This is a genomic window from Labrenzia sp. THAF35, from assembly GCF_009363595.1.
Lineage (GTDB): Bacteria > Pseudomonadota > Alphaproteobacteria > Rhizobiales > Stappiaceae > Roseibium > Roseibium algicola.
On sequence record NZ_CP045380.1, the window covers coordinates 1,670,123 to 1,783,422 of the forward strand.

A 113,300-nucleotide genomic window follows, 5' to 3' on the forward strand; every position below is an offset into this window, starting at 1 on the left:
CGATATCAACGAGGGCTTCATCCTGCATGCGCAGGAAATAGACGGTCGCCATGTTGAAGCCCTTGGGCAGGGAGCCTTTCACCGTTGCCTGGACGACCATGTCGGTAATCTTCAGGTCGATTGTCGCGGTAAAGGGGTCGGTACGTGCCAGCGCGGCCCTTACATCGCCTTCGCGGCTGCCGACGACGTGTTCCTCGCCGTTGATCACCATTTGCGGGGTGTAGACCGACCGGTCGCCGCGCCGCGCGGCATAGGCTCGCTGACGCTGCGAGTTGACGGGACTTGCCAGCGTGTCCTTCCAGCCGAGATAATCCCAGTAGTCGACGGGCATCACCATGGTCAGGACGTTGTTATCTTCCTGCACCAGCTTTTCCGCCAGCCGATCGGCCGGCGGGCACGAGGAGCAGCCCTGGCTGGTAAACAGTTCGATGACTTTTTCGGGTTGCGCCTGAGCGCCGTTGATTGGCGCGGCCAGGGCAACTATTCCGCCGGTTACAATAAGCGCGGTGCGGAGGGCCTTGCCGGCCTTCCGGGAAAACGATCCCACCATTTGGCTCAATTCCTTGTTCGATTGCCCCTAAAATATGCAATGGAGCACTCAACCGAAAGTCACGAGCGGGTGACTTTCGTCTTAGACGGCCTCATTCGCGCGTTTGTGACAAGGCCTCACCATTTGGCGTGTCAGGCGTCTTGTGGAAAATACAGGTCGAAACGGGCGTTAGCGTTCTGGCCTGTCTGGCTTTCCGGACCTGCGATGGTGGATTGTCTCGGGCGGAGAATCATGTGTTCTGGTGTCTCGCGCCAGCCGGCCGCCACCTTCGCTTCAGGGCGCTGGCCGATCGTTGCCCGTGGTTCTGGCTGTTGAAACTGGAGACAAGTGCCCCTGTCTGGCGAACGTACCAAAGGTCAAGAGATCCATGACTTTGCGGTTCTGACGAGTGCCGCCCTGCCGTGGATGACCGGACCGTCCTTCATCTCGCTGTGGCACGCCTGCGGGTTGGCAACACTTGGCTATCGGGTTGTCTATGTTCTTCCCTGGCTGGATGAGGTTTCACAGCAACGGCTGTGGGGCGAGGCCCGTTTCGTCGATTTTGACGAGCAGGTCGACTGGCTCCGGACGGAACTTGAAGCCTTCGGACCCTACAAATTTCCGGAATGCCGGCCTTATCGGGCAAGGTTTGTGGCAGGCATGGGGTCGATCGTGCCGATGGAAGACGTCTACCGCGCCGCGCCGCCGGCCCGGTGCCTGATCGCGAGCGAGCCGGAGCATCTGTGCTGGTATCCGGTAACGACCGGGCGCAGAGGCATCCGGGCGGACAAGACGATCGGCCTCAGCATGACGGATTATGAAACCTACATCCGCATGTCCGGGCTACCGTTTCCAAACAGCCTCGCCCGGCTGGTGTCCTTTCTTCACGGCCGCGCCTTGCGCCTGCGCATCGATCTGCCCCTCAGCCTGTCGCCCGCCCTCACCCTGCCGGGCATCACGATGCCTGTGGAACGGGTGACCGGTGTCATGCCCGGTTACGCGCAGGTGCCTCTCGTTACGCAGGAAACCGAAGGGATCTATTTTCTCGGAGCTTTCCTTTGGGAGAAGGGCCTGGACGACCTCGCCCGCATCGCTGCCCGTGCAAAACGGCCCATCGATGTCATTGGCGGGGGGCGGGATGAAGCAGAGTTTCGCGCCTTCGCACGAGAGGAAGGCGCGGATTTACGGTTCTTCGGACCGAACCGGCGGTTCTGGTCCGATATCGGACGATACCGGGTCATGGTGAACCCTTCGCGCAGCGAAATCCTGTGCACGGCAACCGCCGATGCGCTGGTTGCCGGCCGACATGTCATCCTGCCGGACTGTCCGGGCAACCTTCCCTACAAGGCCTATCCCAACGCCCATTTCTACACGGAACTGGAAGGGGTTCTCGAGGCGCTGGAGTATGCGTTGACGACTGTGCCGGAGCCGCCCATTGCCGCGCGCGAAGACTTCGACTGGATGAGCGCATGCCGCCGGCTGGTCCATCTTGCCGGGCTGGAAAGCGAAGATTGATCTTCCAGGCTCGTGTTATCGCCGGGACATCGGGACGCACAGGCGTATCGGCTGCTCGCAAACCGAGATCTGCGCAGGGGCATGCGCGACGATATCGCCGTCGGCCTGTATCGGGTCGCCCAGGGGATGCAGGATTTCGACTGTTCTGGCCGGCTGTTGGGCAACGAGACCAAGCCGCAGGAGCAGGCCTGCCGGTATCAGCAGAAAGCGTCCGAAGACAGACAGAGCGCTGCCTGGAGGAAATATCGTTGCGCAAAAAGACGGGTTGGCGAGGTCGCAATTCGGTGCGAGGACAAATGTCCCGCCATACCGTTTGCCACGGCTGACGATCAGCGTCGCTGCCTTTTCGGGCTCACCGTCCAGTTGGACGTCCACCGGCGGGCAGGACCATCGCCGCAGTGTCCGGAAAACTTCGATCAGATAGGCGGCCTTGCCGAAGCGGGTCTTGGTGGCGCGGCTGAGATCCGAAACCACCTGGGCGTCCAGCCCGATGCCGGCCATCATCATGAAGCGGTGCCCGTTGACCTGGCCCGGCCGGATCTTAAGGATGCGCGCTTCCATAAGGCAGTTCGCAATCCGGTGTGGATCCGTGCCGACGCCGAGCTCATGTGCCAGCACATTCGCCGTGCCGAGCGGTATGAGCCCCAGGGGCGGCGTCTGCGGGCCGGCTCCCTGGATTGCATCGTTGATCGTGCCATCGCCGCCGGCGATTGCCAGGATATCGGCGTCGTCTGATGTGGTTTCCCGAACGAAACCGGCGGCATCGCCCGCCTTCGTCGTGATCAGGATTTCGCACGTGTGACCGCGTGCCTCAAGCAGCGCCAATACCGCCTTGAAACGCTTCTCGCGCTTGCGGCCTGTGCGGGGATTGTAGACGACCCTGATCTTCAGGGTGTGCTCTTGAGGGCGGCTGCCGCCCGTCGCGGGGCCCTGGTCGTCCTCAGGCATCGCTCAGGCTCTGGACACGTGCCGGGCGTGCGGCAATTCACCGGCCGGCTGCAAGGAGCCTGCTGCCGGAACACGGGAAGCGGCGATGCGGTCCATGATCTCAAGAATGTCGGCGGGCGATGTGTTGGCGGCAACCGGTTGCCGCGCCTGGCCGCACTCGATGGCGGACATGGCCGCCTTGAAGCTCTCGCTGAAATCGGAGGACGTCGAAAAGGCCAGTCCGGCTCCCGTCTTCGTCACGTGGCGCAGGACCGCAGCTTCCTGCGGCAGCGCCAGGCTCTTGTCGAGCAGCATGGATACGCCAAGTGCCATGGCTTCGCTGGTGCTGCCCGGACCCGGCTTGCCGATGAAGAGATCGCTGGCGGAAAGATACTGGGCGACCCTGTCGGTAAACCCGAGAACCTGGACCGGAAAAGGCAGGTCCATAGCGCGCAGCTGATCGGCAAGCGCTTCGTTCCGGCCGCAAAGAAACACCACCTGGGCGTTATGCGGAATGTCGCGCATCGCGGTTGCCAGTTCGATCATGCGCATGCTGCCCTGGGCACCATAGAGTACGGTCACGACGGGCCTTGCAGGATCAAGGTTCAGCGTTTCCCGGCTGGAGCGTTGGGCGGGGTCGGTGAATTCCGGCCGGATCAGCAAGCCGCCCATCGCATGGATCTTGCCGGCAAGCTTTGGAAGCTTTTCGGCATTCCGCAGGGCGTCCCGCGTGCCGCAAATTGCGTGGTAGTCGGCCCGATTGGGAAACCAGACACCTTTCGCCAGCTCTGCCCAGTCCGTGATCATGACGGCGCCTTCCGGCAGCGGGCCTTCCGTTATGCCAGCGCGGTAGCGTTTCAGCGCCTCCAGCATCACCCGGTTGCCGAGCGGCATGACCGACAGCACGATGTCCGGGCGAATTTCTTCGAAATGCCGGGAAAGAATGCTGATGGCCGGCGGTTCGCAGAAGACGTAGTTCAGGCGCAGGGCAGCATAAAACAGCCAGCAGGTGAGGCCGGTACGTCCCTGACGCAAGATGACCTCGTTGTAGATATTCTCGCCTGTGCGTGATCCGAAGCGGCTGAAGAGGTCGAGATGCGGGATCAGCGAGATATAGGGATTTATCAGGCTGACCCGGTATCTGCCGGACCCTTCGAGGCATGCTTTCAGGGCGAAGGCGCTGGCCCTGTGGCCACCGCCTGCGTCCGTATAGATCACTGCCACATGGACGGGTTCCGTCATGCACCACCTTCTGAAGATGTACCGGCCGGGGAAGTGCCGGACTTCGGCAGGACCAGATGCTCCCGGGTCATCGGGACATCGTTTTTCAGGCCCCTGGTCATCAGCAGATGGTACAGCCGGTTGTCGCCCCAGCTGAAGGAGGAACTTGCGACTTCCAGATACAGCCGGAAGCTTCTGACGAAGGTGTCGTCATACATTTCGCGGATACGGTCGATATTGGCGTCGAAATTGGCGAGCCAGTATTTGACCGTCGGCGGATAGTGCAGCCGGATATTCTCAAGGTCGATCATGTAGAGATCATTGTTGCCGGCAGCCTCGACCATGGTCGTCAGCGGCGATGCCTGCGTTCCCGGGAAGATGTATTTGTCGATCCAGGGGTCGATCGGCCGGGGGATTTCGTTGCCGATCGTGTGGACGAAAGCAAGGCCCTGCGGCTTGAGAATGTGTGCGATCCGTTCGAAGACCGGTGCGATCTGGGCATTGCCCATGTGTTCGACCATGCCGATCGAGGCAACCTTGTCGTAAAGGCCGTCCGCTTCGCGTGCGTCCTGCAGGCGGATCTCGATCTTGTCGGAGAGGCCGCGCTCGGCGATCTTCTGAATCGCATAGTCGCGCTGTTCTGCCGAAATGGTGAAGCCTACGCCCGTGATGCCGTAGTTTTCGGCGGCATACATCAGGAAGCCGCCCCAGCCGCAACCGAGATCGGCAACATGTTCACCCGGCTTCAGGCACAGCTTGCGGCATACCAGTTCGAGCTTGTTGTTCTGTGCTTCATCCAGCGTGTTGTCGGGCGAGGTGAAATAGGCACAGGTGTAGATCATGCCCTTTCCGAGCAGGATCTCGTAAAAATCGTTGCCGATGTCGTAGCTGAAGGAAATGTTCTCGCGCGAGCGGGCAATGGTGTTGCGTGCGCGCAGGAAGTGGAAGGCCAGTTTGATCCGCAGCATCAACGACATGGGCCGTTCCGCGAAATCGATGGCAAAGCCCAGGTAGAAGAGCTTCTTGATGTCGCCTTCCACCTCGATGTCGCCCAGCATGTAGCTCTCGCCAAAGCCCATGAAGGCATCCGAAAGCACCCTGGAGAGAGCCCGCTCGTTCTTGAAATGCAGAATGAACTCTGGCTCGGTCCCGATGGAGAAGCCGGTTCCGTCCCAGTAGCGGACCTCGAACTGCGCATCGGGAGAGGCCGCAGACATGGCTTCTGCGAGCTGGCGAATAACGTCTTTCATCGGCGGGCTTTCTAAATCAATGAAGAGAATTTGCAGGACGGCGTTTGGGTCCGCTGATCGCGGTCCAGAGCGAAATGATGCTGTCCCGGTACTCGGGAATGGTGCGCTTCAGCTCCTCGTGGAGCGCGGGCAGATTGTGATAGGGCACCCCGGGATACATGTGATGCGCCGTATGAAAGCGAAAGCCGACCGGCTGCACGATCAGGGCCAGCGGAGACTCGATCGTGAAGCTGTCGATCATCTGGTCTTCCCGTCCGGAGGTTTCGGCCAGGCGTTCCAGTTCATGTTCCAGCGGGATACGCGCGGTCAAAAGCGCCCAGCCCAGAACCAGGACGGCATAATAGAAAGGCAGCGCCGCGGGGAAGAAGATGATTGCCGCAATGAAGAGCGCGAGCGTAACCCGGGCGTGCCGGGTCACTTCGGCCTGCTGTTCCGGTGTCAGGGCGGAGCTGAGCGAAAAGCCGAGCTTCTCCGTCGCCCAGCGATCGAGCGCAGCTTCGACCCGGAACGCACCGAGCGCGGCGGTCACCGTCATCAGAAGGTTGGTAAAGGGCACCACAAAGGGGATCACGAGCAGAACCATGGCCATGGCAAAAGCATTGCCGCGCACGAGCGGGTATTGCGGATCCTCGGGCGTTCCGAAAATGCCGAGCCGATGATGGGCCAGATGCGGCAGTTGAAACCGCAGCGGCGGAACCATCACGATGAGCGCCACGGTCCAGGTGTAGAGCGCCCGGAAACCGCGCAGCTTGTCGTCCTTGATGTGAACGATTTCGTGGCAGAAAAGTCCTGCGCGGTGCAGGCCGAATGTCGCGAGCAGCCAGGGCAGGATAACCATCGGCCAGGAGGCGTTCAGACCCCACGCAAACCCAACGACAAAAAGCGCCAGATAAAAGCAGAAATCGCGATAGTAGATGGCTGGTCGCGGTATGAAATAGTCACGGGCAATCATGTCGTTCCAACCTGCAGCGATAGGGTCGAGCAAGCAGCACTAGCTTAGGCTTGCGTCTCAGATCAAGCCTGTATTGAAGGCAGCGACACCCATCATGTAGTGAATCAGGATCACACCGGCGATGTTCTGATGCCTGATGTAGATCCAGCCGAAGATAAATCCGGTGCCGATTGTCATCAGCACGGCCGGAATGCCGAAATGGAGATGGAACATTCCGAACAGCACCGAGGCGAGAAGGACCGATCGCCATTTGCCCTGATCTCCCAGGAAACGCTGGAAGGAAGACTGCAGAAAGCCCCTGGCGATGATTTCCTGCAAGGCGCTGTGAAGAAAGTAGCTCAGCGTGCCCAGCAGGTTGAAGGGCAGTGGCTTGCCGGGCAGCGCGTCGAAATATTTGAGCACTGCCGCCAGTCCCCAGGCAAAGATGCAGAGCCCGACCGAAATGATCGCGCCCTCGATCAGGGATTTCTTCAGGCCGACGGTTGTCAGTCCGAGCGCCGAAATCGAAATGCCCATGTGCCGGATGACAAAGAGGCTTGGCACCATCAGGATGGCGAGATACTGCCAGGCGAAGACTTCGGTGTAGACGTCGACGTTGACGATCGTCCGCGCCAACACGTTGTTCACCAGCGTGCCGATGGACATCATGATCAGCGAATAGACGAAAAACTTGCCGAACTGCTGCTGTTCGTTCCGAAGGTCCAGTTCACGCTGCAGGGCTGCGACATGCTCCTGCGTGGAGGCGCGCATGCGCCGTGTCACGAAGGATGCCAGAGCCCCCTTGAATTCTGCAAGTCTGGCTTCGCCATCGGCCAGTTCGAGGATCCGCTCCGGCTCGATTTCAAGCACGGCACCGGCTGTTTCAGCACGCACGGTTGCCGAGCGTGGTTCACCGTCGAGAAGCGCCATTTCGCCGAAAGGCTGTCCCGGCCCAATTTCCGCAACACGGTGGTCCGAGGCCGTGCCGTCACCCTTGCGATAGATGCCGAAGGTGCCTTCGAGAACGATGTAGAGCCCGTCGCTTGTCTCGCCCTCGACGATGACGTCCTGATGCGCTGCGACCGGCACCCTGCGCGAGGCCGCCCGTACCGCATCGGCGACCCGCTGCGGCATGAACTCCGTCATCCGATGAAAGATCGTTTCAAGATCTTCCGTTTCCTGGACCTTTTCTTCAACGGGGATGGAAGCCGTGCGCATGGGGTTACCCTACCTCGTGGTCCTGAACCAGCGGCCGCCGAAATACAGAAGCACGACGATCGGCATCAGCAGGACGTGATAGCTTCCATAGAGGCCAAGACCCCAGAACCCCGGGCTCTGCATCGGGATCATCGCTGATACACCCAGCGTGAGAAGAATGCCGGCGATCATCGGCAGCGTTCCCTTGTTCTGGCGGAACCGGACAACGCTCAGCACCAGCAGGAATATCAGGCCGACGGAATAATAGAGGATCACGGACAGAAAATCGTCGGAAGTCAGGATCATGAAGACCGGCCAGAGTGCGCCCAGCACGCCGGCAGCCACAAATCCCTGGCGCAGCGGCGAGGACAGATACTGAAAGCTGGCCGCGACGATCATGCTGAGACTGCCCAGAACGATGACGATGCGCGTTGCGATCACAAGCGGACGGTGCGCTTCGTGACCGATTGTTTCGAAGAACCCGTGGTCAATGGCACCCAGCATCGAGGCAAGCCCGATCAATGCAAGTGTCAGGCTCCAGATCCAGGCAGGTGAGAAGGTCTGAATGCCCGGACGCAGGCTCAGGCCGGCGAGAAAAAACAGCTCGCAGGCAAGGATCACATCAGTCAGGGCTGAAAGGACGAGTTCGGAAAGCAACAAGAATACTCATGGTTGGCGCCAATCTGACCGGTGGCGGCTGGCAGTGTCCGGCCTGATATTGGCCGGTTCGCCGCAATAATCCGCCGTCAGCATTGAGATTATGTTAAGCGGCTCGCCGCAGCGAGACGCGGAATTCGACGCGTCAGGATGTTGCCTCGTTCGGTGTTTGTGCGGACCGCTTTCCCTTGACCCATGATTTCAGCGCCCGCTCCGCCGGCATCTCATAAATGCGGTAGAGGAAGATCGAAAACGCTGCCGTGATGCACAGCGATACCGGAAAGAAAACGATATCCGCCGGGATGGACGGCCTGAGGAAGATGTTCATCAGGTGAAGCGACGGCTGGTGCACAAGATAGAAGGCGAAAGAGGCATTGCCGAGAAGCACGAGCGGGCGGGTTCCAAACACCCGTGTGAGTGCGGCGCCTTCCGTTAGATGTGCATAGAAGAACAGCGTGATGACCGGCAGGTAGAACAGGGAATAGCGGAAGGGATCCGGTACATCCGGTGCCAGCCACATCGCCAGGAACAGAAGAAGATAGCTGAATGGCTGCATTGCGCCGGGCAGCCGGACGCCGCGACGCCAGACCTCATGCAGAACCATGCCGACCAGAAACTCCAGAATGCGGAAGCCGGGAAAGACATAGAACAGCCAATGCGAGAACGGGTATTTGCCGAAGAAGATCACATCGCCCAGGAATACCTGAACCAGCAGGGCGGAAACGAACACCACCACACCGAGCCCCAGTGTGACCGCCACAAGCTTTCGCGGTGAAAACGCGACCAGGCCGAAGAAGCACACATAGAAGAACATTTCATCCGACAGCGACCAGGACGGTGCGTTGAGAGAGAAATAGATCGAGGAAACCGGAATCCAGCTCTGCAGGTAGGTCAGGTTCAGAACCGTCTTTATGACGCTGAATTCTTCCGAGTAGATCGCCTCGACCTGCATGATCGAGAAATAGAGAAACGGCAATCCGGTGAGGAAATGCAGCGGTGTCAGACGGGCAATGCGCAGCAGGAAGTAGTCGCGAAAGGACATCGTGCCGGCAAGGATCCTCGTCTTGTAGGACTGCGTCAGCACGAAGCCGGACAGGATGAAGAAGAAAGAGACGCCGACATAGCCCTGTTCGGCGATTGTCTTGACGAAGTCGCCGCTGGTATCCCAGCGGAAATGAACGCCAAACACCAGCAAGGCTGCGAAGAAGCGCAGTCCGGTCAGTTGTTCCAGTCGAACCTTTGCCGCGCTGTCGGTCACGTTCATGCGCAAATCATCCCCTCGATTGACCCAGGGACACTAATGCCCGCAGGCTTCCGGGAAATCTATGCCAGCGTCGGTTTTATTATGGGTAAATGAACTGATGCGGCGGGTCCGATTCAGTCAGTCGAAGATTTTCTGCAGGTTCCCGCGCCAACGGCACATCAAGGTGCGCTGTGCTGCTTCACCCATTCCCACGTTTCTCCGATGCCGCGCCGCAGGGGAACGGCAGGCTGCCAGCCGAATGTCGCTCGTGCCCTGGCAATATCCAGCACCACCCGTGGCACATCGAAGTTGCGGCCCGGCTTGTAGACCGGTTCCAGGGTGCGACCTGTGGTCTGGCCGATGATGTCGACGATCTGCGAGATGGACGTGCCTTCGCCGCTTCCGGCGTTGAAGCAGCCGGACGCGCCGGAGATCAGGGCGCGATGACACAGGTCGGCAATGTCTTCGACGTGAACGAAGTCGCGCACGACGCTGCCGTCCCCCCAGATTTCGATGGGGGCGTCCTCCGCCACCTTGCGCAGATAGGTTCCGATCACGCCCAGAAGGCCGACCTGTGCCTGGCGCGGTCCATAGATGTTCGCCGGACGTAGGGCGACGAACTCGAGCCCGTGGAGCTGTTGTTCCATGCGCAGGTACTGTTCGATCGCCAGCTTGACGATGCCGTAGGATGAGATCGGGTTCAGCGGATGATCTTCCGGCACCGGATCCTTTGTCGGGATGCCATAGACTGTGCCACCGGAGGAAAAGAAGACGAGTTTCCTCGTTCCGCTTGCCCGCATGGCTTCCAGAAGACGAACCGTGGGAACGAGGTTGCCGGAGATGTCGGCGGCCGGATCGAGGTTCGAGGTCGAGGGAACGGTTGTGCTGGCCAGATGCACCACCGCATCCACACCGGACAGGGTGTCGGCGAGCCGGTGATGATCGGACAGGCTGTGGAAGACGTAGTCGACACCGGGAAGCGGCGGCCGATACAGTTCCGGCCGGGTGTCCATGACCCGCACCGACAGGCCTTGCTGAAGGCACTTGTCCACGACATGAGACCCGATGAACCCGCAGCCACCGATCACAAGTACTTTCAAGACGGGCCTCTCCGGAATCGGCTGAAAAAGATGATCCGGACTTTAGAACGGCCCCGTGGCGATTTGTAAATGGGGCTTTGCCGGTTCGCCGTTGTCACCGCAGATAATCAGCGGGGACAATGGCCTGCGCAGGTGACAGGCAGGCACCACAAGGTTGGCAAGATCAGGATTTGTTGCCGTCCATGATCTTCTGCAGTTCCGGCAGGAAGACGTCGTAATAGCTTTCGGGGCTCAGCGGACCGATGAACTTGTACCGGATCGTGCCTTCGCCATCGACGACGAAGGTTTCCGGCACGCCGTAGACACCCCATTCGATCGCAGTGCGGCCACCGGTATCAGCGCCGACGCGCTGATACGGATTGCCAAGACTGCCCAGGAAGCGGCGCGCGTTTTCCGGCTTGTCCTTGTAGTTGATACCGAGAAGCTGGATACCCTCGACCTTTGCCAGCTCTTCCAGAAGCGGGTGCTCCTGGCGGCAGGGCACGCACCAGGATGCAAACACATTGACGACGGAAACCTTGCCGATGAGATCCTGACGGGAAAACCCGGCAACGGCGGTGTCACCATCGGTGAGGCCTTCAACCGGCGGCAGGTCGAATTCCGGCGCCGGCTTGTTGATCAGCGCAGAGGGAATTTTCTGCGGATCGCCGCCGAGGGTCAGCTGAAACAGGAACAGGGCGGCGAGCGCTGCGAACACCACCAAGGGCAGCAGCACCAGAACCGGGAAACCGCGTTTGGCAGTCTGCTGCCCGTGTCGGCCGGCGCCGGTATCGTGGGACGTCATGAGCTTGCTTTTCCTTCACCGGCTGGCCGGGCGCGGGAAATGCCCCGGGCTGCCAGGTCCTTGAGGGCTTTTTCCTGTTGGGCCTTGTCGATGCGCACCCAGGCGATCAGTCCGATGACCGTGAAGAGGCAAAGGCCATAGGACGCCCAGATGAAGCCAGCGTGTGGGCCTAGATCCATGAGAATTACTCCGCAGGCTGAGCCGTGGCTGCCGCTGTGCCCGGTTGGGCAGAGCTGGCTGCGCGCAGGCGCAGGGCACGCACGCGGCGGCGCAGGATCTCGTTACGCATTGCCATCAGATGCAACACGAAGAACAGCAGCGTAAAGGCGATCGCCATGACCAGCAGTGGCCAGAGAATGTCCGGATGAATGGTCGGGCCGTCCATGCGCATGACGCTGGCCGGCTGGTGAAGCGTATTCCACCAGTCGACCGAAAACTTGATGATCGGCAGGTTCAGCGCGCCGACGAGCGTCAGCACGGCTGCCGCCTTGCCGGCCTTGATCGGATCTTCCATCGTGCGCCACAGCGTCATCAGGCCAAGATACATGATCAGAAGGACCAGGACCGACGTCAGTCGCGCGTCCCAGACCCAGTAGGTGCCCCACATGGGCTTGCCCCAGAGCGACCCGGTCACGAGTGCCATGAAGGTGAAGGCCGCGCCGATGGGGGCCGCGCTCTTGGCGGAAACATCCGCCAGCGGGTGTTTCCAAACAAGGGTGCCAAGTGAGGACAGCGCCATGACGGAATAGCACATCATGCTGAGCCAGGCGGCCGGCACGTGAATATACATGATCCGCACGGTGTCGCCCTGCTGATAGTCTTCAGGCGCAACGAAGAAGCTCATGTAGAGCCCGGCGGCGAACGCAATGACGCACAAGCCGATAAGCCAGGGCAGAACCACCTGGACCAGCCTCAAAAATCGCGTCGGATTTGCATAATCCCAAATTGCCATGGAACCGTTCTAATCTAGAGCGTTGTCCGCTTCAATGGACGAGTATGCCGCAGGGTGCATTGCGGGGTGTCAAATTGCCGTCAATCTCCTGCAAACCGGAGCGCCGCGGCAGCGGCAAGCGGGCCGATCACCGCCGCAATCAACGACAGCGAACACAGGATCAGGAACGGCGTCAGAAACGGCACGGGATCATGAATAGCGGCATCCGCGGCACTGACGCCGAAAATCAGCACGGGAATGGCCAGCGGTATCACCAGCACGGCCAGCAGCAGTCCACCGCGGCGCAACGAGACGGTGAGGGCCGCGCCGATGGCGCCGATCAGCGTCAGGGCCGGTGTGCCGACCAGCAGCGTGAGCGTGACGGCTCCCGTGGCGACGGGGTCGAGATTGAGAAAGATGCCCAGCAGAGGGGCGGCGATCACCAGCGGCAGGCCCGTTGCGACCCAGTGCGCCAGGCACTTGATCAGCACAAGCAGTTCCAGCGACCGTCCGGCCATCAGCATCAGGTCCAGCGTGCCGTCCTCCCGATCAGCCTGAAACAGCCTGTCCAGTCCGAGGAGCGTCGCCAGCAGCGCGCCAATCCACAAGATGGCAGGACCGATGCGGGAAAGCAGGTTCAGATCCGGACCGACGCCGAAGGGAATGACGGTGACAACGGCCAGGAAGAACAGCACACCGACAAGCGCGCTGCCGCCGACGCGCACAGACAGCCGAAGATCCCGCCGAAACAGCACAACAGCCCAGGAACTCATGCGGGCAGATCCTCCTCGTGCAGCGAAACGGGTTCAGCGGTGCGCAGATGCAGGATCTTGGTATTGGCAAGGGCCAGATCGGTGTGGGTAGCAGTTATGATCATGCCGCCGGCGGTCAGATGTCCGTTCATCAGGTCCAGAAGCTGGCCTTCCGATGCCTTGTCCAGCGCCGACGTCGGCTCATCCATCAGCCAGATCGGCCGGGGCGTGACCAGAAGCCGGGCAAGGGCCAGGCGCCTCGTCTGACCGGCGGAGAGAAATCCTGCCGGCAGGTCTGTCGTGTGGCCTATGCCGAGGAGATCAAGCGCTTCCTCGGGAGACATTGCCGTTGCGCCAAAGACAGATGCCGAAACCGGTGAGGTGAAGCCTTGCCAGAACGTCAGGTTTTCCAGCACGGAAAGCGCCGCCTTGACTGCGTTCTGATGGCCGAAATAATGGGCGTGTTCAGCCGGTGACCGGTCGGCTTCTCCCTGTTCCAGCCGAAGCGTGCCGCCAGCCAGCGCGACAAGACCTGCCAGCGTACGCAGCAGCGACGACTTGCCGATGCCGTTCGCGCCCGTCACGACCAGCGCCGTGCCGGAGGGAAGATCAAAGGACAGGTCCTGAAACACCCGGCGTCCGCCGCGATCGATGGTCAGGTTTTCGGCAATCAGTCTCAGGGGAATGCTCCGGCGGCAGGTTGGGTTGAACCTTGTTAGTTGGCCGCACTGTTATGATGCAAGGAAAATTCCCCGCCTTGTCTTTGCTCAAAGACAAAACACCCGGGGCTTGCCCCGGGTGCTCTGGAGTCCGGACCCGCTTGCCGGACAATTTCAAAAAGCAGCGCGGGTTGCCCGCGTTGTAGGGCAATCAGTCGAAGACAGATGCGATCTGGTCGACGCTGACGCCTTCCTTGATTTCACGCAGGCGCGCGTAAATCAGTGCGACGAGGATACTCAGGAAACCTGCGCCGACTGTGGAAATGGCAGCGAACAGGATGATGCCGATTACCATGCCGATGCTGCCGGCCGAGGCCACGAGGCCGACGACGAACAGAGCGACGATGTTGATGATGGTGGCACAGATGATGGCCAGTACCAGCGCACCCAGGATCGGCCAGCGGTATTCCTTGGTGAGATACTTGCTGCGACCAAGACCGCCGAAGCCGGCGCGTTCGATGACGACGGCCGGTGCCATGACGGCGAATACCGCATAGACCCAGAGGCCGGGAACGACCAGCAGGACCAGGCCGATACCAACCAGGATCGAGACGACGATCGAGAGGATCGCCAGCGGCACGACAGCGCTCAGGGCCGGACCGAAGTAACGGCCAAGCTGTACCGGGCGCGACAGCTTCGCGTCATAGGCAAGCTGCACCAGAAGTGCGGTGGTGATGGAATAGACCACCATGCTGACGAGGATCGACAGCACGTTGGCAACAGCGCTGCCGGGGCCGGTGAACTCCTGCGGCTGGATGCCGAGTGCGGCGCCGAAGCCGACCAGCAGGCCGGAAATCAGGAAGCCGATCAGGTTCGGCACGAAGCCGACGATGACGACCTGAATGAAATGCTTGAGGAGGATCGAGAAGCTCTCGCCGATGATGGAGCCAACGCCAAGGGAGGCCGTTGGCTGGCTTAGGGTCGTGTCGGTCATTCAATTGCTCCGTAAAACTTCCAATAGTTTTTTCAAAAGTGGTTATCTAATTCCAGCCCACATGCCAACGAACGCTGCCCGCCAAACGGGAGGAGCGACGATCATCCGCCTGAAGCCGTGGACTGTCCGAAAACCGGTAGATCCCGATCGCATGAGCATCTTGCCCGCCCTCTGCTGAAGACAGTCACTCTTGCGATTTTTCACCATAAATCCTTCTGCAGCAGGTCACAAGCGGGGCCTTGCGCGGAAGTTCAACCCTCCTGACACTCAGTCGAAGACATCGGCGACCTGGTCAACGCTGATACCTTCCTTGATTTCGCGCAGTCGCGCGTAGACCAACGTGGCAAGGATTGCCAACGGTCCGCTTGCCAGCGCGTTGGTTGCGGCAAAGACGGGCAGGGCCCAGACGTAACTTCCCTCACGGGCGAGAAGCTCCACTGGAAAGGCGCCGGCAATCGTGACGGCCAGCGAGCAAAGCCAGACCGGCAGCAGTGCGCCGGCAATCTGCCAACGATAGGTTTTCGTCAGCGCCCAGCTGCGGCTCATGCCGCTGAAGCCAACCCGTTCAATGACGACAGCGGGGGCCAAAACCGAGAAGACCGAACATCCCCACAGGGCGACAAAAGGAAGAACCGCAAGCGCCGTGATGGAAATCAGGGTCGTATTCACGAAGATCGCAATGAAGACCAGCGGCAGCGCAATGCACACGAAGATGACGACCAACAGCCCGTTTTGCAGGCAGATCGGTGCGCTGGCCTTGAGGGCCGGCAGCAAATAGCGGGCAATCGAGACCGGGCGGTTCAACCGGGCGTCATAGGTCAGCTGGGCGAGAAAGGCCGCAGTTACGGCAAAAACGATCACATCGACAAAGGCCGTCGCAAGGTCGACGAGGCCGGCCAGGTCGCTGGTGTCGTCCGTTTCCAGATTGAGCGCGGCATCGACTCCGACAAGCGATCCAGCCAGCAGAGCGCCCATGAGGCTGACTACAAAACCGATCGCAAGGACCGGCACAAGATTCCGGATCGTGATGGAAAAACTGGTTCCTATCAGCGCGCCGATCCCAAGTGACTGCCGGACATGGCGCCCCTGCGACCCCTCGGACTGGCCAACCCGATCAAGGAAATAGGCTCTGAGGCTATGATTGTCCTGTTTCTGCAATCTGGCTGATCCACTTGATGATTGGAGCCGGAGAGGGCGAAAGGTCTATTTTTCCTCGCCGGATTGGGCATAGTGCTTGTTTTCCCGCTTGTCGCCGAACAGCTGGCGTTGCTCGAGATGTTCCCGCTGGGCGTTGTAGAACGCCTGCAGGAACGGCAAACGATCCACCGGAGGAACCGGAGCGGCATAGCCGATCTTCTTGCGGATCTTTTCCACGATGGCTTCCAGGGTGGCGTTCCGCTGGTGGGCAGCTTCGGCTCCGGACGGTGTATTCTGGCCACGCAGCAGCGTTTCCAGTGTCTGCAGTTCGAAGGCGCCGTAGTGGTCGAGCTGATGGGACAGGAAGACGAATTTCTTGCGTGCTGTCCCGGTCGCGACCGTCTCGCTGGCCAGATCCTTCAAAAGCACCGGCACCGGCAGGTGGATGACATGGGTGCCTGCCATCATGTCGCCAAGCCGGCGCCGGTAGCGGTTGAACAGGGGGATCATCAGCGACATGGCAACCCAGGCAAAAGCGGCGAGCGAGGCAAGCGGCGTTGCCGAATCCAGCGTCAGCAGAAGCGTCCCGGGCAGGAAGATCTCCGCCTCCTTCATCAGGTTGCGCAGGACAAGCGCGCGAGCGGTCAGTGGTCCGCCGTCATGGGAAACCACCTTGATCTTCATCAGCCGTTTGCCGAGGGTCTGGCCGTTCCAGGCCAGTTCGGCCAGCACATAGTAGGGAACCCGGATCAGGAAGAACAGCAGGGCGGCGATGGCCATCAGTGTCTGCGGTGTCGTAAGGTTGATCAGAGCGAGCAGGATCACCAGGCAGGTCGCGGCAATCGCGGTCAGGATGATATCGATGAGCTGGGCAGAAAAGCGCACCCCAACACCCGCGATGGGCAGCGTCAGTGCAACGCCCTCCGGCGGCACAAGCGTTGAAGCCGGTGGCCGGTCGGTCTTGGTTCGTTTCCAGAAACGCATTCTCATCGCCGGCTCCGGCCTCCCAACAGGAACCAGGACAGCCAGAGCGCACCGATCCCCCAACCGATGATCAACCGGGCGTCAAGACTTTGCACCAGTTGCCGGCCGAAGCCTTCCAGAAGTGCGGCTGCCACCAGCATGATGGCTGCGACAATCGCCAGTTTCACGGCATCGCGACCGGCTTCGCGCAAGGCAACGCTGCGCGATCTGTCACCCGGAAAAAGCACTGCGGCCCCCAATTGCAACCCGCCGCCGCAGGCAATGCAGATGGCAGAGATCTCGGTGACGCCATGGATCGACAGCCAGCCGACGAGATCGAGACCCAGGCCCCGGTCGACGTGAAGGGCGAGGAAGGCACCGAGCGACAGGCCGTTGTAGAATGTCAGCAAGACGGCAGGGGCGCAGGCGAAGACACCAAGACCGAAAACGAAGATCGCGATGCGGGTGTTGTGGGAAAACAGATAGGTCGCGAAGGCACCGAGCCCGCTTGCCTGGTCGGTGCCGTAGATGACCGAGCGCAGGGATTCCGTAGTCGCGTCCGGCCCACGGTTGCCGGCAAGTTCGGCCGGCATCATCACGTAGAACCAGTCGTTGTTCTCGAAATAGAGCAGATAACCCGTGAGGGCGCCAAGCGCCATGCACAGGAATCCGATCAGAATGTAGAACCAGGACCGGCGCATCGCCCGTGGCGCACCCTCCCTCAGGAAGTGCTCCAGCAGGCCTCCAAGTCGTTCCTGCGGGGCGTAGACGCACAGATATGCACGGGCCGTGAGCGCTTCCAGATAGCCGAGCAGAGCCTTGTCGAGCGAGATTTCGCGGGCAATTGCGAGCGAGGTCGTCGCCTGCCGGTAGAGAGAGGCAAGATCTCGGGTCTCCGCGAATTCCATATGCTGAAGGCCCTGGCCTTCGGCCTTGCGAACCAGGGTTTCCAGCCTCTGCCAGTCGGCTTCCCGTTCCTTCCGGAACCGGGCGGAGCGCATCAGATCCTGTGTGTCCATCAGATCAGCTCCCGTGCCTTGATTTCAAGATAGGCGGAAATCAGCCGCGCGGTCACGGCATTCGGTTTGGCGTCGACGATGGTGACGCCCATTCGGGACAGTTTTTCGAACACCAGGCGGCGTTCATTGAGTGCCTGGTTGGCGGCAACAAGCGTGGCCGCGCCATCGAGATCTCCCGGTGCCGTTTCCACCAGCTTCTCAAGGTCGGGATCGCGGATTGCGACGAAAATCAGCAGGTGCCGCTTGGCCAGGATGCCGATGTTCTCCACCAATAATTCGGCCGATGTGGTGTCGACGAAATCAGTGAAGATGATCAGCAGGCTGCGTTTGGGCGTCCGGGCGTTCAACTCGGTGAGCGCGAGGGTGTGGTTGGTTTCGCGGCTGACATAGGAAAGCTCCGCCGTCCAGCTGCGCAGCCGTGCAAACGCCGTCCTGCCCGGAGCGGGTGCGGAAAAGGTGCGCGGTTTGACGTCGTAGGAATAATAGCCGACCAGGTCGCCGCCAATGGCAGCCGCCCAGGCGGTTGCCAGCGCTGCGGTCACGGCGTGGTCGATCTTCGGCAGGCCGCCGATCTCCTCGCGCATCAGATAGCCGTTGTCGAGTGCGACAATGACATGGTGATTTCGCTCGGCGCGCAATTCCTTGGCGACAAGGGAACGCCGCCGGGCCGACCGCTTCCAGTCGATCGTCTTGATGTCCATGCCCTGGACGAAATCCCGCAGTTGCTGGAATTCCGATCCTTCACCGACAGCGCGGTTTTCCTTCACGCCGTAAAGCGTCGACAGAACGGTGGTGGTGATCTGCCCGGACTGCACCATGCGGATGTTCGGGACCACACGGATTTCTGCCCCGACGGCCAGTTTCGGCACGAACTCCAGCAATTTGAGGCGCGAGTGCCAGGATAGCCAGAGATGGTCCACGCGCCAGACGCCGCGCCGGATCGCCCGGCAGGCAACCTCCGCCCGAGCGGTGCCGTCCGCTGCCGGGGCAAACGCGAACTCCGCGTCGCCGCCGAGGCCTTCCGGCCAGTCCAATTTCGCTCGCAGGGCCAAGGGCGCCTGGGCAAGTTCCAGTTGAAGCTTTGCCGTCTCACCGACAAATACCTCCGCCGGAGCCTCGAACGTCAGGTTCTGCGGTCGCCGGAGTGACATAGCCATGTCGATGACGACCAGAAGCACGAGCACGATCCAGGGAACCGCGCCGATTTCACGCGCAGCGCCCCCGGTGACAACCGTGATCACCGAGATGGCCAGAGCCAATGCGCCAAAGGCGAGCAGTCGTTTGGACGGCCGGATCAGCGGGGAGCCTCGATCTGGTTGAGGATGTTTTCCAGGACCTGCGCCGGGCTGCGGCCTTCGATTTCCGCCGCCGGGCCGAGAACGATCCTGTGGCGAAGGGCCGGCACGAACAAACGTTTGACGTCGTCGGGAATGGCGTAATCGCGTCCGTTGAGCGCCGCCGTTGCCCGTGCCGCACTTGCCAGCGCGTCGGCCGCGCGGGTCGAGGCACCGAAGGCGATTTCGGAACTTTGGCGGGTCGCGCGGATCAGGCGCAGGATATAGGCGAGGATGTCATCCTTCAGGATGATGCTGTCGACCAGCGCTCTTGTTTCCTCAAGTGTGGTGGAATCGAGCACCTTGGACAGCGTGGCGGTTTCCATGCCGGCTTCCAGCGGCTTGTCCGCGTGCTGGCGCAGGATCGCCATCTCGATGTCTTCGGGCGGGAAGTCGATCACCAGCTTGAACAGGAACCGGTCGAGCTGGGCTTCCGGCAGGGGATAGGTGCCCTGCTGCTCGATGGGGTTCTGCGTTGCCACGACAATGAATTCCCGTCCGAGGGAATGATCCGTGCCGTCGATGCTGACCATGCGTTCGCTCATGGCCTGCAGCAGGGCGGCCTGGGTCTTGGGCGGGGCGCGGTTGATTTCGTCGGCCAGCAGCACCTGCGAGAACACGGGTCCCTTGGTCAGCACGAAGGCGTTGGTGCGGAAATCGAAGATCGATGTGCCGAGCACGTCGCCGGGCATCAGGTCCGGCGTGAACTGGATACGGCCGAAATCGAGTGCCAGAGCCGCCGAGAAACTGCGGGCAAGCAGCGTCTTGGCGGTGCCGGGAGGGCCTTCCAGCAGCACGTGGCCGCGGGCAAACAAGGCGATCAGCAACAGGTCGATGATGTCGTCCTGACCGAGTACGGTCCGGCCGATCTCCGTCCGCAAGGCATCGGTCCGTTCGCGCAGCGCTTCAAGCGTCATGGGTTATTTGCTCCAATACCTGTTCCAATTGGTCGATTTGCTGGATGGCTTCCGTGGCCGGAAGCCGGGCAGGCAGTTTTCGTATGTCGGCCAGGATCGCGCGCAGGCGCGGTGCAAGGGCCGGATGCCGGCGTTCGGTGTAGGTCAGGAAGGCGTCTTCCCCGGCATAGTGGCGGGCATGGGCCGGACCGAACAGGGCAGAGGCCGTCGCCGAAATACGGGCGGTCGCATATTCGCGAATGAGAGCGCCATCCTGCCCGGATAGCCGCATAAGCCTTGCGCGCGCCTGGACCGCCAGATCCTTGCCGGCGCCAGGTCCCGCCTCTTCGTCGCGGATGGGGCCGTAGCGGATGAAGCTGCGCCAGAGCGCCAGCCCCAGCAACAGTGCCGTGCCGAGCCACAGGGTGAGGAAGGGCGGTCCGAAGAAACGGAGCAGATCTTCCCAGGTGCGCTCGCGCTTGGGTTCGTTCACGGGATCGCGCAGCCAAGAGGAGCGGCTGTAGTCGATGACGATATTCCGGTTGCCGGCCTTTTCAGTCAGAACATCAAGGGCAATGCCGGCATTGTCGCCCAATCGCAGGCCATGGTTGTTGATCAGGTCCGGATCGGACAGCACCAGAATACGATCCTGTTCGCCGTCACCGGCATCGGCGAGCGGGCAATCGGCCAGCAGCATTGCGCCGGTGTCACCGACGATCGGGCGGCAGGCCTCGTTGGCGAAGGTCTGGGCGGCGTAGATCTCCGCCCGCAAGGGCTCGCCTTGCTGTGACTGGTACCGGAAGTCGGAGAAGGGCCGAGTTGCGGCGGTAATTTTCGTGCCGCTGGTGCCGGTCACCTTGTTGACGATTGTCTGAAGACGGTCCGCCTCAACCTTCAGGAAAGGGTGGGCAAGGCCGGTCAGGCGCATGCCGCTGCGCCATTTCGGCAGCACAAGCAGGGTTGAAACACGCTCGGCCTTTTCCAGGACGACCGCGGTCGCCAGATCGTATTCATCCTGCTGCAGCAGCAGTTCTTCCTTGGTACGAGGGCTGCTGCGTTCGCTGTCCGGCAGCGTATCGTAAAGCGGTACCACCAGCAGGCCGACCGCTGTCTGGTCCATCAGCCAACCGCCAGCAAAATTCTGCGCACTGGCCCCATTTGTCGCCAGCCAGACCTGCAGGCCGTCCAGCCCGGCGGGCGAGCGGCGCAAGACCTGCTGGCGCTGGGACAGGATGTACCAGCCGGCAATCAGAACCGCGACGCAGATCAGTGCGATGACGGCGGTTTCCAGGCTCGGGCCCTTGGGCCGCGTATTTGCAGCGCTCTCGCTCATGCCGCCTCCGGACCCAGCAGGTAGCGGCAGTTCGCAACGTGGTCGTTGAATTCGTCTTCGCTGACGTGCCTGCCGCCGAATTGCACTCGTTCGGCCATGGTCACAAGCTTGCGCAGCAGCTCCCTCGCCTGGCTTTCGGGCAACTGGCGCAAGGCGTCGCGTGCCGTCCAGCTGCGCTGCATCAGGATGCCGTTGGCTGCAATGGCGGTGGCCAGCACCTTTTGCGTCAGCAGCACAAGGGCTCTCTGCCGATCTTCCATGCGCAGGATCTCGTCAAGCGGAGCGAGTTTTTCCGCCCAGACCGGGGCCTGTCCGCGGATGCGGGGGCGGGTGCTGTCGGGGTTGCTTGCCTCCCGGCCTAGCGACACCGTGAACCGTCCACCGAAGCGCAGGAAGAAATAGGCAACGGCAACAAGGATGCCACCTACGATCAGGCCCGGAATCCAGCGGTTGTCGATGGTCGGGTCTGCCTGATCCGCCGCAGGTTTCGGCGGCTCCTGGGTGGTGTCCAGTTTGGGTGGCGGTGCGGAGGGGTCGAAATAGGCCACGTCCGTATCGATCCCGCGCAGACGGATTGCACGCAGGTACTCCGTGCCCGAGTCGCCGATTTCAAGCGGTTCCTGAACGGCTTCCTGTGCATATGAGGGGAGCAAAGTCCCTGAAAGGATCAATAAAAAACAGACGATCAAAAATCGGCGCATGACGGGTTTATTAGCGGCTCGTTCTGAGCTTCGCAACCGACAGCTGCTGCCAGGGTTCCGTTAGGATCTCGCTCCCCGTTTTTACCCAGGGCATTCACTGCCCGATCCGCTCCAGATGCTCGCCGAAATAGAGCATGTTCCCGTCCGGGTCCCTTGCGCCGAATTCGCGCATGTCCCAGGGCCGGTCGGTGATCGCCTCGGCGATATCGGCGCCCGCTTCTGTCACCGAGGTGTAATAGCCGTCGATCCCAGCCACGAAGCAATAGGCCGTCGCCGGATGCCGTCCGGCCCCGGCCGACAGATGCAATTCGACATGGTCCCGGCACAAAATGGCATAGCGGACGGGCTCGGCCTCCGTATCCGCCCATTCGAACCGGCTCTCGAACAGGAGCCTGTTCCGGTAATAGGCGACGGCGGCCTTCAGGTCGGAAACCGGAAAGACCGGAGCGATATGGGAGAGATGCGGTGGTTTGGTATCTGGCATGAGGAAACCTCCGGAACTGCCTGAGGTTGAGCCTGACGGACTTTTCCACCAGTGGCAAATAACAAAAGCGCCCTGCAGCGCGAAGCATGCGCTGGGTTCCGGATCAGCGCGCAACGTCGCTGCACTTGTCCGGAATGAGCCACCGGAGGGGTTGTTATCCAAAAAAACGGGCCCCGCAGGGCCCGCTTCGATCTCATCTGACTTGAAAAGCCGACCCTCAGCTCGTCACGAGGTTCCTGAGTACGTAGTGCAGGATGCCGCCGGCCTTGATGTATTCCAGCTCGTCCAGCGTATCGACGCGGCACAGGCACTCGATGGTCTTGGTGGTGCCGTCCTCATAGGTGACTTCGACGTCCATCATCTGGCGCGGCTGGATGTCGGCGATGCCCTTGATGGTCACGCGTTCCTTGCCGGTGATGTTGTGCGACTGCCAGCTTTCGCCTTCCTTGAAGGTGAGCGGGATGACGCCCATGCCGACCAGGTTGGAACGGTGGATACGCTCGAAGGACTGCGCGATGACCGCACGCACGCCGAGGAGGTTGGTGCCCTTCGCGGCCCAGTCACGGGACGAGCCCGTGCCGTATTCCTTGCCGGCGAAGATAACCAGCGGAACACCTGCTTCCTTGTATTCCATGCAGGCGTCGTAGATCCATTCCTTCTTGCCGTCCTTCATGGTGACGCCGCCTTCGACACCCGGAACCATCTGGTTCTTGATGCGGATGTTGGCGAAGGTGCCGCGCATCATGACTTCATGGTTGCCGCGGCGCGAGCCGTAGGAGTTGAAGTCCTTCTGGGCGACCTGGTGCTCGGACAGGTATTTGCCGGCCGGGCTGTCCAGCTTGATCGAGCCGGCCGGAGAAATGTGGTCGGTGGTGATCGAATCCAGGAACAGGCCCATGACCGCCGCATTCTCGATGTCCTGAAGCGGCTTTGGCTCCATGGTCATGCCTTCGAAGTAGGGCGGGTTCTGGACGTAGGTCGAGGACACCGGCCAGGAGTAAGTCAGGCCGCCTTCCACCTTGATGCCCTGCCAGTGCTCGTCGCCCTTGAAGACGTCGGAATAGCGGGTGCGGAACATCTCCTCGTTGATCGAGGCGCGGATGAGGTCGGTGATCTCTTCCGTGGTTGGCCAGATGTCCTTCAGGTAGACCGGGTTGCCGTTCTGATCCTCGCCGAGGGGATCCTCGGTGATGTTGATGTTCAGGTTGCCGGCAAGGGCATAGGCGACCACCAGCGGCGGCGAGGCCAGGTAGTTGGCGCGCACGTCTGGATTGACGCGACCTTCGAAGTTGCGGTTGCCGGACAGCACCGAGCAGGCAATCAGGTCGTTGTCGTTGACCGCCTTGGAGATCGCCGGGTCCAGCGGACCGGAGTTGCCGATACAGGTGGTGCAGCCGTAACCGGCCAGCGTGAAGCCGAGCGCGTCGAGGTCGTCCTGAACGCCGGCCTTTTCGAGGTAGTCGGTCACGACCTGGGATCCGGGCGCCAGGGAGGTTTTCACCCATGGCTTCACCTTCAGGCCCTTCTTCAGCGCGTTGCGAGCCACGAGGCCGGCGCCGATCAGAACGGACGGGTTGGAGGTGTTGGTGCAGGACGTGATGGCGGCGATCACAACGTCGCCGTTGCCGATGTCGTAGTCCTTGCCTTCAACGGCAACGCGCTTGGACAGCTCGCCCGCCTTCTTGAACTCGTCCGTCATGGTCTTGGCGAAACCGGCTGCGGCATCGGCAAGATTGATACGATCCTGCGGGCGCTTCGGTCCGGAAATCGACGGAACGACGGTGGAAATGTCGAGTTCCAGCGTGTCGGTGAAGACCGGCTCCTCGCCGCCGGAGCGGTACATGCCCTGCGCCTTGGAGTATTCGGCAACCAGGGCGACGCGGTCCTTGTCGCGGCCGGTGGCTTCCAGGTACTTCAGGGTTTCCTTGTCGACCGGGAAGAAGCCGCAGGTCGCGCCGTATTCCGGCGCCATGTTGGCGATGGTGGCCGCATCTTCCAGCGACAGGTTGTCGAGGCCGGGGCCATAGAATTCGACGAATTTGCCGACGACGCCCTTCTGGCGCAGCATTTCCACGACGCGCAGCACGAGGTCGGTCGCGGTGATGCCCTCGTTCAGCTTGCCGGTCAGCTTGAAGCCGACGACTTCCGGGATCAGCATGGAGATCGGCTGGCCGAGCATGGCGGCTTCCGCCTCGATGCCGCCGACGCCCCAGCCCAGAACCGCCAGGCCGTTGACCATGGTGGTGTGGCTGTCGGTGCCGACCAGCGTGTCGGGATAGGCGACGGTTTCACCGTCCTCGTCCCTGGTCCAGACGGTCTGGGCCAGATACTCCAGGTTCACCTGGTGGCAGATGCCGGTTCCCGGGGGGACGGCACGGAAATTGTTGAAGGCGGACTGGCCCCAGCGCAGGAACTCGTAGCGCTCGCGGTTGCGCTCGTATTCCAGTTCGACGTTCTGCCTGAAGGCGTCCTTGGTGCCGAAATAATCGATCATCACCGAGTGGTCGATGACAAGGTCGACCGGAACCAGCGGGTTGACCTTCTCCGGATCGCCGCCGAGCTTCACGGCAGCATCGCGCATGGCGGCAAGGTCGACCACGGCCGGAACACCGGTGAAGTCCTGCATCAGCACGCGGGCCGGGCGATAGGAGATCTCGTGATCGGACTTGCGGGTCTTCAGCCATTCGGCGCAGGCAAGGATATCTGCCTTGGTCACCGTGCGGCCGTCTTCGAAGCGCAGCAGGTTCTCAAGCACCACCTTCAGCGAGAACGGCAGCCTGGAAACACCTTCGAGGCCGTTCTTCTCCGCTTCGGGAATGGAAAAATAGGTGTAGGTCTTGCCGCCGGCGGTCAGTGTTTTCTTACACTTGAAGCTGTCGAGGGACTGGGTCACGACGTGCGATCTCCTTTATTGTCCAAAAGGCCCGGGCCGTGTGTGCGCCGGTGCCTGGCATACTCTCTCAAGGCTCCGGAAACGGAGCTGCAGCGCTCTGTCATCCGGCATCCTTCCGCGCGGATACGATGAGAGCCTCTCCCTCAGTCGCCGCCGCAAATTGATGCGCCGCACCTATAGCAATCTTTGGCTACGACCACCAGACACGACGCCGTCGCCGTTGTCGAGACTTCGGTTGAAGTTTCAGCCTCTTGAAACGGCATCGTCCGGAAATCGAAGCCAGAAAACACCTTCGGAAATTCGAAAATGCGATCTTGGGTGCATGCAGATGCGCCAACCGGTATATAGACATCATTTATTGGATGGGAAGATATTGCATACCATTGTATACTGAATTAAAACGCCGCTCAGCTAGCCTGTCCCGGCCCGCCAGACCTCACGGCGATCCGGAAGCCAGGCTTCAAACAACACCAGGACGCCGGGATCATCATGAGCTTGTATGAAGACTACCTGAAAGAGATCGAAACGCGCAAAGGCCAGGGTCTGCATCCCAAGCCCATCGAAGACGCTGCTCTCGTTGAAGAGATCGTCGCGCAGATCAAGGATACCGGCAACCAGCACCGGCAAGAGTCGCTCAAGTTCTTCATCTACAACACGCTGCCGGGCACCACGAGCGCTGCCGGCGCGAAGGCGAAGTTCCTGAAGGAAATCATCCTCGGCACGTCTGTTGTTGATGAGATCACCCCGGCGTTTGCCTTCGAACTCCTGTCCCACATGAAGGGCGGTCCTTCCGTCGAGGTTCTGCTGGACCTGGCTCTTGGCGACGATGCCCAGATCGCCAGGGATGCTGCTGAAGTCCTGAAGACACAGGTTTTCCTCTACGATGCCGACACGGACCGGCTGAAGGCCGCCTATGAGGCCGGCAACGAAATCGCCAAGGACGTTCTGGAAAGCTACGCTCAGGCCGAGTTCTTCACCAAGCTTCCGGACATCGACGAGGAAATAAAGGTCGTCACCTATGTCGCCGCCGAAGGTGACATTTCCACCGACCTTCTGTCCCCCGGCAACCAGGCGCATTCGCGTTCCGACCGCGAGCTGCACGGCAAGTGCATGATCTCCGAAGCGGCCCAGAAGGAAATCGAGGCGCTCAAGCTGCAGCATCCGGGCAAGCGCGTCATGCTGATTGCCGAAAAGGGCACCATGGGTGTGGGTTCGTCCCGCATGTCCGGCGTCAACAACGTCGCCCTGTGGACCGGCAAGCAGGCCAGCCCCTATGTTCCGTTCGTGAACATTGCCCCGGTCGTTGCCGGCACCAACGGCATTTCACCGATCTTCCTGACCACCGTCGGCGTGACCGGCGGCATCGGCATTGACCTGAAGAACTGGGTCAAGAAGCTGGACGAAAACGGCAAGCCGATCCTGAACAATGACGACAGCCCGGTTCTGGAACAGAAGTATTCCGTCGAGACCGGCACGGTGCTGACCATCAACACCAAGACCAAGAAGCTCTACAACGATGCCGGTGACGAAGAACTGGCCGATGTCGCTTCCGCGCTGACCCCGCAGAAGGTCGAGTTCATGAAGGCCGGTGGTTCCTACGCCATCGTCTTCGGCAAGAAGCTGCAGAGCTTTGCCGCAGAAACCCTCGGCATCGAGATGCCGCCGGTGTTCGCACCCAACAAGGAAGTGTCGCACGAAGGCCAGGGCCTGACGGCGGTCGAGAAGATCTTCAACCGGAACGCTGTCGGCGTTGCGGAAGGCAAGGTGCTGCATGCCGGTTCCGACGTTCGTGTGAAGGTCAACATCGTCGGCTCGCAGGACACGACCGGCCTGATGACTTCCCAGGAACTGGAAGCCATGGCGGCAACGGTGATCGCACCGACCGTCGACGGCGCCTACCAGTCCGGCTGTCACACGGCTTCGGTCTGGGATCTGAAGGCACAGGCCAACATTCCGAAGCTGATGAGCTTCATGAACAAGTTCGGCCTCATCACCGCACGCGATCCCAAGGACGTCTATCACCCGCTGACGGACGTGATCCACAAGGTGCTGAACGACATTACAGTCGACGACTGGGCAATCATCATCGGCGGCGACAGCCACACCCGCATGTCCAAGGGCGTTGCCTTCGGTGCGGATTCGGGCACGGTCGCGCTGGCACTGGCCACGGGCGAAGCAACCATGCCGATCCCGGAATCGGTGAAAGTGACCTTCAAGGGCACCATGAAGGATCACATGGACTTCCGTGACGTCGTTCATGCCACCCAGGCACAGATGCTGAAGCAGTTCGGCGACAACGTCTTCCAGGGCCGCATCATCGAAGTGCACATCGGCACGCTGCTCGCCGACCAGGCGTTCACCTTCACCGACTGGACCGCGGAGATGAAGGCCAAGGCCTCCATCTGCATCTCCAACGACGATACCCTGATTGAATCCCTGGAAATCGCCAAGAGCCGTATCCAGATCATGATCGACAAGGGCATGGACAACGCCAACAAGGTTCTGCAGGGCCTGATCGACAAGGCCGACAAGCGCATTGCCGAAATCCGCTCCGGCGAAAAGCCGGCTCTGACGCCGGACGAAAGCGCGAAGTATTTCGCGGAAGTCGTGGTGGATCTGGACCTGATCGACGAGCCGATGATCGCGGACCCGGACGTGAACAACGAGGATGTTTCCAAGCGTTACACCCACGACACGATCCGCCCGGTTTCCTATTACCGCGGCGAGAAGAAGGTCGATCTGGGTTTCGTCGGTTCGTGCATGGTGCACAAGGGTGACATGAAGATCGTCGCCCAGATGCTCAAGAACCTCGAAAAAACCAACGAGAAAGTCGAGTTCAAGGCACCGCTCGTGGTGGCTGCGCCGACCTACAACATCATCGACGAGCTGAAGGAAGAAGGCGACTGGAGCATTCTGCAGAAATACTCCGGTTTCGAATTCGACGACAACTCGCCGAAGAACACCGCCCGCACCGAATACGAGAACATTCTCTACCTTGAGCGTCCGGGCTGTAACCTTTGCATGGGCAACCAGGAAAAGGCCGCCAAGGGCGACACGGTTCTGGCAACCTCCACGCGTCTTTTCAAGGGTCGTGTCGTGGAAGATTCTTCCGACAAGAAGGGTGAGTCCCTGCTGGCCTCGACGCCGGTCGTGGTTCTGTCGGCCATCCTTGGCCGGACGCCGAGCCTCGACGAATACAAGGCAGCTGTGGAAGGGATCGATCTGACCAAGTTCGCTCCGCCGAACCAGAAGCCGCTCGACGCACGTTCGGTTCATTTCTAAGAGCAAGCTGCGTTCATTCAGAACACAGACGCAATCTGGGGCCGCCCGATCGATACCGATCGGGCGGCCCTGCTGCATTTGCGGGTCAGGATGGGACGTTGAAGCCAACGAGGTGATTGTTTGGCGGCAGGAAAAAGTGTTCCATGGGAATGGCCGGTGATTTCGGCCGATTTCTTAAATTCATTTCCATGGGGGCTTTCATGAAATACCGCGTGCCCGCAGTTCTTTTTCTTCTTGCCGGCTCTATGCAGAGCGCACTGGCTGACCCGTGTCAGGATCGTTTCACGGAACTCTATCTGCAACTCGATCAGACGACGCCGACCAAGACCCAGGTGACCACCGCCTTCAAGGGCGCGCCGCCAACCACCAATGACTTTTTCTACCTGTCGCAGGATCACTATCTGACCGTGCCGACGACGCCGGAAGGCCCCTGGGTGCTTGGCTACGGCAACGTGCTCTACCAATCCGCGGACCAGGGTTCGACCTGGGAAAAGATCCGCGAGATGGATACCGGCCAGAACGCGGATCAGGCACGTGTCGACAAGGAAACGAACGCAGACACCATCCGCAACGCGGCCTGCAGCGAGGAAGAGCTGGAGGGTGAGGCCGTGGAGGTGGTGGCCGCGGATATCACCGTCAGTCAGGGCATGGTCACGGAAAACCGCTACACCTACTTTGTCCGCCGCAGTGACGATTTCATCGTCAAGGCGATCTACGACAGCAAGGCCCCGTCGTTCGAGATGGTGACCACCCAGGTGATCGAAAAGGCGCCTGGCCTGAACCTGCCCGTGCCGGAGTAAGGCAGCCAGCCAGGCGGAAGGATCGCGGGGCGGACGGCGGGTGTACCGATTGCGCGGTCTCTTGCGCGGAACAACAGGTGTTTCTGGTAAGCGGATGGCAAGCAAGGCTCGCCCCACCCTCAGATGTCATCCCGGGCTTGACCCGGGATCCAATCCCCATCACGGCGAGCTCGGAAATCTCTATTGCGTTCAGGCAGTCGCTTTGAGCCTTGGGCAAGTCTTGAGGCTCTGGAAATGAGTGGGCCCCGGGTCTCGCGATGCTCGCCCGGGGTGACACTTCCGGGTGGGGTGCGGCCTGGCGTTGATCGATAGTGCCGAATTCCTGCCCGAACCTTGGGGTCGTCATATCCGCGCAGGCTGCCCGTTTGCCTTAGCCGCGCCCGCGATAGGGGGCAACACCCTGGTCGGGGATCCAGACGCCGTCCGGAGCTGGGCCGGTCTGGTAGAAGACGTCGATCGGGATGCCGCCGCGCGGATACCAGTAGCCGCCGATGCGAAGCCACTCCGGATCGAGCAGGTCGACCAGGCGCTTGCCGATGGAAACCGTGCAGTCCTCGTGGAAGGCGCCGTGATTGCGGAAGGAGCCGAGGAATAGTTTCAGCGACTTGCTCTCGACCAGGAAATCGCGTGGCACGTAATCGATCACCAGATGAGCGAAGTCCGGCGCACCGGTGATCGGGCACAGCGAGGTGAATTCCGGGGCAACGAAGCGGACCATGTAGCCCGTGCCAGCCTGCGGGTTCGGCACTTTTTCCAGAACCGCCTTGTCGGGATCGTCGGGAAGTTCGGTGGAAGACCCGAGCTGGGTCAGGTTCTCGTAGATGCTCTTGTCGGACATGACTGTCTCCTGATTTTGAGCCCGTTCCGGGGACACGCTTTTGCGCTGTCGGTGGGTGGGATTCGTGTTCTTGAATGAACTCGCAAAGACCCAAAATTGGGCTTTCGCTTCCCTGTGCCCTGATCCTGAGGAGGACCGTCAGGTCCGTCTCGAAGGATGGGTCGCTCGTTCTGTGCGTGCCGCCCCTCCTTCAAGACGCCGCTGGAGCGGCTCCTCAGGATGAGGGAGCAGTTTTGAAAAGCTTCCTCTCCGTTGTCATCCCGGACGAAGATCCGGGATCGGGGAGGCGAAGGCCTGTCGATTCTGCTCGCGACACCGTTGGCTTCCCGGTCCCGGCTCGCGCTACGCTTGGCCGGGATGACACCGGAGAGGCCGGTTCCTAAACCCCGCGCAAATTGCCCCAGATCATCGTGTGAAGCTGCGGCAGGACGGTGGCTGCGTACCATCTGTCGGAGGTAACCCGGTCCACAAGCCAGCGCATGCGCTCCATGATGCCGGCCATGTCGATGGTGGCATCGGTGTCGGCTGCCGCCGGCGGGGTGTGGTTGCCCGGCTGCAGGAAGCAGCTGAGGTGCGGGTAGCGGTCTGAGACGTCTCGCGCGAAGGCATAGTCCGCCTCGTCGAAGACGACGACCTTCAGCACTGTCTGCGTCTCCGGCCCTGCGGCCTCGACGCATTCCGCCAGGCGCTGCCAGTCGGTGGTCATGCCCGAGGAAGGCGGTTTCGGGCTCAGCGTCAGGACGTCGAGTTCGGCAAACCAGTCCTTGGCGAGGCTGCCCTGCGTTTCCAGCGCGAAACAGTAGCCCTCTTTCCGGCCGAGCTCGATCAGGCCACCAAGCGGCTGGATCGCCGGATTGCCACCGGAAAGCGACACTGTCAGCGGATTGCCGCCGGACAGGATCTCCACCTGCATCAGGATGGCTTCCGGGGTCATCGGGCACCATTCGTCCCGATGAGCGCTGTCGACCGCATGCAGCGTGTCGCACCAGGAGCAGCGGTAATCGCAGCCGCCGGTGCGCACGAACACGGTGGGTTGGCCAATCAGGGCGCCTTCACCCTGAATGGTGGGACCAAATATTTCGCTGACCCGGATCTGTTCGATACTCATGCCGCACGCGCCCCCGGATAGACGAGGGGACGGAATTCGGCGCAGGTCTTCGGCGTTTCCTTCACGCGAACGGCCGAGGTTTCCGGCCAGCGCTGGCGGCACCAGTTGTAGAAATAGCGCGCCATGGTCTCGGCAGTCACGCAATCATTGCCGAGCACATCATTCAGGTGCCTGTGGTCGAGCGTGTCGTCGATGAAGCGCTTGAATTCGGATAGTTCGCGGTAATCGCGCACGAAGCCGATGCCGTTCAGCTCTTCCGACATCAGCTCCACCTCGACCACATAGTTGTGGCCATGCAGGCGGGCGCAGGGGTGGTCTTCTCCCAGGCCAAGGATCTGGTGGCTGGCGGAGAAGTGGAATTCCTTGGTGATCCTAAACATTGCACGCCTCCTTCCAGAACGCTTCGTCTGCGTAGACCGTCGGGTCGATGCCACCGGCCAGGTGAAAGGCTTCGCGCCGTTCCACGCAGGTGCCGCAGCGCCCGCATTGAACCTCGCCGCCCTTGTAGCAGGACCATGTCTTGCGATAGTCGACGCCAAGCCTCAGTCCCTCGGCGGCGATGTCCGCCTTGGAGGTGTGGACGTAAGGCGTGAAGAGGCTGATCTCGCCCATGCCTTCCAGCGCGTGGCGCTGCATGGTCTCGAAGCTTTCGGTGAAGGCCGGACGGCAGTCCGGATAGATGAAGTGGTCGCCGCCGTGGACAGCGGTCGCGACCGCTTCGGCACCGCGCGCGCTGGCAATGCCGAAGGCAATGGAAAGCATGATCGCGTTGCGGTTCGGCACAACGGTGATCTTCATGGTTTCCTCGGCATAATGCCCATCCGGCACGTCCACGTTGTCGGTCAGCGCCGAGCCGGTCAGCTGGCGGCCGATATTGGAAATGTCGATCAGGATATGCTCGGTGTTCAGCTCATCGGCACAGGCCTTCGCGTAGTCCAGCTCCTTCTTGTGGCGCTGGCCATAGTCGAAAGAAACGAGGCCGATCAGCTCGTGTTCCCGCGCAACCTTGTGCGCAAGGGTGACGGAATCCATTCCGCCGGAACAGATGACAAGTGTTTTCAACGATGTGGTCCCTTGTTTTCGCTGGCACCGGGTAGGCTGCGACCGGTGGTTCCCTTTTGGGGAACGGCGCGCGTTTTAGCAGGTTTTGGCGAAAAGGGAAGGGTGGGGCATGCCTTGAAGGATTTTCAGGAAAAGCAGGAAAATGGACAACGCGAGCGCATTACGCCCAGATCGCCATCCTCAGGCCGCGCTCATCGCGGCGGAAGTCCTTCGGAAACGGTTCCGCGTCTCCCCGAAAAATCCGCTCGGCAATCAGGCTGTTGGCGGCGGCATCCAGAAGGTCGTCGCGGCCGCAGCCGCGCGGGGGCTTCTGGTCGAGAAACTCTCCGGGCAACCCCTTGGAGACGAGAAGGTCCCGCCGCTGGTCGAGGCCTGCCGGGTTGGCGCGGCTCTTGACCTTCTTGGGCAGGTCCATTTCCGCGTCGTCGTTGAGGCGCCAGAAGGCAAGCTCCGGGTGAACCTCGTGGACGCGTGTCTCCAGCTCCGGTGTCATCAGGGCGTCGATTTCCCGCATTTTCGGGAACAGGAAGAAACACTGCTTGGAGACTTTTTTCGGCGGGTCGGACGTGGCGAGTGCCGTGTTGCAGGCCTTCAGGTAATCGTCTTCATAAACCGCGGGGCGGGCGGGCACGGAAAACACCGAGGATTGGCGCATGCCAAGGTGCTTGCGAGCAGCCTTTTCCGGGCCGCGACCGCCAGGGCCGATGCGGTCCGGCAAGCCGATGGGCATGTCGACAGCGACAATGGCAAGATGCGGGGTGTGTCCGACAATATCCGCGAAGGTCGGAAAGACGATCAGATCCAGATCGGCGGGGTCTTCCAGATTGCGGATGACCGCAACCCAGCCGGCCTTGCAGCCGTCGATACCGGCAACCCTTGTGCCTGCCCCGTCAGGCACGGGCCTTTGCTTCCAGAACCCGGCGCGAGGTGACGAGAGCCATTGCCTTCACCACGGAGTTCTGTTCCTCGGCGAACAGCAATTCGTCCGCGCCCTTGCGCACGCTGCGGGCAACCAGTTCAAAAACAGAGGCCGACGCACGTTTCAGGGCTTCCTCGTCGTTTTGACCGGCCAGAAGATTGGCCAGGAACAGGCCTGCGATCAGGTCTCCGGTGCCGTGCGGCGGATTGGCGATCGAAGCATGTTCGGCTGCAACGGCGCCACGCGGGCCTGCCAGAAGGTTGGCAATGGCATTGCGGCGCAGGGCTGGCGAAGAGGTCACCATCACGCGCTCGTTGCCGAGAACCCGGGCGGCGGCGAGAGCCTGCATTTCGCTGTCGATCTCGCGGCCCGTCAGCCAGCCGAGTTCAAAGGCGTTGGGCGTGACGACATCGGCCAGGGGCACCAGCTGGTCTCGGATTGCCTCGGCCGTTGCCGTGGGCACATAAAGGTTGCCGCTGCCGTCGTGCTGGTCGCCCATGACCGGATCGCACAGGTATGGCGCATCCGGAGTGTGGGTCTTGACCGTCTTCACAAGTGACGCGATGGCAGCCGCCTGTTCCGGATTGCCGAGATAGCCGGAAATCACCGCGCCGACTTCTGCCAGTTTCGGGGATGCGGCAAGATCCTCAACAATGGCGGTGAAGTCTGCTGCTGGGGCGACGATGCGAGTGCCCTTGCCCTGTCCGGGATGCCAGGGCAGCAGGATGGTCGGCAGAAACCAGACATCGTGGCCGATCCGTTCCAGTGCGAAGGTCAGACCGCGACCGCTGATACCGCCACGGACCACCTGGGAGGTGATCACCAGAACCGGCTTTTTCTGTGGCTCGGGGGCGCCCGGCTGCATCATGGGGTCGTGTTCCTTCCGGGGTCAGGCAGCGTCGGAAGACGACTTGCTGCCGGTGCCGTAGCGCTTTTCGATATAGTCCAGAACCATCTGCTTGAACTCGTCGGCAATGCCGGGCCCGCGCAGGGTCATGACCTTCTCGCCGTCGATGAAGACAGGCGCCGAGGGGGTTTCGCCGGTGCCGGGCAGGGAAATGCCGATGTCGGCATGCTTGGATTCGCCCGGGCCGTTGACGATGCAGCCCATCACGGCCACGTTGAGGCTTTCGACACCCGGATATTGTTCACGCCACTTGGGCATGGAAACACGGATGTGGTCCTGAATGTCCTGGGCCAGTTCCTGGAAGACCGTGGACGTTGTGCGGCCACAGCCCGGGCAGGCGGCCACCACCGGCACAAAGGCGCGGAAGCCCATCACCTGCAAAAGCTCCTGAGCCACCTGCACCTCGCGTGTGCGGTCGCCGCCCGGTTCCGGCGTCAGCGACACGCGGATGGTGTCGCCAATGCCCTGCTGCAGGAGAATGCCCATGGAAGCGGCGGACGATACGATGCCCTTGGTGCCCATGCCGGCTTCGGTGAGGCCGAGATGCAGGGCATAGTCGCAGCGACGGGCGAGATCGGCATAAACGGCGATCAGGTCCTGCACCTGGCTGACCTTGGCCGAGAGGATGATCTTGTCGCGGCCCATGCCGAGGCCTTCGGCGCGCTCGGCGGACAGAAGTCCGGACTGGATAATCGCTTCCCGCATGACAGCCGCTGCTGAAACCGGATTTGCACTTTCGGCATTCTCGTCCATCAGTTTCGTCAGAAGCTCCTGGTCGAGAGAACCCCAGTTGACGCCGATGCGGACGGCCTTGTCGTATTTCTGCGCGATGTCGATGATCTGCGAGAATTGCGTGTCGCGCTTGGCCTTGAAGCCGACGTTGCCCGGGTTGATGCGGTACTTGTCGAGCGCGGCGGCGCAGTCGGGATAGTCGGTCAGCAGCTTGTGGCCGATGTAGTGGAAGTCGCCGACGAGCGGCACTGTAATGCCGATCCGCTCCAGCCGTTCCTTGATCCGCGGCACCTGGGCGGCCGCTTCCGCACGGTCCACGGTGATGCGGACGATTTCAGAGCCGGCGCGGGCGAGCGCGGCCACCTGCGCGACGGTCGCATCTGCATCTGCCGTGTCGGTGTTGGTCATGGATTGCACCACGATAGGCGCATCACCGCCAACCATCACATTGCCGACCTTCACACCGACGGAGGAGCGGCGGGGCAGGGCTTTCGCGAAATCATCGATCATCACAGGAACCAACGGGTTTTGAGCGTTTGCCCCTCATATGAGGGAACTGGGGCCGACTTTCCAGCGCATGATTAGGGCGTGCGGCAAAAAAGGGCAATGGCAGAGCCGCGGCAAAGGCAGGTCGATCTTCAGGCTCGCGGACGTTGCCACATGGTTTTCAGCCCGCTATGAGCTTGCATGGGCCGGCCCAAACCGTCGGCCGTCTTGTTGTGGAGGGTGCTGCATGTTGAAACGGTTGCTGTCGGACTCTGTTTCCATTGTCTTTGGCAATCTGGAAACCGTGTTCAAGGTTTGTGGTGGCTGGTTTCTCCTGCAGTTTGTGCTGTCTCTCTTCATTCTGGCGAATGGCGCGCAGATCGATGAGGCGACCGCGCCTGAAGATATTTCCGGAACGACGGTCCTGCTGCTGGTAACGACCATGGTGATTGCGCTGCTGTCGTCCGCATCCATTTCGGTCGCCTGGCACCGGTTCGGTTTGTTGAACGAGCGGCCCGGACCGCTGCACTTTCGCGTTGGCGCTGTCGAGTTCCGTTTCATCGGGCAAATGCTTTTGTTGTCGCTGGCCGCGGTCGTTGTCGTGCTGCCTGCAGGGCTGGTGATTGGTGTGCTGTCGAGCCTGTTCAACAGCACCGCCATGACGGTGGTTTTGTGGATCGTCGCGTTATTCATTCTCGCCCCGTTCCTGTTCCGTCTGAACCTCAGCCTGCCGGCCGTTGCCGTTGAGCGACCGCTCGGCTTCAGTCAGATGCTTCAGTTCGGAAAAGGCCTCGGCATGCCGATGTTCCTGGCTGCGCTCATCCTGATCCTGCCTTTTGTCGCCGTTGGCGAGGGGCTGCAGTATCTTCTTGGTCTTCTGTCCGGCGGCCTGCCGGCAGCCCTCATCCAGATGAAGATCCTCGTGCTCAACGTGCTGGTGCAGATCATCGTCACGGTGCTGGGAATCTCGATCCTGACGGCAGGGTACCGGATCGCGATGGAACGGCCGGAGGGGGCTGGTGCGCCGGCCTGAATCGCGTATCCTGCGGCCGTTGCAAGCAACCGGAGCAGACCATGTTTTTCACCGTTCTGGAACGTTCGCTGTCGTTGGCGCAGCACAATTTCGGGACGCTTCTGAAAACCGGCTGGGCCTATATCCTGCTTCTGGTTGCCCTGAATTTCGCCATCGGCGGGTCGCTGATGCCGGAAAGCGGCTTCAAGACCGTTTCCTACATGACCGAGCCGGTGGCCGCTGCCGATGAAGGCGCGCTCAGGGCGCTGGCCGCCATTGCCAACCTGCTGGTCGGCTTTTCCATCGCCATTGCCTATGTCCGGCGCATTCTGATCGACGCGCGGGATTTTCCGGTTACCTTCGGGGCGCGCAACATACGCGTCATTCTTAACCAGATCGTCCTCAGCCTGATCGGCGCCCTGTCACTGATACCGCTGGTGATTGTTTCCCTGCTGCTGGCCGCGGTCACGGCGGGCATCGGACTGCTGCTCCTGTTTCTGGCACCGTTCGTTGCACTGATGGTGGTGCAACGCTTTTCCGTCGTGCTGCCGGCATCGGCGGTGGATGATCCGCTGACGCTCAAGGAAAGCTGGCGGGCAACGTCCGGGCTTGGCTGGGCCATGGCCTTTGCGGCGCTGGTGATGAGCCTGCTTGCAGGTTTCCTGGTCGGCATCTGGGCGGTCGTTCTTGGCGTCTCCGATGGATTGATGCCTGCCAGCGTCTTGTGGCAGCAGATCCGTTCGGCGGTCTTTCCGATGGGCACCATGCTGATCCTGGTCTGGGCGTTTGCAAGCCTGCACGCGACCTTCTACGGCCTGATCCGCGAACGCTTTGCCGCGCAACTCGGGCTTCGACAGGAAGATCTTTCCAAAGTGGAGGAAACGCGGGACGCAGCCAGGGCCCGTGCACGCAAGGCGCTTGAAGGGGCGCAGCGCATGAACCGGCGTTGATGAAGGCAACATGGATCAAATTTCATCATTCCGATGTTGCAGTGCGGCGATAACTGGTCGAATGTGTGCCTGAAATTTTCTGTTCTGACGCCTTGTTGCCTTCCGTGGAAGGCAGAACGAGGCCAAGCCTTTCAACGATCCGTTTCCGGATGGCCGGACACTCCCGGCCGATGATCCGCCGATCAAGGGAGATCCCAAATGCTTGCCAACAAAACCGCCGTCATCACCGGATCCACTTCGGGCATCGGGCTCGGCTGCGCCCGCGCCTTCGCGGAAAAAGGCGCCAATGTCGTGATCAACGGGCTGGGTGATGCCGAAGAGATCGAAAAGACCCGGGCCGCCATCGAGGCGGATTTCGGGGTGCGCTGCACCTATTCGCCGGCGAACATGCTGAAGGGCGACGAGATCGCCGGCATGATCGCCGATGCGGAAAAGGAATTCGGCGGTGTCGATATCCTGGTCAACAATGCCGGCATCCAGTTCGTGTCGCCGGTCGACGAATTCCCGGTCGACAAGTGGGATGCCATCATCGCCATCAACCTGACGTCCGCCTTCCATGCGATCCGTGCCGCGCTGCCCGGCATGAAGTCCAAGGGCTGGGGACGGATCATCAACACGGCTTCCGCCCACGCGCTGGTCGCCTCGCCCTACAAGTCCGCCTATGTGGCCGCCAAGCACGGCATTGCGGGGCTCACCAAGACCGTGGCGCTGGAAGTCGCCCAGCAGGGCATCACCGTCAACGCCATCTGCCCAGGCTATGTCTGGACACCGCTGGTGGAAGCGCAGATCCCCGACACAATGAAGGCGCGCAACATGACCGAAGAGCAGGTCAAGAACGACGTCATGCTGGCCGCACAGCCGACGAAGCAGTTCGTGACCATCGAACAGGTGGCGGGCTATGCGGTTTTCCTGTGCTCCGATACGGCATCATCGATCACCGGCTCGATCCTGCCCATCGATGGCGGCTGGACCGCACACTGATCCACGCTGCTCGCGGTGCGGGCTGATGCCCGCCCGCGACCATCGCCGAACCACCGGAACAAGGGAGCCGTCATGGCCGCGCCTAAGAAGATCAACCTTGCCCTTCAAGGTGGCGGCGCACACGGCGCCTTCACCTGGGGCGTTCTGGACTGGTTCCTGGAAGACAAGCGGCTGAAGATCGACGCCATCAGCGGCACGTCGGCCGGTGCCATGAATGCGGTGGTGCTTGCCGGCGGCATGCAGGACGGCGGCGAAGACGGTGCGAGAGAGCGCCTTGAAGCTTTCTGGTACGAGGTCAGCCGACAGGCCAAATACAGCCCGATCCAGCGTTCGCCGCTGGACGTGTTCCTGGGGGAGTGGAGCCTTGATCATTCCCCCAGCTATCTGTTTTTCGATGTGCTGACGCGGTTTGCGTCGCCTTACGAATTCAATCCGCTCAACGCCAATCCGCTGCGCGATGTTCTGGAAAAAACCGTCGATTTCGACCGTGTTCACCAATGCGAACACATGAAGATCTTCGTTTCGGCAACCAACGTCTTCACCGGCAAGATCCGGGTGTTCAGCGAAAAGGAAGTCACGCTGGATGCGGTGATGGCATCTGCGTGTCTGCCGCAGGTGTTCCAGGCGGTGGAAATCGAGGGCGAGCCCTATTGGGATGGCGGCTACATGGGCAATCCGCCGCTTTATCCGCTGTTCTACGACACCGACACGCCGGATGTGATGCTCATCCAGATCAACCCGATCGAACGGCGCAAGGTGCCGAAGACCGCGCGGGAGATCGTCAACAGGCTCAACGAGATTACCTTCAATTCCACGCTCCTTCGCGAACTCCGGGCCATCGACTTCGTCACGCGCCTGATCGAGGAAGGCAAGCTGTCGAGCGAGGAATACATGAAGGTCAACATGCACAGGATCTCCGCCGGGGAGCTGAAGCCGTTGCAAGCCTCATCGAAACTCAACGCCGAATGGGCGTTTCTCACCGATCTCAAGGACCTTGGGCGCAAGACCGCGCAGGAATGGCTCGAGCGGCACTATGACGACATCGGCAAGCGCTCGACCATCGACGTCAAGGAAGAGATTTCCTGACGGGCGTCCGGCTCAATTTCTTAACCTTTTGTTAGCCGTGTTTGCAGGTGGCGTTGCAATTTGCAATGCAGCAGATGTGAAGAAAGTCTAAACGGAATCAGCATCTTGTGTCAGGCGATTTTAGCTGAACCAGATCTGGTTTGAATGGCTTTGAAAACAAATTGGCAAGGCTTTTGCGTTTTGATTGGCACGCTGATTGTCAGGTAGTGCGTCGTCAGCGCTTAGATGGACGGAAGGAGTGGGCACTCGCGACCCCGCCTGCTTCTTCCCTCCCTCCCTTGCTTCCCGGCGATGATGCCCGCCCTGCGGCAAAGGATCGCCACGATGTGAAGCGGATCTGCCTCATTTTCTCACTTTTTCAATCTTCTGATCGGATACAGTCCTTCAACCGCCACAAGTGCGACCTATCTTTAGGTGGAGATTGGCAAAGGGATTCGCGATGAAAAACAGGGTGACCCGAGTTCTTGCAGGCTGCGTTGGCGCCATGGCCCTGCTGGTGGCAGCCGGTGGAGCACAGGCTGGCAGTGACCAAGAGCGCATGGCCGAGATCAAGGAAAAGGGCGGTTGCCCCGGTTGCGATCTTCGGCTGGCGGAACTTCGTGGTCTGGTTCTTGAGAACGGCGATTTCGGCCGTGCCAATCTGCGGGAAGTCGACCTCAAGGAAGCCTTGTTGAAAGACGCGAACTTCAAGGGCTCCGATTTCCGGCGAACGGAAGCCGAGCGGGCGGATTTCTCCGGCAGCGATTTTTCCGGTGCGAACATGCGCTCCGTCGATCTTGAAAAAGCCAATCTGAACAAATCGAATTTCCAGGATGCGGACCTTCGGGACGCGGACCTGAACACGGTTGAGGCAAATGGAGCCGTTTTCGACGGCGCGGACATGCGCAATGTCCTGTTGACCCGGTCGATTGCGGATGCAGCTTCCTTCAAGGGAGCCAAGATGGATGATGCCAACCTGGAGCGCGTGGACCTGAATGGCGCCAACTTCCAGGATGCCCGCATGCGCCAGGCCAAGCTCGACAGGGTCAAGGCTCATAACGCCAATTTTTCCGGGGCGGATTTCACCGGAGTGCGGCTGGTCAGTTCGGACCTGACGGGCGCAAATCTGAAGGGTGTTGATTTCGATGGCGCTCTTCTGCGCCGTACGCGTCTCGCCGGGGCGGATCTGTCGGGTGCCTATAATCTCGACCCCAGCCGCATCCTCGGTGCCTGCGGCGACGAGAACACCAAGCTGCCGAACGGCATCAAGCTCGTCCCCTGCGCCTACTAGGTGCGTCCGAGCGGTCCTCCGTCCATATCCGACTTGCCACTTCGCAAAGTGAGCGTTTCGGCTTTGCCGAAACGCGTGCACGGGTTGCGCAATGATCACGCCTGCAGGACAGGTCAAGCCGGCTTGATCTGAACAACTTTCATGCGTTCCCGGGATGTATGTCCCGAACAGGCGGTTCTTCCGGCGTGTCGATCGACCGGAAACAAAAAAAAATGCTGCCACACGTGGTGCGGCAGCATCTTGAACATTGCGGAAACGGGTTTCCTAGAACAGGTCGAAGGCGAAACGGTAGGTGACGCCGGCACCGATGCTGAACTGGTTTTCGCTGCCGTTCTTGGCGATCGGGCTGTCCGCCGCGTCGCCAACCAGCCGGTCATAGCCACCTTGCAGGTGCAGACGGACGTCGTCGTTGAAATCATAGCTGGCGCGGGCTGCGAGGCCGACGCTCTTGAAGCCGGCGCTCGGGTTGAACTTCGTCAGGCGGCCACCACTGTTGGCTGCTTCGGTCGAGCTCACGCCGAAATAGGTGTCCATGTATTCGTCAGAGGCAAAGCCCGCACGCGGACCGAAGCTGACTTCCCACTTTTCAGCGGGATAGACGATGCCGTCGAGGCCGAGCTGACCAACCTGGCCCGTGTGCCCGTTGATGCCCTGACGCAGTTCGGCGAAAGCGCGGAAATGCTCGGTGCGGAAACCACCGCCGAGACCGAGTTCAAGCGCCCAGTCGATGGTGTTGGTGCCGGTCAGATCGGTGCTGTCGCTGGCCTTGCGCTCGCCGATGAAGTTGAACGACGGGTAGAAGAACACACCGGACTTGCGGCGGCCGTCGACAACCTGGCCAAGGCCGGGGAAGTAGAAGCGGCCGACCGAAACGATCGGGAAGGGGTAGACCAGATAGGAGTCTGCAGCCTCGTAACGCGGCTGGACAATGGCGCCGACACCGAGGTCAACCACGAACTGGCGGTTCGCATCCTGCTCAGACAGGTCTCCACTCTGCGCCAGAGCGGCTCCAGACACAGCGCTTAGAGCAAGCGCCAGCGCGGCGCGCGTCATCAACTTGAACATTCAACCCCATCCGACAAGGAATTCCGTTGGCAGGAAGATAGCACGAGAAGGGCTTACACAAACCCTAAGCTGAGAGGGTTTTGCCGGACTGTTGCATTTCCGCACCGCCCTGTTGCTGGTGCGAAGCTTAAGCACAATCAAATGTCGGTGACGCTGCCGTCTTGCAGCAGGGCTGTCAGGAAGCTACATGAGGGCAAGACCAGATTTCGAACGGCAACGGACCGGACCATGACCGCACTCTTCAACGTGATACTGCTCGCCCTGGAACTCTACACGTATGTGATCATCGCCAGCGCGATCTTCTCCTGGCTCTATGCCTTCAACATCGTCAATTCGAGCAATCAGATCATCAATTCCATTGGCCGGGTTCTCTACAATCTGACGGAGCCCGCGCTCCGGCCGATCCGGCGGTTCCTGCCCGATCTCGGCGGTGTCGACATTTCTCCGGTGATCCTGCTGCTGGCGATCATCTTTGTCCGCCAGCTGATCATCCTGAACATCCTGCCGATGTTCCGAGGCTACTGACGCCCTCACCATGAAGGGCCCGGCCGATTTGCCGGGCTTCAATCGGTTGCTCCAGCCTCTTCGTCCCAAATGCTTCAAGCGCATTTGGATCGGAAGGGCGGATCGCAACAGGATTTTAAGAAAGCCCGGGTCAAACGCCCGGCCTCTAAGCCTAAGTTTGGTTGCAAGCAAAACGGCTCCAGCGTTTAGTGAAGCAGACATTCGAGCCAGCTAGGCTCGCAGGCGCTTCCCGGCCCAACGGGACGTTCGATCAGTTTACGGCGAAGGTCTGCCTGGAGCCCGTTCAAGACCTTCGGTGCTTTGCACTCAACGACTTTTAAGGGCGGCAAGCGGAAGTATGCTGCGGTCGGAACGAATGACCGGAATGGGGCCGTATTCAGACTGTCCGCTCCCAGAATTTAGCGCACCTTAGCCGACGTTCGATAAGACAATTTCTGCCGTAGCTTTCTCCGCCTTGAAGACATTGAATGCCCATGTCCCAATGTCGGCTTTCAGGGCATGATAGGGTGTCCCGATAAGCATCTCGTCGACCGAAAGCTTGCCAGTGACTTCAGGACAGTAGAGAACCTTCCTACCGGCTGCCGAGCCCAGTGGCGCCACGAACAGGCCCGCATCGTCCAGTAACCAAAGCCAGTCCGGCGCCCATCCGGTGGCTACGCGTGCCATACCGGGCCCGCAGGAATAGGCTTCAGGGGTGAGCAGGTACCGGGCCGCGACCAGATCAAACGGGTAGAAGCCGTCGAGCCCGACGTCTTCCTCCCAGAAATCCAGCCACTGCGACGCTCCCTGCGCAACCCATTCGCCGGCCGGTCCCGCTTCGGCAATGTCGTCCAGGTCGCGCGAAGTCAGCGTGACGTCGCGCGCGGCCTCGTAGGGGATCAGCGTGATTGGCACTCCGGTCGACAGCAAATATCGAACTGCCGACGGATCCTTGCGGAAATTGAGGTCTCTGAAGACAGGGCCGTGCCCGAAAAGGATGCCGTTGCCGCGCCCTTCGCTGGGATGGAACAGGTGTCCCGAATGCTGGCCCATGACCGCGATGACGCGATCGACATTTGCCACGAGGGAAGGATCGGAGCGAAGGGCCGTCGCGACGTTGGTCAGTGGTCCCAGGGCGAGGATCGTCAATCTCTTCGTGCGCAAGGCCTGGGATAGGGCGGCGGAAGCCGCGCTCGCGCTTTCTCCTTCCAGCGGCGAAGCGGCTCCGCGGGAAATGTCGGGCAGCCGGTGGCCGGAAGCCGACAGCCTGGCCGCCAGTTCGCGGGCGGTGCGATCGGTGACCTCGATCGCGGCGTTTCCAAACACCGTCGACACACCGACGATGTCGATAACGTCCGATCGCGCCAAGGCAAGGATCGCCAGGCAATCGTCCGGATCGCTTTGCCGGCCGTTCCCGCAAGCCGGATCAGTGTCGATCCACAACCGGTCAGGCGTATCGGCCGGGGACCGGCTCGTCGGGAAATCGGCTTGCGCAATCTCGCCGGTCCGCCACGTCCGGACCGGCAGGGCAAAGGTCGCCAGCGCGACGAAGACGACACCCGCCAGCACGAAGACCGCCTGCACAAGTCGTTTCCCGACCCGCGTGCTCATGGGCGCTCACCCGGCCACACAGCCTCAGAGAATCGATGTGATCGCAGGCTCATTCCACCAATTGTCATTGCGGCCGTCGGCATGGCGAACCGGCGCGTCGGCCAGTTGCTGCGGAGCGGCGTCGTCGAGACAGTTGACCCGGACCGAGACGAAATCTCCACCGATCGCTTCCAGGTATCCCAGACTGAAGACGTGGACGCCGCAATTGGGGCAGAATTTGTATGTCACCGCATCGCTGCCGAAACGGTACTCCGACAATTGGTCAGCTCCCTTCTGCAGGCGGAACTGGTCGGGCGACACGATCGCGTTCCAGTTGCGCGTCTTCATGCAGATAGAGCAGTTGCACTTGCCCGTGCCCTTCGCGAGGTCGATGTCGGCCTCGAAGGCAACGGCGCCACAATGGCAGCTTCCGTGGTATGTTTCCGTCATATTTTTTCCTTTCCCAGGATTTCCGTGTTTCGGCTAGGCTGGCCTGAGGCTGCTTGACGACGTCAAACGGCGGAGCCCCGTCACGATCGGATATGCGAGAGAACGTTGACGATCTTGCTGGTCGGGTCGGTAACGAAGAAGCGCCTCACGCCCCAGGGTTCGTTCCGACTATCGGGGACTATCGTACAGTTCATTTCCCTTGCACGCGCATACACTTCATCGACATCAGACACCTCTATGGAAAGGTGCGGAACCGGCGCACCCGAGCCTCCCTCCCGGAGAATGCTCAACTGGGTTGTCGCTTTATCGGCGGTTCCCAGGGTGACGATCCACCCAAGGTCCATTAGAACATCGAGGCTGAAGAGCTCGGCGTAAAATTCCCTTACTTTCGGGACTGAGTCCGCCGCGATATTGGCAATGATGCGCTTGACGACGGTCATTTTCGCCCGTGTCTTGGACGAATGCCGTATCCGGCAGCCAAGAATCCAAGCGCAAGTGCAACGACGCCGGCGACGATCCAGGCCGGCGCAAGCCCTTCGACCGGCGCGCAGTCGGCAAGACACAGAATAGGCTCGATCGTTACCAGACCGACAACCTGGAGCAGTCGCAGCGCTCCCAGCAGGCACAGGACGGTCCCGAATATCAGCGCGGCCAGTCTCATGATCTGCTGCCAATCGATGCGAGACTAGTCGCGACGAAGGCGACTAAGACGATCACCGCGTTGGAGGCGTGGCCGTATTCCCAGTTACGCCTCAGCAATTCCCAGTTTTCCGGCTGGCTGGTCCAATTGGCGGTCTGCTGGTTTCCGGGAAATACCCAGATGAAGAATACCACCAGGCTGCTTGCAATCAGCACGGCAGAGAGTAGAGAAAACATCGAACGGCGGTCGCCCATTCTCCACTGGGCACCTGAAAGCACCAAATTGGCAAGGATGGCGGCAAAGATCGGCACGGCGAATAGGGACCACCCCGCATAGATCGCCTGCACCGTGAAATATGCATCACGCTCCAGGCTGATTTTTCCCGGCATCTCGAAAAGATGAGCCGCACTCGGGACGAGGACTACGGCCGTGAAAACAAGTGCCAACAGCTTCAAAATTGCCATAGTCACCCTCCAATCCGGTCAGGCAGCCGCAGCAGCAGTGACGATGAATGTCGCAACCGCGGAGAAGCAGCCAGCCATCGCCGCGTAGCCCAATCGCTGTCCGGGCGTCATCACCCTCAGCACGGACCACAGGATGAAGAGTCCGCCGAAGACCGCGGCGAAGTTGGCAAGGGCATCGAAAAGGATCCTGGTCATGATCTGTCCTGCTCCGTTGTCTGCCCCGCGACGGCGCGTGGCCCATGGCGGTTACCTAGTCATCCAAAGTGACGAAAAGCTGACATCGGAATATTCAGTTTGTGATTCTGATCTCGCACTTCGTCCTGCTGAGCGACGGCTTAGCCCGGACCGTAGTGATTTAGAACTGAGTCCCGGCCGCATCGGCGAAAACCGAGTAAAGTCAAAAGGTGACCGGTCGCCATCACGCCGCGTTTCTGGAGGGAGTTCGTAAAAATAGGGCGATAACTACATCGTTTTATTAGACTCCAATCCATCGCCCAACACTTCTGTGGCTAGATCGATCGGGCATCCAGAACGCTCAGGTTTCGCTTCGGGCATAACGCAGTAATACACCTCCCGATTTGAACGGCCGCGCCTCGAGCAATCTGAAGCCCTTGCGAATGCCATCGTCCCTGAAGAGAGGATTCCCGCCGCCAAGGACAATCGGGACGAGGCACAGCCGGATTTCATCCACGGCCTCTCGCTTCAGAAGCGTTGCGGTCAGATCCGCGCTGCCAAACACGAAAATATCTTTCTTGTCGTCCGCAGCTTTCAGCTCCGCTACATGTTCGGATATGTCGCCGTGCAGAATTCGGGAGTTTGACCATTCTGCTGCCCTTCCTTCACGCGTTGCCACAAATTTTTCGACGGCGTTCATCCGATCCGCGATTGCGCCTGTCTCGTTCGACCAATGCTCCGCCATTCCGTTAAAGGTTCGACGGCCAAAGAGCAGCGTTCCGACTTCATCCAACTGCTCCAACGAGTAAGCTTCGAGTTCTTCGCCCCAAACCACGGTGTGGAAATCAAGCGACCAGGGCGACGCTCCCTCGAAATAGCCGTCGAGCGTCATCAAATCCCAGGTTACGATCCTCCGCATGAGTCAATTCCTCTATGCTTGCGTTGCAATTGGGCATCGTGGAGGAAGAAATTGCAGATTCTGTGTTACTCAAAACGCGGGTCGGTAACAGAGTTGGTCACCGGAAAGCGTTGGTGCTCCAGAGAAATATGAATGCTGGTTGTTGTCCACTTCGGGTCCTTTATTTCCCCGGGCGTCCCGTTACAGATGTTCCTCATGCGACCCAAGCGATGCGGGCCCCAAACAACATCGCCTGAATGTCTGCTTAGTGGACGTCCGAGATCGTTCCCGAAAGACCGACATGGGCGCGAATCGGCCACTGATAGAGACCACGGTCTATGGCAGCAATGGGCCGTAAGCGGCGCCAGTGAAGTCGATTGTTCCGCCCCGCGGCATGGCCGGTTTGAGCCCAACGCGGTCTTTGTGATTTTGCGCTGCGCGCGCACGCAGCGAAGAAATCGCTGCAAACGCTCTCTAAATGCTTCGGCTTTGCGGTAGTAAAAACTGCCATTCATAGACGGTGCAAAAACCGACGTTTGTGAGACTGCCTTTAGTTTCCGTCTCCCCCAAGAGATCACATAGACTACCCTCTGGCTCCCATGCTACTAAACCTCATGCACAAATCGGTCCGACATCAAACCATACTGCCCGGAATAGATGCAGTCTCGATCAAGTCAGACCGTACCTTTCCGCGCCATTCACATGACGAGTTTGGGTTTGGATACGTTGTTGCGGGTGGCCAGGAGAGTTGGAGCGGGCGGGGGCTCGTTGAGGCAAGAGCGGGCGATACGATCACAGTCAATCCTGCCGAACTGCACGACGGTATCGGGCAAAAAGGGCAACCTCGGCACTGGCGCATGCTGTACCTTTCTCCCGCAGCGCTTTCGGAATTCAGCGAAGCTGCAGCGCAGAACGCTGAGTTCTCGCGCCCAGTCAACAAATCCAGACGGGCTGTAAGGCTGACCATTAATGCCATCAACGAAGTGACGCTCGACCAGCCCGACCGAGACCACGCCGAGCAGTTGGTGATGCTAGCTTTGGCGGCGCAGCTTGATCGGAGGATTAATGGCGACGTCCGAAAGGCACCATCTTACTCGAAGGATGTTGCAATTGCGCTCGACATGATCCGACAGAATTGGGATGCGCCCTTGTCGCTCGCTGACTTTGCTGCGGCCACGGGCACCAGTAAGTTTGGCCTACTTCGAAGGTTTTCGCGCGAACTCGGGGCAACCCCCCATGCATATCTCACGCAACATCGCATAAAGCGGGCGAAAGACATGATCGTTACGGGGTCTTCGCTCGCCGATACGGCGGTCGCTTGCGGATTTGCGGATCAGAGCCATCTGACACGCACTTTTTCCCGCCAGTTTGGCCTGACACCAGGATGCTTTGTCCAGCCAGCCACCCACTGATCCGCAATATTGTTCAATACCCAAGAACTCCGGATGCCTACTGTCCTCCCAAAAAAGGGGACACTATGCGATTTTTGTATTCTCGACACATGCAGCACACGTTTCCCGAGCGGGTGACGGGCATCATCGAAGTGGACGGTATCCAACCGAGTGTCGCAGTTGCGCCCTATGTTGCAGAGCTGACCGCGCGGGCGCTTGCACGTCTGGAAAGAGAGACCGAAGGCAACTTGCCCGAAATACAAGCATGGCGGCGGGCCTATTCCACCATGGGATTGAAACCGACGCAGTACCGATGTGCGGCAGAGGCTCTGTTGAGGCGGTTGCGCAAGGAAGGGTCGCTCCCGCAGCTGCATCCGCTGATTGACCTTTGCAATGCTGCATCTGTTGCCTACGCTGTACCCGTCGCAGTGTTCGATCTCAATCACGTTGCTGGTGATCTTGAGGTCAGACAGGCCCAAGGAGACGAAACGTACATCGCGTTCTCCGGCGACACAGAAACGCCCGACCCTGATGAAGTCATCTTCGCTGACGAAGACAGCTACGCCCACGCACGCAGATGGGCGAACCGACAAAGCCGGAAGTCCGCCGTGTCTGCGGAAACGACCCGTGCCCTGATCATCACTGAGGCGCTGCATGAGGGCGGCGCAGAGGATGTTGCGAAGCTTATGGATAAGCTTTCAGGAATGATCGTGGGCACCTTCGGGATCGCAGGCCGAACCGAACTGCTTCTGACGCCGGATGCAATCTACCATTCGGAGAATGCGGGGACCTATAACCGTGTGGGTTGAATTCCTGATCACGTCGCTGATCGTCGTCATCGCGCCGGGCACCGGGGTGATCTATACTGTCGGTGTGGGTTTGGCTCGAGGTGCGGGTGCGAGTTTCGCGGCCGCGGCAGGCTGCACTTGCGGGATCATACCGCATATGACCGGGGCCATTGCCGGACTTGCTGCACTTTTGCATACCAGCGCAGTTTTATTCCAAACCTTCAAATGGGCGGGCATTCTTTATCTGCTCTATCTGGCCTGGTCGATACTGAAGGACGACGGCCCGATTCAATTCAAAGCAGAAGGGAACACCGGCCCGCTGCGCAACGTCGCCGCAGCGGGCTTCCTAATCAACATTCTGAACCCAAAGCTATCGATCTTCTTTTTGGCGTTCTTGCCGCAATTCGTTCCTACTGACACCACTTCGCCATTGGCACAGATGTTTGTCTTGAGCGGGATATTCATGGCGATGACCTTTGCCGTCTTCATCTGCTACGGAGCGTTCGCCTCCCGCGTCCGGCTATATGTCCAGCGGACACCATCCGTCATTGCATGGCTGAAGCGGGGTTTTTCAGCTGCATTCCTGTTGCTGGCCATGCGGCTGGCCATTCAAAGTAACTAACTTGAGGTTTGAAGATGAGAAAGACACCAGAACAATGCGACACGATGGCAGAGCTTCGCATCGAAATCGATACCATCGATAGTAAGCTGATCTTACTTCTCGCAGAACGGTGCCAGTACGTCGACCGAGCTACAGTACTCAAAGTCTTGGAGCGCTTACCGCCAAGGACAGAAGACAGAATTTCTGAGGTCTTGGAGGCAGTTCGTCGGCGAGCATCTCAAGCTGGATTGGATGAAACGCTCGCGTCACAGATTTGGTCAATGCTGATTGACTGGGGCGTCGCATATGAAGCCAAACGCATGAGTATCGATGAGCACACGGTCCCTACCAACCGCTAAGAACGTGGGGGGGCGCTCTTCCGTCATGCAGCGCCATCGCGTGTGACGATTGTTGCACAAAGCAGGGTTTTTTCATAAGCAGCAACGACCGGTTTGACGCTGAGGCCGGATAAAAGGTGAAATGCGTGCTGCGCTTGCGATAGCATTCTGCGTCAGCGAAGGCTGAAAAAACAAGGTCGGGTTTGTCCGCTCACTCGCCATTCAAGGCCCTCGGCTTTTATTAGTCCACGGCTCCCTGCATGCTGAAACCATTCCGTACGGCAATTGGGGGACCAAGATCGGCAGCGCAGTCTGCGCGGTACTGCAGACCGATATGAAAATCGACTGCAGCGATGACGGTTATGGCATTCACCGCAGTTCCCTTGACCGCAGGATGCTCTAGCTTTTTGGCTTGGGGTATCGCTTGACTCCCTTCGGGAACCCCGCGTTCACGCCGGGAATTTTCAGCGTGCTGGTGTCCCACCCGTTGGCTTTCAGCGCGCCCGGCAGCCAGAACCCAACCGAGTTTGACAGCAGCTGGTCACCGTTGATCAGCGAATACTTGAGCCGCATCATGAAGGCATCGATGTCATCCGCCGAGGTCAACGGGTAATCTCCGGGGATTTGCTTCGATAACACGGTTTCAATGTCGTCGACATTGTAGAACGCATTCCGCGCGATCTGGGTGCGATTGTAGACACCCAGCCAAGCGGTCTGCGAATAAAAACCGTAAGTCGCGGCATCGAGATCACTGGTAAACACTTCAAGCGGGCACTGTGTGATCACCGAAACCTTCGTGCAGGGGGCCACTGCATAGGGCATGATCAGGATGTTCTCTGACCCGATCTTGCCGTCGCTCAAGACAGGCAGGGCCGCCGCAAGCTGGTTGGTCGACAAGGTCAGCCCCGCCCCATAATTGGTGCCGATGGGCATGTGCACCACAACACGGGCGTCAGCCCAGTTGATTGTATCGGTGTTGTTGGCGATCATCATTTGCAACTCTTGGACACTGTTGAGTGCCGCCAGCATGAAGGTGCCGATCATCACGTTGTTGAACGGCACTTCATAGCGCTTGTCACCGCCATTGTAGAAATCTTCCGCGACCGACCTGGCGTCAAAATTCTTCACCTTCCCGGCGCGGACACGTTGGACATAATCCAACGCCATCCACATCCCATAGGTCATCATGGCGTTGATCTCGTCCGGACGTTCCTTCCAGGAGGGCGCCTCCAGCTTGCTGATCCAGTCAGGGTTAAGCTTCAGCTGCGATGCGGCATGGGCGATGCGGGTCTCGAGGTCCGACAATAGCTTGTCAAAGAGCGGAGAGTTGTCCGCCTTCAGCGCCGCAAGATAGGCCAGGGCGGGGCCAATGTGCGACAGCGCCGTCGCCTGCACGAAACCTGTGGCCGGGTCGTTGCGGGTGAGCACATGGTCCAGCAGCTTGCCAGCGGAGGCCTGTTTGCCGTCATAAACAAATACACCGTAGCCATTCACGATGACCAAGGGACCATCGGAGGCAATAGGGCCTGACCCGCCGTTCTTGGCCACCACTTGCGCCAACGCCCAGCCGATGCTGGGGTTGTCTTCACTGCCTTGGCTGCGAGGGAAGATGTTGAAAAGGCAGGTGAACGTGGAATCCACGCTTGGCGGAGCGGCACAAGGATCGGTGCTTTGCGCCCTGAGCGGCAGGGCCAGGCCAAGGATCAAAACGAGAGCGAGCACGGGAACCGAATACAGACGCATATCAAAACCCCTTTGGCTGACTATGCGCGCAATCATACACACTCAAGATTGAGTTGGCATGGGAAGACCACACAAAGTTGTCTCCGGAGTATGGTAAACCCAGTCGTTCCCTTATGTTGACTTCACATCAGGCTTGCTTGCGTTCTGACCCCAGGTCCGCTTTGTCCAGCTCTGCTGCCGTTCGTGCACGTCGCGACGAATGTCCGGTTCCCGTGCAACGAATGGCGGTTTTCAGGGCCGGGGACGTCGCGGATTGTTACTTGTTTCAGATTTTAAAAGCTTGTTCGAACCCCGAAGGCTCTGCTGGACCAAGGGGTTCGGCTTAAGCTTTTACGCTACGCCCTCAATTAGGTGTGGGACTGGGGTCAATCGCCCGGGTTTTTTGCTGGCCGGTGGCTTCAGCCTTCCAGCTTGCGCGCCTCATCGGGCAGCATGATCGGGATGCCGTTGCGGATCGGGTAGGCAAGCTTGGCGGTGCGCGAAATCAGCTCCTTGGCATCCGCGTCATATTCCAGCGTGGTCTTGGTCACGGGGCAGACCAGCAGTTCCAGCAGCTTGCGGTCAACCGGGCGTTCGGTCGGTTCTGTCATCTGGGAGTGTCTTTCAGGTTGGAGCGCCATGTTCGGAGCACTCACTGCAAGGTGGTGCCGCCGTCATTCTGCGAGCGGGCAATGTCCATTTCGGTGATGGCAATCAGGGTTTCGGCACGGGTCTTCAGGTCGCGGGCTTCCAGAAGGGCCTGCTTTTCCTGCGGGCCGTAGGGGCACATCATGCACAGGGCGTTGACCAGCACCTCGGTTTCGGCTTCCGACACGCTTTGCCAGTCGGCTTCCAGGTTGTTGGCGTCCAGATAGTCGCGCAAGGTTCTCAGAAGGCTCGTCCGGTCGACTTCCTCCTCGCCTTGGCCGCACTTGAGGTCATGTGCAAAGGCGGAGAAATCGCACTCGATCTGGCGGAACCTGCTGTAGTCCTCAAGTTCGCGCCCAACGGCAAACCTGGTGATGCCCTGCAGCGTGATCAGGTATCGACCGTCGCCGGTTTCCTGAAAGCTGGTGAGCCTTCCGACGCAGCCGACGCTGGCAAGAGCCGGATTGTCCGGATCGTCCGAATGACGGTCGGGAGAAGGTTGCACCATGCCGATCAGGCGGTTGCCGGCCAATGCGGCATCCACCATGTCGATATAGCGCTGCTCGAAGATGTTCAGCGGCAGCTGTGTGCGGGGCAACAGCAACGCACCGGCAAGCGGAAACACGGGCAGGACCGGCGGCAGATCCGCGATGGTCTCGTAAATGGCATTTCCCGCCTGCATTCCAATGCCTTCTTTGTTTTCGTTATCGCAGCATGACTGCCAGCTTCGTGCTGTTTCCTAAATGTGTGTCAGTTGCGGCGGTCGTCAAGAAAACAGCACGGAGGAAAGCTTGCGACGGCCGTAGGCGCTGGCCGGATCCTTGAAGCCCCAGGCTTCGAAGAACTGCAGCAACTGCTTGCGCGCGCCGTCCTCGTTCCACTCGCGGTCGCGGCGAACGATCTCGATCAGTTCGTCGACTGCGCCTTCCTTGTTGCCCTTGCCGTTGAGGCCAAGAGCCAGGTCGAAGCGGGCCTGCAGATCAAGCGGATCCTTGGCAATGCGATCCTGAAGCTCGGCAAGGTCGCCAAGGGATGCTGCCTGTTCGGCCAGCTCCACCGCGGCCTTGGCGGCCACATAGGCTTCGTCGGAGTGTTTTTCTTCCGGAACCAGTTCCAATGCCTGCTTGGCCCGTTCCAGATCGTCAGCACCGATATAGCACTGTGCCAGGCCGGCAATCGCTGTCACGTTGTCCGGTTCCATCTGCATCACGGCGCCGAAAAGCTGGGCAGCCTGACCATAATCCTTGGCCAGCAGAAGCTCTGCGCCCTGCTCCAGGAAGGTGTCGGTCTGACTGACCGGGGCAGGGCCGGCAACGCGCTCGATAAATGCCTGGATCTGGCTTTCCGGCTGTGCGCCCATGAACCCGTCCACCGGCTGGCCATCCTTGAAGGCCACCACGGCCGGGATCGACTGGATACCCATCTGGCCGGCAATTTCCGGATGGTCGTCAATGTTCATCTTGGCCAGCTTTACGCGGCCGCCGGCGGCTTTCACCGCAGCTTCGATGATCGGTGTCAGCTGCTTGCACGGACCGCACCAGGGCGCCCAGAAATCAACCAGAACCGGTTGCTGGCGGGAAGCTTCCATGACATCGGCCATGAAGGTCTGCGTCGTCACGTCGAAGATGAGGTCGCCTGCAGGGGTGTCGCCACCACCGTTGCCGCCGCCCATGCTGCCACCGCCCATTTGGCCGCCATAACCGCCACCCATGCTGGCGCCAAAGCCGCCGCCGACCTGGCCGCCGATGCTGTAATTGCCGTTGCTCATGTGCCGCCTCGAATTTTCCTGCCGGTGCCTGGGGCCTGCCGGCTCAAAGTGAATGCCGTTGAAGGGTTGATTTGGCCCATAACATGGAGCCACTGCGCGCGAAATACAAACGCCTTCGCCTGCCGAAAGTGGGTGACCGTTACAGGCCGGCTGCCTTGGCCTCTTCGCTGACCGCCAGAACCTGCGCCGTGTGGCCGCAAGCCGAGGCGAATTTCAGAAGGTCGGCTGCGGAGATCGCCGTCGTCGCGTTGTTCTTCAACGGGTGATAATTCAGCACTTCATGTTGCATCATGGCTGCGTCGAACACGGGCGTGACCCTTTGGGCTTCGCGGTCGTTGATCAGCGAGAAGGGGGTCACCGAACCCGGTTCCACGCCCAGCACCTCCATCAGAAGATCGGCATTGCCGAAAGATACGCGCCCTTGAGCGCCGATGATCTGGTGCACTTTCTTCAGGTCGATTTCCGCGTCGTGCAGGGCAACGATCAGAAACAGCCGTCCCTTCTTGTCCTTCACGAACAGGTTCTTGGTGTGGCCACCGGGAATGCGGTCATGCAGGTCGCCGGACTCGGCAACTGTAAAGACGGGCTCGTGATCCACCGTCGTGACAGGGATCCCGAGTTCCTCGAAATAGGCCAGTAGGTCGTCGCGTGTCGCCGGCATGGGTTTTCCTGAGAATTTTGAGAGCTTTTGCGCTGTCTAACGCGATTTGGCTGCCGGCCACAAGAGGTGAAGGGTAGAAAAAGCGGCAGAAATCTGCGATTTTCCGGCTTTGATTTCACAGGAAATCCACAAATCGACGGCTAAAAAAATTTCTTCAATTTCGGTGTTGCAATCCGTCTCAGCATAGTTCATATACTGCGCCACCGACGCCGAGGCGGTCACCGCCACGGACCAGGGACGCTATGCGGGCGTAGCTCAGGGGTAGAGCACAACCTTGCCAAGGTTGGGGTCGTGGGTTCGAATCCCATCGCCCGCTCCAATTCGACCGAAGGGTCCAGAAAACCAGCATTTGAAAGAATGCTGGTTTTTTTGTTTTTGCTCCGGGATTGGCGGCTTGCTGCGCGCTATCGGCAGTATTTCAAGGTTCGTCTAAACATTGATACAAACCCGGCTCCCAACCTGAACGAAGTTGCAGGGGCCAGGGCGTAATGTCAGCGAGCATTATGCGGAGAAGCCGGATACCGGTTGTCTCCGTCTTTTGCTTTGCCTCAAGTACCCAACTTGGCTGCAGTGGAACCATTCGGTTCCGCTGCAGTTCCAGTGCCTGCCAGCGCTTGGCGTCTCGTGCCGATCCATCCAGATCCTGCCTGGCACACCCGAAGCTTTTCAGGCCCAACGAGACACGCCCGGAACCGGCTGTCCGGCACGTCTGGTCGCGTTTCAAAAAAATGATCGCACCGCGGTCAATAGTTCCGCGCCTTCTGCCGGGCCGTGTTACCGTGCCCGCGTGCCGCTTGCAGTCGGGGGGAAGGCATTGAACGCATTGAAGGAACATCCGGTTTTCGGTTTTGTCGACTGGTGCCTGCGTGGCATCGGGCAGGTCGTGTTTCAGAACAATCCGGTCTCGGGTCTGATCATCCTGGGTGCGCTTTTCTTCAATTCGCCGATCTATGGCGCCATTGCCGTTTTCGGAGTGGTCATCTCCACCGCGACGGCGGTTCTGCTGCAGGCGGACAAGGGGCTGATCCGTGACGGGCTGTTCGGCTTCAACGGAGCGCTTGTTGCGCTGGCCTTGATTGCCTTCACGAGCGAGGATTTTCACTACGGCGCTGTTCCGTCCGTCTATCTGACGGTCTATATCGCGTTCGGTTCCGCCATGACGGCCATGGTCTTCACCAGTCTTGCAAACCTGCTTGGCCCGCATAGGGTCGCGCCGCTGACAATGCCTTTCGTGCTGGTCGGCTGGCTGTTCCTGTTTGCCGTCCTGAAGTTCCACAGCATCGATGCCGGCCCGCTCGCCAAGCCTGTCTCGCCCACCCAGTATGACGGCACGGTCCAGTACACTCTGGCGACCTGGTACAAGGGCATCGGCAATGCCATCGGTCAGATCTTCTTTCAGGACAACTGGATCAGCGGTTACCTGATCGTGCTCGGGATTGCGGTGAATTCGCGTGTCAGTGCGATCATGGCACTGCTCGGGGCCAATGTGGCAGCCTTTGTCGCCGTTGTTTACGGCGCGCCGGAAGGGGCGATCAGTGACGGTCTCTTCGGGTATAATTCCGCCCTGACGGCGATCGCGCTCGGGGGCTTCTTTCTGGTGCTGACGCCTGCCTCTGCCCTCTACACGCTGTTTGGCGTTGTTGTGTCGACCTGGCTCTGGGCGTCCGTCGCGATCTTTCTGGAGCCCATCGGCATGCCGGTGCTCACCTCGACCTTCGTGATCGTGACCTGGCTGATGCTAATCGGCGTCAACGGATTTGCAGCCCTTGTTCCGGTTGCACCGGCTGACGCCGTCACGCCAGAGGCCAACCGCAGGCGTTATCTTAAGGCGTTGCGGGAAGGTTGAGCCGGCAGACAGGTCAAGCTCCATGCAGGCCGAGAAGGCCTGGGCCTTGGATAACCCGTACCTCCGACCAGCCTGTCGTCCTTCTCCAGTCTCTCCATCGTCGTCCCCGCCAAGCGTAGCGCGAGCCGGGACCGGGGAGGCAAGAACCTTTCTGTTCCTCGATACTGCCAGATCAAGGGCTCTCCGATCCCGGATCTTCGCGTCGCTGCGTCCGGAAGGATGATCGAGAGGGAGGTGTGTGAGCGGGGCTTTATTGAGCGGCTCCGCTCACATTTCTCATGACGTCAGCCTCAGACTTTCAGAAAACAGCCGTTTTCAGTGTGCGAGCGTTCGGCCAGGTCGAGGGCGACCTGAAGCCGGGCGCCGTGGTGGAAATCCGGGTCGGCCGGAGCCCCGGTCAGGATCGCGGCGGCAAACCGCTGGTAGACTGTCGGAACAGCGCCAACTTCGATGTCAGTCCAGGTCGCAGAAGAAAGATCTTCGCCCTGGCAGATGCGCAGGCCTTCGATGCCCTTCTCGAAACGCACTTCCAGGCCGCCCTTGTCGCCATAAAGGCGCAGGCGCAGGTCGTTCAGGTGGCCGGAGGCAAACCTGGTGGCGCTGATCGTGCCGAGCGCGCCGTTTTCAAGCTCGGCCTGCAGGGTGGCGCTGTCGTTGGCGTCGAGCGTGTATTCGCCGATCCTGCCGCCCTCTGCCTTGTCGAAGGTCTTCAGCCGGCAGGAAAGTTCGCTCACCGGGCTGCCGGCGGCGAAGATGACGAAGTCGAGGATATGGATGCCGACATCGCCGAGAACGCCCTTGGAACCGTGCGCGGTCGACAGGCGCCAGAGCCACTGGCTCTCGGTCTTCCAGTTGCCCCACGCCGGCTGCGTCAGCCAGCTTTGCAGGTAGGAAGCCTCGAAGTGACGAAGCGCACCGATGGCACCACCTGCAACCAGCTCGGCGGCCTTTTGCAGCACGGCAACATTGCGATAGCTCAGGTTGACCATGCCGATCAGCTTCTTCGCGCGGGCGAGATCCGCCATCTCCCGGGCGTCGGCAGCGTTGGTCGCCAGCGGCTTTTCACACAAAACGTGCTTGCCCGCGGTCATCAGGGCCATCGTGGTCGGATGGTGCGCCGCGTCCGGCGTCACGTTGGCCGCAGCGTCAAATTCGCCCCAGGCAATTGCCTCTTCCAGCGTTGCGAAGCGGTTCGGAATGGCGAAGGTGTCGCAGAACTGGGTGAGCACGTCCGGGCGCTGGTCGACGCCGCCGACGATTTCAACGCCGTCGATCCTTGAAAAGGCATCCGCGTGGGTACGCGCCATATTGCCGGTGCCGACTATCAGGATCCGGAGAGGGTGTGCAGCAGAGGTCACGGGGATCTTCCTCAGCGTTTGAGGGCAGGACGGACCGGCGAAAGTCTGCCGGTCCGGAAGGGAAAGTGGATCAGCGGAAACCTTCTTCGCCGTCGGCGTGCAGCTTCGGGCCGCGTTCCTCGATCTTTTCGGGAGCCGCTTCCACCGGCACATTGGGCGCAATGTTCGGATCGGCGATCCGGGCCATCGGGTTGAACGCCCATTTGACGCCGTTCTTCAGCACCGTCTGCACATGGGTACTGTGATAGGTCGGATAGGTTTCGTGTCCCGGGCGGAAGTAGAAGACGTTGCCCGCGCCGCGCTTGTAGGTGAGGCCCGAGCGGAAAACCTCGCCGCCCTGGAACCAGCTGATGAAGACCGTCTCCAGCGGTTCCGGCACACCGAAGGGCTCACCGTACATTTCTTCCATCTCCAGCTCGAAGCTGTCGGGAAGACCGGTGGTGATCGGATGGTTGCGGCTGGTCACCCACAGGCGCTCGCGCTCCCCGGCCTCGCGCCAGGTGAGATTGCACGGGCTGCCCATCAGGCGTTTGAACGGCTTGGCGAAATGGGCCGAATGCAGAAACACCATGCCCATGCCGGACCAGACGGCGTCGCAGACGCGCTCCACCACTTCGTCGGAAACGTCGCCATGGGCGGCGTGACCCCACCACAACAGCACATCCGTTTCGGCAAGGCGTTCCGTCGTCAAGCCGTGTTCGGGTTCCTGCAAGGTGGCGGTGGTGGCGGTGATTTCGGGATCGGTGTTCAGCGTATCGGCAATGCACTGATGCATGCCGTCCGGATAGACACCCGCGACGATCTTGTTGTGCTGTTCATGGACGTTTTCGCCCCAGACCACGGCTCTGATCGGCATTTCAGCCTCTCCCGTTCTTCAGATGTTGGCAGAATTGTTGGCGAGCTAAGGATAGAAAGCGCTTTCTTTTGAAAAGTTCCTCCAAAGCGCTTTGGATAGCGCTAGCACCGAGGTTTTGTGCTGTCAATCGGAGGGGCTGTAATATTCGATCACAGTTCTCGCCGGTTGCTCCCCGGCCGGTACGCTCAATGTCGTCGACAGATGTCCGTCGTTCAGGGCGGCGCCTCAGGGGCGGACACTGCCGAGGCAAAGAAGGAGCCGATCGGAACGAGAAGCCTGGGGCTGTGACCCACCGCCGCATTTCCAGTCAGGTCAGTTCATGAGAACGTACCATATGTTATGGTTTGTTTTGGAGGAGTGGTGAAATGAATGGACTATTGCTTGCAGCCGCGGGTCTTTCGGCTGCCGTCTGTCTGCTGCATACATTCGCAGGGGGGCGGACGATCGCCGTACCGCTGCTGAAAGCGTCGGATCTCCACCCGGTGCCGAAATATGTCGCCTATTACTGCTGGCATATCGTGACAATCGTTCTGGCAATGATTGCCGTCATGTTTGCCGTCGCAGGTGTGCGGGCTGAAAGCCTCGATCTCGGCTTGGTAGCGACCGTGTTGACAGCTTCTTTCTGTCTGCTGGGCCTTGCGGTGCCACCGCTGAAGAAGCAGAAATACAGCCAGATGCCGCAGGGCTGGCTGTTTCTGCCGATTGTCCTGCTGGGTGGTCTTGGTATTCTGGGCGGAGTGAGTTGATCTGAGGAAGCGTTTCGGAAAATCGGACTGGCTTGATCTCGGTCTGACACAGCTTGCAAAGGATGGGCCGGCGGGAATGACCATCGAGGCTCTCTGCACCGCAGCAGACCGCACGCGCGGCTCGTTCTATCACCATTTTCAGGATCACGGGGCTTTCGTCGAAGCCCTGATGCTTGCCTGGAAACAGCGGCACACGCTCGACATTGCCGAACAGGCGCTGGCCGAAAAAGGGGATCTGCGGGCGCGGAAGCTGTCGGATCTCGCCAATCGTCTGGACCACCGACTGGAGCAGGCCGTGCGCCAATTCGCGCAATCAGACCTTCGGGCGCAGGAGATCGTTCGGGACGTTGATGATTTGCGAACCGGGTTTGTCGCGCGGCTCTACGAAGCTGGAGGGATGGAGCCTGCGCTTGCAGCAGATGTTGCTAAAATCGAATACGCGGCTTTTGTCGGCAGCCAGATTGTCTGGCCGGATATGCGCGCAGATGAGCGTGTTGCCCTCGATCGGCGCTTTGCGCAGCTGGTTGCAATGGCGACAGAAACAGGGTCGAGAAAGTAATCCTCGACCGGAGAGCCATAAAAAAATCCGGGCGCTCCTAGCGCGCCCGGGGTAATGCGGAGGCTGTTGGTGCCTCAGTAGCCGGCGGAAAGCGCGCCGGGGCGCCGCGGGTCGGAAGCTCCCGCCAGAACACCGTCAACGAGCATGATCGACTGGGTCGACCCCATGGCGTTCTTGACTTCCACCTTGTGCCCACGGGCTTCCAGCAAGCGGATCGTGTCCGGAGAAAGACCTTCCTCGATGCGGATTTCATCCGGCAGCCACTGATTGTGGATGCGCGGAGCAGCTGTCGCCTCGGCGATGTTCATGCCGTGATCGACGACGTTGAGGATGATCTGCAGCGTGGTGGTGATGATACGGCTGCCGCCGGGCGAACCGGTGGCAAGGAACAGCTTGCCGTCCTTGAACACCAACGTCGGGCTCATGGACGAAAGTGGCCGCTTGCCGCCCTCGACAGCGTTGGCCGTTCCGCCGATGAGTCCATAGGCATTGGGCACGCCGGGCTTTGCGGAAAAGTCGTCCAGTTCATTGTTGAGCAAGACCCCCGTACCGTCGGCGGTCAGGCCGACGCCGTAGGAGAAGTTCAGCGTGTAGGTGTTGGAGACCGCATTGCCTTCCTTGTCGACAACGGAATAATGCGTGGTCTGGTTGCTTTCATAGGGGAAAGGATCGCCGGGCTTCACCTCTTCGGAAGGCGTTGCCACATCCATCTTGATGGATTTCACCAGTTCAGCGGCATAAGCCGGGTCGGTCAAACCTTTTACCGGAACATCGACAAAATCCGGGTCGCCCAGATACTTGGAGCGGTCCGCGTAGGCACGCCGCATGGTTTCGGCCATCACGTGGATGCTGTCTGCAGAGTTCGGACCATATTCGGAAAGCGGATAGCCCTGCAGCATGTTGAGGATCTGCACGATGTGCACGCCGCCGGAAGACGGTGGGGGCATCGATGCGATTTCATAGCCGTGGTAGCTGCCCACGATGGGGTCCCGCCAGACCGGTTTGTATCCGGCCAGGTCTTCCGTGGTCATGCCGCCTCCGGAGGCAGTTACTTTCTGTGCGATCTTTTCGGCAACTTCACCGGTGTAGAACCCGGCTGCCCCCTTGTCGGCAATCAGTTTCAGCGTTGCGGCAAGATCCGTCTGCTTGAGTGTCTCGCCCGGTACGAACGGCAGGCCGCCGGTCTTGTAGAAGATCGCGGCGGTGGCCGGGTCCTGAAGAAGGCGTTTTGCGGATGCGGTCAGCGATGCCGCGAGATCCGGTGTCACTTCGATGCCGTTTTCTGCAAGGCCAATGGCAGGTGCGACCAGCTCTGCCCAGGTCAGCTTGCCGCTGCCGTGTTTTTCAAAGGCCTCGGCAAAGCCGGCGACCGTGCCCGGCACACCGACAGCAAGACCGGAAAAGCGGGATTTCTGGTTATCGGGTTCGCCGTCTTCGCCCAGGAACATATCCTTGAAAGCTGCGGCAGGTGCCATTTCCCGATAGTCGAGCGCCTTGGTGTCGCCGCTGTCCGCCAGGTGGATCATCATGAAACCACCGCCCCCCAGGTTGCCGGCGCGCGGCAGCGTGACGGCAAGCGCGAAGCCGGTGGCAATGGCGGCATCGACTGCGTTGCCACCTTTCTTCAGGATGTCGACACCGACGCGGCTTGCGACTGCTTCCTGGCTGGCAACCATGCCGTTCTGCGCCGTTTCAGGCTGGAAGCGGTCTTTCAGCGAATAGATCGGCGAATCCTGCGCGGCGAGAGGTGCCGCGATGCCGACAACAAGGGCGGTCGCCAGGGAAACCGCGGCAAAGCTGGATTTGAGAAGATGTTTCATGTGTCTCTCCGGTCGCCTGGAGGGCGGGAGTTGGCAAGTGGAGGGCAGGACGCGCAACGGGCGTGGCGCTCTGACCGACAACTTTAAGTCGTTCTTGATTCAGCGCAAGGCTAGATGATCAGATAGGCTGCAGTCTTGAAGGGACAAGCTGCACGTGGGCCAGAACGCGACTGGTTGAAGGAGGATTCATGAGCAAGGCAATTGCCGTTTCGAAACCGCGTCACCATTCGGGTGTGCGATCATTCCTGGGTGGGGTCACCCTGATGGCCGTCGCCGCCCTCTTCGGTACGAGTGCAGCCGAGGCGGGCGATGCTGCCGCCGGCAAAGCGCTGGCGCTGCAATGGTGCTCAGCCTGCCACCTCGTGTCCGAAGACCAGGATCGCGCCTCCAGCGCGTCGCTGCCAAGCTTTTACGACATTGCGAAGGATCCCGGCTGGACGGAAGAAAAACTTGCGACCTTCCTTGCCGATCCCCATCCGCAAATGCCGAACATGACCCTCGGCAACATCGAAATCGCCAATCTCGCCAGCTACATCGAATCCCTGGCACCCTGAGGTTCTTCGCTACACCAGACCTCGTTGCAAGGAGGGGCTGAAGCCCGTCCTTCGAGACTGCGCACTCGTGCCTCGTCAGGACGTGGTCTAAGGGCACCGCAAGATTTGCCATTGGTCCCTTAAAACTCGAACTCGGCCAGCATCGCGGCGTGGAAGGATCCGGCATAGGCGTCTTCATCCGCGTCGAAGACTTCATCCGGAAGACCGACATTGAACACCTTGAAGTCAACCGTTCGGTGGGCGACGGATGCGCTGGCCAGAATGTGGTCCAGAGCCTGTCCCTTGCCCTTGTGAATGACGGTCTGGCGCTTTTCCGGCGGCAATGAAGCGTCAAGCTGGTAGAGGCGGCGCGCGGCAAGTTGCGGCGAACAGGTGTCGTCCGGGTCGGCGCGCAGCAGCCTCAAGGTTCCGGTTTCCCCGGTCGCGTTGAAATCACCCGCCAGGACGATCTGGCTATCCTCGTTTGCATCGAAAAGGTCTTCCACCGCAAGGCGCAGTTCGAGTGCCTGGGCGGTCTGTTTCAACACTGATAGCTGATACCCTTCCGCCCACGCGGAAACGGATGTCCACGTCCGGTCCTCTGCCTTGCCGCCGCGTATCATCGCGGCGATTGGCGCCCGCAAATGAACGCAGAAGACGTGCAGGGGGCGGCCGGTGCCGATGTCGATTTCCACCTGCAGAACGGGCCGGTCGAACAGGATCGTCTGCGGGCTGCGATAGGCCGGTACAGCGGTTTTGGGCTGCCAGTGAGGCGGGTGGGCATGTGCCTGGTAAAGACTTAAGCACCTGGTTATCGGAAAGCGCGAGAGAACCGCCAGGTTATGGCGGTCGCCCGGCCCCTTTCCAGAAGGTCGTTCGCTGGTTGCCCGGTGAAATTTCTCGTACGGCGTTCCCTCCAGAAGAAGTTCCAGCGCCTGGAACTGCCGTGCTGAGACACCTTTCCGTTTCTGCGCGTTGACTTCCTGCAGACAAAGAATGTCGGCCTCAAGCTCCAGAATCTTTGGCCGAAGCGCGTCCAGCCGGGGTGTCAGTGCGTCCGGATCATGCCGGTCCGCACCAAAGGATTCCATGTTGAAGGTGGCAAGTCTCATTCAGCAGGCCCGAAGCTGGAAAGCGTACCTGAAACCATAGCCGCGCATCGGGCCAAGTGGTAGAGAGCGCTGATGCAGGAATAAGCCGACCAAAGACGGGGAGAGGCAAATGAGCGGAGAGGGATGCCCCTGTGGCAGTGGCAAGGGATTCGATCTGTGCTGTGAACCTTATCTTGCCGGAAAGGCCCTGCCCGAAACCGCAGAGGCCTTGATGCGCTCGCGTTACAGTGCTTACGTCCGGCAACTCATTCCGTATCTGAAGGAAACGCTCTGGCCGAAGTATCAGCCGAGTTTCGATGCACAAGGCACCGCGCGCTGGGCGGAGGAAAGCCACTGGACGGGCCTCAGTGTGTTGGCCACCGACAAGGGCGGGCCTGCTGACAGGGACGGCACCGTTCTTTTCGAGGCAAAATACCTGTCCGCCGGCAAGCTTCACGTACACCGCGAACTGAGCCGTTTTCGCAAGAAAAGCGGTCGTTGGTATTACGTGGAAGCCGTGCCGGAATAGGTCGGCCGGTTGTCTTCATTTTTGACTTTGAAAAAAATCGTCCGGTCCCTGCGATTGGCGGCGGGAGCAGGGACCGGACCAATTTGCAGATAGAAGGGGAGGCAGCCCTCAACATCCGCAACAAGGAGATCGGGAAAGCCCGCGGCAGGGTCAGCCGAGGGTGGTCGACAGGGTCGAATCGAATCTCGTTCTCTATTTGTTCTCATTAGCATGATTCCCGGTGCCGGTGTCAAGCAGGGAAGCTGTCTTCATGGATGTCCGAACGCTGAGAACGGAATTGGCAGGATAGAAGGTAAAATCAACGTCTTGACCAACTTTCCATCGTCCTCACACATCTGTGAAACGTTGCTGGCTGCGTTTGACTGATCGCCATAGAATATTAAGTCACTCATGTCACAAATACGGAAGAGTACTCATAAGGGACCCCTACGTGCGTTTTTCCGCCAACTCCTGGACCAAGCGTTTGCAAGGCATCGCCTCGCCTCTGGGATTGGGGAAAGGTGCTGATCAGATCCTGGAGTTCCTGAAGGGAAGTGGAAGCGAACGGCACGCGGCGGGCCGGATGGCGGTATCGACCTTTGCGGTGCGGATCGCCGGTGCAGCGCTCGCCTATCTGTCGCAAATCGTGCTCGCGCGCCTGTTGGGGGCGCATGACTATGGGCTCTATTCGGTTGCCTGGACTTTCGTGATCGTTCTGGGTGTCATGGCCTGCGGCGGCTTTTCCACCTCTGCCAGCAGGTTTATCCCGCAGTATCTGCAGAACCGGGATATGGCGCGCCTGCGCGGGTTCTTGCGCACAAGCCGGCAAATGGCGTTTTTTCTCGGGGGTGCTGCGGCGGTCATAGGCATCGGCTGTCTCGCCCTGTTTCGCCCGCTTATTGATACGTCCTATTTCCAGCCCTTGTCGGTCGTCCTGCTGGCGCTGCCCTTCTTTGCCTTCGGATTGGTGCAGGACGGTATCGCACGCAGCTACGACTGGTCGTCGCTGGCAATGCTGCCAACCTATATCTGGCGGCCGCTGGCGATCCTGTTCCTGCTGGTCGGTGCCGTTCTGGCCGGGTTTCGGCCCGATGCACTGACAGCTGCCATCGTGGCCGTGGTGGCAACGGCGCTGGTCGCGCTTTACCAGTTTGTGCATCTTCGCAGGCGGCTGGACCCACGCGTTCCGAAGGGGCCGTACAAGGTCGAGTTCAGATCCTGGCTGGCGGTGTCCATGCCGATGCTGATGGTCGACGGTTTCCTGCAGCTGATCACCAGTGCTGACGTGATCATGGTGAGTTTCTTTCAGGATCCGGACGAGGTTGCAGTCTATTTCGCTGCATCCAGAACCCTGGCGCTGGTGCATTTTGTCTATTTCGCCGTAAGGGCCGCCTCGGCGCATCGCTTCTCCAGCTACACACACAATCAGGATCTTTCAGGGCTTGCCGGTTACATGCGGCAGGCAACTCTCTGGACCTTCTGGCCGTCTGTGGCCGCGGGCGTTGGGTTGCTTCTGATCGCGCCGCTTCTGCTTGCTCTTTTCGGCAGCGACTTTGAAAGCGGCTACGAACTGATCGCCCTCCTGATGATCGGCGTGCTTGCGCGCGCATCCGTCGGTCCGGCCGACGCGCTTCTGACGATGACAGGGCACCAGAACACCTGCGCCGGCATTTATGCCGGGACGTTTGTTCTCAATGTCGTCCTCAATCTTATTCTGATCCCGCTGCTCGGCCTTGCCGGAGCGGCCATTGCCACAAGTCTTGCGATCCTTTTTGAGGCCACTGCCCTTGCGGTTGTGGCAAAACGGAAGCTCAATATCACGACGTTCGTTTTGCCCTTGCTTTTCGCCAGGAACCGTCCGGTTGACCAATGATACGCTCTCTTCCGTGCAGCTCGAGGTCTTGTCCCTCGATCCGTTGAGCGTCGCCATACCGCTTGAGGACTGGCAGACGCTTTGTGCGGCTGCCCTCAGTCCGAACCCTTTCTTTGGTCCGGATTTCCTTCGTCCGTTTCTGGAAAAGATGAGCAAACAGGCGGTACGACTTGTCGTGGTCCGGGAGCGGCCGGGTGGCCGCTGGCTGGTGGCGGCCCCCGTCGGCCGACGTCGTTTCGGATTGGCCGTTGCGGTCAACACCACCTGGGCAAGCGAATACGCGCCGCTCGGAACACCGCTGATCCACCCGGACGCAAGTGCCGAGGCAATCGCCGCTTTCATCAATGCCGCCAGAGAGCCCGGGAATGCGCTCGCCATCCCCTATCTGCCGCTTCATTCCCAGTCGGCAACGCGCTTGAGGGCGGTGGGCGCGGGAAAGAAGTCGGTTCTGGCGAAGTCCTTCCGGGCGAGCCACGGCGCAGGAGCCACAGGCAAGTCACAACTTGCCGAGGCTGACAGCGGCAAGAGGCGCAAGGAAATGCGCCGGCTGATGCGCCGGCTGGGTGACCATGGCAAGACCACCTTCCGCAGTCTGTCCGGATCTGATGCCGTTACCGGGTTCGAAGCCTTTCTGGAGCTCGAGGCCTCCGGCTGGAAGGGCCGGTCCGGAACCGCGCTGGGCAGTCAGTCCGGGACGGCGGACTTTGCCCGCACGGCCGTCGCCAATCTGGCAAGTCGCAACGGGGTCCGGATCGACCAGCTCTGGTCGGGACAGACACTGGTTGCCGCCCTGGTGCTGTTTCAGCAGTCCGGCAAGGTGTATTCCTGGAAGATCGCCTTTGACGAGGAGTTTGCCCGCTATTCTCCCGGAGCCCAGATCGCGCTGCAGGCCTTGAAGATCAATCTTGCCATTCCTGGCTTCAGGGGAGCGGATTCCCTGGCCATTCCTGGGCATTCGATGATCGAGCCCTTGTGGCGAGGCCGGCTGGAAACCGGCACGATGCTTTTTGCCGATGGCCTGAAGCGGTCGATGTGCAAGACGGACCTGAAGCTTGAACAAGCCCTGCGCCGAGCCGCACGGACGCTGAGAAAGCGCCTGCGCGCCTGAAACAGGCGAAGCTAGCCTTCAACGCTCTCCAGGTCCCGCAATTTCCTGCGAATGATCTTGCCGGTGGTGGTCATGGGCAACGAGGTGACGAATTCGATTTCCCGCGGATATTCATGCGCCGACAGACGTTCGCGGACGAAAGTGCGGATATCGTTTTCCAGAGCCGCGCTTTTTTCCGTGCCCGGCTTCAGGACGATGAAGGCCTTGACGATTTCCGTGCGCAACGGATCCGGTTTGCCGACAGCCGCGGCAAGCGCGATCGACGGATGCTTCAGCAGGCAATCCTCGATCTCGCCTGGGCCGATCCGGTAGCTTGCCGAGGTGATGATGTCGTCGTCGCGGCCAACGAAATGGACGTAGCCGTCCTCGTCCATCAGGCCCTGGTCGCCGGTGATCATCCAGTCTCCGATGAACTTCTCCCGCGTCGCCTCCGGCTTGTTCCAGTATTCCAGGAACATTACCGGGTCCGGCCGGCGGATGGCGATCTGGCCGAGGGTTTCTGTCGGCAGCTCATTGCCTTCATCGTCGATGATCGCAACCTGATGGCCAGGCGTTGCCTTGCCGATGGCGCCAGAGCGGCTGACGCCAAGTGCGGCCGCAGAACCGAGCACCGCGTTACATTCCGTCTGGCCATAGAATTCATTGACGTTGAAGCCGAATTCCGCAGCGAACCAGTCATAGGTTTCCCTGCCGAGAGATTCTCCGGCAGAGCCGACGCTGCGCCAGGTGAGGTCGAAGCGCTCGGCCGGACGCTCCACAGCACGCAGCATCTTCAAAGCCGTCGGCGGAATGAAGGCATTGCGGATCTTCTGTCTTTCAAGCAGATGGAAGGCGAATTCCGGGTCGAACTTGCGAGACGCGTGGCAGACCACCGGCACACCGAGAGACAGAGCCGGAAACAGCGCATTCAGCAAGCCGCCTGCCCAGGCCCAGTCTGCGGGCGTCCAGAGCAAGTCGCCTTCACGGCCGAGGAAATTCTGCGAAAGCTCGATGCCGGGCATATGGCCGAGCAGCACCCGGTGGCCATGCAACACGCCCTTGGGCTGCCCCGTGGTGCCGGATGTGTAGATCATCAAAGCCGGATCGTCGGGTGTGGTCGCAAGGGTCTGGTAGGTGTCGGACGCCTTGTCCAGCAGATCGTCAAATCCGAACACGCCGGTTTCCGGTCCGTCGACCGAGATCACCAGATCGAGGCCGGGCAGGTCGGATCGGATTTCCGCAAGCTTTGCCAGGCCGGCCGTGTCAGTCACCAGAACGCGGGCGCCGGAATCTGAGAGCCGGTAGCGCAGCGCCTCCAGTCCGAACAGGGCTGCCAGAGGCACTGCAATTGCGCCGGTCTTGTAGGCTGCCAGATGTGCGATGGCGGTTTGTGGGATCTGCGGCAGAAGCAGGGCAACCCGGTCGCCGCGATTTAGCCCGAGGCCTTCAAGGGCGTTGGCAAGGCGATTGGCCGCCCGGTTCAGCGCAAGATGGCTCCAGTCCCGGCAGGAACCGTTCTCGAGAACCTGACGGATCGCGAGGCGCTCCGGGTCTGTTGCAGCCCATTCATCGCTGACGGCTGCGGCCATGTTGTAGGTTGCGGGCCGAGGCCAGCGGAATGTCTCTCTCAGCGCGTCGTAGTTGCCAGTAGGCTGCAGCATTTCAGAGCGTCCGGTGCTTCAATTTTGAGCAGCGGAGTGTAGGGCGGTCATTGCTGCAGCGCAATAGAGCCGAAATCCATCCTTTGAAAGCAGCGATGAAATCCTTAACCGGACTTCTGAAGCACGCCGGCAAGTGTGGCTGGAATAAAATCTTATACTGTCATTATTCCTTATAAACTATCGGTTGTCCGAGTGGGTCAGCCATGCGCGATGGTCCTGAAATCGTTAACGCCCGCCTGCGTGAAACAGGAGCATAACGCCACCATTCCGGTTGGTCTTTGACTGCGATTTTGTGGTGAGAAAATCAGCATCCGGTAGCAACGTATTCACTAATAAATGCGAGATTTCCTTAACTTATGAGGATCAAAATCCCGCCAGGATAAAAAATAGTCCGGCTGGGGACCTGTAGATCCATGAAGATGTTTGGGCAGTCCGCGCTCGCTCGTGTCGGCGCGCTTTCCGTGAAATTGAAAATCCTTTCTCTAAGCCTTCTGACCGCAATCGGCATGTTGACGATCGGCGGGGTGTTCTGGTGGAGCCAGAACGAGGTGGCTGGAGCCTTCAACAAGCTTGATCAAAGCGCGGGACTGGCGCGCAGCGTCGCTGATCTTTCAGATATTGCGAACGGCATGCGCAACATCGGCAAGGGCTACCTGGCGCGGCCGGAGGAAAAGGATCACGAACTTTTCGAGGCCAAGCTCAGTGAGGCCCATGGGGTTCTGGATGACATCTCCGCCAAGCCTGTTGCCGCAGCCTTCAATGCGGAGATCGCAGACGTTCGTGACACGCTTGACGGGGCGTCGGGCGCCTTTTCGTCGCTCAATACCGTTCAGCGGGAAATCGGCTTCAATTCCGAAACAGGCCTTCGAGCAACTCTCAGCGAAAACGCCGACGAGGTGCTGAAGCGCCTGAAGAAGGAAATGCGCTTCGGTGGCGGTCCGGACTTCGAGAAGATGGTCACCACCATGCTCGATGTTCAGTTGTCGGAAAAGAAATTCATTCTCGACCGCAACGACGTTGCCCTCGGCAACTTCGAGGTGGCTTTCGGTCGGTATGAGCGCCTGTTGAAGAAGGCTTATCTGCCGAACGAGATCAAGGAAGACGTCGGCACCAAGATGGCGATCTACCGGGAAGCGTTTGATGCCTATACGGCGGCTGTCGCCGAAAAGGACAAGTCGATCGAACTTCTGGAAACGCTGTTCGATCTGGTGCCGCCACGCCTGGAAGCGCTCAACAACGCCGCGCGCGAAGCCGAACTGGCAGCCGAGCAGGATCTTGAAACCGTCCGGGCCTACTCGACCCTCGCCGTTGTCAGCGTGATTGCCGCTTTCCTGGTATCCGGCGTCCTGGCCGGAATGCTCATCGGCCGGTCGATCGCCAATCCGCTTTCGCGTCTCCAGAACGCCATGGAAGAACTGGCGTCCGGGCATGTGGACGTCAACCTGCCTGCCGCCAAAGGCAGTGTCGAAATCGCCGCCATGGCGCGCACCGTTTCCGTTTTCCAGGAAAACGCTGTCGAACGGCAGCGCCTCGCGGCCGCATCGGAAGAAGAAAACGCGCAGCGCGACGCCCGTGTGGCCCGTCTTGAATCACTGATCGCCAATTTCGAGGCAACGGTCGGGCAGGCTCTCGAAAGTCTCGACCGGTCTACCTCTGACCTGACGCAGACCTCTGCCGCCGTCGAAGCCGCAGCGGACGATGTTGCCCAGCAGGCGGACCGGGCTGGCAACGCCGTGCGCGTGGCAGCTGAAAACGTCAACTCGGCCGCATCTGCCAGCGAGGAACTGGCAGCGTCTATCAACGAGATCTCCAACCAGGCGTCAAACTCCACGACGGTGGCCAAGAAGGCGGTTGCCAGCGCGGAAGGCACGTCCCAGACCATGGGGCAACTGTCCCGCGCGGCCGACCGGATCGGCGAAGTCATGGGGCTGATCCGCGATATCGCCAATCAGACCAACCTCCTGGCGCTCAACGCTACCATCGAGGCTGCACGGGCAGGCGAGGCCGGCAAGGGCTTTGCGGTCGTGGCCGCCGAAGTGAAGCAGCTTGCGGACCAGACCTCGCGTGCGACGGAAGATATCGCCAGCCAGGTGGAAGCAATCCAGATGTCGTCCAGCCATGCGCTTGAAGCGATCGACGAGGTGACCGGTATCATCTCCGAAATGGAAGGCCTGGCCTCGGCCGTGGCATCGGCCGTCATCCAGCAGGATGCCGCGGTTCAGTCCATCGCCAAGAACGTGGTCGATGCCTCGACCCGCTCGCATGAAGGGGCCGAATGCATGACCGCGGTCGGTTCTGCCACCGAACACGCCCGGGCAACCGGCGGCGAGGTCGAGCAGCTGGCAACGTCGCTGTCCGAACAGGCAGCCCTTATCCGAAGCGAGATCTCCAACTTCCTTTCCGGTGTTCGCGCGGCCTGACCGCGCGACATCACGACGAACAAGGCCAGCCTTCCCTCAGGAAGGCTGGTTTTTTGTCTTTCGCGAGGTTGTGGCTACGGAAAGAATTACTTCTTCGCAAGGGGATGTGCACTTTCCACCAGTTCGCGCAGGCGCTCGTCCAGGACGTGGGTGTAGATCTGCGTCGTGGAAATGTCCGCATGGCCCAGCAACTGCTGCACCACTCTGAGGTCGGCACCGTTCTGCAACAGGTGGGAAGCGAATGCGTGGCGCAGCACGTGCGGGGAAATCTTGCCGGCATCGAGACCGGCGGCGACGGCAAGGTCCTTCAGGTCTCGTGCAAAATGCTGGCGTGTCAGATGTCCGCTGTCGCCATGGGAGGGAAACAGCCACGGGCTTTTTTCGTATGCCCCTTCGGCGGCACGCAGACCGACGTAGTCCTTCATGGCAGCCTGGGCAGCGCGGGACAGCGGCACCAGTCGCTCCTTGCCGCCCTTGCCCCTGATTTCGATCAGGCGGGCGTCCCGGAGCGCAGCGGTAACCGGCAGGGCAACCAGTTCCGAAACGCGCAGGCCGGTCGCGTAAAGCACTTCGATAAGTGTGTACATGCGCTGCGTACGCAAGCGCACCGCCGCGCTTTTCTGGGGCTTTTCGGTTTCCGCCCTGGCGGTTTCGATCAACCTGTCGACGTCTTCCATCGACAGCACCTTGGGCAGGCTCGCGCGTTTTTTCGGGGCGGACAGTGTGCGGGTCGGATCGTCTTCCCGGGAGCCTTCCGCGTAAAGGAACTTGTAGAACTGCTTCAGCGCGGACAAGCGTCTTGCCTGCGAGGTCTCGGCAAATCCGCGCCGGTTGAGATCGCCCAGGTAAGCCGAAATGTCTTCGGATTGCGCTGATGCAAGGGTCTTTCGGCCGAGGAAGCCTGAAAAATCCTCCAGGTCGCGGCGGTATCCGGCCAGCGTGTTTTCTGCCGCGCCGCGTTCGGCGGCCAGCATTTCGAGGAAGTTTTCAAGATCGAAACCGGTTGCCATTGCGTATGCCTTCGCAAAGGACCTGAAACTTGTCCCGTTGATGACCCGCCATTTGAAAGCGTCTACTAGCGGCCGAAGCCGTCTTTCTTCACCCTAACCTCGATTTCCCGTTCACGCGGATCGACAAGGTTGGCCAGGGAGTAGATCGCGCCATAACCGAGCGCGCCGAGCAGCAGCAGCACGAGCAACAGGCGGGTCAGGGTCGGCACTTCGGCTGTCTCCAGGTCAGGGCGTCGGTCCGCTCACGGGCAAGCGAATCGGATAGGCGAATGTTTCAACAAGGCGGGGGCGCATGCAAGGCAAAGCAGCAGTCCGGCAGGCGGAGTTCCCCCGTGTCTTTTTTGACGAATATGCTAAAACGCCGCCATGACAGAACACGACAAGGCGCGGTCTTCCGAAGGAGGATCCGCGGAGACAGACGTAAAACCCGTTGATCTGGCCCGCCTGGTAGCTGCCCTGGGGCATCGGTCCATCGTTCTGGTGGGAATCATGGGCTGTGGCAAGTCGACCGTCGGCAAGCGGCTGGCGCACCGGCTGGGCCTTGAATTTGTCGACGCCGATACCGAAATCGAGCGCGCGGCCAACATGAGCGTGGCGGAAATTTTCGCTGAACACGGCGAGCCTTATTTTCGCAGCGGTGAAGAACGGGTGATCGCCCGTCTTCTGCGTGAAGGACCGCAGGTGCTGGCAACGGGCGGCGGCGCTTTCATGAGCGAGGCAACTCGGGCGGAAATCGCTGAGCTTGGACTGTCCATCTGGTTGAAAGTCGATTTCGACACGGTCATGGCACGGGTCCGGCGCAGATCCACGCGTCCGCTGCTGCAGAACCCCGATCCCGAGGGAACGATGCGCAAGCTGATGGCTGACCGCGAGCCCGTCTATGCCAAGGCGGCGCTGACGGTCACCTCCAAGGACGTTCCGCATGAGGCGGTGGTCGATCAGATCGTCGCCACCCTTGCGGATCACCTGTTCGAACGCGAGGCCACCAGCGCCGCGCAAACATCAATGACCTGAATTTAGAAGCGTGACGGCATGGTAGACACGGTAGTGGCAAAAGCATTGTTGGGCCGGGACGAGAAGATCGTCCGGGTCGATCTTGGCGCGCGCAGTTACGACATCAGGATCGGTCGGGGGCTGCTTGAGGGAGCGGGAGCGGAAATCGCCGCCGTTATGCCCGGTGCGCGTCTTGCGGTCGTTGCCGATGAAACCGTTGCGGGCCTTCATCTGAAGGCTTTTTCGCAGAGCCTCAAGGCTGCCGGTCTGGAGCACACCGCCATCACGGTGCCGGCAGGCGAAAGCACCAAATGCTTCCGCGAATTCGAGCGCCTGTGCGACGAGGTTCTGGCCGCCCGGCTGGAGCGCGGCGATGCGGTCGTCGCCCTTGGCGGCGGTGTCGTCGGTGACCTGACGGGCTTTGTCGCCTCGGCCGTGCGCCGTGGCATGGCCTTCATTCAGGTGCCGACCACGCTTCTTGCCCAGGTCGACAGTTCCGTCGGCGGCAAGACCGGCATCAATTCACGTCATGGCAAGAACCTGATCGGCGCTTTCCACCAGCCCGCCCTGGTGTTGGCCGATACCGCCATTCTGGATACGCTGCCGCTGCGCGACTTCCGCGCCGGTTATGCGGAAGTCGCCAAATACGGGCTCCTGGGTGATGCGGATTTCTTCGCCTGGCTGGAGACCAACTGGCAGGCGGTTTTTGCAGGTGGCGCGGAGCGGGACGAGGCCGTCGCAAGGTCCTGTCAGGCAAAGGCGGATGTGGTTGCTGCCGACGAGTTGGAATCCGGCCGCAGGGCGCTCCTCAATCTGGGTCACACGTTCGGCCACGCCCTGGAATCGGCGGTCGCCTACGAGACCGAGCGTCTGGTCCATGGCGAAGGCGTTTCCATCGGCATGATGCTGGCACATGAATTCTCTCAGCGCCTCGGCCTGATCGGCGAGGACACCGTCGAACGTGTCCACAAGCATCTGAGCGATGTCGGCCTGCCAGTGCGGGTGCAGGACATCCCCGGTCAGCTGCCGCCGGCTGAAACGCTCATGGATATCATCGCGCAGGACAAGAAGGTCAGCCGGGGGGCGCTGACCTTCATTCTGACGCGCGGTATCGGCGAAGCCTTTGTCGAAAAAGGCGTCGATCCCGCACTGGTCTCTGACTTCCTGAAGGAGAAACTCGAGGCATGACGGAAACGGCTCTCTGGCTGGCGATTGTCGCCATCTTCGTTCTCCTGTTCCTGTCCGGCTTCTTTTCCGGTTCGGAAACGGCACTCACCGCCGCATCGCGCGCGCGCATGCACCAGATGGAAAAAACCGGCGACTGGCGCGCCCGGGTGGTCAGCCTGCTGATCGCCAACCGGGAACGTCTGATCGGCGCGCTGCTCCTGGGTAACAACCTGGTCAACATTCTGGCGTCTGCGCTGGCAACCAGTGTGTTCCTGTCCCTGTTCGGCGACGCTGGCGTTGCGCTTGCCACCCTGGTGATGACCGCCCTCGTTCTGGTTTTTGCCGAAGTGCTGCCGAAGACCTGGGCCATTTCGAATCCGGAGCGGTTTGCGCTGGCGGTGGCGCCGATCGTGCGCTTCGTGGTGGCCGTGTTCGGTCCGATCGTGGTCGGGGTGGAGTGGATTGTCCGCAACATCCTGAAGCTGGTTGGCGTCAATATCGGCGACGACACCTCGATCCTGTCGCCGCATGAGGAACTGCGCGGCGCCGTCGATCTGCAGCATATCGAAGGTGGCCTGGAAAAGGGTGAGCGCGACCGCCTCGGCGGTTTGCTCGACCTGGCGGAACTGGAAGTCTCGGACGTGATGGTTCACCGCACCAACATGGTGGCGCTGAATGCGGACGATGCGCCGGACAAGCTGGTGAACGCGGCTCTGGCATCGCCCTATACCCGCCTGCCGCTCTGGCGCGGGGAGAGCGACAATTTCGTCGGCGTGCTGCATGCCAAGGATCTGCTGCGTGCGTTGCAGGCTGCCGGTGGCGATGCTGCGAAGATCAACGTTCTGGATATCGCTGCCCCGGCCTGGTTCGTTCCCGACACGACCTCGCTTCAGGATCAGCTCAATGCATTCCTGCGGCACAAGTCCCATTTCGCGCTCGTGGTTGACGAGTATGGCGAGGTGATGGGCCTGGTCACGCTGGAAGACATTCTGGAAGAAATCGTCGGCGAGATCGCCGATGAGCACGACGTGGAGCTGGAAGGCCTGCGGCCGCAAGCTGATGGCTCGGTGATTGTCGACGGCTCGGTGCCGATTCGCGACCTCAACCGCGCTGCCGACTGGAGCCTGCCGGACGACGAGGCGACCACGATCGCCGGTTTGGTCATTCACGAAGCGCGGATGATTCCGGACGAGCGCCAGATCTTCACCTTCCACGGTTTCCGCTTCACGGTGCTGCGGCGGGAGAAGAACCGCATCACGCGGCTGCGCATCATGCCGCTTGGCCAGATTCCCGGCGTCAAGATGCCGGCCGGAGCTGCCCAGGCCGTTGCGGGCGCGGCTGCGAAAGCAGGCACCTGAGCCAAGAATCCACTCGGCTTCAATGCCGGGTGGAGTTACCCAGGCTGATTTGTGGCTGGTCTGAAGATCAGTAAAAAGGCGAGCCTGTCAGCCGCCCGAAACACGGGCCGCGCGGGGATCCGGTTCGCTGTCAGCGCGGATTTCCAGCGCCAGGGCGTGCACTCCGCCGGCAATTTCGTCTGCAAGCAGGTCGTTGATCGCCCGGTGCCTCGCCACGCGGTTCATGCCTTCGAAAGCGGCTGCGGCGATCTGTACCCGGAAGTGGGTTTCGCCGCCCTCGCGCCAGCCACCGTGGCCCCTGTGCTTTTCCGACTCGTCGATGACGTTCAGAAAAGACGGCGAGAAGGCTGCGGAGAGTTTGTCGGTGATCGTCTGCTTTGTGCTCATGTGTCTCACTTGGCGTAGCTGTTTTCGAAGTTCAAGTCTTTCGTGGTCCGGCCCTGCCTGATACAGTGCCGGGCTCTTCGACTTTCGAAATCCGGTGCGGGGAAATTAACTTTGGATACCGGGACAATGCAACGGCCTGCGGCTTGCCCGTCGGCCCTCACACTTCAATATTTCGGCGCATGAAACTGGACTCAAAACTCTTCGACAGCATCCGTGTGAAACCGGACAAGGAACGGGTGGAACAGGACCGCCATCCTTCGTGCGACCATCCGGGTTGCAAGCGGCCAGGTACGCACCGGGCGCCGAAAGGGCGTGACCGGGAGGGGCAGTATTTCAATTTCTGCGTCGACCATGTGCGCGAATACAACAAGTCCTACAACTATTTTACAGGTATGGGCGACGACGACGTGCGCACCTACCAGAAGGACAGTCTGACGGGGCACCGGCCGACCTGGAAAATGGGCGTAAACCGGCAGGCAGCCGAGGGGCCGGACGGGTTCGACGCCCGCTCCAGCATGCGCTCCAATGCGCAGCGGCGCACCGAGCAAGTTCGGCGCCCGCGCGAAAGAAAGCTACTAACGCTTGAAAAACGTTCCCTGGATGTGCTCAATCTGCCTTACACAGCCCGTGGCGCCGAAATCAAAGCGCGCTATAAGGAGCTTGTTAAATTGAACCATCCGGATGCCAATGGCGGTGACAGGTCTTCCGAAGACCGCCTGCGGGAAATCATTCAGGCGTATAACGTTCTGAAAAAAGCCGGTTTCCTTTAGAGCCTGCAGGGTCCTGCCGGCTTTTCCCAAACGACCCTTCCCGAACTTCCGGGACTGCGGAGGACTGATGACTGAGACGACGACTGCGGCCATGGCCATGCCGGACACTGAAATTTCCGTAGAAGAGGTTTTCGGTTTCAAGTCCGACCTCAAGGTACCTGCATTTTCCGCGCCGTCAGAACATGTGCCCGAGCGTGACGAAGACTACCTGTTCGACCGCGCGACCACGTTGGCGATCCTGGCGGGTTTTGCTCATAACCGGCGCGTGATGGTGACCGGGTATCACGGTACCGGTAAATCGACCCACATCGAGCAGGTGGCGTCGCGTCTCAACTGGCCGTGTATTCGCGTCAACCTGGACAGCCATATTTCCCGTATCGATCTGGTCGGCAAGGACGCGATCGTGATCAAGGACGGCAAGCAGGTTACCGAGTTTCGCGACGGGATCCTGCCCTGGGCCTATCAGCACAATGTCGCGCTGGTCTTCGACGAATACGACGCCGGCCGTCCGGACGTAATGTTCGTGATCCAGCGTATTCTGGAATCTTCCGGCCGCCTGACGCTGCTCGACCAGAGCCGGGTTATCCGTCCGCATGCCGCCTTCCGGCTGTTCGCCACCGCCAACACGGTCGGTCTCGGCGATACCTCCGGTCTTTATCACGGCACGCAGCAGATCAACCAGGCGCAGATGGACCGTTGGTCGATCGTCACCACGCTGAACTACCTGCCGCATGACAACGAGGTGGATATCGTTCTGTCGAAGGCCAAGCACTTCCAGTCGGACGAAGGCCGCAACACCGTTTCCAAGATGGTGCGCCTGGCGGACATGACCCGGAACGCCTTCATCAACGGCGACCTGTCCACGGTCATGAGCCCGCGTACGGTCATTACCTGGGCGGAAAATGCCCAGATTTTCGGCGATGTCGGCTTTTCCTTCCGTCTGACCTTCCTCAACAAGTGCGACGACATGGAACAGTCCCTGGTGGCCGAGTTCTATCAGCGCTGCTTCGGTGAAGATCTGCCGGAATCCTCCGTCAACGTAGTCATGAGCTGAGGTCCCGATGGCACCGCGGCCGGGTCACAATTCCCTTCCGGGCAACAAGCCCGCACCGAGCACCGAGCCATTCAAGCAGTCGGTGTCCGGTACCATGCGGGCGATTTCCGGAGAGCCGGAACTGGAAGTCATCTTTTCCGGTGACCGGCCCGGTCTCAGCGGCATGTCCGCGCGCTTGCCCGAGCCTTCGCGCAAGATCAACGCGCGCGAGATCGCGATCACCCGTGGCCTGTCGGACAGCATCGCCCTGCGCATTGCCTGCCACGACAAGGCTGTTCATTCCAAGAACATGCCGCAGGGCCCGGACGCGCGGGCGATCTTCGAAGCGGTCGAACAGGCCCGCTGCGAAGCCGTTGGCGCACGCCGGATGCAAGGGGTTGCCGATAACCTGTCGGTGATGCTTGACGACCGGTTCCGCAAATCCGGTGCGCCGGATATCTCCAGCCGGGAAGAAGCGCCGCTGCAGGATGCCCTGTCCCTGCTGGTGCGTGAACGCCTGACCGGTGCGAAGCCGCCGGAAAGCGCGACCAAGCTCGTCGACATGTGGCGTGGCTGGATCGAGGACAAGGCCGGTGCCGACCTCGACAGGCTGGAGGCCGAAGTCGAGGACCAGAATTCCTTCGCCGCCCGTCTTCGCGACGTCCTGAAATCGCTCGACATGGGTGATGAGCTTGGCGATCACGACCAGGACATGGACCCGGAAGAAAACGAGGACCAGGGCAACAACGACGAAGCTGAATCGGGCGACGACAGCGAAGAAGATTCCGGCGAACAGGAAGCCTCTCCGCAGGAGATGGAACTTTCCGGCGAAGAGCAGGAAAGCGGCGATACGGAAGCCGCCGAAGCCGATATGGAAGACTTCGCCGATCAGGACATGTCGGAGGATACCGAGGAGCCGGGCGAAAGCGACCGACCCGATACGCCGTTTTCCAACCGGCCGGAATCCGACTATCGCGTGTTCACCACCCAGTTTGACGAGACGATTACCGCTGAAGAACTTTGCGACATGGCGGAGCTTGATCGTCTGCGCGGGTTCCTGGACAAGCAGTTGACCCACCTGCAAGGGGCCGTGGCGCGCCTTGCCAACCGGTTGCAGCGCAAGCTGATGGCGCAGCAGAACCGGGCCTGGGACTTCGACCTTGAAGAAGGGCTTCTGGACACCGCCAGACTGACCCGTGCCGTAACCGATCCGATGGCCCCGCTTGCCTTCAAGCAGGAGCGGGACACCAATTTCCGCGACACGGTCGTGACGCTGCTTCTGGACAACTCGGGATCCATGCGCGGGCGTCCTATCACCGTTGCCGCCACTTGTGCCGACATTCTGGCGCGCACGCTGGAGCGCTGCGGCGTGAAGGTCGAGATCCTCGGCTTCACCACCAAGGCCTGGAAAGGCGGCCAGTCGCGGGAGAGCTGGATCGGTGCCGGCAAGCCGCCGACACCTGGCCGGCTCAACGACCTGCGCCACATCATCTACAAGTCCGCGGATGCGCCCTGGCGCCGGGCCCGACGCAATCTCGGCCTGATGATGCGCGAAGGCCTTTTGAAGGAAAACATCGACGGCGAAGCCCTGCTGTGGGCCCATGACCGGCTGATGGCACGGCCCGAACAGCGTCGCATCCTGATGATGATTTCCGACGGCGCGCCGGTGGACGACACCACGCTTTCGGTCAACCCGGGCAACTATCTGGAGCGTCACCTGCGCTATGTCATCGAGGAAATCGAGACCCGGTCGCCGGTCGAGCTGATCGCCATCGGTATCGGACATGACGTCACGCGCTACTACAGGCGGGCCGTCACCATTGTCGATGCCGAAGAACTGGCGGGTGCCATGACCGACCAGCTTGCCAACCTTTTCGACGACGAGGTGGACACTTCCTTCAACACGCGTGGCCGCCGTCGCCGCGCGGGTCATCGTTAGTCGGCAGGATCTGGAAAATATGGGAGCAGAAAGGCGTCTTTCGGCAGGCAGCTTCGCGCTGGCTGCCGTCTTTCTCTCCACTTTCTGGTTTGCTGCGCCTGCCGCCGCCGGGGCGCCGGAGCTGCTTTCGGACGGACAGCCGGTCAAGGCCCGTACCCGGTCCATCGACACATTCCGCATAGGACTTGCCGATACGACCTTCGGCAAGCTGACTTTTCTTGGCGGTCTGGAGCTGATAGCCGCGGACCGCAAGGTCGGCGGGCTTTCCGGTCTGATCAGTCTGGACGGGGGAAGCGCGTTTCTGGCGGTCACCGACAACGGACATTGGGTCAGCGGCCGAATCGTGCAGACAGCGGATGGCAAGCCGACGGAGATCGAAGACTTGCGGTTCGCGCCACTTTTGGGGGCCGATGGCAAAACGCTCGATGCACGCTGGGGTCATGATACCGAGGCGCTGACGCTGTCGGGCTCCGGTCTTTATGTCACTGCTGAAACCCGCAACGCCATCTACCGATATCCGTGGCCGATTTCGACCGGCAAGGAAAGGATGATCGGTGAAGTCGCGCTGCCGCAGGATATTCGCGATCTGCCGCGTAACACCGGTCTGGAAGCTCTGGCGGCCGGGCCGGAAGACGGCCCGTTGGCCGGCAAGCTCGTGGCTGTCGCGGAATCAGCGCCAAGCGACCTGCATGATCTGTCTGGCTTCATCATTGGTCCGGACGGCACGGAACGCTTCACCATCCGCCGGTATGAGCGCTTCGATGCGACGGATGCGGCGTTTCTGCCCGGTGGCGACATGGTTCTGGTGGAGCGCCGCTTCAGCCTGCGTGATCTGATCGGCCTGCGGCTGCGGCGGTTCAAAGGAGCCGACATTGCTGCCGGAGCCGTTCTGGAAGGCGAGTTGCTGCTGGAGGCCGACTTCAACTCCCAGATCGACAACATGGAAGCTCTGGGTATTCACACCAATGAAAACGGTGAAACAATCCTGACGCTTGTCTCCGACAACAACCGTTCGATCCTGCAAAGGACCTTGTTCCTGAGGTTTCGACTGGAAGATTGAGGCGCGGGAGCACTTCTGCCCGGCAAGTCGATCCCTGGACGACCAACCTCGCCTTTTTCGCGCCTGGTGCCTAGGCGGCAGTTCCCTTCGGCATGGCCTGAAACAGGCCGAGCACGATGCGGTAAGGGGCGAGCAGGGCGACGGCAACCAGCATCTTGACCAGGAAGTCTCCCACCGCCAGCGACACCCACAGCAGCGCCTGGGTGTCGTCGCTGATGCCCAGGAAGGGCACCGGGAAGGCGAGCGAGCTGTCGTCCATCCCGAACAGGCCGTCGATGAAGGCGAAGCTGGCGGAAAAGGCGATGCCGAAGAACAGGAGCGTGTCGATTACCGAGCCGATGAAGGAAGAGGTGATCGGCGCTTTCCACCAGGCCAGCTTTCGCATGCGGTCGAATATCGTCACGTCCAGCAATTGCGCGACCAGGAACGCCGTGCCGGAGGCGATGGCAATGCGGGGCGTCGCCAGCCAGATCGACAGGACCACGGCAATCAGGAAGCCGGCAATCACAACCTTGCGAGCGGCGGTCGGGCCGAAGCGGCGGTTGGTGAGATCGGTCACCAGGAAGGCGACGGGGTAGGTGAACGCACCCCACGTGAGCGTATCGGCAAGATTGACACCGCCGATGAAATGCTCGACCGGGAACTGGACCAGAAAGTTGGATGCAACGACAACGGCCGCCATCGCCAGAATGGCGACTACGTGATGGCTCGCGGAGAAGGTCCGGGTTTCGGTCATGTGTTCACCTCATAACGACAGACGCCCAACCGATATCGATTGGGCGTCCTGAAAAGGTTCTTTGCAAGTATGCGAGCTGCCTGCTGCCGGAACGAGCCGTGCAGGCGCTTCAGGCCTTAAGCGGCAGCGGCTTCAGCCTGCTTGCGCTTGATGTCGACCTTGATCTTGCGAGCAGCATCGGACAGGTCCGCGTCGCTTGCCTTCATCAGGTATGCGTCCAGACCACCGCGGTGTTCGACGGAGCGCAGTGCGTGTGCGCAGACCTTCAGCTTGAAGGTTTCGCCGAGCGTGTCGCTGATGAGGGACACGTTGCACAGGTTCGGCAGGAACCGGCGGCGGGACTTGTTGTTAGCGTGGGAGACGTTGTTGCCCGTCATCACATCTTTGCCGGAGAGTTCGCAACGGCGTGCCATGATATCACCTTTTGTTTTCGTGGCTGGGCCGTTACTTTGAACCCAGCAAGTCCAACCGGAACCGGCGCGGACCTGAGGCCCGGCGACATCGTCTCCGGCATTTCTCGGAAAAAGTTGCCCCGCTATAATGGGAGTGAAGGCCAACGTCAAGACATCTCCGCCGCTTTGCGGAGATTCACTGCTTTTATTTGCAGGGCACCCGGCTGTTAACCACTGAGTTACCATAATTTAGAATGATTGGGGTCGTTCATCGAGCGGGATTTATGGTATCTTTCCGTTGCGGAACACTCATGGCGCGGGGGCGCAATTCGCTGCCAGACGGCAGTCCGGAGGTTTTGAAGTGTTTGGTTTGATGTCTCTCGGGCGGCTGGTCGCCCTGCCAATGCTTGCTGCGGCGCTGCTGACGACACCGGCGGAAGCCAAGAAAAACAGCGTCGGCGGCCTTTACAATATTTCGATTGCCGGCTTCAAGGTCGGGCGCGGAACGCTGTCGCTCGTCATGCAGGGCAATGCCTATTCGGCCAAGGTCAGCCTGGAGCCGGCAGGGATCGGCACGCTGTTCACCACCGGCAAGGGTGGGGCGGAAGCATCCGGCTGGATGGTCGGATCGCGCGTCGTGCCGTCGAAATACAGGATGGCGTCGCACGCCTCCAATCTCGATTTCTACGTCAACCTGAGCCAGGGCTCCGGGTCCATCCGTTCAATGGAAGTCGCGCCGCAGTTCAAGCCCAATCCGGAGCGGATCAAGGTGACGGATCGGCATACGCGCAATGCGATCGATCCGCTGAGCGCCGCTCTGATGCCGGTGGGCCGTGCCAAGGACAGTCTCGGGCCGAAGGCCTGTTCGCGTCGTCTGCCGGTGTTCGACGGCTGGACACGGTTCGATATCAAGCTGAGCTATTCCGGCACGAAGGAAGTCTCGGGCCACGGCTATGACGGCCAGGTCGTTGTTTGCAAGGCCCGCTGGGTACCTGTCGCCGGGCACCGTCCGTCCAAGGATTCGGTCAAATACATGGCTCAGGCCAACATGGAAGTGTGGGTTGCGCCGATGGGCCGTGACAACGTGCTCGTCCCCTACCGGATTTCCATAGACACCAAGAACGGCCGCCTGATCGTGGAAGCAGACAAGCTCAAGATCGACGGTGCCGGCAGCGATCAGGCATCCGTCGACTGATCACCGACCCTTCTTCGGCCCTTTCCGGCAAAAATCCGGGAAGGGTTTCCCAGGCGCGAGAGGCTTTCAATCCCTGTTTGCTGGCACACCGAGACTTGCGCCCACTTGCGTCTCTTGATACAGCCCTCCAACTATGCGTTCAGGCACGCTTGCGTTGCCTGGAGCATCTTGCGTTGTTCAGACGCGGCAAAGATGCTTGAACGTCTTTGAAATGATCGACATTCGGGTGGCTGGTCTCTTTCGGCTGGTAATCCTTCGATCTTGTGACAGAATTTCCGGAGCGGCCGCCGGACGTAAGGCGGTGCCGGCTTGTTTCAGGTAACCGAGTAAATGCACAGCTATTTGGAATTCGAAAAGCCCGTTGCAGACATTGAAGGCAAGATCCAGGAGCTGCGCGCTCTGGCCGGGGAAGATGGCGAAGCCGTCAATGTCGACAGTGAAATCGACCGGCTGAAAACGAAATCCTCGCAAACGCTGCAGGACCTCTACGCCAAACTGACGCCCTGGCAGAAAACGCTCGTTGCCCGCCATCCCGATCGCCCGCATGCCGTTGCCTATATCGCCGGTCTGATCGAGGATTTCACACCGCTTGCCGGTGACAGGAAGTTTGCCGAAGATGCAGCGCTGATCGCCGGTATCGGTCGTTTTCGCGGTCAGTCGGTGGCTGTTCTGGCTCAGGAAAAAGGCCACGACACCGAAACGCGTCTGAAGCACAACTTCGGCATGGTCCGTCCGGAAGGTTACCGCAAGGCGGTCCGCGTCATGGAAATGGCCGAACGTTTCGGCCTGCCGCTGATCACCTTTGTCGACACCTCCGGCGCCTATCCGGGACGCGGGGCTGAAGAGCGCGGCCAGTCCGAAGCCATCGCCCGCTCGACGGATGTCGGCCTCGGCCTTGGAACGCCGTCCGTTTCCGTCGTCATTGGCGAAGGCGGCTCCGGTGGCGCGATCGCGATCGCAACCGCCAACAAGGTTCTCATGATGGAACACGCGATCTATTCGGTGATTTCACCGGAAGGCGCCGCCTCCATCCTGTGGCGCGACAGCGCCAAGGCGCAGGACGCTGCGACCGCACTGAAGATCACCGCACAGGATCTCAAGCAGCTCGGTGTCATCGATGACATCATCAAGGAGCCTGTCGGCGGTGCGCACCGTGCACGCGAGATCGTTATCGACAACGCGGGCAAGGCGATCGAATCTGCGCTGAAAGAGCTGGCAGGCCTGTCGCCGGATGAAATACGCAAGCAGCGGCGCGAAAAATTCATCTCTATCGGCAGAACCCTGAGCTAGATCTTCCTGCTCGACCTGGTGTCTTCCGGTTGCCGGCTTCGGCGATATCGCCGCGCTGGTAACCGCGCTTTGCACCAAACTGCTGTATTTCGGAAAAAACGATGCAAGGCCGCCGTAAAAGCGGCCTTTTTGCCATCCTGTGGCCAGAATTTGCCGTCATTCAGGCGAAGTTGGGACGCACAAGATGACGCTTGGGCAAGTTTTTGTTCCTATCACCATAATTTTGGTCGCAGGCACAATCCGGTTTCAGTAACTTATCGTCAACCATCATTCCCTAGCCTTTGCGCGGGGGCGAGGACGCAGGAAGTGCGGCAAGGCAGTTCGTTCGCCTTTGTCGGTTTCCGCTTAGTTTGGGACAGTATCATGGTCTTTCGGCGCCTTATGAACACGCCAGCCGGCCTTCTTCTTGACAACAGCGGCCTGAGCGGCCGCAAGGCAGCCCGTCTTGGTGCGGCGCTGATGCTTGCCGGTGTGCTGGCGGCTTGCCAGGCAGACGAATTCACTGCAGGCCCCAACAAGGCGCAGCAGCCCGTCAGCGCGTCGATCAAGCGCAAGATGAACGATCTCAACATGAGCTCGACCTCGCCGATCATGATCCGGATCTTCAAGGAAGAAAGTGCTCTGGAAGTCTGGAAACAGACCCGCACGGGCAAATACCAGCTTCTGGACGAGTTCGAGATCTGCAAATGGTCCGGCAAGCTCGGTCCGAAGTTCAAGGAAGGCGACCGTCAGGCCCCGGAAGGCTTCTACGAGATCACGCCTGCCCTGATGAACCCGAATTCCAGTTATCACCTGGCTTTCAACCTCGGCTACCCGAATTCCTATGACCGCTCCCACGGCCGCACCGGCTCGCATCTGATGGTGCATGGAGCCTGTTCGTCCCGTGGCTGCTACGCGATGACGGACGAGCAGGTCCAGGACATCTACGCGCTTGCCCGCGACAGCTTCAAGGGTGGTCAGCGCTCCTTCCAGGTTCAGGCCTTTCCCTTCCGCATGACGCCGGAAAACATGGCTCGCCACCGCGACAGCGAGCACATGGAATTCTGGAAAATGCTGAAGACCGGCTACGACCATTTCGAGATCACGCAGACCCCGCCGCAGATTTCCGTCTGCGAGAAGAAATACGTGTTCGATGCCACCACACTGGTGGAAGGCGTGCCCTTCCGGGCCAGCGCCAAATGCCCCGACTATCAGGTGAGCCCGAGCATCGCGACGGCAGTTGCCTCCAAGCAGCGCCGCGACAACGAGAAATACCAGCAGCTTGCTGCCCGCTTCGATGCTCGTGACGAGCGCCAGAAGCGCTGGGAAGAGCGCTCCAACCGGCTTGCCGAAGCGCTCGGCGGTGGTGAGGACGACACCAACCCGGCTGTTGCCACGGCCGAGACGGCTGCGCCTGACGTACAGCCCGCCGCCGAAACGGCGACGGCTGCAGTTCCTGCAGAAGCGGCTCCGGCGGCACAGCGGCGGCCGGGTTCGGCGGTCGAGACCGCCTTTGCCCCGCAGGACCAGTCTGGCGGCAGCTCTGTCGGAAGCTTCTTCAAGCGCTGGGTACCCTTCGGTCCGAAAGCCTCGGAAGAAGGCGCTGGTGTTGGCCCGATCGAAACCGAAGTGGTTCCGGATACCAAGCCGAACTGATCGGTCCCGGCTTCAGCCTCATACCCGGTCTTCAGCCCCATGGAGATTTCGCCCCCCGGATGATGTCCACATCCAGAGGACAGAAAAGTCCTCAGGATGTGGAGGGGATGCGATCCGAACTGCGTGACGGTGGATTGAGCAGATCTTGCGTGATGTAGGAAGCTCGCGGCGCAAGCCCGCCGGCACAGCCTGCCTCAACGGACGTTATTTGATCGCGGTGATGGCGGCCCATTGGGTTGGTTTGCGGTCGTAACCACTTCCCAACCAGGTTTCTGTTTCCAGGATGCGCCAGGTTGCCGCTTCTCGCCAGATCGCAGTCAGTTCGTCCTGAGGCAGAAGATTGTAGTAGCGACCAAACGCGTCTGTGCCTTCGTTGGTGCCAACCTTGAAACTGGCCCAAACGACCCCGTTGTCGTGCAGCGCCCGATGAATTCTCTCAACCACATCGCCGAGGTCGGCTCTTGGAGCGTGTGTCAGTGCGGCGCAGGCATAGACGCCGTCATAAAGCTCAACCGCATCGAGCTCGGTAAACAACATGGTCCGAACCGGCTGGCCTAACCGTTGCGCAGCTATCGCAGCGAGTTCGGACGAGCCATCCGTCGCATCCAGGACGAAGCCGGACTTGAGTATGGCCTCGGCGTCCACACCGCCTCCGGTTCCCAGTTCCAGAATTCTGCCCTTTGCTTTGCATCGCTCCAGGAATGAAGGCAATCTGGGATTAGGCGTCTCCTTGTCGGCAACATATTCCTTGGCAGTGGTGTTGTAAAAATTCACTGTTTCGCTGGTCATTGATGACGCTCGCCCCTCCCCATCAGGTTCGATTTCAAATTCGCATAACTTGAAGTTGTGGTGGCTGTTTGCGGCGCAAAGTTGACCTGAAAGGGCTGTCGTTGAAGAAGGAACCTATCGTGCCGGGATTTGAGCGGAGCATTCCTGGCGGGAGCGCTTGCTCTGGTAGAGAAGGTGGGCAGATCTCGGGATCCTCGACACCTGTCAGGACGGCAGCAGGCCCTTTGCTTCAAGCGTCATTCTTGTGGCTTCGTTGAGATCATATTTGCCGAGATCTTCGGGAAGAACCCATGCGAAGTCCTCGAACTCTTCGTTGATGGAAACGTTGCGGTTCGCGGCCTTGCAGTCAAATATGAGATAAATCATGTAAATCTGCTCGGAGGTGCCGTCCGGGTAGGTCTTTGTCCGGACATCGTCGCGAAACGTCCAGGGTTGGACGGCTTCAATCGTCAGGTCGGATCCCAGTTCTTCCGAGCTTTCTCGAAGCAGTCCCTCTGTCATCTGCTCACCCTGTTCCAGACCGCCCCCCGAAAGTGCCCATTGTCCAGGAAAGACACCCCGGTCGCTTGGCATCTTGCACAGAAGGTACGCGCCTTCGTTTTCGATCAAAGGGCAAACAATAATTCTCTGACGCATGTCTTTCTCGATCTAACTGATTTTACAAGGAAACTTTCGGTTACGATCCGCGGCAACGGCGGCGTTCGTCGCAACAAGGGGGCAGTCTCCCGAACCCTTGAAAGGTTCAGGGGGGCGATGGACGGCTTGTTTGCGATGGAGTGTCGATCGGTGTTTTGAAAGACAAAAGCTACCGCGTCGATCACGTGCTTGTCTTTTACTGCAGCGGCGGCAATCCCCTTGAAACGCCTTCCTGCAGCACGGCCGGGTCGTAGGCCTTTCGCGCGAAAACTTCGCGCACCAGAGGTTCGAAGCTTTCCAGCGTGTCCATTTCATAATCGGGATCGAAGGAGGACTGGTCCCAGCGTTCGCAGAAGTCGGCGCAGGCCTGGAAGTGCATGTGATCCTTGAACTGGTCGCGGGCGTTTTCGTCCCAGCCATAGTGACGGCCGTAATAGAGCATCTGGAAGATGCCGTGATGTTCCACCACCCAGGCAACCTCGTCCCGCACGAAGGGGCGGATGACCTCGGCAGAGAATCGGTCGTGGTTCTGCGGGGCCAGCCCGTCGCCGATATCATGAAGAAGCGCGCCGACGATCCAGTCGATGTCCGCCCCTTCCCGACGCGCCCTTGTGGCCGCCTGCAGGCCATGCTGCATGCGGGTGATCTTGTAGCCGGACAGCGTGTCCTCGTTCTGGCGCTTCAGTTCAGACAGGATCCGTTCCGGTGTCAGGGCGTGATAGGGCCGCTCCGCTTCCGCCAGCAGATCGTAGTCTTCCTTGGTGCCATCTTTCATCTGGGTGAAGGACACTGTTTTCATGGCGCACACTCCTGTTTTGCGGGAGTGTGCGCCAGGACTTCCGATAAAGTCCAGACAGGAAACACCCTGCTTCTGTGAAGGCCCTCTGCCTAGTTTGACACTGGCGCCGGAAGGTGCGGCAGAACCGCTTCGACAGCCAGGCCGAGCGACAGCAGATGCCGGTCGGAATAGGCGGGGCCATCAAGCTCCAGGCCGACGGGCAGGCCGTCCGATGTCAGCCCCGCGGGCAAGGACAGGCCCGGAATTCCGGCGACGGAACCCGGATCGGTGTTGCGGATGAACGTGGGGAAGGTCGGTACGTCTTCTCCGTTCAGCGACACGGTTTCATCGGAACCGGTGATGGGCTGTGCCGGCAGCGGGGTTGTCGGGAAAACCAGTGCGTCCAGCTTGTTGGCTGCAAAGACTTCAGCATATCCGGCCTGGATCAATGGCCGCATGTCGTCCATTGCCTCCCGGTAAACTGCATCCGGGATCGCCTGGTTGCCCAGCACCAGATTGTCGAAGACGAATTTGACGTCGGGGCTGGCGACTTCATCGGCTATGTCCTGCAGCCCGAGCCCGGTTTCATGCGTCTCCAGAAAGGCGGCAAGATCCCGTTTCACTTCCCACAGGGCGATCGGGAAACCGGCTTTTCCGGCAAGTTCAAGCTCTGTGCTGATATCGACGGGAACAAGGGTCACGCCGGCGGCCTGCAGCTTGTCCAGGGCTTCCTTGAAGAGACGATCCGTTTCCGGTGAGAGGTTGTCCGTCAGCACGCCTGGAACACCCAGACGGACGGTGCCGAGGTCTGCAGGGTCGAGTGTCGCACTGCTACCAGTGATCACCGCATCGAGGAGGACCAGGTCGGAAACCGTTCTTGCAATCGGACCGGGCGTGTCGCGTGTCGCGGAAATCGGCACGATACCTTCCGCCGGGTAGCGGCCTGTGGTCGGGCGCAGACCGGAAACACCGTTGAGTGCCGAGGGAATGCGCACCGAGCCGCCCGTATCGGTTCCAAGGCCGGCGGGCGCCAGCCTGGCGCCGATTGCAGCGCCGGTGCCGCCGCTCGAGCCGCCGGCAAAGCGGTCCGGATCATAGGCGTTGGCAACCGCGCCGAAGGCGGCGTTGTTCGAGGTGATGCCGAAAGCAAGTTCGTGAAGATTGGTCTTGCCGAGCAGGATCGCACCCGCATCGCGCAGTTTCTTCAAGACAGGCGCGTCTTCTGCGGGCACCCATCCTTTCAGGGCAGGTGTCCCACCGGTGGTCGGCAGGCCAGCGGAGGCAATGTTGTCCTTCACGACAATCGGCACGCCGTGCAGCGGTCCGAGGGGTTCACCTGCCATCACGCTTTCATCGGCGGCTGCAGCGGCTGCAAGCGCGCCTTCGCTGTCGAACGTTATGTAGACATTGCCCGGGTCATCGCCGGTTCTGGCGATGAGGGCGTTGACGAGATCCGTGGCTGTCAGCGTCTGTCCGGCTATGGCGCTCGCCGTTTCCGCCGCACTCATGGTGGTGATGTCGTCGGCGGCAAACGCCGGACCGGCAAAGACGGCTGCGATCGCAGTCAGTCCTGCTGTGAGATGCACTTTCATGTTTGTTCCCCTTCTTGTGCATGAGGGAAACAGCAAACGCCTGTGTCTTTTCCGGCGCATCCTCGAAAATGAGGAGGCGCTTCGTTTATTGGAGAGAAAGTCGCGTGTTGACGCTGGCGAGCAGTTCCGCCCGGCTGGTCACCCCCGATTTTTGAAACATCGCCTTGAGGTGGGTGCGAACGGTCGTGACGGAGATTTCAAGTTCCGCCGCAATCTCGCGGTCGCGCTTGCCTGCACTCACCAGGCAAAGCACGTCCTGTTCCCGGCTGGTGAGCCCGTGGTGGCCCGCCCAGGCCGTCAAGCGCAATCGGGGGTCGGCATCGCGCTGTTTGCGTTCGTGTGCCTGCATGTTCGCAAGGGCATGTCCGAAGGACGTGCCGATCGCATTCAGTATTTCCAGATCGCGCTGCTGGAAGGTTTCCTTGCCGGCGCCACGCCAGATGCGCAGGTCGCCCAGATGGCCGGTCGCCGCATAGGCATGGAAGTTCATGCCCTGATGCAGGCCGTCCCGTGCCAGAAAGTCGTTGTAGAATTCGGTGCGCAGGAAGTCTTCCCGGGAAATGACCTGGTCGAGGTGGGTGGCGCGCCGGCACATGCGGAACCTGGGTGTAATCGGATCGCAGTGCTGGAAATGCTGCTGGTAGGCGGCGAGATTGTTCTCGTCCATGTTCAGGAACACGCCGTCCGTGTCGCCGTCGGTCCTTGTCCAGACGTAGGAGGCAAAGTAGTCCGCCTCCAGAAGGTCCAGCAAGCGGGTGCCAAGCTGCAGCCTGAGTTGCCGTGCGTCCTGGATGGCGATCATGTCCTGCATGATCGCGAAGATCAGATTTGTTTCCCGGCCCGAAAGCGTTGTCAGCATGCCAGACCTCCTCTTGCGTCATGGTAGCGAGGAAGAGGAGATCCGTCATCCAAAAGGATCGGGCCGGATGTCATGCCTATTTCGGCATCAGGGCCCAGTAGTCGAAATCGAGAACCACTTCGGGCAGGTAGTTGTCCTCATGGTCCTGTCCGGGGAAGTCATGGCAGGTCCGGTTCTTGGTGGCGACAAGCCGCAGACGCAGCGCGCCGACGTCCGAGCGGCCGTCGATGTCCGCCTTGTCCAGAACTTCCGACCAGGCATAAACCGTGTCGCCTGCCGCCAGCGGGCCGACGTGGCGGCCGCCGTTGATGCCGGCAATATGAAACGCGTTGGCCAGCCCGTTGAACGACAGCGCACGGGCAATGGAGATCACGTGGCCGCCATAGACCAGGCGGTGGCCGAAACGATTGTGAGCTTCCGTGTGCTGGTTGAAATGCACCTTGGCGGTGTTCTGGTAAAGACGGGTTGCCAGCTGATGCTCGGCTTCCTCCACCGTCATGCCGTCGACATGGTCGATCTTCTCGCCAATCTCGTAATCGTCGAAACGGTACTCGGATCCGGCCAGGTCATTGTCCCAATTGGCGGTGTCGAGCAATGGCACAGCGGTGCCGAGTGACTGCGGGTCGAGCGCTGAAGGAAGTTCCGGCACCACCGGTTCCGGCGCCGGATTGGCGGCAACACGCTTGTTGACCATCACCCAGCGGACATAATCCAGCACCTCGGTGCCGTTTTCGGTGTAGCCGGTCGAGCGCACATAGACGACGCCGGTCTTGCCGTTGGAGTTCTCTTTCTTGCCGATCACCTCGGAGACGGTGGAAATGGTATCACCCGGGAAAACCGGTGCCAGGAACCGGCCGCCCGCATAACCCAGATTGGCGACGGCATTCAGCGAAATGTCCGGCACTGTCTTGCCGAAGACGATGTGAAAGGTCAGCAGGTCGTCGACCGGGGCGTGGGAATAGCCCAGGGATTTTGCGAAAGCGTCTGACGACTGAACCGCAAAGCGAGAGCCGTAAAGCGCGGTGTAAAGCGCCTGGTCACCGCTGGTGACGGTGCGCGGCGTTGCGTGGCGGATGACCTGTCCCACCTTGAAGTCTTCGAAGAAATTGCCGCGATTGGTCTTGCTCACCTGTGCCTCCCGGTTCTGATTTGTCGGAGAGGATTAAGCCCGCTGCGGTGCACACAAGCAAGTCAGACGTTTTGCCGATGACCTTGTGAAAGCAAGTCGAGGCTTTGGCATCCCGTGGCAACGCAGGAGCGGTTGCCGGTTGGCAGGGGTCGCTCGGCTATTTGCCGGCCGGGTCGGGCAGCGCACCGCAAAAGCCGCCGCTCGGGGCGGTGCCGGAGCCCAGAGCCAGAAGTTTCGGAGCCTTGTAGGGATTGGGCGGTGTCGCAGATGCATCGAGAGCAATCATTGCGGCAAGTCCGGCAAGGGCTACGGAAGCTGTTACCAGCCGGGTCATGATCTTGCCTCCAGCTTCAGGAGCGGGCGCAGTTTCACGCCGTAGATCGATCCGGCAAAGGCTGCCGCGAACCAGACCCAGCCGTGCAGGCTGCCGGTCGAGATGCCGGAAAAGAACGCACCGACGTTGCAGCCGAAGGCAAGGCGTGAGGAATAGCCCAGCAGAAAGCCCGCGACCATTGCGGCGAGCCAGGCCTGTGCCGGCAGTGACTGGATTTTCTGCGACAGGCCGCCGGTGCGCCAGCTGGCGACCAGAAAGGCACCCAGGATGATGCCGATATTGGTGAGGGATGTGTAATCCGTCAGCAGGCTATGGGTCAGGCGCTCGACGGAGGCAGGTGCACTCCAGAAAACGGATCCGGAAAGATCCGCCCCTGCTGCAGATGCCGCCTTTGCAGCCCAAAGGCCAAGGCCATAGACAACGCCCCAGGGTTGGCCGGCCACGATCAGGTTCAGGATGGCAAGGGCGGCCAGCAGCACGGCTGCAACTATCAGCCGGCGAGGCAGGCGCCGGTTTTCGGGAGCTGCCAGTTTCCAGAGCACTGCGGCGATTGCCGAAAGTCCGAGGAGGGTAATCGCTGCGCCTTGCCAGCCGGACAGGGTCAGAACGGGCAATGCCCCAAGATCTGTCCACCAGATCAGGTGATAGGCCCCGGCAAAGCTGCCGATGGCAAAGAAGGGCAGGGCGACAAGGGAAACCACGTTGCCGGACCCGGCATTGACCAGGGTGCCGGACCCGCATCCGAGCACGACCTGCATGGCAGCGCCGAAGACGAAGGCTCCCGCGATCATGGCAAAGCCGATCGGGCCCTGTGCGCCGCTCAGCTCGCCCTGGTTTGCGGCAAGCAGGGGAAAGGCCACCAGTGAGACAAGGGCGATCGACAGAAGCTGCGCCCAAAGGCCGCCCGGGTCCCGGCGCAGGATCATCGCACGCCAGGGGCCGGCAAAACCGAAGCGCAGGCCTTCCAGCACGATGCCGAAGCCAAGGCCGACGGCAAGCAACAGGCCATACCGGCCACCAACCAGAAGGGCGGTGGCCAGAACGGCTGCAAGGGCGGCCAAAACAAGACCGCCGCGGCGCCAGATTGGCGTCGCAGCGGCGGTATGAATGTCTGCGGCTGTGGTCACGTCAGTTCAGTATCTGGTTTATCAGGTTCTGTACGAGACCCGGTGTGTTGGCCATCTCGTTTCCGGACTGGGAATATTCGACCATGGAGCCCGCGTAAAGCTTTGCGTTTTCCACTCCGGCGACTTCGGACACCGCAAACCAGTGAGCCGCGGCCCAGTGGCCGGTGTTGCAGAAGGAAACCGTATCCTTGCCGTCTTCGACACCAAGCGATGCTTTCAGCGCGGCAGGATCGATGGCGGTGGACATTGCCGGCGAGCCTTCCTTGAAGAACGCTGTGTAGGTGTGGTTGATGGCGGTCGGCAGGGTTCCCGGACGCGAGGCAGCTTCATGCGCCTTCTTGCCGTTGAAGAAATCCGCCGGGCGAGCATCTACCAGAAGCGCATTCGACTCGCCTGCAGCGACGGCGGAAACGTCTGCCGTGGTGGCCAGCCAGGTGTCGTCAAAGGTCAGTTCCAGCTCGCTCGGAAAAGCGGATTCGGCCGTGGCGTTGACCGGAAGGCCGGCGGCTTTCCAGGACTCCAGGCCACCGTTCAGGATCGACAGGTCGGTGAAGCCGGTGGATTTCAAGGTCCAGTAGACACGCGCGGCGGAACCGAAGTCCGTATCGGTCTTGCCTTCGGACAGGATCACGATCGGCGTATCCTGTTCCAGGCCGAGTTCTTCCAGTTCGGCTTCCAGCTTTTCAACATCCACAAGACCGCCGGGGTTTTCCGCCGGTCCGCGGAACATGCGGTAGGGCGCAAACAAAGCGCCGTCTGCATGGCCTTTCTCGTATCCCTCGTTGCGGATGTCCAGAAGCACCGGCTCCACGGTGTCCAGCGACGCGGACAGCTCGGCAGCCTCCACCAGCGGGCCGAAGCTTGCGGCGGTGGCGGATGTGGCGAGGCTTGCGGTCATCGCCAGTGCGAGAGCGAAATGTTTCATTGGTTCAGCCTTCCTTGTGCGCGGTTGACCTGAGGCCAGGCGCTTCAATTCTCAGGCGGAATTGTAAGGAGTTCCCGGTCGGGAGGCGTGGGATGGCGTTTCAAATTCAGTCTCGCGACTGACATTTTAAACCAAAGCGGACGTTGGGCGTGGCAACTGGTTGCGGTGTGGTTTGCGGGCTGCCGCAAGTCTTCTGGTCTGCCGGCGAAACAAGTGGGCCCTAGATACCGGAGAAGGGAACCCAAAACCTCATTGTGAGGAAGCGCGAAGCGCTGTCTCGAAGAATGGGCGGCAGTTTTCGGAGCAAGCAGCCCATCCTTCGAGACGCCGCTAACGCGGCTCCTCAGGATGAGGTGCGATGGAAACTGGTGTTGAAAAAGCAAAAAAGCCCGGGACAGTGCCCGGGCTTTTTCTGGTTCTTCAAATCAGGCTTATGCCGATTCCTTGTTCGCCGCACGTTCCGCGCGCTTGCGCTCATGCGGGTCGAGGACGGCCTTGCGCAGGCGGATGGAGTCTGGCGTGACTTCCACCAGTTCGTCGTCTGCGATGTAGGAAAGCGCTGCTTCCAGCGTCAGCTTCTTCGGCGTGGTCAGCTTGACAGCGTCGTCCTTGCCGGCGGAGCGGATGTTGGTGAGCTGCTTGCCCTTCAGCACGTTCACTTCCAGGTCGTTGCCGCGGGTGTGTTCGCCGATGATCATGCCCGGATAAACCTTGGTGCCCGGATCGATCATCATCGGGCCGCGGTCTTCCAGGTTGAACAGTGCATAGGCAACTGCCTCGCCGGTGCCGTTGGACAGGAGCACGCCGGTGTGACGGCCCTGGATCGGGCCCCGGTGCGGCTCATAGCCATGGAACAGACGGTTGAAGATCGCCGTGCCGCGGGTGTCGGACAGCAGTTCGGACTGGTAACCGATGAGGCCGCGGGTCGGAGCGTGGAACACCAGACGGGTGCGGCCACCGCCGGACGGTTTCATTTCCAGAAGGTCGGCCTTGCGTTCCTGCAGCTTCTGAACCACGACGCCGGAATGTTCTTCATCAACGTCGATGATGACTTCCTCGATCGGCTCCAGGCGGTTGCCGGCATCGTCATACTGATAGACGACGCGCGGACGGCCAACGCCAAGCTCGAAGCCTTCACGGCGCATGTTCTCGATCAGGATCGCCAGAAGAAGTTCGCCGCGACCGGAGACGACAAATGCGTCCGGCTCGTCGGTGTCTTCCACCTTCAGGGCGACGTTGCCTTCTGCTTCCTTCTTCAGGCGGTCGCGAATGACGCGGGACTGAACCTTGGAGCCTTCGGTGCCGGCCAGCGGGCTGTCGTTGACGCGGAAGGTCATGGACAGCGTCGGCGGATCGATCGGCTGAGCCTGCAGGGATTCATTGACCGACGGGGCGCACAGCGTGTCGGCAACGGTTGCCTTGGTCAGGCCCGCGATGGCGACGATGTCGCCCGCTTCACCCTTTTCGATCGGCTGACGTTCCAGGCCACGGAAAGCAAGGATCTTGGAGATACGGCCGTTTTCAACCACGCTGCCGTCACGGGAGAGCGCCTTGATCGGCATGTTCGGCAGAGCGGTGCCCGACACGATACGGCCGGTCAGGATACGGCCCAGGAACGGGTCGGATTCGATGGTGGTTGCCAGGATGCGGAAATCGCCCGGCTGGGCTTCCGGCGGCGACACCTTGTCGAGGACCATGTCGAAGAGCGGGTCCATGCTGTCCTGCGGGCCGTTCGGCTCCAGAGCCATCCATTCCTGCTTGGCCGAACCGTAGAGCACCGGGAAGTCGAGCTGGTCTTCATTGGCGTCGAGGGCTGCGAACAGGTCGAAGACCTCGTCCAGCACTTCATCGGCACGCTGTTCCGGCTTGTCGATCTTGTTGATGGCGACGATCGGCTTCAGGCCGAGCTTGAGGGCCTTGCCGAGCACGAACTTGGTCTGCGGCATCGGGCCTTCGGCAGCGTCCACCAGAAGGATCACGCCGTCGACCATGTGCAGGATACGCTCGACTTCGCCGCCGAAGTCGGCGTGGCCCGGTGTGTCCACGATGTTGATGCGGGTGTCTTTCCAGACCAGCGAGGTGACCTTGGCCAGAATGGTGATGCCGCGCTCACGCTCGATATCGTTGGAGTCCATCATCCGTTCTTCGGTGCGCTGGTTGTCGCGGAAGGCACCGGATTGCTTCAGAAGAACGTCGATGAGTGTGGTTTTGCCATGGTCAACGTGCGCGATGATGGCAATATTACGAAGGTTCATGAGTGGCTCCAAAAGACAGAACGGGCCCTTGGGGACCCGCAGCTTGTCTGGAAGTTGATTATGCTATGGATCGGCATCCGCGCCGAATTTGGCGCCTTTATACGTGGCGCGAGGGAATTGTGCAACGCAATGTCACATCTACGCATTGACAGTGCTTCCTGAAGCGCCGTATTCGTAAGGTAACCTTACTAAAATGGGGTGGCGATGGGAGTTCCAACTCCGAATGTCGGTGTCACCATGCTGGTCGTTGATCTGGCACGGTTGCTGCGGCGAAACTTCGAGGCGGAGTTATCCAAGGTCGACACTGGTCTGACTGCCGGAGAAGCGCGTACGCTGTTTTATGTCTGGCGACTTCCGGGTCAACGGCAGGCCGTTCTGGCAGATGCGATGTATGTCGAGCCTATGACCCTGGTCGGGTACCTCGACACGCTCGAAAAGGCCGGATTGATCCGCCGCTGCCAGGACCCGAACGACCGCCGGGCCAAGATAATCGAGCTGACGCCGTTGGCCGATCCATTGCTTGAGAAAATTGGGACTGCCCTGCAAGAGGTGCGCTCCAGGGCGCTTGAGGACATTCCCGCCGACCAACGGCAGATACTGGAATCGCTTCTGCAGACCATGAAGGACAGCCTGCTGCAGGAGGTTTCCAAAGGGAAACAGAAATGACCGCCGACAGCTCAATCATGAGCGCAAGACGTACATCGCTTCTCGGGGCCGGGCTTGTCGCTATCGGCCCCATTTCGATGGCGCTTTATACCCCGGCCATGCCGGCCCTGGTCGAAGCCTTCGGGACCACCGATTCAGCGGTCAAGCTTACCCTCACGGCGTATTTCGCCGGTTTTGCCGTCACGCAGCTGGTTTGCGGCCCTCTGACGGACGCCTTTGGGCGCAAGCCGGTCACGATCGCCTTCCTGGTCCTCTATCTCGTCTCAAGCGTGCTGGCGACCTTCGCACCGACTGTCGAGTTCATGGTTTTTGCCCGAGCCCTTCAAGGTGTGGGGGCCGCGGTCGGCATCGCGGTGTCGCGCGCCATCGTCCGTGACCAGTTTACCGGCCAGGCCTCTGCCAGGATCATGAATACGATCGCGATGATGCTGGCCCTTGGCCCGGCGATCTCACCCACCATCGGCGGAATCGTGCTGGAACTGTTCGGCTGGCAGGAAGTGTTCTGGTGCATGGTGATCTACGGTGCGTTGCTGATGGTTGCGGTGCTCGTGTTTCAGGTTGAAACCAACCCGCAGCCGGGCAAGCATCACCTCAATCCACGGCAACTTGCGATCAACTACGGCACCTTGCTGAAGGACCCGAGGTTTCTGGCGCCAAGCCTTCTCATCGGTTTCGGGCTCGGCAACCTTTATGCCCTGGCGACCGTCCTGCCTTTCATCCTGATCTATGAAGTCGGTCTGACGCCGTCCGCCTTCGGGCTGACCATGATCATCCAGTCGGGCTCCTTCATTTCGGGAACCATCCTGACCGGGCGTCTGCTTCGCTTCTTCGAAGCCCGCAAGCTGGTGCCCTACGGGCTTAGCCTCTGGGTCGTTGCGTCAACTCTGATGTGCTATGTCACGCTCACCCATGAACCGACGATCCTGACGGTGATGGGGCCGGTGGCGCTGTTCACCTTCGCGCTGGCGCTGGTTCTGCCGGCAAGCTTCACCGAATCCATGGCACCGTTCCCGCATATCGCCGGTTCGGCATCTTCCATGCTTGGCTTTCTGCAGTTCGGCGGCGGCATCGTCGCCAGCCTCGCGATCGCTGCACTCGGAGAGCCGATCCTCGGTCTCGCTTTCATTCTGCCGGGTATGCCCATCGCCGGCATTATTCTGTTCCTGATCCTGCGCAGCCAGATCCGTCAGCCGGCGGCGGCGGAGTAGGCGCACATTGTCCGCCTCTCCGTCGTCATCCCGGCCAAGCGCAGCGCGAGCCGGGACCGGGGAGGCACAGCGCCGAATGATAAGTCTCCATCGGAAACACCTCGGCTCTCCGGTCCCGGATCTCCGCTTCGCTGCGTCCGGGATGACGAAGGTAGGTTTTTTTAAAACAAACGGGCCGGTTTCCCGGCCCGCTCTTTTTTCTGGAAACTTTGATCAGGCCTTGCGAACCGGGTCCAGCGTGACGGTGTGCAGTTCGACGTCGTCACGGTCCATCAGGCGGACGGTGAGCTGTTCGCTCTGGCCGTCGATGTCGACCAGGCCGAAGAACTGCAGCCCCATGGACGGGGGCAGGTTGGCACCCTGTTCGGCGGTCGGGGCCTTGATGTACTTGAGCTCCGGGCCGAAGGTCATGTCGAGATCGTTCGGGCCGAAGGTGCCGGCATGGATCGGGCCGGAGACGAATTCCCAGAACGGCTTGAAGTCCTGGAACTGGGCCTTGTCCGGATTGTAGTAATGCGCGGCGGTGTAGTGCACATCGGCGGTCAGCCAGACGATGTTGTCGATGTCTGCCGTCTTGATGAAGCGCAGCAGATCGGCAAATTCCAGTTCTCGGCCTTTCGGTGCGCCGTGATCGCCGTTGGCAACCGCTTCGGCGCCGGCCTGGTCTTTCCAGTTGTCCCAGACGATCAGGCCGATCGGCATGTCGCAGGCGATGACCTTCCAGGTGGCGTTGGAATTCAGAAGTTCACGCTTCAGCCAGGCAAGCTGCTCGGCGCCGAGGATGCGCGAAGCCGGTGTCATGGTGTCTTCCATCGAGGCGCCGTTCGGCCCGCGATAGGAGCGCAGGTCCAGGAAGAATACGTCCAGCAGCGGACCATAGGCGATCTTGCGGTAGACGCGGCCTGGCTCGGCCGGGGTGTAGCGGATGGGAGCCAGCTCGTGGAAAGCCCGGCCGGCGCGAGCGGCCAGAAGGTGGATGTTCTTCTCGCTGTAGCGGTCGTCGGACAGGAGATCCTTGGAGGACGACCAGTTGTTGACGACTTCATGATCGTCCCACTGGAAGAAGGTCGGGACTTCCGCGTTGAACGCCTTGAGGTTCTCGTCCATGAGGTTGTATTTCCACTGGCCGCGGTATTCGTCCAGCGTTTCGGCAACCTTGGATTTTTCTTCCGTGACGATGTTCTTCCAAACGGTGCCGTCCTTCAGCTCGACGGTTTCCTTCATCGGGCCATCGGCATAAATCGTGTCGCCGGAGTGGATGAAGAAGTCCGGCTGATGTTTTGCCATGGTGGCGTAGGTCTTCATGCCGCCACGGTCGGTATCGATCCCCCAGCCCTGGCCGGCGGTATCGCCCGACCAGGCGAAACGAATGTTGCGGCGGGACGCCGGGGCGGTGCGGAAGCGGCCGGTCATCGGCTCGGATACGGCATTGACGTCGTTCAGGTCGGCAAAGGCGACGCGATAGAAGACATCCTGATCGGACGGCAGGTTCTCAAGCAGTCGCTTGACGGCAAAATCCGAGTCGGGAAGCGCATTGATCGGGGCAAGGCGCCGTGGCGTTTCGAACGTGCCGGTGGTGTCGACTTCCACCAGCATTTGCGCCGGGCGGTCCGAGCGGGCCCAGATCATGCCGGAATTGGCATCAACGTCGCCGGACTGAAGGCCGTGCGTGATCTGCGGGCGCGAGGCCGCACGCGACAGGCCCGGCATGGCCAGCGGTGAGGCCAGTACCAGACCGGTAGCAACCGATGATTTCAGAAAATTGCGTCGAGAAACGTTTGAAGACATTTTCAAGCTCCGTGGCTGGGGACCGCAGGGGCGAGTCCCTTGGCAAAAACATCAGGTGCTGAAGCTCCGTGACAGACGGATGTCTGTTCCAAGACCGTTTCCCGAATTTTTGATGACGACGTGTACGGATTGCCGGAAAACCGCCGCGGAACGATTGAACCTCCAAATTGCTTCCAAATCGTGATCGTCCACAGCCTTGGAGCGGGGTCAAGCAGGGCGAAGTCGCATTGGTGCCGCTTGACCGTCGGTGTCAGACGGGCCAAACACGTGCCTGACCGTCAAAAGGACGCAATGATGCCGACCCCGACAGCCTACGAGCCGCCGCGTTTCGACGCCGGACACCAACGCCCCCACGTGATGGGGATCCTGAACGTGACCCCGGATTCCTTTTCCGATGGCGGGCGCCACGCCAATGCGGATGCCGCCTTGCGGCGTGCACAGGAAATGATTCTGGAAGGGGCCGATATTCTGGATGTCGGCGGCGAAAGCACGCGGCCGGGGTCCGAACCGGTGCCGCTGGACCTGGAATGGTCGCGGCTCGATCCGATCCTCGATCAGGTGATCGACATGGGAACGCCCGTATCGATCGATACCTACAAGGCGGAGATCGCGCGCCGCGCGTGTGCGGCAGGTGCGGTCATCGTCAATGATGTGTGGGGTCTGCAAAAGGACCCGGCCATGGCTGAGGTTGTTGCCGAGGCCGGCGTGCATGTAGTTATGATGCATAACCGTCTTGCCGCCGATGCCGGACTGGACATTCTTTCGGACATCGACCAGTTCTTCGAAATCTCGATGGACCTGGCGGAAAAGGCAGGGATCGCCAGGGAAAAGCAGATCCTTGATCCGGGCTTTGGCTTCGGCAAGACCATCAACCAGAATTTCATCGTTCTGAACCGTTTCGAAACGCTGAAGAAACACGGCCTTCCGCTGTTGGCGGGTGCGTCGCGCAAGCGCATGATCGGTGACGTGCTGGAAGCGGAAACGGAAGACCGGCTGTTCGGATCCGTTGCCGTTCACATGACGGCCATGCTGAAAGGGGCTGCGATTGTGCGGGCGCATGACGTAAGTCCACATGCCGATTGCGTGCGTATGATCGAGGCAACCCGCCTGGAACGGAACCCTGTCGAATGAATGCCGAAAATGCGATGGCTGACGCCCCGACCCGCTGTGCGCTCGGGCTCGGATCCAACCTTGGTGACCCGAAGGCCAATCTGGATGAGGCGATCCGCCGGCTGGAGGAAACGCCCGGCGTCATGCTGGTGTCCCGGTCCTCCGATTACCGGACGCCGCCCTGGGGGCCGGTGCCGCAGGACGATTTCCGCAATTGCTGCGTGGTGATCGATACCACCATGAGCCCGCAGGCGCTGCTGAAGCGCTGTCTTGAAATCGAGACCGAACTCGGACGTGTGCGCGACGTGCGCTGGGGCCCAAGGACGCTGGACATCGACGTTCTGATCTACGGCCTGCAAAAGGTTGCTGAAAACGACCTCGAAATCCCGCACCCGCGCATGGGCGACCGCGCCTTCGTTCTGATCCCGCTTGCCGAAATCTGGCCCGACGCCCCGCTGGGCGACGGCCGCACCGCGATGGAAGCATTGGAAACCTGCCCGGACCAGGATGGCGTGGTGAAGCTGGACGGGTGACAGAACAACTGAAAGAAACCTGATCTTAAGCCTATCAGCTATAGAAAAACAGCAACCTGTAAATGCGTTGCGCGGGGTGCTGCGGACATGTCTTCCGCCCTGGGATTGAAAAATGAAGGCGATTTTGACCCGCCTGCTCAAGCGCAGACAGCCTCTCTTGAAGAGGCTGCGCCCTTTCAAACACAAAGTCTGCCTTTTCCAGGAGTTCTCAACGTTGTTCTCATGAGTGTTGTCGTCGGCACAACGCTCGTTCTTCAAACGCTTGTTACGGCGCGCGTCGATCCCAAGTCACTAATACTATTCGGTGGGATCATCACGGTCTGCGCGCTGCTGAGTTGCTACATCAAACTCCGGGGGACATTTCCAGACGTTTTCCGGGAACGGATGCAGCTGTTACTCAAAGGCATTGTTTTCATATTCGTCGCCCTGGCGACGTTGCGCATCTTCAACCACTTGACCATGAGCGTAGTGTTTCCTCTTGCGGATCCTCTACTTGATAACTGGGACAAGGTGCTCGGGCTCGACTGGATGGCCTATTTCACGTTCGTCCAGCATAACTTTCTGCTGAACAAGATTTTGCATATTGCCTATATCGGGTTCGACGGTGCCAGTCTGTTTGGTTTTCTCGCACTGATTCTGATGGGAAGGCCTGCTCGAGCGCGTTATTTTTGCGAAATATTTTTGATCACCGCAACGGTGTCGGTTTCAATAGCGATGTTTTTCCCCGCGGTCGCCACCGTCGCCTACTATTTCGGCGATGTCGCCCATATCGACGGTTTCAGCAGCGTTCCCGGTATCGCTCATGTGGAACAACTTCTTGCCTTGCGGGAACCATCCGGCGCTACGGTCAATCTTCTCGACGCAGAAGGGCTTGCTGCCTTTCCATCGTTCCATACTGCTGGGGGCATCTTGCTAGTCGCCGGCTTCTACAAGACACGCTGGTTCTGGTTGGTGACATTGTTCGCGGTGACCATGATAGCTGCAACCCCGGTGTTCGGCGGTCATTACTTTGTCGACCTCTTTGCTGGCGGTGCTTTGGCCGTGGCCGTCTCGGTTCTGAATGCCCGGCGTCCCTGTTATCGGGGCCTCTTTGGCACTGAGCAATGTAGGCATTGAGGAAGCCACCACTTAACGTCACTACTTCAAAACTAGCAATTAAAGCCCCAGGAAACTCTCCATGTGAAACCCGGCTGTTGCCTGGCTTTGCCGGTGCTCCCGGCCAAAGGGGCAGGCCCGTCTTGCCAGGCAGCCGGACCAGCAATCGAGGTTGCGGCTGGTCGCCAGATGGTTTCGGCAGTCAGTGACCTTGTAGCCTTCGTGCACCGTAACGGCACCGACCGGGCAAACCGTTAGGCAAGGTGTGTCGGTGCAGGTCGGGCAGGGGCCGTCCATCGTGACCGGCGTCGGTCCGTCAAAGGGTACCGCACTCAGAAACGCTGCGCGGAAGCCGGCCCAGGGGCCGAAGGTCCGGTGGGCGAGAACGCCGAGCGGGCTTTGGGAGAAGCCGCCGCATTTCATCGCCCATTGCTGGAACGGGTGATAGGGCGGGCCTTCGAAGGGAAACACCGGTTCGTAGCCGGATGTCTCGGCAAGGTCCAAAAGGCTGCGCCGCGTATATCGGTCGAGAGGATCCGGGTGGCCATTTTTGTATTCCGGACTTGCCGTCAGGTGCGGCCAGATCGACGGACCTGTGCTGCCGATCAGGAGAAGGCTTCGGGCCTGCTTGCCGCTGGCAAGAGGTGGAACGGCAACGGTGCCATCAGGAGCAAAGCCGCCGAGCAACAAAAAACCGGCGGCAGCAAGGTTCTGTTCGAGCTTTGCTGCCGCCGGTGTTGTCATGTCAGAGATCTCAGCCGATCCGGTCGCGCTTGGCGAGGGTGCGCAGGCGCAGGGCGTTCAGCTTGATGAAGCCGGCGGCGTCCTTCTGGTCGTAAGCACCCTGGTCGTCCTCGAAGGTGACCAGCTCTTCGGAATAGAGCGAATAGGGCGAGGACCGGCCGACGAGGATGACGTTGCCCTTGTAGAGCTTCAGCTTGACGGAGCCGGTGACATGCTCCTGGCTCTTGTCGATGAGGGCCTGCAACATCTCGCGCTCCGGCGAGAACCAGAACCCGTTGTAGATCAGCTCGGCGTAACGCGGCATCAGTTCGTCCTTCAGGTGCGAGGCACCGCGGTCGAGCGTGATGGATTCCATGGCGCGGTGCGCCGTCAGGAGGATGGTGCCGCCCGGCGTTTCGTAGATGCCGCGGCTCTTCATGCCGACGAAGCGGTTCTCGACCATGTCGAGACGGCCGATGCCGTTGTCGCGGCCATAGTCGTTGAGTTTGGCAAAGAGCGTTGCCGGCGACATCTTCTCGCCATTGAGGGAGACGGCGTCGCCCTTTTCGAAGCCGATTTCGATATAGGTGACTTCGTCCGGTGCCTCGGTCGGGTCAACCGTGCGCTGGAACACGTAGTTCGGTGCTTCCTCGGCCGGGTCTTCCAGCACTTTGCCTTCCGATGAGGAGTGCAGCATGTTGGCGTCGACGGAGAACGGAGCTTCGCCGCGCTTGTCCTTCGGAACCGGGATCTGGTGCTGTTCGGCGAACTCCAGAAGGTCGGTCCGGGACTTGAACGTCCAGTCGCGCCACGGCGCGATCACCTTGATGTCCGGGTTGAGCGCGTAGGCGGACAGTTCGAAACGCACCTGGTCGTTGCCCTTGCCGGTTGCGCCGTGGGCAATCGCGTCGGCGCCGGTTTCCTCGGCAATCTCGATCAGGCGCTTGGAAATCAGCGGCCGGGCGATGGAAGTGCCGAGCAGGTAGACGCCTTCATAGACAGCGTTGGCGCGGAACATCGGGAAGACGAAATCGCGGATGAACTCCTCGCGCAGGTCGTCGATGTAGATTTCCTTGATGCCGAGCATTTCGGCTTTCTTGCGCGCCGGCTCCAGTTCCTCGCCCTGGCCGAGATCGGCGGTGAAGGTCACCACTTCGCAGCCCAGTTCGGTCTGCAGCCATTTCAGGATGATGGAGGTGTCGAGGCCGCCGGAATAGGCCAGCACGACTTTTTTGATGTCACCATGCGCCATTTTGGGAAAAATCCAGTTCGATGTTCCTGGCGGTTTCCCGCCGATGAAAATTTGCGGCAATTTAGCCGGTTCTATGCATGGCGCAAGCCCCGCGATGCACTCATTTCGTCGCGTTTCGCTCTACACGGGTCGATCTGCCATGTCGGGAAATTTTGGCGGGCGCCCGTTACTGCGCCGCCACCGTTTGCGCGGTCGCCCTGGCGCCGTATCGGGCCAGGAACATGTCGACGCTTTCCTCGATGATCCGTTCCATCTCGGGGCGGGTTGTCACGCGGCCGCTGTGGATGTTCGGGTAGAAGGATCGGGCCTTGATAAGGCCGAGAAATTGCGTGGCCGCGAGGGACGGGTCGTCGGCCGTGAGCTTGCCTTCACGCGTGGCGCGATCCATGAACTCGGTGAAGACGGAGATCTTGGTCATGCGGCTGTCCATATCGGCTGCAAGGGCCGGGTCGCGGATCGTTTCGCTCATGACCATGCGGGCCAAGCTCATGAAGCACGGGTTGATCATGAGCTCGCCTTCGGCCCAGCCGAGACGCACCAGGGCATCGCGAATGGGCGCCGCCGGGTCGTAAGCGACTTCAAGCGCCGAGTTGATCTGATCGGCAAGGCACTGGTTGATCTCCTTGAAAAGCACGTCCTTGCTTTCAAAGTGATTGTAGACCGTGCGCTTGGAAACCTGGGCTCGCTCGGAAATCCGGTCCATGCTGGCTCCGGCATAACCCTTTTCCTGAAACTCGGCGATTGCAGCCTCGACGATCTGCTTCTTTTTCTGATCCGATACGGACATTACCTACTCATATGTACCCCGTTGCATTATCTGTCAGACGACAGGACCCCCGCCTCTTTAATCCCAAAAATCGCGCCCTATGTAAACTCTGGCGTTTACAGATGTGCAGTTACGAACTAAACTGCACGGTGTAGTTTACATCCTTTAGCCAGAATTGGCCAGCCAAAGGAGACGCCTCCTCATGTCAGTGACATTAAAAATCAACGGGGAAACGCGTACGCTCGACGCGGATCCCGAGAGCCCCCTGCTGTGGGCTCTGCGCGACGAGCTGGGAATGACGGGGACAAAGTTCGGTTGCGGCATCGCTTCCTGCGGTGCCTGCACGGTTCACATGGACGGTATTCCGGTCCGGTCCTGCCAGACGTTCGTCGGCGACCTTGAAGGTGCTGAAATCACAACGATCGAAGGTATCGACGGCAAGGCGGCTGCTGCTGTCCAGGCCGCCTGGAACGAGCTGGACGTGCCACAATGCGGGTATTGCCAGTCAGGCCAGATCATGGCCGCGACTGCCTTGCTTGCCGAAACGCCCAAGCCGACCGACGAGGACATCGACGCAGCCATGGACGGCAATGTCTGCCGCTGCGCCACCTATGCCCGGATCCGCAAGGCCATCCACCTTGCTTCAGACAAGATGGAGGCCTGAGCCATGCTGCATCTCCTGAAACAACCGCTGGCAGCCGCAATGCCGACGCGGCGCACCTTCCTGAAGATGTCCGCCGGTACCGTTGGTGGCCTGGTGCTTGCCATGAACCTGCCGCGCTCGACTGCCTCGGCCGCCGAAGGCGAGTTCATCCAGCCCTTCGTTCACATCCGTCCGGACAACACGGTCGTGGTGCTGTCCAAGCACTTCGACATGGGACAGGGCACGGCCAGTGGTCTGTGCAGTCTGGTCGCCGACGAGCTCGACGCTTCCTGGGAGCAGGTCACTGTCGAATTCGCACCGTCCAATCCGCAGGTCTATGCCAACTCGCTGTTCGGCGTGCAGGGCACCGGCGGGTCCACGGCCATGGCGAACTCCTTCATGCAGTACCGTCAGGCCGGTGCCGCGGCAAAGGCAATGATTATTGCCGCCGCGGCAAAGGAATGGGGCGTGCCGGCGGGTGAAATCACCGTGTCGGGTGGCGTCGTTTCTCATGGTGCGGACAAGTCTGCGACCCTGGGTGAGCTTGCCGGTCTTGCCGCCAACGAGGACGTTCCGGCAGAGCCGACACTGAAGACACCGGATCAGTGGGTCTACATCGGCAAGTCCTTCCCGCGTCTCGACGTCAAGAACAAGACCGTCGGCGCGCCCAGAACCTACACGATGGACTTCCAGCGCGACGATCTGCTGGTTGCCGTCGTTGCCCGCTCTCCCCGTTTTGGCGGCAAGGTGAAGTCGTTTGACGCCACCGAAGCCAAGAAGGTGCCGGGCGTCGTCAACGTGCTGCAGATCCCGAACGGGGTTGCGGTGATCGCCAAGTCCACCTGGCCGGCAATCAACGGCCGGTCCCTGCTCGAAATCGAGTGGGATGATGCCGAGGCCGAAACCCGGTCAAGCGATGCGATGATCGCCGAACTGAAGGACATGACCACCAAGCCGGGTGTGAAGGTTCGCGAAGACGGTGATGTCGACGCGGCGCTGGAAGCTTCAGCGAAGGTCATCGAAGCCGACTATGACTTCCCGTTCCTGGCCCATGGCGCCATGGAACCGCTGGACATCGCCATGATGTTCGACGGTGAAACAGCGGAATTCTGGTTCGCTTCCCAGATCCCGACCATCGATCACAACGTGGCGGCCACCGTACTCGGCATTCCGTTCGAGAACGTCAAGATCAACACCTTGTGGGCCGGCGGGTCCTTCGGGCGCCGCGCCCAGGCCGATGCGCATCCGGTCGTGGAAATCACCACGCTGGCCAAGGCGATGCAGGCCGCCGGCATGGCGCCGGCTCCGGTGAAGATCGTCTGGACCCGTGAGGATGACATGGCCGGTGGGTACTACCGTCCGATGTCGGCTCACCGGCTGCGGGTCGGTCTTGATGACCAGGGCAACGTGACGGCGTTCAAGTACAACATCGCCGCCAAGTCCATCGTCAAGGGCACGCCTTTCGAAGCCATGCTGATGAAGGACGGTGTCGACCACAACATGACCGAAGGCGCGCATGACACCACCTATGCGTTTCCGCTGATGAACATGGACCAGTCCTTCCAGGAAACGAAGGTCCCGGTTCTGTGGTGGCGTTCGGTCGGTCACACCCACACGGCCTACGTCATGGAAACCATGATCGATCGTCTGGCCAAGGAAGCCGGCAAGGATCCGGTTGCCTATCGCCTCGAGATGATCAAGGACGATCCGCGCAAGGTGGGCGTGTTGAAGCTGGCGGCTGAAAAGGCGGGCTGGGACACGCCCTTGCCTGAAGGGCGCCACCGCGGTGTCGCCGTGCACAAGTCTTTCGGTTCCTTTGTGGCGGAAGTGGCGGAAATCTCCTTCCGCGACGACGGCACTGTGAAGGTGGAAAAGGTGACGGCAGCGGTCGACTGCGGCACGCCGATCAACCCGGACAATATCCGGGCACAGGTCGAAGGCGGCATCGGCTACGGCCTTGGTGCGATCCTGCGGAACCAGGTGACGCTCGCCGACGGTGTTGTCGAGGAAACCAACTTCGACACCTATGAGCCGATCCGGATGTCCGACATGCCGGAAATCGAGGTGCATATCGTTCCCTCGAACGAAGCACCGACCGGTATCGGTGAGCCCGGTACTCCGCCAATCGGCCCGGCTGTCGCCAACGCGATTGCCGCTGCCAAGGGCGAGTGGTCAACCAGCCTGCCGCTGGCAAAGTCCGGTCTTGTCTGAGCCTCGCCGAAGAATACAAAAAGGCCGCCTCCGGGCGGCCTTTTTCCAGATTGGTTTGACGTTTTCTGCTCAGATAAAAACGGCGGCTCCAGTGAGCCGCCGTTTTTCGTTCAGCAGATGATGTTGCCTCAGGAGGCTGCCAGGGCCTCACGGTCCTTCTTTCGCATGCGCTCGGACGCGGATTTCAGCTGTCCGCAGGCGGCGAAGATGTCGCGGCCGCGTGGTGTGCGGATCGGAGAGGCATAGCCGGCCCGGTTGACGATGTCGGCAAATTCCTCGATCCGCTCCCAGTCGGAGCATTCGTAATCGGTACCCGGCCACGGGTTGAAAGGAATCAGGTTGATCTTGGCCGGAATGCCCTTCAGCAGGCGGACCAGTTCAAGCGCGTCCTGATTGCTGTCGTTGACGCCCTTCAGCATCACATATTCAAAGGTGATGCGCTTGGCGTTGGACAGGCCCGGATACTGCCGGCAAGCGTCCAGCAGTTCCTTGATGTTCCATTTCTTGTTGATCGGCACCAGCACATCGCGCAGCTCGTCACGAACCGCGTGAAGCGAAATGGCCAGCATGCAGCCGATTTCTTCACCGGTGCGGAAGATTTCCGGCACGACACCGGAGGTCGACAGGGTGATGCGGCGCTTGGAGAGCGACAGGCCGTCACCATCGGACGCGATCAGCAGCGCCTTCTTGACGTTATCGAAATTGTAGAGAGGCTCACCCATGCCCATCATGACGATGTTGGTCACCAGACGGCCTTCGGACGGGACGATGGCGCCCTGCGGGGTGTCCGCATGCGGGAAATCGCCCAGCCGGTCGCGCGCAATCAGGATCTGCGACAGAATTTCTTCGGCCGTCAGATTGCGGACCATCTTCTGGGTGCCCGTGTGGCAGAAAGTGCAGGTGAGGGTGCAGCCGACCTGGGAAGAAACGCAGAGCGTGCCGCGGCCTTCTTCAGGAATATAGACGGTTTCAACCTCGACCGGGCGGCCGGCGCCGCGCGCGGGAAAGCGGAACAGCCACTTGCGGGTACCGTCGACGGAGATCTGCTCGGAAACAATTTCCGGACGGGCGATCGTGAAGGCTTCGTCCAGCTTCTGGCGCAAGTCCTTGGCGATATTCGTCATCTGCGCAAAGTCGGACACGCCGCGCACATAAAGCCAGTGCCAGAGCTGGGAGGCACGCATGCGCCACTGCTTTTGCGGCACACCGATGGTGCCGAGCGCTTCACCCAGCTCTTCGCGCGACAGGCCGATCAGCGTCGGCTTGTCTTCGCCGGGCAGGACGGCTTCGGCTGAAACGGTGTGCGCGTTCGGATTGTCCCGCGCGATGTCGAGCGTAATTGCCATGTCGTGATCCGTAATCTCTTCCGGCAGGGTCTTCAGGCGTCTTGGAACAAGACTACGCGGTCGCCGGGCACCTGACTTGCAGGTCTGATTTCAAGCGCTCCCAAAACCACAAAAAGCGCCGAAAATCAAGTTTGCTGACGTGGAGGGGAGCTATGCAGAGCTGTTTTTACGCAACGACAACGGCCCGGATAGGCCGTTTGGCCCGTCCAGGGTGACGTCGAGACTGAAAGGAAACCACCGGCCGACTTCGGCTTTTCACCCTGCGGATGCAGGGGAAAGCCGGAGAAGCTGCTACCTGAACGCGTTAGCGGCAGGCAGCGTTGGAGTCGTCGATCGCGGCTGTGACGCCGGACAGCGAGAACTTGTAGGTGGTGCGGGTGCCGCGGCTGGATTCGCCGGTCACCGTCATTTCCCGGCCTGCCCTCATGGCAGAAACGAGTTGCGCTTCGGTTGCAGCATTTTCGACCCAGGCACCGTCATTGTTGGTGAAGAGCGTGAAGCCCTTGCCGTCAATGTCTACGCTGACCGAGGATTTGTCCTTGAAAGGATAACCGACCAGCAGGCTCGGCTCGGACGAGACGCCTTCCGCCGGGCGGGTGGTCACGAAAAAGAATACGTCCCCGTGATTTCGATCTCCCGGAAGCAACGTCGTCGGTTTGGTAAGCGCGTAGCAAACCTTGCCGCCGCCACTGGTCAGCGCATAGGCCGCCCAGTCCTTGTGCTGCTTCAGAAGTGTCGGGGTTTGTGCGAAAGCCGCTGCACTCGAAACGGCAAGACCTGCTATGGCCAGAACCAGCGATTTTGCTTTCATCATCTCCACACCGTTGGATTTGAGTTTCCGTCAAATTTAGTTCAACTGCCGTCTGACATATAAACCTTGCTTTAATGATAACTTAAAGCGGGTTACGAAAGGGTTGAAGCCCGACAATTGTATTTTCTGTTTTTCGGTGCGTGCACCAACCTAATCGCTTTGCGGTTAAACGCGGCAACAGTGTGGCAGACCTGCTTGACCCCCCTTTCGAATTATGCCGAACCTGATAAAGAAGATGGATCGGCAGGGGGATTGATTGTCTTTGACGCAGGTGCAGTATTTTTCCGATCTCATTGTCAAAGTGGCGGAAGACCGGGACAAGGCGGCTTTCATCGAGCTGTTCGATCACTTTGCGCCGCGCCTGAAGGGCTACCTGATGAAGCAGGGCGCCGATGAGGCCCTTGCCGAAGAAGTCGCCCAGGACGTCATGATGACGCTGTGGCGCAAGGCCGATCTGTTCGATCCGAAAAAATCCAATGCCAGCACCTGGCTGTTCCGGGTTGCCCGGAACCGGCGTATCGACAGGATCCGCCGCCAGAAGTCTGCGGCGCTCGATCCCGAAGATCCGTCCCTGCACCCGACGCCGCTGCCGGACATTGCCGAAGAGATGGATGCGAAGCTGCGGGAAAAACGCGTGCGTGCTGCTTTGTCGCAGTTGCCTGAAGAGCAGCGGAATGTGGTTCGGCTGGCTTTTTTTGCAGGACAGTCGCACAGCGAGATCGCCGAACACACGGGCTTGCCGCTTGGCACGGTCAAATCCCGTATCCGGCTTGCCTTCGGACGGTTGCGCCAGCTTCTGGAAACCGACACATCCGTGGATGTGGACTAATTGGGGCCCCCGGGCAAGAGACACCCAAAATTCTGGCGGCCTGAAGTTCAGGCGCAACTCATTCAGGTTCCCGGCACTTTGCGTCCCGTGCGCATCACCGGACCGCCGCTGACATGTTTCGGACGTTCGATCCTGGGAGCGCCGGCCGTGGTTGAGCGGTCCGCGTAGCGACCCAACGCTCTGTGACGATCGTACATGACGATCGCGCCGGCCATGGCCACATTGATGCAGAACTTAGTCGGGATCTTCACCACGTGGTCGCAGCGCGCCAGCATCTGCGGTGAAAGCGAGCCTCTTTCAGGACCAAGAACGTAGGCCGCCTGAAGGGGATGTCCGAAGCTTGGCAGCTCGATCGATTCGTCCGTGAGTTCGATGCCCACAAGCTGGCAGCCTCTGGGCAGGTCCATCGTGTCTACGCTGTCCCAGGTGAAGACAGGCAGGTGGCCGGGGCTCTTGGAGGTGTCGGAGGGGGGCGCCTTGCGCAGCTTCTGGTCGGCATCCACCGTGAAGAAGAAGTTGGCGCCGAAGGCATGGGCAGAGCGCATCAAGGTGCCCAGGTTCATCCGTTTCGAGAGGCCTTCGGCCCCGATTGCAAAATATCCGCGCATCAGTTTGTCCGTTTTCGATTTGGCTGCCTCATAGCCGACTTTCGCCATGGCCGAAAGTTTTCAGCTTATCCGGAAAGCCAATTCCCGCCTCGAACAGGGCTTGCTAACGTCTCACCCCGCGCTGCGCGAGCGGCGCTTTACCCGTAGAATGTCATGAGGATGCCGTGAAAGCCTGTCTCTGCAAAACCTTCGGTCCGCCTTCCAGCCTGGTTGTCGAGGAGATTGCCGATCCGGTTGCCGGGCCGGGGGAGGTCGTGGTGCGGGTGAAGGCCTGTGCGCTCAATTTTTTCGATACGCTGATCATCAGGGGCAAGTACCAGTACAAGCCGGAAATGCCGTTTTCGCCGAGTGCCGAATTCGCCGGTGTGGTCGATCAGGTGGGCTCCGGCGTCGAAGGGGTTTCGCCCGGTGACAGGGTCATGGGCTACATGCGCTGGGGTGCTGCGCGGGAAAAAGTGGTGGTCGCAGCAGGCGATCTTGTCTCGCTGCCGGACGATATTCCCTTTGAAGTCGCGGCAGGTTTGACCGTGACCTACGGCACCACGCTGCATGCCTATCGCGACCGGGCCGGGTTGAAGCCTGGCGAGACTGTTGCCGTTCTGGGCGCATCGGGCGGCGTCGGCCAGGCTGCAGTGGAAATTGCCGCGATCATGGGAGCAAAGGTGATTGCCTGCGCCTCATCTGAGGAAAAGCTCGCTTTTGCCCGCTCGCTCGGCGCTGACATGACGGTCGATTATTCGGTTGAGCCGCTCAAGGAAACCCTGAAGGAGCTGACCGGTGGAAAGGGTGTGGATGTGGTCTACGACCCGGTTGGCGGAGAGCTGTCGGAACAGGCCATCCGGGCAACGGCCTGGGAGGGGCGGTTCCTGGTGATCGGGTTTGCCGCGGGCGACATTCCGAAAATTCCGCTGAATATCGTGATGCTGAAAGGTTGCGACATTCGCGGTGTCTTCTGGGGCGCAGCACTCGACCGGGATCCGGAAGGCCATCGCTGCAACATGAAGGAACTTTTGTCCTGGGTGTCTGAAGGCAAGCTGAAGCCGCACATCCACGGCGTTTACAAGTTGGCAGAAACGGCAACCGCGCTTGAGGAAATCGCTGCGCGCCGGGTGCAGGGCAAGGTGATTGTGACGCCTTGAGTGCTGCGGAAGTATGCGCGGCGCGGCCTTCCGGGGGTGTGGCCCATCCTTCGAGACAGCGCTTTGCGCTTCCTCAGGATGAGGTCGTCCCTGTTGCACCTTTCCGGGCTGTCCAAATTACAGCCTCATCCTGAGGAGGACCGGAAGGTCCGTCTCGAAGGATGGGCCGCTTGTTCGAATTGACCTCAGATCGCGAATTCGGCGATCACCGGGGCGTGGTCGGACGGTTTTTCCCAGCCG

The 113,300-nt window shown here is 60.5% G+C and carries 112 protein-coding genes and 1 tRNA gene (2 of these 113 running past the window's edge); 41 read left to right on the forward strand and 72 right to left on the reverse strand.

The window, feature by feature from the left end:
• A protein-coding gene (locus FIU93_RS07700) for a DUF1223 domain-containing protein (RefSeq protein ID WP_209010305.1) crosses the window boundary here: on the reverse strand, positions 1-550 show its 5' portion. Its footprint begins 224 nt before the window's first position; 550 of the gene's 774 nt are visible here — the first part of the coding sequence; its start codon is at positions 548-550; the stop codon falls past the left edge of the window.
• Positions 551-877: 327 nt separating this feature from the next.
• On the opposite strand from FIU93_RS07700, the gene FIU93_RS07705 reads away from it, so the two are divergent.
• Positions 878-2,044: a hypothetical protein gene (locus FIU93_RS07705; RefSeq protein ID WP_209010306.1), complete on the forward strand. Its 1,167-nt coding sequence runs from the start codon at positions 878-880 to the stop codon at positions 2,042-2,044.
• A 15-nt stretch (positions 2,045-2,059) separates the two neighbouring features.
• Here FIU93_RS07705 and FIU93_RS07710 read toward each other — a convergent pair whose 3' ends face one another.
• The 23 genes from FIU93_RS07710 to acnA all read right to left on the reverse strand — a co-directional run bounded on the left by FIU93_RS07710 (position 2,060) and on the right by acnA (position 25,450).
• Entirely contained in the window at positions 2,060-2,992 is a 933-nt protein-coding gene (locus tag FIU93_RS07710; RefSeq protein ID WP_152505271.1) for a diacylglycerol kinase family protein, read from the reverse strand.
• Positions 2,993-2,995: 3 nt separating this feature from the next.
• Positions 2,996-4,213 carry a glycosyltransferase gene (locus tag FIU93_RS07715; RefSeq protein WP_152505272.1) on the reverse strand — a complete coding sequence of 406 codons (1,218 nt, stop codon included), beginning with the start codon at positions 4,211-4,213 and terminating at the stop codon, positions 2,996-2,998.
• Positions 4,210-5,442: a cyclopropane-fatty-acyl-phospholipid synthase family protein gene (locus FIU93_RS07720; RefSeq protein WP_023002735.1), complete on the reverse strand. Its 1,233-nt coding sequence runs from the start codon at positions 5,440-5,442 to the stop codon at positions 4,210-4,212. Before FIU93_RS07720 ends, FIU93_RS07715 begins: the two co-directional genes overlap by 4 nt.
• A 16-nt stretch (positions 5,443-5,458) precedes the next feature.
• Positions 5,459-6,394: a fatty acid desaturase gene (locus FIU93_RS07725; protein WP_055659916.1), complete on the reverse strand. Its 936-nt coding sequence runs from the start codon at positions 6,392-6,394 to the stop codon at positions 5,459-5,461.
• 57 nt (positions 6,395-6,451) lie between these two features.
• A complete protein-coding gene (locus FIU93_RS07730; protein ID WP_077291497.1) occupies positions 6,452-7,591 on the reverse strand; it encodes a cyclic nucleotide-binding domain-containing protein in 1,140 nt (379 codons plus the stop codon).
• 9 nt (positions 7,592-7,600) lie between these two features.
• The gene (locus tag FIU93_RS07735) at positions 7,601-8,230 is read right to left on the reverse strand and encodes a hypothetical protein (RefSeq protein WP_139314085.1); all 630 of its coding nucleotides are present in this window, start codon (positions 8,228-8,230) and stop codon (positions 7,601-7,603) included.
• A gap of 142 nt (positions 8,231-8,372) precedes the next feature.
• A complete protein-coding gene (locus tag FIU93_RS07740) occupies positions 8,373-9,491 on the reverse strand; it encodes an acyltransferase (protein ID WP_152505273.1) in 1,119 nt (372 codons plus the stop codon).
• Between the two features lie 158 nt (positions 9,492-9,649).
• On the reverse strand, positions 9,650-10,570 hold the full coding sequence (locus tag FIU93_RS07745) for an NAD-dependent epimerase/dehydratase family protein (protein WP_152505274.1): 921 nt from the start codon (positions 10,568-10,570) through the stop codon (positions 9,650-9,652).
• 163 nt (positions 10,571-10,733) lie between these two features.
• The gene (locus FIU93_RS07750; protein ID WP_023002741.1) at positions 10,734-11,354 is read right to left on the reverse strand and encodes a DsbE family thiol:disulfide interchange protein; all 621 of its coding nucleotides are present in this window, start codon (positions 11,352-11,354) and stop codon (positions 10,734-10,736) included.
• Positions 11,351-11,533 (reverse strand): heme exporter protein CcmD, encoded by a 183-nt coding sequence (ccmD, locus tag FIU93_RS07755; protein ID WP_023002742.1) that lies wholly within the window; start codon positions 11,531-11,533, stop codon positions 11,351-11,353. Before ccmD ends, FIU93_RS07750 begins: the two co-directional genes overlap by 4 nt.
• Positions 11,534-11,538: 5 nt before the next feature.
• Entirely contained in the window at positions 11,539-12,306 is a 768-nt protein-coding gene (locus FIU93_RS07760) for a heme ABC transporter permease (protein WP_152505275.1), read from the reverse strand.
• A gap of 80 nt (positions 12,307-12,386) precedes the next feature.
• Positions 12,387-13,058: a heme exporter protein CcmB gene (ccmB, locus tag FIU93_RS07765; RefSeq protein WP_023002744.1), complete on the reverse strand. Its 672-nt coding sequence runs from the start codon at positions 13,056-13,058 to the stop codon at positions 12,387-12,389.
• Positions 13,055-13,717, reverse strand: coding sequence for a heme ABC exporter ATP-binding protein CcmA (gene ccmA, locus FIU93_RS07770; protein WP_152505276.1), 663 nt, complete (start codon positions 13,715-13,717; stop codon positions 13,055-13,057). The genes ccmB and ccmA overlap by 4 nt, the downstream gene beginning before the upstream one ends.
• 190 nt (positions 13,718-13,907) lie before the next feature.
• Positions 13,908-14,690 carry a hypothetical protein gene (locus tag FIU93_RS07775; RefSeq protein ID WP_023002746.1) on the reverse strand — a complete coding sequence of 261 codons (783 nt, stop codon included), beginning with the start codon at positions 14,688-14,690 and terminating at the stop codon, positions 13,908-13,910.
• 267 nt (positions 14,691-14,957) lie between these two features.
• Positions 14,958-15,848, reverse strand: a complete 891-nt coding sequence (locus tag FIU93_RS07780) for a hypothetical protein (protein WP_152505277.1) — start codon at positions 15,846-15,848, stop codon at positions 14,958-14,960.
• Positions 15,849-15,893: 45 nt separating this feature from the next.
• Complete coding sequence (locus tag FIU93_RS07785) at positions 15,894-16,811, reverse strand: RDD family protein (RefSeq protein ID WP_209010307.1); 918 nt, start codon at positions 16,809-16,811, stop codon at positions 15,894-15,896.
• A gap of 2 nt (positions 16,812-16,813) precedes the next feature.
• The gene (locus FIU93_RS07790; RefSeq protein ID WP_023002749.1) at positions 16,814-17,809 is read right to left on the reverse strand and encodes a stage II sporulation protein M; all 996 of its coding nucleotides are present in this window, start codon (positions 17,807-17,809) and stop codon (positions 16,814-16,816) included.
• Positions 17,809-19,050: a DUF58 domain-containing protein gene (locus FIU93_RS07795; protein WP_209010308.1), complete on the reverse strand. Its 1,242-nt coding sequence runs from the start codon at positions 19,048-19,050 to the stop codon at positions 17,809-17,811. Before FIU93_RS07795 ends, FIU93_RS07790 begins: the two co-directional genes overlap by 1 nt.
• Positions 19,051-19,103: 53 nt before the next feature.
• Positions 19,104-20,060 carry a MoxR family ATPase gene (locus FIU93_RS07800; RefSeq protein ID WP_023002751.1) on the reverse strand — a complete coding sequence of 319 codons (957 nt, stop codon included), beginning with the start codon at positions 20,058-20,060 and terminating at the stop codon, positions 19,104-19,106.
• The gene (locus FIU93_RS07805) at positions 20,050-21,372 is read right to left on the reverse strand and encodes a hypothetical protein (protein ID WP_152505279.1); all 1,323 of its coding nucleotides are present in this window, start codon (positions 21,370-21,372) and stop codon (positions 20,050-20,052) included. Before FIU93_RS07805 ends, FIU93_RS07800 begins: the two co-directional genes overlap by 11 nt.
• The gene (locus FIU93_RS07810; RefSeq protein WP_173017291.1) at positions 21,369-22,025 is read right to left on the reverse strand and encodes a DUF4129 domain-containing protein; all 657 of its coding nucleotides are present in this window, start codon (positions 22,023-22,025) and stop codon (positions 21,369-21,371) included. Before FIU93_RS07810 ends, FIU93_RS07805 begins: the two co-directional genes overlap by 4 nt.
• Before the next feature lie 142 nt (positions 22,026-22,167).
• On the reverse strand, positions 22,168-22,557 hold the full coding sequence (locus FIU93_RS07815; RefSeq protein WP_023002754.1) for a VOC family protein: 390 nt from the start codon (positions 22,555-22,557) through the stop codon (positions 22,168-22,170).
• A 217-nt stretch (positions 22,558-22,774) separates the two neighbouring features.
• Complete coding sequence (gene acnA / locus FIU93_RS07820) at positions 22,775-25,450, reverse strand: aconitate hydratase AcnA (protein WP_152505281.1); 2,676 nt, start codon at positions 25,448-25,450, stop codon at positions 22,775-22,777.
• Between the two features lie 489 nt (positions 25,451-25,939).
• Between acnA and FIU93_RS07825 the strand changes: the two genes are divergently transcribed.
• Positions 25,940-28,732 (forward strand): bifunctional aconitate hydratase 2/2-methylisocitrate dehydratase, encoded by a 2,793-nt coding sequence (locus tag FIU93_RS07825; protein WP_152505282.1) that lies wholly within the window; start codon positions 25,940-25,942, stop codon positions 28,730-28,732.
• 143 nt (positions 28,733-28,875) lie between these two features.
• A complete protein-coding gene (locus FIU93_RS07830) occupies positions 28,876-29,532 on the forward strand; it encodes a hypothetical protein (protein ID WP_152505283.1) in 657 nt (218 codons plus the stop codon).
• Positions 29,533-29,902: 370 nt separating this feature from the next.
• Here the strand turns inward: FIU93_RS07830 and queF are convergent, their stop codons facing one another.
• The 7 genes from queF to ispG all read right to left on the reverse strand — a co-directional run bounded on the left by queF (position 29,903) and on the right by ispG (position 35,608).
• Positions 29,903-30,370, reverse strand: coding sequence for a preQ(1) synthase (queF, locus tag FIU93_RS07835; protein WP_006937960.1), 468 nt, complete (start codon positions 30,368-30,370; stop codon positions 29,903-29,905).
• 379 nt (positions 30,371-30,749) lie between these two features.
• On the reverse strand, positions 30,750-31,478 hold the full coding sequence (queE, locus tag FIU93_RS07840) for a 7-carboxy-7-deazaguanine synthase QueE (protein WP_152505284.1): 729 nt from the start codon (positions 31,476-31,478) through the stop codon (positions 30,750-30,752).
• Entirely contained in the window at positions 31,475-31,858 is a 384-nt protein-coding gene (queD, locus tag FIU93_RS07845) for a 6-carboxytetrahydropterin synthase QueD (RefSeq protein WP_055659875.1), read from the reverse strand. The genes queE and queD overlap by 4 nt, the downstream gene beginning before the upstream one ends.
• Entirely contained in the window at positions 31,851-32,540 is a 690-nt protein-coding gene (gene queC / locus FIU93_RS07850; protein ID WP_152505285.1) for a 7-cyano-7-deazaguanine synthase QueC, read from the reverse strand. Before queC ends, queD begins: the two co-directional genes overlap by 8 nt.
• Positions 32,541-32,700: 160 nt before the next feature.
• Positions 32,701-33,438, reverse strand: coding sequence for a DUF429 domain-containing protein (locus FIU93_RS07855; protein ID WP_152505286.1), 738 nt, complete (start codon positions 33,436-33,438; stop codon positions 32,701-32,703).
• On the reverse strand, positions 33,431-34,327 hold the full coding sequence (gene pdxY, locus FIU93_RS07860) for a pyridoxal kinase (RefSeq protein ID WP_152505287.1): 897 nt from the start codon (positions 34,325-34,327) through the stop codon (positions 33,431-33,433). Before pdxY ends, FIU93_RS07855 begins: the two co-directional genes overlap by 8 nt.
• Before the next feature lie 21 nt (positions 34,328-34,348).
• Positions 34,349-35,608, reverse strand: coding sequence for a flavodoxin-dependent (E)-4-hydroxy-3-methylbut-2-enyl-diphosphate synthase (gene ispG / locus FIU93_RS07865; RefSeq protein ID WP_152505288.1), 1,260 nt, complete (start codon positions 35,606-35,608; stop codon positions 34,349-34,351).
• A gap of 223 nt (positions 35,609-35,831) precedes the next feature.
• On the opposite strand from ispG, the gene FIU93_RS07870 reads away from it, so the two are divergent.
• The 5 genes from FIU93_RS07870 to FIU93_RS07890 all read left to right on the forward strand — a co-directional run bounded on the left by FIU93_RS07870 (position 35,832) and on the right by FIU93_RS07890 (position 40,883).
• Complete coding sequence (locus tag FIU93_RS07870; protein ID WP_023002764.1) at positions 35,832-36,617, forward strand: hypothetical protein; 786 nt, start codon at positions 35,832-35,834, stop codon at positions 36,615-36,617.
• A 41-nt stretch (positions 36,618-36,658) separates the two neighbouring features.
• On the forward strand, positions 36,659-37,546 hold the full coding sequence (locus FIU93_RS07875; protein ID WP_077291512.1) for a 4-hydroxy-3-methylbut-2-en-1-yl diphosphate synthase: 888 nt from the start codon (positions 36,659-36,661) through the stop codon (positions 37,544-37,546).
• 198 nt (positions 37,547-37,744) lie between these two features.
• On the forward strand, positions 37,745-38,527 hold the full coding sequence (locus tag FIU93_RS07880; protein WP_152505289.1) for a 3-hydroxybutyrate dehydrogenase: 783 nt from the start codon (positions 37,745-37,747) through the stop codon (positions 38,525-38,527).
• A gap of 72 nt (positions 38,528-38,599) precedes the next feature.
• Positions 38,600-39,613 carry a patatin-like phospholipase family protein gene (locus FIU93_RS07885; protein ID WP_031270129.1) on the forward strand — a complete coding sequence of 338 codons (1,014 nt, stop codon included), beginning with the start codon at positions 38,600-38,602 and terminating at the stop codon, positions 39,611-39,613.
• 439 nt (positions 39,614-40,052) lie between these two features.
• Positions 40,053-40,883 (forward strand): pentapeptide repeat-containing protein, encoded by an 831-nt coding sequence (locus FIU93_RS07890; RefSeq protein WP_023002768.1) that lies wholly within the window; start codon positions 40,053-40,055, stop codon positions 40,881-40,883.
• A 264-nt stretch (positions 40,884-41,147) separates the two neighbouring features.
• Here the strand turns inward: FIU93_RS07890 and FIU93_RS07895 are convergent, their stop codons facing one another.
• Positions 41,148-41,948: a MipA/OmpV family protein gene (locus tag FIU93_RS07895; protein WP_023002769.1), complete on the reverse strand. Its 801-nt coding sequence runs from the start codon at positions 41,946-41,948 to the stop codon at positions 41,148-41,150.
• A 228-nt stretch (positions 41,949-42,176) separates the two neighbouring features.
• Between FIU93_RS07895 and FIU93_RS07900 the strand changes: the two genes are divergently transcribed.
• On the forward strand, positions 42,177-42,473 hold the full coding sequence (locus FIU93_RS07900; protein ID WP_023002770.1) for a YggT family protein: 297 nt from the start codon (positions 42,177-42,179) through the stop codon (positions 42,471-42,473).
• A 408-nt stretch (positions 42,474-42,881) separates the two neighbouring features.
• On the opposite strand, the gene FIU93_RS07905 is transcribed toward FIU93_RS07900, so the two are convergent.
• From FIU93_RS07905 to FIU93_RS07930, 7 genes are all read right to left on the reverse strand, one after another.
• Positions 42,882-44,063: a nucleoside hydrolase gene (locus FIU93_RS07905; RefSeq protein WP_152505290.1), complete on the reverse strand. Its 1,182-nt coding sequence runs from the start codon at positions 44,061-44,063 to the stop codon at positions 42,882-42,884.
• Positions 44,064-44,087: 24 nt separating this feature from the next.
• The gene (locus FIU93_RS07910; protein ID WP_152505291.1) at positions 44,088-44,492 is read right to left on the reverse strand and encodes a GFA family protein; all 405 of its coding nucleotides are present in this window, start codon (positions 44,490-44,492) and stop codon (positions 44,088-44,090) included.
• An 80-nt stretch (positions 44,493-44,572) separates the two neighbouring features.
• Positions 44,573-44,932 carry a VOC family protein gene (locus FIU93_RS07915; RefSeq protein WP_152505292.1) on the reverse strand — a complete coding sequence of 120 codons (360 nt, stop codon included), beginning with the start codon at positions 44,930-44,932 and terminating at the stop codon, positions 44,573-44,575.
• Positions 44,929-45,153, reverse strand: a complete 225-nt coding sequence (locus FIU93_RS07920) for a hypothetical protein (RefSeq protein ID WP_152505293.1) — start codon at positions 45,151-45,153, stop codon at positions 44,929-44,931. The genes FIU93_RS07915 and FIU93_RS07920 overlap by 4 nt, the downstream gene beginning before the upstream one ends.
• Positions 45,150-45,596, reverse strand: coding sequence for a DUF1772 domain-containing protein (locus FIU93_RS07925; protein ID WP_152505294.1), 447 nt, complete (start codon positions 45,594-45,596; stop codon positions 45,150-45,152). The genes FIU93_RS07920 and FIU93_RS07925 overlap by 4 nt, the downstream gene beginning before the upstream one ends.
• 18 nt (positions 45,597-45,614) lie before the next feature.
• The gene (locus tag FIU93_RS31345) at positions 45,615-45,791 is read right to left on the reverse strand and encodes a hypothetical protein (RefSeq protein WP_173017293.1); all 177 of its coding nucleotides are present in this window, start codon (positions 45,789-45,791) and stop codon (positions 45,615-45,617) included.
• Between the two features lie 340 nt (positions 45,792-46,131).
• Complete coding sequence (locus FIU93_RS07930) at positions 46,132-46,662, reverse strand: dihydrofolate reductase family protein (protein WP_286202412.1); 531 nt, start codon at positions 46,660-46,662, stop codon at positions 46,132-46,134.
• Positions 46,663-47,282: 620 nt separating this feature from the next.
• Here FIU93_RS07930 and FIU93_RS07935 point away from each other — a divergent pair.
• The 4 genes from FIU93_RS07935 (at position 47,283) to FIU93_RS31870 (ending at position 49,807) form a co-directional block, all read left to right on the forward strand.
• On the forward strand, positions 47,283-48,080 hold the full coding sequence (locus tag FIU93_RS07935) for an AraC family transcriptional regulator (RefSeq protein ID WP_031270132.1): 798 nt from the start codon (positions 47,283-47,285) through the stop codon (positions 48,078-48,080).
• Positions 48,081-48,145: 65 nt separating this feature from the next.
• Positions 48,146-48,868, forward strand: a complete 723-nt coding sequence (locus FIU93_RS07940; RefSeq protein ID WP_152505296.1) for a phenylalanine--tRNA ligase beta subunit-related protein — start codon at positions 48,146-48,148, stop codon at positions 48,866-48,868.
• Entirely contained in the window at positions 48,858-49,469 is a 612-nt protein-coding gene (locus FIU93_RS07945; protein WP_286202413.1) for a LysE family translocator, read from the forward strand. The genes FIU93_RS07940 and FIU93_RS07945 overlap by 11 nt, the downstream gene beginning before the upstream one ends.
• Positions 49,470-49,513: 44 nt before the next feature.
• Complete coding sequence (locus tag FIU93_RS31870; RefSeq protein WP_023002777.1) at positions 49,514-49,807, forward strand: chorismate mutase; 294 nt, start codon at positions 49,514-49,516, stop codon at positions 49,805-49,807.
• Between the two features lie 378 nt (positions 49,808-50,185).
• On the opposite strand, the gene FIU93_RS07955 is transcribed toward FIU93_RS31870, so the two are convergent.
• From FIU93_RS07955 to FIU93_RS07975, 5 genes are all read right to left on the reverse strand, one after another.
• Complete coding sequence (locus FIU93_RS07955; protein ID WP_152505298.1) at positions 50,186-51,529, reverse strand: DUF5624 domain-containing protein; 1,344 nt, start codon at positions 51,527-51,529, stop codon at positions 50,186-50,188.
• 398 nt (positions 51,530-51,927) lie between these two features.
• On the reverse strand, positions 51,928-52,119 hold the full coding sequence (locus tag FIU93_RS07960; RefSeq protein ID WP_031270137.1) for a Trm112 family protein: 192 nt from the start codon (positions 52,117-52,119) through the stop codon (positions 51,928-51,930).
• Between the two features lie 41 nt (positions 52,120-52,160).
• On the reverse strand, positions 52,161-52,838 hold the full coding sequence (locus tag FIU93_RS07965; RefSeq protein ID WP_023002780.1) for an LON peptidase substrate-binding domain-containing protein: 678 nt from the start codon (positions 52,836-52,838) through the stop codon (positions 52,161-52,163).
• Between the two features lie 84 nt (positions 52,839-52,922).
• Positions 52,923-53,924 carry a thioredoxin gene (gene trxA / locus FIU93_RS07970; RefSeq protein ID WP_152505299.1) on the reverse strand — a complete coding sequence of 334 codons (1,002 nt, stop codon included), beginning with the start codon at positions 53,922-53,924 and terminating at the stop codon, positions 52,923-52,925.
• Positions 53,925-54,063: 139 nt separating this feature from the next.
• Positions 54,064-54,585, reverse strand: coding sequence for a prolyl-tRNA synthetase associated domain-containing protein (locus FIU93_RS07975; protein WP_023002782.1), 522 nt, complete (start codon positions 54,583-54,585; stop codon positions 54,064-54,066).
• A gap of 244 nt (positions 54,586-54,829) precedes the next feature.
• On the opposite strand from FIU93_RS07975, the gene FIU93_RS07980 reads away from it, so the two are divergent.
• Positions 54,830-54,904: transfer RNA gene (locus FIU93_RS07980), tRNA-Gly, on the forward strand.
• A 495-nt stretch (positions 54,905-55,399) separates the two neighbouring features.
• Entirely contained in the window at positions 55,400-56,431 is a 1,032-nt protein-coding gene (locus FIU93_RS07985; RefSeq protein ID WP_152505300.1) for an urea transporter, read from the forward strand.
• Between the two features lie 290 nt (positions 56,432-56,721).
• On the opposite strand, the gene FIU93_RS07990 is transcribed toward FIU93_RS07985, so the two are convergent.
• The gene (locus FIU93_RS07990; RefSeq protein ID WP_286202441.1) at positions 56,722-57,738 is read right to left on the reverse strand and encodes a Gfo/Idh/MocA family oxidoreductase; all 1,017 of its coding nucleotides are present in this window, start codon (positions 57,736-57,738) and stop codon (positions 56,722-56,724) included.
• A 121-nt stretch (positions 57,739-57,859) separates the two neighbouring features.
• Positions 57,860-58,645, reverse strand: coding sequence for a ThuA domain-containing protein (locus FIU93_RS07995; protein WP_152505302.1), 786 nt, complete (start codon positions 58,643-58,645; stop codon positions 57,860-57,862).
• 365 nt (positions 58,646-59,010) lie between these two features.
• On the opposite strand from FIU93_RS07995, the gene FIU93_RS08000 reads away from it, so the two are divergent.
• Entirely contained in the window at positions 59,011-59,391 is a 381-nt protein-coding gene (locus FIU93_RS08000; RefSeq protein ID WP_152505303.1) for a hypothetical protein, read from the forward strand.
• A 76-nt stretch (positions 59,392-59,467) separates the two neighbouring features.
• Positions 59,468-59,950, forward strand: a complete 483-nt coding sequence (locus FIU93_RS08005; RefSeq protein ID WP_152505304.1) for a TetR/AcrR family transcriptional regulator — start codon at positions 59,468-59,470, stop codon at positions 59,948-59,950.
• 74 nt (positions 59,951-60,024) lie between these two features.
• Here the strand turns inward: FIU93_RS08005 and ggt are convergent, their stop codons facing one another.
• The gene (gene ggt / locus FIU93_RS08010; protein WP_152505305.1) at positions 60,025-61,770 is read right to left on the reverse strand and encodes a gamma-glutamyltransferase; all 1,746 of its coding nucleotides are present in this window, start codon (positions 61,768-61,770) and stop codon (positions 60,025-60,027) included.
• Between the two features lie 188 nt (positions 61,771-61,958).
• On the opposite strand from ggt, the gene FIU93_RS08015 reads away from it, so the two are divergent.
• A complete protein-coding gene (locus tag FIU93_RS08015; protein ID WP_286202414.1) occupies positions 61,959-62,324 on the forward strand; it encodes a c-type cytochrome in 366 nt (121 codons plus the stop codon).
• A 119-nt stretch (positions 62,325-62,443) separates the two neighbouring features.
• On the opposite strand, the gene FIU93_RS08020 is transcribed toward FIU93_RS08015, so the two are convergent.
• A complete protein-coding gene (locus tag FIU93_RS08020; protein WP_152505306.1) occupies positions 62,444-63,415 on the reverse strand; it encodes an endonuclease/exonuclease/phosphatase family protein in 972 nt (323 codons plus the stop codon).
• Between the two features lie 109 nt (positions 63,416-63,524).
• On the opposite strand from FIU93_RS08020, the gene FIU93_RS08025 reads away from it, so the two are divergent.
• The 3 genes from FIU93_RS08025 (at position 63,525) to FIU93_RS08035 (ending at position 66,883) form a co-directional block, all read left to right on the forward strand.
• A complete protein-coding gene (locus FIU93_RS08025) occupies positions 63,525-63,923 on the forward strand; it encodes a YchJ family metal-binding protein (protein ID WP_152505307.1) in 399 nt (132 codons plus the stop codon).
• A gap of 430 nt (positions 63,924-64,353) precedes the next feature.
• Positions 64,354-65,775, forward strand: coding sequence for an oligosaccharide flippase family protein (locus FIU93_RS08030; RefSeq protein WP_209010309.1), 1,422 nt, complete (start codon positions 64,354-64,356; stop codon positions 65,773-65,775).
• On the forward strand, positions 65,765-66,883 hold the full coding sequence (locus FIU93_RS08035) for a GNAT family N-acetyltransferase (protein WP_152505308.1): 1,119 nt from the start codon (positions 65,765-65,767) through the stop codon (positions 66,881-66,883). The genes FIU93_RS08030 and FIU93_RS08035 overlap by 11 nt, the downstream gene beginning before the upstream one ends.
• 11 nt (positions 66,884-66,894) lie before the next feature.
• Here FIU93_RS08035 and FIU93_RS08040 read toward each other — a convergent pair whose 3' ends face one another.
• Positions 66,895-68,523 carry an AMP-binding protein gene (locus tag FIU93_RS08040; RefSeq protein WP_152505309.1) on the reverse strand — a complete coding sequence of 543 codons (1,629 nt, stop codon included), beginning with the start codon at positions 68,521-68,523 and terminating at the stop codon, positions 66,895-66,897.
• 413 nt (positions 68,524-68,936) lie between these two features.
• On the opposite strand from FIU93_RS08040, the gene FIU93_RS08045 reads away from it, so the two are divergent.
• Positions 68,937-70,943 carry a methyl-accepting chemotaxis protein gene (locus tag FIU93_RS08045; protein ID WP_209010310.1) on the forward strand — a complete coding sequence of 669 codons (2,007 nt, stop codon included), beginning with the start codon at positions 68,937-68,939 and terminating at the stop codon, positions 70,941-70,943.
• Between the two features lie 86 nt (positions 70,944-71,029).
• Here the strand turns inward: FIU93_RS08045 and xerD are convergent, their stop codons facing one another.
• Positions 71,030-71,953 (reverse strand): site-specific tyrosine recombinase XerD, encoded by a 924-nt coding sequence (gene xerD / locus FIU93_RS08050; protein WP_152505310.1) that lies wholly within the window; start codon positions 71,951-71,953, stop codon positions 71,030-71,032.
• Between the two features lie 65 nt (positions 71,954-72,018).
• A complete protein-coding gene (locus tag FIU93_RS31350) occupies positions 72,019-72,162 on the reverse strand; it encodes a hypothetical protein (RefSeq protein ID WP_167579543.1) in 144 nt (47 codons plus the stop codon).
• A gap of 157 nt (positions 72,163-72,319) precedes the next feature.
• Between FIU93_RS31350 and FIU93_RS08055 the strand changes: the two genes are divergently transcribed.
• From FIU93_RS08055 to FIU93_RS08065, 3 genes are read left to right on the forward strand one after another with little or no spacing between them, the layout of a single operon-like run.
• Positions 72,320-72,967, forward strand: coding sequence for a shikimate kinase (locus FIU93_RS08055; protein ID WP_023002799.1), 648 nt, complete (start codon positions 72,320-72,322; stop codon positions 72,965-72,967).
• 18 nt (positions 72,968-72,985) lie between these two features.
• Complete coding sequence (gene aroB / locus FIU93_RS08060) at positions 72,986-74,134, forward strand: 3-dehydroquinate synthase (protein ID WP_152505311.1); 1,149 nt, start codon at positions 72,986-72,988, stop codon at positions 74,132-74,134.
• Positions 74,131-75,471 (forward strand): HlyC/CorC family transporter, encoded by a 1,341-nt coding sequence (locus FIU93_RS08065; protein WP_023002801.1) that lies wholly within the window; start codon positions 74,131-74,133, stop codon positions 75,469-75,471. Before aroB ends, FIU93_RS08065 begins: the two co-directional genes overlap by 4 nt.
• Positions 75,472-75,558: 87 nt before the next feature.
• Here FIU93_RS08065 and FIU93_RS08070 read toward each other — a convergent pair whose 3' ends face one another.
• On the reverse strand, positions 75,559-75,858 hold the full coding sequence (locus FIU93_RS08070; RefSeq protein ID WP_152505312.1) for a BolA family protein: 300 nt from the start codon (positions 75,856-75,858) through the stop codon (positions 75,559-75,561).
• 179 nt (positions 75,859-76,037) lie between these two features.
• Between FIU93_RS08070 and FIU93_RS08075 the strand changes: the two genes are divergently transcribed.
• From FIU93_RS08075 to FIU93_RS08090, 4 genes are all read left to right on the forward strand, one after another.
• Positions 76,038-76,628 carry a DnaJ domain-containing protein gene (locus FIU93_RS08075; RefSeq protein WP_023002804.1) on the forward strand — a complete coding sequence of 197 codons (591 nt, stop codon included), beginning with the start codon at positions 76,038-76,040 and terminating at the stop codon, positions 76,626-76,628.
• Between the two features lie 67 nt (positions 76,629-76,695).
• Positions 76,696-77,682, forward strand: a complete 987-nt coding sequence (gene cobS / locus FIU93_RS08080; protein WP_023002805.1) for a cobaltochelatase subunit CobS — start codon at positions 76,696-76,698, stop codon at positions 77,680-77,682.
• 7 nt (positions 77,683-77,689) lie between these two features.
• Complete coding sequence (gene cobT, locus FIU93_RS08085; protein ID WP_023002806.1) at positions 77,690-79,600, forward strand: cobaltochelatase subunit CobT; 1,911 nt, start codon at positions 77,690-77,692, stop codon at positions 79,598-79,600.
• Between the two features lie 19 nt (positions 79,601-79,619).
• On the forward strand, positions 79,620-80,660 hold the full coding sequence (locus FIU93_RS08090; RefSeq protein WP_152505313.1) for an esterase-like activity of phytase family protein: 1,041 nt from the start codon (positions 79,620-79,622) through the stop codon (positions 80,658-80,660).
• 70 nt (positions 80,661-80,730) lie between these two features.
• On the opposite strand, the gene FIU93_RS08095 is transcribed toward FIU93_RS08090, so the two are convergent.
• The gene (locus tag FIU93_RS08095; RefSeq protein WP_023002808.1) at positions 80,731-81,396 is read right to left on the reverse strand and encodes a VUT family protein; all 666 of its coding nucleotides are present in this window, start codon (positions 81,394-81,396) and stop codon (positions 80,731-80,733) included.
• Positions 81,397-81,512: 116 nt separating this feature from the next.
• A complete protein-coding gene (gene rpmB / locus FIU93_RS08100) occupies positions 81,513-81,809 on the reverse strand; it encodes a 50S ribosomal protein L28 (protein WP_023002809.1) in 297 nt (98 codons plus the stop codon).
• 340 nt (positions 81,810-82,149) lie between these two features.
• Here rpmB and FIU93_RS08105 point away from each other — a divergent pair, with 340 nt between their 5' ends.
• The 3 genes from FIU93_RS08105 to FIU93_RS08115 all read left to right on the forward strand — a co-directional run bounded on the left by FIU93_RS08105 (position 82,150) and on the right by FIU93_RS08115 (position 85,908).
• Entirely contained in the window at positions 82,150-82,983 is an 834-nt protein-coding gene (locus FIU93_RS08105; protein ID WP_208984624.1) for a DUF3108 domain-containing protein, read from the forward strand.
• Between the two features lie 330 nt (positions 82,984-83,313).
• Positions 83,314-84,273: an acetyl-CoA carboxylase carboxyltransferase subunit alpha gene (locus FIU93_RS08110; protein ID WP_152505314.1), complete on the forward strand. Its 960-nt coding sequence runs from the start codon at positions 83,314-83,316 to the stop codon at positions 84,271-84,273.
• Between the two features lie 363 nt (positions 84,274-84,636).
• The gene (locus tag FIU93_RS08115; protein ID WP_152505315.1) at positions 84,637-85,908 is read left to right on the forward strand and encodes a murein L,D-transpeptidase family protein; all 1,272 of its coding nucleotides are present in this window, start codon (positions 84,637-84,639) and stop codon (positions 85,906-85,908) included.
• 204 nt (positions 85,909-86,112) lie between these two features.
• Here the strand turns inward: FIU93_RS08115 and FIU93_RS08120 are convergent, their stop codons facing one another.
• From FIU93_RS08120 to typA, 10 genes are all read right to left on the reverse strand, one after another.
• Complete coding sequence (locus FIU93_RS08120) at positions 86,113-86,697, reverse strand: class I SAM-dependent methyltransferase (protein WP_152505316.1); 585 nt, start codon at positions 86,695-86,697, stop codon at positions 86,113-86,115.
• A 204-nt stretch (positions 86,698-86,901) separates the two neighbouring features.
• The gene (gene nudI / locus FIU93_RS08125) at positions 86,902-87,333 is read right to left on the reverse strand and encodes a nucleoside triphosphatase NudI (RefSeq protein WP_152505317.1); all 432 of its coding nucleotides are present in this window, start codon (positions 87,331-87,333) and stop codon (positions 86,902-86,904) included.
• Between the two features lie 196 nt (positions 87,334-87,529).
• Positions 87,530-88,132, reverse strand: coding sequence for an HD domain-containing protein (locus tag FIU93_RS08130; protein ID WP_152505318.1), 603 nt, complete (start codon positions 88,130-88,132; stop codon positions 87,530-87,532).
• Between the two features lie 89 nt (positions 88,133-88,221).
• Entirely contained in the window at positions 88,222-89,703 is a 1,482-nt protein-coding gene (gene iaaH / locus FIU93_RS08135) for an indoleacetamide hydrolase (protein WP_152505319.1), read from the reverse strand.
• Between the two features lie 85 nt (positions 89,704-89,788).
• A complete protein-coding gene (locus FIU93_RS08140) occupies positions 89,789-90,562 on the reverse strand; it encodes a LuxR family transcriptional regulator (RefSeq protein WP_152505320.1) in 774 nt (257 codons plus the stop codon).
• Between the two features lie 76 nt (positions 90,563-90,638).
• On the reverse strand, positions 90,639-91,691 hold the full coding sequence (locus FIU93_RS08145) for a MaoC family dehydratase (RefSeq protein ID WP_062486615.1): 1,053 nt from the start codon (positions 91,689-91,691) through the stop codon (positions 90,639-90,641).
• Positions 91,692-91,848: 157 nt separating this feature from the next.
• A complete protein-coding gene (locus FIU93_RS31355; protein WP_168687431.1) occupies positions 91,849-92,025 on the reverse strand; it encodes a hypothetical protein in 177 nt (58 codons plus the stop codon).
• Positions 92,022-93,152 carry a YeeE/YedE family protein gene (locus tag FIU93_RS08150; RefSeq protein ID WP_055659807.1) on the reverse strand — a complete coding sequence of 377 codons (1,131 nt, stop codon included), beginning with the start codon at positions 93,150-93,152 and terminating at the stop codon, positions 92,022-92,024. The genes FIU93_RS31355 and FIU93_RS08150 overlap by 4 nt, the downstream gene beginning before the upstream one ends.
• A gap of 1 nt (position 93,153) precedes the next feature.
• Positions 93,154-94,077, reverse strand: coding sequence for a rhodanese-like domain-containing protein (locus tag FIU93_RS08155; RefSeq protein ID WP_055659805.1), 924 nt, complete (start codon positions 94,075-94,077; stop codon positions 93,154-93,156).
• A gap of 431 nt (positions 94,078-94,508) precedes the next feature.
• Complete coding sequence (typA, locus tag FIU93_RS08160; RefSeq protein ID WP_023002822.1) at positions 94,509-96,332, reverse strand: translational GTPase TypA; 1,824 nt, start codon at positions 96,330-96,332, stop codon at positions 94,509-94,511.
• A gap of 204 nt (positions 96,333-96,536) precedes the next feature.
• On the opposite strand from typA, the gene FIU93_RS08165 reads away from it, so the two are divergent.
• Together FIU93_RS08165 and FIU93_RS08170 are read left to right on the forward strand one after the other, a co-directional pair.
• Positions 96,537-96,998 carry a MarR family transcriptional regulator gene (locus tag FIU93_RS08165; RefSeq protein WP_152505321.1) on the forward strand — a complete coding sequence of 154 codons (462 nt, stop codon included), beginning with the start codon at positions 96,537-96,539 and terminating at the stop codon, positions 96,996-96,998.
• The gene (locus FIU93_RS08170) at positions 96,995-98,206 is read left to right on the forward strand and encodes a multidrug effflux MFS transporter (RefSeq protein WP_023002824.1); all 1,212 of its coding nucleotides are present in this window, start codon (positions 96,995-96,997) and stop codon (positions 98,204-98,206) included. The genes FIU93_RS08165 and FIU93_RS08170 overlap by 4 nt, the downstream gene beginning before the upstream one ends.
• A gap of 213 nt (positions 98,207-98,419) precedes the next feature.
• On the opposite strand, the gene FIU93_RS08175 is transcribed toward FIU93_RS08170, so the two are convergent.
• On the reverse strand, positions 98,420-99,994 hold the full coding sequence (locus FIU93_RS08175) for an alkaline phosphatase (RefSeq protein ID WP_152505322.1): 1,575 nt from the start codon (positions 99,992-99,994) through the stop codon (positions 98,420-98,422).
• Between the two features lie 294 nt (positions 99,995-100,288).
• Between FIU93_RS08175 and folP the strand changes: the two genes are divergently transcribed.
• The 3 genes from folP to FIU93_RS08190 all read left to right on the forward strand — a co-directional run bounded on the left by folP (position 100,289) and on the right by FIU93_RS08190 (position 102,753).
• Positions 100,289-101,125: a dihydropteroate synthase gene (gene folP, locus FIU93_RS08180; protein WP_173017432.1), complete on the forward strand. Its 837-nt coding sequence runs from the start codon at positions 100,289-100,291 to the stop codon at positions 101,123-101,125.
• Entirely contained in the window at positions 101,122-101,637 is a 516-nt protein-coding gene (folK, locus tag FIU93_RS08185) for a 2-amino-4-hydroxy-6-hydroxymethyldihydropteridine diphosphokinase (protein ID WP_077291535.1), read from the forward strand. The genes folP and folK overlap by 4 nt, the downstream gene beginning before the upstream one ends.
• Positions 101,638-101,724: 87 nt before the next feature.
• Entirely contained in the window at positions 101,725-102,753 is a 1,029-nt protein-coding gene (locus tag FIU93_RS08190; protein ID WP_152505324.1) for a phosphatase PAP2 family protein, read from the forward strand.
• Positions 102,754-102,792: 39 nt separating this feature from the next.
• On the opposite strand, the gene FIU93_RS08195 is transcribed toward FIU93_RS08190, so the two are convergent.
• The 3 genes from FIU93_RS08195 to FIU93_RS08205 all read right to left on the reverse strand — a co-directional run bounded on the left by FIU93_RS08195 (position 102,793) and on the right by FIU93_RS08205 (position 105,494).
• On the reverse strand, positions 102,793-103,476 hold the full coding sequence (locus FIU93_RS08195) for a hypothetical protein (protein ID WP_152505325.1): 684 nt from the start codon (positions 103,474-103,476) through the stop codon (positions 102,793-102,795).
• 10 nt (positions 103,477-103,486) lie between these two features.
• Complete coding sequence (locus tag FIU93_RS08200) at positions 103,487-104,707, reverse strand: argininosuccinate synthase (protein WP_023002831.1); 1,221 nt, start codon at positions 104,705-104,707, stop codon at positions 103,487-103,489.
• Positions 104,708-104,873: 166 nt separating this feature from the next.
• Entirely contained in the window at positions 104,874-105,494 is a 621-nt protein-coding gene (locus FIU93_RS08205) for a TetR/AcrR family transcriptional regulator (RefSeq protein WP_152505326.1), read from the reverse strand.
• A 181-nt stretch (positions 105,495-105,675) separates the two neighbouring features.
• On the opposite strand from FIU93_RS08205, the gene FIU93_RS08210 reads away from it, so the two are divergent.
• Together FIU93_RS08210 and FIU93_RS08215 are read left to right on the forward strand one after the other, a co-directional pair.
• A complete protein-coding gene (locus FIU93_RS08210; RefSeq protein ID WP_023002833.1) occupies positions 105,676-106,137 on the forward strand; it encodes a (2Fe-2S)-binding protein in 462 nt (153 codons plus the stop codon).
• Positions 106,138-106,140: 3 nt separating this feature from the next.
• A complete protein-coding gene (locus tag FIU93_RS08215; RefSeq protein ID WP_152505327.1) occupies positions 106,141-108,327 on the forward strand; it encodes a xanthine dehydrogenase family protein molybdopterin-binding subunit in 2,187 nt (728 codons plus the stop codon).
• A 128-nt stretch (positions 108,328-108,455) separates the two neighbouring features.
• Here the strand turns inward: FIU93_RS08215 and rlmN are convergent, their stop codons facing one another.
• On the reverse strand, positions 108,456-109,673 hold the full coding sequence (gene rlmN, locus FIU93_RS08220; protein ID WP_023002836.1) for a 23S rRNA (adenine(2503)-C(2))-methyltransferase RlmN: 1,218 nt from the start codon (positions 109,671-109,673) through the stop codon (positions 108,456-108,458).
• Positions 109,674-109,977: 304 nt separating this feature from the next.
• The gene (locus FIU93_RS08225; RefSeq protein ID WP_023002837.1) at positions 109,978-110,487 is read right to left on the reverse strand and encodes an invasion associated locus B family protein; all 510 of its coding nucleotides are present in this window, start codon (positions 110,485-110,487) and stop codon (positions 109,978-109,980) included.
• Between the two features lie 253 nt (positions 110,488-110,740).
• On the opposite strand from FIU93_RS08225, the gene FIU93_RS08230 reads away from it, so the two are divergent.
• Positions 110,741-111,313 carry a sigma-70 family RNA polymerase sigma factor gene (locus FIU93_RS08230; RefSeq protein ID WP_035907892.1) on the forward strand — a complete coding sequence of 191 codons (573 nt, stop codon included), beginning with the start codon at positions 110,741-110,743 and terminating at the stop codon, positions 111,311-111,313.
• Positions 111,314-111,375: 62 nt separating this feature from the next.
• On the opposite strand, the gene FIU93_RS08235 is transcribed toward FIU93_RS08230, so the two are convergent.
• Positions 111,376-111,921, reverse strand: coding sequence for an RNA methyltransferase (locus FIU93_RS08235; RefSeq protein WP_031270178.1), 546 nt, complete (start codon positions 111,919-111,921; stop codon positions 111,376-111,378).
• A 164-nt stretch (positions 111,922-112,085) separates the two neighbouring features.
• Between FIU93_RS08235 and FIU93_RS08240 the strand changes: the two genes are divergently transcribed.
• Positions 112,086-113,060: an NADPH:quinone oxidoreductase family protein gene (locus tag FIU93_RS08240; RefSeq protein ID WP_152505328.1), complete on the forward strand. Its 975-nt coding sequence runs from the start codon at positions 112,086-112,088 to the stop codon at positions 113,058-113,060.
• Positions 113,061-113,245: 185 nt separating this feature from the next.
• Here the strand turns inward: FIU93_RS08240 and xth are convergent, their stop codons facing one another.
• Positions 113,246-113,300: the final stretch of an exodeoxyribonuclease III gene (xth, locus tag FIU93_RS08245; RefSeq protein WP_023002841.1), read on the reverse strand. Its footprint extends 755 nt past the window's final position; 55 of the gene's 810 nt are visible here — the last part of the coding sequence; its start codon lies beyond the right edge, outside the window; the stop codon is at positions 113,246-113,248.

Coding starts and splice junctions, on each gene's coding strand:
- FIU93_RS07740 (WP_152505273.1), bottom strand. CDS start 9,491: ATGAACGTGACCGACAGCGCGGCAAAGGTTCGACTGGAACAACTGACC.
- FIU93_RS08110 (WP_152505314.1), top strand. CDS start 83,314: ATGCACAGCTATTTGGAATTCGAAAAGCCCGTTGCAGACATTGAAGGC.
- FIU93_RS07990 (WP_286202441.1), bottom strand. CDS start 57,738: ATGGCGCGTACCCACGCGGATGCCTTTTCAAGGATCGACGGCGTTGAA.
- FIU93_RS07790 (WP_023002749.1), bottom strand. CDS start 17,809: ATGGACACACAGGATCTGATGCGCTCCGCCCGGTTCCGGAAGGAACGG.
- FIU93_RS31870 (WP_023002777.1), top strand. CDS start 49,514: ATGGCAGAGCTTCGCATCGAAATCGATACCATCGATAGTAAGCTGATC.
- ispG (WP_152505288.1), bottom strand. CDS start 35,608: ATGATCGATGATTTCGCGAAAGCCCTGCCCCGCCGCTCCTCCGTCGGT.
- FIU93_RS08055 (WP_023002799.1), top strand. CDS start 72,320: ATGACAGAACACGACAAGGCGCGGTCTTCCGAAGGAGGATCCGCGGAG.
- iaaH (WP_152505319.1), bottom strand. CDS start 89,703: ATGAAAGTGCATCTCACAGCAGGACTGACTGCGATCGCAGCCGTCTTT.
- folP (WP_173017432.1), top strand. CDS start 100,289: ATGCCGACCCCGACAGCCTACGAGCCGCCGCGTTTCGACGCCGGACAC.
- FIU93_RS07925 (WP_152505294.1), bottom strand. CDS start 45,596: ATGGCAATTTTGAAGCTGTTGGCACTTGTTTTCACGGCCGTAGTCCTC.
- FIU93_RS08195 (WP_152505325.1), bottom strand. CDS start 103,476: ATGACAACACCGGCGGCAGCAAAGCTCGAACAGAACCTTGCTGCCGCC.
- FIU93_RS08075 (WP_023002804.1), top strand. CDS start 76,038: ATGAAACTGGACTCAAAACTCTTCGACAGCATCCGTGTGAAACCGGAC.
- FIU93_RS07940 (WP_152505296.1), top strand. CDS start 48,146: ATGCGATTTTTGTATTCTCGACACATGCAGCACACGTTTCCCGAGCGG.
- nudI (WP_152505317.1), bottom strand. CDS start 87,333: ATGCGTCAGAGAATTATTGTTTGCCCTTTGATCGAAAACGAAGGCGCG.
- FIU93_RS08165 (WP_152505321.1), top strand. CDS start 96,537: ATGGGAGTTCCAACTCCGAATGTCGGTGTCACCATGCTGGTCGTTGAT.
- FIU93_RS07965 (WP_023002780.1), bottom strand. CDS start 52,838: ATGCAGGCGGGAAATGCCATTTACGAGACCATCGCGGATCTGCCGCCG.
- FIU93_RS07830 (WP_152505283.1), top strand. CDS start 28,876: ATGGGAATGGCCGGTGATTTCGGCCGATTTCTTAAATTCATTTCCATG.
- queE (WP_152505284.1), bottom strand. CDS start 31,478: ATGAGTATCGAACAGATCCGGGTCAGCGAAATATTTGGTCCCACCATT.
- FIU93_RS07725 (WP_055659916.1), bottom strand. CDS start 6,394: ATGATTGCCCGTGACTATTTCATACCGCGACCAGCCATCTACTATCGC.
- xerD (WP_152505310.1), bottom strand. CDS start 71,953: ATGGCAACCGGTTTCGATCTTGAAAACTTCCTCGAAATGCTGGCCGCC.
- FIU93_RS07760 (WP_152505275.1), bottom strand. CDS start 12,306: ATGGCAATTTGGGATTATGCAAATCCGACGCGATTTTTGAGGCTGGTC.
- FIU93_RS07800 (WP_023002751.1), bottom strand. CDS start 20,060: ATGACGCTTGAAGCGCTGCGCGAACGGACCGATGCCTTGCGGACGGAG.
- FIU93_RS08215 (WP_152505327.1), top strand. CDS start 106,141: ATGCTGCATCTCCTGAAACAACCGCTGGCAGCCGCAATGCCGACGCGG.
- FIU93_RS08040 (WP_152505309.1), bottom strand. CDS start 68,523: ATGCTGCAGCCTACTGGCAACTACGACGCGCTGAGAGAGACATTCCGC.
- typA (WP_023002822.1), bottom strand. CDS start 96,332: ATGAACCTTCGTAATATTGCCATCATCGCGCACGTTGACCATGGCAAA.
- FIU93_RS07935 (WP_031270132.1), top strand. CDS start 47,283: ATGCACAAATCGGTCCGACATCAAACCATACTGCCCGGAATAGATGCA.
- FIU93_RS07930 (WP_286202412.1), bottom strand. CDS start 46,662: ATGACGCTCGACGGCTATTTCGAGGGAGCGTCGCCCTGGTCGCTTGAT.
- FIU93_RS07730 (WP_077291497.1), bottom strand. CDS start 7,591: ATGCGCACGGCTTCCATCCCCGTTGAAGAAAAGGTCCAGGAAACGGAA.
- ccmB (WP_023002744.1), bottom strand. CDS start 13,058: ATGAGTTCCTGGGCTGTTGTGCTGTTTCGGCGGGATCTTCGGCTGTCT.
- pdxY (WP_152505287.1), bottom strand. CDS start 34,327: ATGATGCAGCCGGGCGCCCCCGAGCCACAGAAAAAGCCGGTTCTGGTG.
- FIU93_RS08015 (WP_286202414.1), top strand. CDS start 61,959: ATGAGCAAGGCAATTGCCGTTTCGAAACCGCGTCACCATTCGGGTGTG.
- FIU93_RS08005 (WP_152505304.1), top strand. CDS start 59,468: ATGACCATCGAGGCTCTCTGCACCGCAGCAGACCGCACGCGCGGCTCG.
- FIU93_RS31345 (WP_173017293.1), bottom strand. CDS start 45,791: ATGACCAGGATCCTTTTCGATGCCCTTGCCAACTTCGCCGCGGTCTTC.
- FIU93_RS08205 (WP_152505326.1), bottom strand. CDS start 105,494: ATGTCCGTATCGGATCAGAAAAAGAAGCAGATCGTCGAGGCTGCAATC.
- FIU93_RS07750 (WP_023002741.1), bottom strand. CDS start 11,354: ATGACGTCCCACGATACCGGCGCCGGCCGACACGGGCAGCAGACTGCC.
- FIU93_RS08210 (WP_023002833.1), top strand. CDS start 105,676: ATGTCAGTGACATTAAAAATCAACGGGGAAACGCGTACGCTCGACGCG.
- FIU93_RS08020 (WP_152505306.1), bottom strand. CDS start 63,415: ATGAGACTTGCCACCTTCAACATGGAATCCTTTGGTGCGGACCGGCAT.
- rpmB (WP_023002809.1), bottom strand. CDS start 81,809: ATGGCACGCCGTTGCGAACTCTCCGGCAAAGATGTGATGACGGGCAAC.
- FIU93_RS07825 (WP_152505282.1), top strand. CDS start 25,940: ATGAGCTTGTATGAAGACTACCTGAAAGAGATCGAAACGCGCAAAGGC.
- FIU93_RS07875 (WP_077291512.1), top strand. CDS start 36,659: ATGTTTTTCACCGTTCTGGAACGTTCGCTGTCGTTGGCGCAGCACAAT.
- FIU93_RS07975 (WP_023002782.1), bottom strand. CDS start 54,585: ATGCCGGCGACACGCGACGACCTACTGGCCTATTTCGAGGAACTCGGG.
- FIU93_RS07895 (WP_023002769.1), bottom strand. CDS start 41,948: ATGTTCAAGTTGATGACGCGCGCCGCGCTGGCGCTTGCTCTAAGCGCT.
- queF (WP_006937960.1), bottom strand. CDS start 30,370: ATGTCCGACAAGAGCATCTACGAGAACCTGACCCAGCTCGGGTCTTCC.
- FIU93_RS08045 (WP_209010310.1), top strand. CDS start 68,937: ATGAAGATGTTTGGGCAGTCCGCGCTCGCTCGTGTCGGCGCGCTTTCC.
- FIU93_RS07710 (WP_152505271.1), bottom strand. CDS start 2,992: ATGCCTGAGGACGACCAGGGCCCCGCGACGGGCGGCAGCCGCCCTCAA.
- FIU93_RS07880 (WP_152505289.1), top strand. CDS start 37,745: ATGCTTGCCAACAAAACCGCCGTCATCACCGGATCCACTTCGGGCATC.
- FIU93_RS08090 (WP_152505313.1), top strand. CDS start 79,620: ATGGGAGCAGAAAGGCGTCTTTCGGCAGGCAGCTTCGCGCTGGCTGCC.
- FIU93_RS08000 (WP_152505303.1), top strand. CDS start 59,011: ATGAATGGACTATTGCTTGCAGCCGCGGGTCTTTCGGCTGCCGTCTGT.
- cobT (WP_023002806.1), top strand. CDS start 77,690: ATGGCACCGCGGCCGGGTCACAATTCCCTTCCGGGCAACAAGCCCGCA.
- FIU93_RS08025 (WP_152505307.1), top strand. CDS start 63,525: ATGAGCGGAGAGGGATGCCCCTGTGGCAGTGGCAAGGGATTCGATCTG.
- FIU93_RS07905 (WP_152505290.1), bottom strand. CDS start 44,063: ATGAGCACGCGGGTCGGGAAACGACTTGTGCAGGCGGTCTTCGTGCTG.
- FIU93_RS08190 (WP_152505324.1), top strand. CDS start 101,725: ATGTCTTCCGCCCTGGGATTGAAAAATGAAGGCGATTTTGACCCGCCT.
- ggt (WP_152505305.1), bottom strand. CDS start 61,770: ATGAAACATCTTCTCAAATCCAGCTTTGCCGCGGTTTCCCTGGCGACC.
- FIU93_RS08225 (WP_023002837.1), bottom strand. CDS start 110,487: ATGATGAAAGCAAAATCGCTGGTTCTGGCCATAGCAGGTCTTGCCGTT.
- FIU93_RS07785 (WP_209010307.1), bottom strand. CDS start 16,811: ATGCGTTTCTGGAAACGAACCAAGACCGACCGGCCACCGGCTTCAACG.
- aroB (WP_152505311.1), top strand. CDS start 72,986: ATGGTAGACACGGTAGTGGCAAAAGCATTGTTGGGCCGGGACGAGAAG.
- FIU93_RS08130 (WP_152505318.1), bottom strand. CDS start 88,132: ATGAAAACAGTGTCCTTCACCCAGATGAAAGATGGCACCAAGGAAGAC.
- rlmN (WP_023002836.1), bottom strand. CDS start 109,673: ATGGCAATTACGCTCGACATCGCGCGGGACAATCCGAACGCGCACACC.
- FIU93_RS07870 (WP_023002764.1), top strand. CDS start 35,832: ATGTTGAAACGGTTGCTGTCGGACTCTGTTTCCATTGTCTTTGGCAAT.
- FIU93_RS08095 (WP_023002808.1), bottom strand. CDS start 81,396: ATGACCGAAACCCGGACCTTCTCCGCGAGCCATCACGTAGTCGCCATT.
- queD (WP_055659875.1), bottom strand. CDS start 31,858: ATGTTTAGGATCACCAAGGAATTCCACTTCTCCGCCAGCCACCAGATC.
- cobS (WP_023002805.1), top strand. CDS start 76,696: ATGACTGAGACGACGACTGCGGCCATGGCCATGCCGGACACTGAAATT.
- FIU93_RS07960 (WP_031270137.1), bottom strand. CDS start 52,119: ATGACAGAACCGACCGAACGCCCGGTTGACCGCAAGCTGCTGGAACTG.
- FIU93_RS08120 (WP_152505316.1), bottom strand. CDS start 86,697: ATGACCAGCGAAACAGTGAATTTTTACAACACCACTGCCAAGGAATAT.
- FIU93_RS07910 (WP_152505291.1), bottom strand. CDS start 44,492: ATGACGGAAACATACCACGGAAGCTGCCATTGTGGCGCCGTTGCCTTC.
- FIU93_RS07900 (WP_023002770.1), top strand. CDS start 42,177: ATGACCGCACTCTTCAACGTGATACTGCTCGCCCTGGAACTCTACACG.
- ccmD (WP_023002742.1), bottom strand. CDS start 11,533: ATGGATCTAGGCCCACACGCTGGCTTCATCTGGGCGTCCTATGGCCTT.
- FIU93_RS08170 (WP_023002824.1), top strand. CDS start 96,995: ATGACCGCCGACAGCTCAATCATGAGCGCAAGACGTACATCGCTTCTC.
- FIU93_RS08065 (WP_023002801.1), top strand. CDS start 74,131: ATGACGGAAACGGCTCTCTGGCTGGCGATTGTCGCCATCTTCGTTCTC.
- FIU93_RS07890 (WP_023002768.1), top strand. CDS start 40,053: ATGAAAAACAGGGTGACCCGAGTTCTTGCAGGCTGCGTTGGCGCCATG.
- FIU93_RS08140 (WP_152505320.1), bottom strand. CDS start 90,562: ATGCTGACAACGCTTTCGGGCCGGGAAACAAATCTGATCTTCGCGATC.
- FIU93_RS07805 (WP_152505279.1), bottom strand. CDS start 21,372: ATGAGCGAGAGCGCTGCAAATACGCGGCCCAAGGGCCCGAGCCTGGAA.
- FIU93_RS08235 (WP_031270178.1), bottom strand. CDS start 111,921: ATGCGCGGATATTTTGCAATCGGGGCCGAAGGCCTCTCGAAACGGATG.
- FIU93_RS07955 (WP_152505298.1), bottom strand. CDS start 51,529: ATGCGTCTGTATTCGGTTCCCGTGCTCGCTCTCGTTTTGATCCTTGGC.
- FIU93_RS08175 (WP_152505322.1), bottom strand. CDS start 99,994: ATGTCTTCAAACGTTTCTCGACGCAATTTTCTGAAATCATCGGTTGCT.
- FIU93_RS07720 (WP_023002735.1), bottom strand. CDS start 5,442: ATGAAAGACGTTATTCGCCAGCTCGCAGAAGCCATGTCTGCGGCCTCT.
- FIU93_RS08115 (WP_152505315.1), top strand. CDS start 84,637: ATGGTCTTTCGGCGCCTTATGAACACGCCAGCCGGCCTTCTTCTTGAC.
- FIU93_RS07915 (WP_152505292.1), bottom strand. CDS start 44,932: ATGACCGTCGTCAAGCGCATCATTGCCAATATCGCGGCGGACTCAGTC.
- FIU93_RS07885 (WP_031270129.1), top strand. CDS start 38,600: ATGGCCGCGCCTAAGAAGATCAACCTTGCCCTTCAAGGTGGCGGCGCA.
- trxA (WP_152505299.1), bottom strand. CDS start 53,924: ATGAGCAACGGCAATTACAGCATCGGCGGCCAGGTCGGCGGCGGCTTT.
- FIU93_RS07815 (WP_023002754.1), bottom strand. CDS start 22,557: ATGCCAGATACCAAACCACCGCATCTCTCCCATATCGCTCCGGTCTTT.
- FIU93_RS07995 (WP_152505302.1), bottom strand. CDS start 58,645: ATGCCGATCAGAGCCGTGGTCTGGGGCGAAAACGTCCATGAACAGCAC.
- FIU93_RS07920 (WP_152505293.1), bottom strand. CDS start 45,153: ATGAGACTGGCCGCGCTGATATTCGGGACCGTCCTGTGCCTGCTGGGA.
- FIU93_RS08200 (WP_023002831.1), bottom strand. CDS start 104,707: ATGGCGCATGGTGACATCAAAAAAGTCGTGCTGGCCTATTCCGGCGGC.
- FIU93_RS31355 (WP_168687431.1), bottom strand. CDS start 92,025: ATGACCCGGCTGGTAACAGCTTCCGTAGCCCTTGCCGGACTTGCCGCA.
- FIU93_RS07775 (WP_023002746.1), bottom strand. CDS start 14,690: ATGACCGACACGACCCTAAGCCAGCCAACGGCCTCCCTTGGCGTTGGC.
- FIU93_RS07715 (WP_152505272.1), bottom strand. CDS start 4,213: ATGACGGAACCCGTCCATGTGGCAGTGATCTATACGGACGCAGGCGGT.
- FIU93_RS08155 (WP_055659805.1), bottom strand. CDS start 94,077: ATGAAACATTTCGCTCTCGCACTGGCGATGACCGCAAGCCTCGCCACA.
- folK (WP_077291535.1), top strand. CDS start 101,122: ATGAATGCCGAAAATGCGATGGCTGACGCCCCGACCCGCTGTGCGCTC.
- FIU93_RS08070 (WP_152505312.1), bottom strand. CDS start 75,858: ATGAGCACAAAGCAGACGATCACCGACAAACTCTCCGCAGCCTTCTCG.